This is a genomic window from Gordonia heveisoli (assembly GCF_030315745.1).
In the GTDB taxonomy this organism is placed as follows: domain Bacteria; phylum Actinomycetota; class Actinomycetes; order Mycobacteriales; family Mycobacteriaceae; genus Gordonia.
The window spans coordinates 1-115,343 of the sequence record NZ_JASXSH010000014.1; the positions used below are offsets into that span (position 1 = coordinate 1).

Genomic DNA, 115,343 nt, shown 5'->3' on the forward strand with positions numbered 1-115,343 from the left:
GTCTGATATTTCGGCATGCCCTGCAACACACCCGATTCCGCAGCCATCGCCGCCGCATCCAACACTTGTTCCAATGCCTCGGCCCGACGACGAGTCGCAGACCGGGCATCGGGTGACCCATCCGGCTGCGGGCGTGGCGCCGACAGCGCGTCCACCGCGCTCGCGAGTTTCGCGCCGATCACCGCATCCACATCCCCGACAATCGCCACCCGACCATCCGCGGTCACCGTCACATCCAACCGATCAACACTGCGGTCCTCCCCTGCCGGCACCCCCGCTGCGGAGTCGTCGGCCTCAAGGTTCCCCAGAGTGCGGGCCCGGACAGCCACCTCAGCCGGGGTGGCCCCCGAGAACACTTGCGCGACAAGATCGGTCACATACCGTTGGCGCGACTCATCGTCGAGAGGCTCGCGGCGTCGGGTCCCGATGTGCACGATCCCACGCATCACCGCATCGGCATGCTCGATCGAGACCACCCCATCAGCGAGATGCGCGGCCAACCGTGGCGCCAGATCCAGCGAGGCCGCGACTCGAATCAGCCGCGACGCCACCGCCGGTGCGCACCCCAACACGATCAACAACTCCCGCAACGACCGGCCCTGCCGGTCGGCAACATGCAGTCGGTCGAGCATCGACACCAACGTCACCGCGTGGTGATCGAGCACCGTACGCAGTCGCAGCACAATGCGGAACAAATCGAGGGCAGCGGGGCCATCCAACCGTGTGTAGTCGGGTGGTTCATCGGTGAGGGAGTCGAACAGTTCGGTCAGGTCCATAACCCGACAGTACTCGCACATGCGTTCGAGTCAATATCTATTTCCACAGGTCAAACCAGTTGTCCCAGCGGTGAACCGCAGTGAACCCAAGTCACACCGAACGGGTCCTTCGACCGACCCGTTACGGCACGACGCGCAAGTACCCTTCCGCAATGAGCTGGCGCAGCGGGACCGGCTTGTTGGTGTCGGTGTTGATCACGATCGCCTTGTCGCCGCCGCCGGCACTGCCGAAGGCCGGGCCGACGATATCCATCAGCAGGTGATAGTTGCGCGGCATCCGCTTACCCGTGCCGTCCAGCTTCACGTAAGGGCCGAGCGTTCCCGGCGGCAATGACCGCCGTTCGTAACGGGTGCCCTCGAAGTAGATCCCACTCTCGGGGTCCGCGTCGAGGAAGCCGTCATACGGGTAGCCATGAGCGAAGCTCCGTTGCGGGATCGGTTCGTGTTCGAATCCATAGTTGGCCGGCCACTTCCAGCGGCCGGTGTTGGGGTCGGTGTACTGGGCGATGATGTCGTTGCCGGTCCGGCCTCGGTAGGCGGCGAAGCTTTCTCGGTTGAGAACCCTGTCCGGGATGCCGTATCGGCGGGCGGCTTCGGCGCCCTGGTCCGGGGAAACGTTGCCGTTCTCGTCAGTGATCGTCCCCGTACTCATCGCCACCCAAACATAGAGCGGTGCCGATCCACGCGATGCCACACCACCGTCCGCGCCAGGCGGGGTCGCACCGGTCGGCAAACCCGGAATATTCGGCATACCCGGAATATTCGGCAGACTCGGCATACTGGGAGGCGGTTCGTTGTCCATCGCCTGCCCGCACTGCCGAACCTGGGCGGCGAGCTGGTCGCGTTCGCGTTCGAGCTGGACTGCCCGCGCATTGTATGCCGCGACAGCACCCGCATTCGTCTGGTCGACGGACTGGTTGTTGTGGGCCGCGATCCGTGCGTTCAGTGCGTTGAGTTGGCTGGTCAACGACTGGAGCTGTTCGAGTGAGCAGGATTCCACCGGCGGATCGGCCACCGCCACAACCGGAGTCATCGACAGGGCAATCGAACTGATCACCGCGGCCACCATCACGCGCATACGTGGGATTCTCACTTCACGTGCTCCTGATTCTCCAGCGGTAGGCGGCAGGCCTCGATGCTCGGATGATCGATGCCGTAATTGCGCCAGTAGCGGTAGTTCCCGGGGGTGACATCGAAGGCGGGGCCTGCGTCGGCGCTCACCGATCCGAATGTCGCAGTGTTGCGGATCATCGCCACATCTGCGTCGGACAGCCCTTGTCCCTGATGGGTTTTCACCATCACACCGCCGAGGCAGGCGGCGGCGGCATTGAGCGCCCGGGAGAAACCGGCTGCCTCCTCCGACGACGATCCGGCCAACTCCATCGCATCGGTGACCGACTCCACGACCCCGGAGGTGATCAACGCCTGGTAGGCCACCATTGACGCCGAGAGGTCATAGGCGTAGGCAACCGGCAATTCGCTGTACTGCTCCGTCGTGTCGCGCAGCCAAAATCCCTTCGGACAGTTGACATATCGCAGGCCCGGACGGTACTCAGTGGCGCAACTGCTGACGACTCCCGTCGCGCCTGCCTGCGGCAGCGCGCTGCTGACCGTCATCGTGTAACCACCATCCGGCATCGGCGTCCCCGCCGCGGCCAGCGGCGTCCGCCACATCTGCGCGAAACACGGCACCAGCGCACGGCGATAGAAGGTTTCCAGGTTGACTGTCACGCCGTCGGCGTTGTGCGATCCCGGGCTGTCGGTCGCACAGTTGGTCACCACGCCGATCTGCTGCTCCCAAAAGGCGGCACTCTTGGCCGCGTCGAGGTTCGCAGTCTCATCATCGCCGTTGAGCGCCCACACGCCGACCGCTGCCGCCACGAGAGCGATGACCGCGGCAACGCCGACGCCGACAAGCACATGTTTGCGTCGACGACGATCCGGCGCGGGCGCCGCGTAGGGCTGAGACATGCCCAACCCTTCGGGAGGCATCGGTGGCCCCGCCTGCCCCGGCGTCGCGGCGTCGAACTGCGGCGTCGGCCCGGTGGGTACCTGTGCTGCGGGCGGCGTCGACACCGCGGACGGCGGGAACTGAGGAGTCGGCCCCGGATCTGCCGCAGATGTCGGGGGCGCGGTGTGCACCTGCGGCGCGGGCGGCAGCTGAGTCGCAGGCGACGGAAGCAGTGGAGTCGGAAGCGACTCTGCTGCAACGGGCGTCGTAGGCGCGGCGGCCGAAGTAGGGGGCTCAGGTGTCGCGGCAGCAGTGGTTTGCGACAGTTGGTCGATCACCCGTGCCGCCAACGACCGGCAGTCGGGGTACTGGCCCGGCATGGTTGCCGCAGGCACGAGGATGGACGAGATCCCGGGGTCGGCGGCGGCCGCCCCCACTGCGGCCTGCACGAAGTGGGCGAATGCATGCACATCCGCATCGAGCGTCGACACCGTCGCGGTACCCGGTTCGGGCAATCCGAACTCGATGCCGATCACCTGCTGATTTCCCGCGCGACGTATGCGGACGTCGCCGGCACCGACCCGTTCGCGGGCCATCGACCCCGCCCGGAGGTAGTCGATCGCACCTGCCACCCGGTCGATCACCGCCGGGATCTCTGCGGCGGCGACCCCGCCGTATGCCACCGGGATGCCGGCGGCTTCGGTTGTCTCGAGGGTCGGTAGCCCCGAATCCACGACGATCTTGGTCACTTCTGACATCCCCCATGCGTCCGCCTACAGCGCTTGCGCCGAGTTTAACCGGCGCATTCAACGCCCTGGCCAGTCTTACCCGGCCGATGAGCTACTTCATTCGTCCCCAGCAGTAGAGATTGCCCGCGTTCACAACACACGTGCGTGCCTTGGTTGCCGAGATCGCCGTCACCTGAGTCAGACCTGGCACCTGGACGGGTTCGGGAGACGGTGTGAGGTTGCCGGTGCCGAGCTGCCCGTCCCGGTTCTCGCCCCAGCACCACACGCTGCCGCGCACGACTGCACAGGTGTGGTCGTCGGCTGCGGCAATCGCGGTCGCACCGGTCAGTCCGGGAACCAGCCCCGGCTCGGGGGATTGCCTCCACTCCACTGGGAAGCCCAGCACCGGCGCCCCGAAGTTGGTTCCCCAGCAGTACACCTGACCGGCGGAAATGGCACAGGAATGCTGGCCGGCAACGGCGATCGCCGACACTGCACCCAGCCGCTTGACCGGTTCGGGGGTGTCGGCCCGTGTCCGTCCGTTGAGTCCCATTCCGATGGCCCCGTACTTGTCGCTCCCCCAGCAGTAGGCACGCTGCCCGGCGATTGCACATGCATGGGAATCGTCCACCGCGATGTCGGTGACACCGGCCAACCCGGGCACCACCAACGGCGGAACATCGGGTCGGGTTTCGTAGTCATCGCTGAAAGTCGCGTCGCCCCAGCACCACACCGAACCGTCGCTGACCGCGCAGACAACTCGTTGCGCCGCAGCCACGGCCGTCACGTTACCCAGGCCGGACACAATCCCCGATCGCCCGTCGGCGTCCTTCGCACCGTTGAGTCCTGCGGTGCCGCCCCAGCACGCCGCCTTACCGCCGGTGACGGCGCAGGCGGCCTCACCGACGCTGACCGAGGTCACGTCGTTGATGTCGTCGACCTTCGTCACCTGTTCGGGGTCGACCGACCCTTCCGACTTGCGCGTGGACATCGAACTCCACCGGCTTCGGCAGAAGACACGGTTGTCCGACACCGCGCAGATCGTCGGTAGCGAGTCTTCCATCGCGTCGGCAACACTGACCGCTGTCCACGATCCGACGTCGACGCCGTCGGGGTTGGCCAGCAGGTACTCCTGGCGGGGCAGTCCGGCGGCCGACGGTCCGTCGTCGGAATCCCGCGTCAGCATCAGGCCGGCGATGGTGCCGCCGACGAGCAGTACCACCGCGCCGATGACGGTCGCGATGATCAGCCCACGGCGCCCCCTTCTCGCACTCGGCGCGGGCTGTCCAGGCCAAGGTGTCGGCGGACCGGCCACCGGCTGCTGCCCCATGGCCTGGTGATGCATTTCCGTGTACTGCACATGTGTGGACGGTTGCACGCTGAGGGCGATGATCCGCGCGGCCAATGTCCGAGAGTCCGGATAGGAAGGCTGCCCGAGCGCCTCGACCAGAACAGCATTCGCTTCCGGGCCGACCAGCGCACCGAGTCCGTCATGGACCAACTGCGCCAGCGAGCGCACATCGTCGTCGGCCGTCGGTGCGGCATCGGAACCGGAAATGGCGAACTCGATGCCCGCGACCTGAAGTGTCTCCGGATCTCGACGTACGCGCACGTCACCCGCAGCGATGGGGCCATGCGGGATCGACTGATCACGCAGGAAATCCAACGCACCGGCGACCCGGTCGACGACAGCGGGAACCTCCGGTGCGATCAACCCAGCCTCGGGCAACCGAATCCCCGACGGTTCACCCGGCCCGATCACCGGAAGTCCGGATTCGACGACGATCAGTCGAGCCGTCTGAGCCATTGCCACCCCCTCGTCACCGCACCTGCGGCGCGCCATACGTCCTCGTTGTGGAGCCTAACCAACCCGACCGACAACCCAACTGCGCGACTCCTCCGGCACATCGTCGGTTGATAGGCTCCCTAATCAGATTCAGAGGGCGGCCACGCGCGATCGTGGCTGATGGGGGAGGTCATGCACCATCGACCGATGAGGAAACCGCGATGACGGGCAACTGGGGATCACCCGATAGCGGCAGGCGGGTCGCCCTCCCCACCGAACAATCGTCGACCTCAACTGCTCTGCATCGCGGCGGCGGGCACCGTGGTCGTCGTCGCTCTGATCGCGATGCTCGTCGTCCTGGTCGGCGGCGACAGCGAACCGACCACCGACGACTTCGTCGACCGCGTCACCTCTGCCGCTGAATCTGTGCACGGCGACGGCCGCGTCAGTGACGTCCAGTGCCCGACCGACGCACCCACCCACGAGGGTTCCGTCTTCACGTGCAGCTTCATCGCCGACGGCCAACGTGAAGAGGCGACCATCGAGATACGCGACGACGGGAAGTTCACAGTGGGAGTGCGGGTTCCGCGCCCGACGTTCTGATTGTCGGTCCCGGCTTCCTGTAGTACAAGACCGCGCTATTCGCGGTGTCGTACTACAAATCGGCCGGCCGCAAGAGCTCGATCAATTGCTCAGGTGACGGACTTTCATCGAACCCCGTCGTCCACCGCACCACCTCGGACCGATCAAACGACTGAATAGCGCCGACATCACCCCCACGTCGCACTGTCACCTTCACACCTTCCCAGCCACTGCCGTGCGCCGACCGCAATTCAGCAACCGCTCGCACGAACGGCTTGGTCAACTCCGCCCGCCCCGGCCCGCGCGTCCGAATCCGCTGTCCCTCACCACCGATATAGCCGACGACAGCATGATCGAACAAACCATCATCGACGTCGTCAACGACCCCCGTACCCACCACAGCATCCCACCCCGGCATCGACTCCGACGCCAACTCTCCCAACGCCTGAACCATCCGTCCGACAGTCTCCGAATCACCCATCCCACCAACAGGATTCACGCCATCGGAGACCTCATCCTCAGCGGGCATAACAGGCGGGCCTGTCTCCAACGTGAACTCACCACGCCGAATCATGTCCAACACCCTCAGATGCTCACGCACCTTCACCTTATGAATATTTCCTAACTCAGGAGGCACACCAAACAACAATGACGGCACAAACCCATAACACTCATCCACGCTCACCGGACCCAATCGTTCCAACGCTTGGGAAAACAACCCTTCGTCATCACTGTCGAAAATGTCCATTGCTGCGCGCTTCATCGAAGAAAATCCCACATATGCCACCGTCTCCGGATCGCCGTCCGCGTTTGGCAACCGACGAGCATGAAACTCTCCCGTTGCCGGTGCCACCGATAGACACACTCCACACCCTGGACTCCAAAACCACATTTCACCAAACGCACTACGCGCCACCGGAACCAACAACGCACCTGGCTCCAAAAACTCCACTTCGACTCCACGAGTCATCTCCGCACCTGCATCCGCCCACACCAACGGATCCACCAACCACATGGCACCATCACCAAACCCCGAAAACCCCACCCGACTCCATAACGCCAGGACGAACTCAGGCAACACATCCCCGAACCGGTTGACATGTTCATCGGCCGGAAATGGACCCTGCCAGAGGATGCTCACATCCTGCACCCACGCATCAACAAACTCTTCCAGATCGACCACAATTCCGTCCCTTCAATTGCTGCTGTCCAAAATACCCCAGCATTTGCCGCGCTGAGTTACTCAGGTCTAGATGCGGATACTGACGTATATCGCACTCCCGCCGAATTCATCACTCCGCGCTTTCAGCCACTTCAGGAATTCGTCCTTCTCGTTCTTGCTCAGCGACCCGAGCATGCCGTTCGCATCACTGTCTCCGTACGTTTCGGCCGACCGCCGTCCACCCATCACTTGATCCTGGTTGTGCGTAATGACCTGATCTGATCCGTTTCCACGCAACTGGACGTCTGAATACGCCGAGGCAAGGCGGGTCGCGACCGCCGGTTTGTATCCTTCCGTCAGCAATGCCAATTCAACTAGGGCCGCAAGCTCGGACCGACGTTGCTGTCGCGTAGCTGCCGTCGAGTCACGATGCTTGCTGTCGTACCCCTCGATCGATGCGATCAACTCGTCGATCGACCGTGTTTCCAGTCCATGCCTTTGCGACTCGACCTGCGCCGCCAGCTCCTGGCGGTCGACAGTCGGGCGCATGTGGTCCCCGGCATGCCTCTCGTACTCGTAGGTCAGGTCGTTGTCCGGGTTGTCTCTGTGCTCCGTATTGGTTTGAGACTCGTCCAGTTCCCTGCTGTAGCGCGCTCTCTCGTCGGCGCGAAGCCCGTCGCGATGTTCATCGCGTACCTTGGTGATTACCTTCTCAGGATCGGTCCTGGCCGCGGCCGGATCATTGCGAGCTTCAGCCAGTGCATCGGCCAGCTCCTGGCGTTGAGCTGCCTCGCCAGGGCTTGGCGGCTTTGGTTCCACCAGAGCGGGTAGTCCGTCATCATCGACGCGCAGTTGGGGGTAGCCCGCAGCCTCACCACCAGCGCGACGCCTGTAGTGTGTCTTGCCATCTGAGTCCTCACGCACATTGTACGCGCCCTCGACCTCACGACTCTGACGGTCGTTCGCGACGTCGAAGTCGTTCTTTGCCCTATCCACTCGCTCCTTCGCCGCATCGATCTCCGACTTGGGAGCACCGGCCTTCTCCGCCGCTTCGAGATCGAGCCGTGCCCGGTTCAACGCAGCCTGCCGAGCTCGCGCATCATCGATGACCGACTGGATCCGATCGTGGTTGGCCTGCCGCGCGACCTCCGCCGGATCGACCGGTGTCGCAGCATCATCAGAATCCGTATGGTCCCCGTCTACTGCGTCTTCTCCATGGCGTTGCCCGACGCCGGAACCACCATCTTCATCTCCATCAGCGTTCGTCCCCTCCTCAGGATCGCGCCGCGTCCCCACCCGCTCGTGCTCACCAAACGCCTTGCGCGGACCCAACTCCGACGGATGCGTCACCCGCGAGTCCGACGCACGCACCGGCCGATGCCCATCATGGAACACCGCACCCATCTCACTGAAATGCTTCAACCCCGCACCCAGATCCGACACGCGATGCCCCGCCGGCGCCGACGGATCCACGACCACGAACTCGCCATCGACCCGCATCACCGTCACCGCATGCAACTCGCCATCAGGGTGACGCCCGACGATCGTCGCAGAAGCCCTATCCCCCAACCCCTCCAACGTCGCACGAATCGACTCCACATCGGCGTGAGTAAAGCGGTCACCACCCAAACGACCGGCCAACTCGTTGACACTCTGCCCGGCATAGTCCGCACCGCGGTCAGCCGGCACCGACGACTCACCCGTCGCAATCAGGTCACGCATCCCCACCGCACCATCGGCACAGCCGCGACCCGACGAGTTCGTCGAATCGATCTTGCCCGCAGCCTCATCCACCGAAGCCCGGGTCGGCAGATCACCCAACGACACCCGATCACCGGCCGCTGGACGCTCACCACCCGCGGGTCCATCACCGTCACGATGCGACTGAGGCAGCTCGCGCGCAGGACCATCAGAGCCATCGCGGTCACCAACACGCCCCTCAGAACCGGCATGCCCGTCGCCATCACGCGACGCCGGCGAATGCGGCTGCGCGCCACCCTCATCGCCGCCGAACCTCGCACGCCAACCGGCCACCTTGGCTCGAACAGCCTCGATCGCCCGTGTCACCAGATGATGCACGCCCTTCGCGGCAGCAACACCAGTCACCGCGGTACCGACCACCACCATCGTCAACGCATCCGGGGCGGTGTGTGCCATGTGCGAAACGACTTGGGACACACCCTGTTCCGTCGACGGCACTGCCTTCATCGCCTTGGCGATCGCCTCTTCGGACTTCTGCAGGGCCTTGACCTGCTTGTCGATCCGCTCCTCGGCCATCTTGCGGTTCGCGGCCTCGTCTTGTTGGCGCCGCTGACTCTGCTCCTCCGGCGACTCCCCGCGACGGTGTGGCGGTCCGGTGTCGTCTCGGTTGCCATCAGGACCACGCTCACGCCCCGGGCCGTTCCCGTCGTGATCATTCGCCGCGTGGCGCCCACCCTGTCCTTGTCCGTCACCGCCCGGCAACGACTCCCGCACATGTGCAGGTATCGCCGCCGGATCGCTGTGACCGCCCGTACTCGGCACGAACTCCACCGGCACCCTCGGCGTGGGCGCTGCCTCGGACGAAGTGTCGTCGCGATGCCTACCTGGCTGATGCGACGTCTCCTCCGGCGCCGCATGGCGCCCCCGAGGCTCGGCGCCCTCCGACTGCGCATGCTTACCCGTGGTCTGTTCGCCGCCGCGATCCTGGCCACCCGCGCCCGACTCGTGTTCAGGCCCCCGGTGCTGCGACCCCTCAGCACCGCGACCCGACTCCGACGCACCATCGCGAGGGGGTTCGGGCGCGGCGTGTCGGCCGCCCTGTTCGCCGTTAGCCGGCATCGAACGATCCACCGCACCATCACGATTCGAACTGCCACCCGCACCATGATCGCGACCGGCCCCGGAACCGACCTCGGCACGACTCCCCGCACCCGCACGGGCCGATTCCGCCGCGCCAGCTCGCGACTCACCACCGGGTTCAGCACGAACCATTTGCGGCGTACCCGCACCGGCCGGTTTCGCCGACGCCGCACCAGCATTGGATGCCGCGGGATGATCAGCGATCGCACCGATCGAGGTGAGACGGGGCGCACCCGCACCCGCACCGGACGCGCCCGCACCGTGTGTGCTCGATACCGGTTGTGTACCAAGAGCATTCCCGGTCGTTGCGGGCGAACCGGAGGACGCAGCGGAATTCGCGGCAGCCGGGGCACCACCTCCCGCAGTGGCCGCGGCGGGCGTTGCCGAAGCACCAGCCGGCGCCCCAGTGCTCGCCGCCGCCGGCGTCGCAGCGTTGGCTGCCGCCGCACCCGGATTCGACTGAGCAACACCCGACTGCGACGCCGCGTTAGGTTGCTGCGTATTAGACTGTACTGCACCAGAATTCGGGTCAGCGTGCGGCGTGGTTGCGCCGCCCGCGTCACCGGCGGTCGGATTGTTGCCCAACTGCTGCCCGCCGCCGGTGTCGGGAGTCGACGCCCCATTCGGATGTTGACCACCCGAATTCTCCGTGGCGCCATGCCCGGCATTGGCGCCCGAATCAGACAGTCCGGCCGACTGCGGGGTATTCGTTGCACCCGCGTCGTGTTGCCCACCCGAAGTCCCAACCCCCTCCCGGGAACCCGACCCCGAATCATGCGGCGACACACCGGATTCACCGTCTCCGTGACCCGTTCCGGAACCCGTGCCGTTTCCGGTCGAATCGCCCGGCGCTCCGGAATGCTCAGAACCCGACCCGTTCGCATCGGCCCCGGAGTTGGCCCCGTCACCCTGCGGGTGGCCGGTTGCCCCGTCTCCCGACCCTCGTCCGGCGCCATCCCCCGACCCCGAACCCGAACCAGAACCCGGCGAATTATTATGCGCCCCAACATCTCCGGGTAGATGGGTGTTTCCACCGGTGCCGCCATGCACGCCGCCACCCTCACCACCACGCCCACCACCACCGGGGATGGCACCGGTGATCGCGGAACCGAAGAAGCCCGCAGCGTTGAAGTGGCCGCCGGTCAGGAGCATCGCACTACCGTTGCCTGCCACGCCGCTGATAAAGCCAATCGTTCCACCACGCGCGAAGACGGCCGCGTTACTACCGGCCGGCCCCAGATATCGGTTAGCGCCCGCGTTCAGACCATGCGCCGAAGCACCACCGACCGCCGCCCCAACAACGCTGGCCTTCATGACAGTCTTGAACTGGTCCCGATCGATCTCATCGCGGTGACCAGCATTGATCTGCATCTGCTGGATACCGAGTTCCTGGGCCGCCCCGATCGCCGACCACTTCGCGGTCTCCTTGGCGATGTTGAGGACGACGGCCCGCACTGCCAGCTTCCGGACCGCTGTGCTCGCAGCCTTCTCGGCGATCTTCTGCAGAATCTCCCGCAACAATTTGCGTTGGACGAAGGCGATCGCCATCCGAATTGCGGCTTGGATAATCGGAATCAGACCGAGTGATGCACCACCGGTCCACCACGCGTTCGCAATCGCGGCGAGGATCTGAATCGCAGCAATCGACAGTGACGCGATGATGTTGTACTTCGTGTACTCGATCTGGGTGCCCGTCGCACGGGCCATATCCGCCAGCCCGTTCATCCCCTCAGCAAGCCGGTCGAACGAGTAATCACCACCAAACATCTTGGCAAACTGGTCCTGCAACGCCTGCGCGCCCTGACCCTCATAGATCGCCAACACCTCGTTGGTAACCGACGTCAGGTCACCGTTGAGACCCTGCAGTTGCCCGGCATGTTCCCGCCACGTATCGGCGATCTGCCACAACGCCTCTTCATCACCCTCAGGCCACTTCTCCCCGGCCAGGTATGACACCCACTGCAACCCGCTCGGAATCTCCAGCCTGGTCACAGCGTCCCCTCACCCCACACCACGATCCCCACCGACACCCGCAGGCGTCAGACAGTATCGGTCTGCTCGAGATTGTCAGCAGCCCCATCCATATTCTCCGACAATGCAGTCAAGAACTCGTACTGCCCGGTCATCGCCTCCAACACACCCTTGCTCTGCCCCAGGTATCCGCCTCCCGCGCCACCGGTCGCGAAATTGGTACCCGGCTCATCACCACCCCACGGGGCACCAAGCCCACCCAACGTCGAGTTCAGACCGGTCACAATGGCTTTCAAACGATCACTAGTGCTATCGAGATGCGTTGCCGCAGTACGCAACTGATCGGGAGTAACTTTGACGTGGTCCATGATCGCTCCTACTCGGATTCCGGTGAGGTTCTTGTCCGCAGAGATGGGTTGAGTGTCACGCCCATCCGCCGGCACCGGGGTGCGGCGCAATGGATCGTTCCGGCGCATCCGGCGGTGCCGTCGAGATCTGCTCGCCACTCACGATGAAGTCGCGCAGATCCGGGGCACCGTCGACAACCTCGGATAGCGACGGGATCCCGGCGGCGACCTCTTCGACAGGCTTCATCAGCTCCGCACCCCGACGAGCGACGTCCGCAGCCGCCTGCTGGGCGGCCTCGGTGATGAATCCGGCCAAGTCATCGAGGTCGTGGTCGTCGAGGAAGTCCTCGTCGATCTCGGTCTTGATGACGACACCCTGCGCGTTCACGTGAACAGTGACCATCCGGTCGGCAACCGAGGCCGAGGCAACCAGCGCAGCACGCTGTCGTTGCGCATCCATCAGTCGCCCAACCTGCTCCTGCGCATTGGCGACCAACTCGTGGAAGTCGAACCCGAGTTCGTGTCCCCCAGCCGTCACAACCGATCCCCCCAGATTTCCGTCACGTCCTGGCCATCGTTGCACACCCCCAGCACCGTGGCTAGCCAAGCCCGGCCCGCTCTCTCTACGATCACCATCGGCCCAAGTGCTCAGGCCAAGTGACCCAGGGGAGGGAGTCATGTCCACACCGCACGCACCAGATCCGGCCGACGACGTGTCGCTGAGCTGGGCAGTATCGGACCAGCTAGCGGGTGTACCCGACTCCAAGCCGAACACCGGTGGCACTCCCGCCCAGTCCGGGGCTGCGGCATCACCGCCCGGCGCGGCCGACGCCGACGTCACCGACGCCATGCTGATCAGCGAACTTGTCGATCAAATACATGACGTGTTGCCCGGCAGTTGGTCGTCGTATCTGGTGGAGATCGCCATCGCCGACGCCGAACATCGCATCCGGGCCGCCGCCCAAACCCCCGACGGCCGGCTGATCCCGATCGACCTCGCCGTCACGGCCATCCAGATGGCCGCCACCCACCGGCTGCTGACCGGCGACCCGGTGCCGTGGATGTGGCTGCGGATCACCCAGGACCGCGGTGGCCAACCGCAGATCACCACCTTCGACGGGTTCGTCGGGGCGCCACCGGAGCATCTCCTGTTCCCCGCGGCCAGCTACCTCTCCGACGCTTCGATGGCACCGCAGACACCGAAACCGCTGTGGCTGCTCGCCCACATCGGCAACCGCGGCGGACAGCTTCGTTCGGCGACGGCCGCGGCCGCGGCGCAGGCAACGCCCGCCGCCGGCGCCGCCGACGCCGAGCTACCACCCCTGGACCTGCTGTGGTCCCGATTCGCCGCGCTGGCGGCAGTCTTCGCGGCCGTCGACGCCTACCACGGCCCTCGCATGAACGCGGGCACCGGAATCTTCCGCGGCGATCTGGGTGGCTGCACACTGAGCCGGCTCCCCGGTGGCCGGGCCGTGCTGTCCGGGGGTGCCGATCACTCGCCATTGATGACCGCCGCCTACAACAGCACCACCGCCCACCCCGATCTCTATCGGGGCGCCCCCGCGTGGGTGAGCAACATCGTCCTCGACGATCGTGTGCACGCCGGCATGCTGAGTTTCTGCTACTGGTGGTCCGACGGTCACTGGTCGCGCGCCGACATCGCGGGCCCGGACGGATGGTCGGCGATCGACGAGATCAGTCCCGCCGTCCCCGGCGTGTGGACCACCGAGATCACTGCCGAACTCGTCCGCACCGCACTAGCCGCCGCTCGTGTTGTGGTGAACGTCGACGAATGTATCGACTACGTCCGTCAGGTCGACGCGGGTAACACCCGACCCGACCTGCTGACCCGCACCGACCAGCCCCTGCCCTCGCCAGCCGAAGGCCTGACCATCCTCGATCTGGGGCAGCCGTGGTGAACGGGCGCGGACGACACTCCCGGACAGCAATGGCTAGGGTGACCGCATGAGCAGACCGCCGACATCGGCGTTCCCACAGTCGGGGTGGGAACTGATCTACGACCTCCGGGATGCCGTGCGCGCCGGTGCGACCGGGACGGTGCACCGGCTGGTCGATCGCATCGACGATCCCGACCTGACCCAGTTGGCCACGATGGCGCACACCATGCTCGGCTACTACCTCGGCTTCAGCCCCACCGACGAGAAGCTCCGGATCACCGCCCGCGTACTGCACATCCATCTCGCGGCCTACGACGACGGCATCTCGATTCTCGACATCGACGACGTACTCACCGCCGTGATGAAACAGCAACCCCTGCCCCGATGGCTCAACCCCGGTTTGTTCTTCGGGACTCTCGTCGCGTTTCTCCTGCCCGACGGCGACGCCGAGATGAAGATGCGCGAAGATCTCGAACCGCTTTGGGCACGAGCAATGGAGTCGTGATGCTGTCACCCCAGACCTTCGACCAGCGCTGGCACCAGCTGATCGCGGTGAGCTCGGCCCGCGGATACGTCGAACGCCAGCCGCTGGAGGAACACCTCCTCGCCGACGCAGACGGCAGCGGCGCCTGGCTCGACACCATCCAAGTCGCCCTCGCGGCCATGCAGTCGCGGCTCGCACATCTGTGCAGCAGCGACACCAGCGACGAAAACCTGTGGCTCATAGCCGGACTCATCCACCAACAGATGCTCGTCCCCGACGACTATCGCCGCGAACACCTCTACCGCCTGCTGACCATCGTCAGCAAACGTGACATCACCCAGATCACAGCCCCGGACGCCGTGGCCCTACTCGATCTGGTGTGGGCACTGCGGCTCCCCGTCGACCCAGAGAAGGCTCGCGAGGCCACGATGCGGGACTGGCTGAACGAGGACTTCCCGGAATCGCTCCAACCGCCCAGCGCAGTTCTGGTCGAAACCCTGGTCGGCGCATGCCCTCCCGACTGGCAGCGGATCAACGGCACGGTCACTCTGGCGTCGGGGCAGGTCCTCACCGACCTGACCGTCACCACCCCGGACGCACAGCCCGCCCACCTGAATCAGGTGTTCGCCGTACCCGAGACGATCAGCTGGCGGGCAGCCGACGGCAACACATGGTGGCGCCTACACGTCGACATCTCACACTCGAACTTCAGCGTCGCAGCCGTCGACGAATCCACACCACCCGATCCCCAACAGTTGCTGCGCCAGAGTGACTTTCACGCCGAACAGCAGCACGACACCCTACCCGCCGACGCCCCCGAATGGCTGCGCACCTACTGCGACAACGGCACCATCGATTACGGCGACGGCCCGAGACTGGTGATCGGCACCGCTGAGGCCATCGATATCGTCCGACGCGAAGCGGTCGAACGCGGAATCGGCGCGCCATTCGACACCGACCTGCTCGCGGCAGTTCGCCTGCCCGTCGGCTACCGGGTCTTCATGTATCAGCCACCCGACACACCATTCGGCGATCTGATTCTCGACGCCCCACGCTTCTACGTGGGTGACGACGGCCGGATCTACCCCGCCCGCGCCGCCAACCCGGTGCATGCGAACGACGAGTTCCGATTCGCCTACGCCGAGCGGCACGGCTACCAATCAACAATCGGTGGCACTCCGTGGCCGAGCAGGGCCGAGGCGATCGTCGGCCCACGAAAGTCGTAGTGCCGTGCCCGAACTGAGCATCTTCTCCGAAGCCGGATGGGACGGCGCCTACCAGATCCGGGCCGCGATCAATTCCGACGACGCCGAACGCTTCGGCGAGCTGTCGGAAGCCCTCAGTCACGAGGTTGCCGTGCAGGTCACCATGATCGGGGAATCGTTGTTACGCACGATGATCGACAACGACCCGACTCCGGGCGTGCTCGCCGGCGCAGCCGCGGTGCTGGCTCCACATATGCGCCGCTTTCTCGGATCGTCGAATCTGCTCCCGGTGCATGCCGAGGAACTCATCCGTACCGAACTCCGATTGCAGGAGTGCCCACCCTGGGCGTCGCGGGCACAGGCCATGATGTTCTTCTTCGGCTTCCTCGCCCCCGTCGACGACGCTGCATTCATGGACTTCCGACTACGCGGAGAGCCATTGTGGGCCAAGGCCATCGAGGATCATCTGCGATGAACGCACCGACCACGCCCGACGCGATGGATCCGGCGTCCCTCGACCGGCGGATGCGCGAACTGGCGTTCCTGACCGCCGAGTACAACCTCGTCGAACTGGCCGCACGATGGCAGGACTTCAACACCCGCAAGTCCCCTGAGGATGTCGCCGCCATCCTCTCCGTCGCCAAGCATTGGGTTCGCTGTCGGATGGCCGAACTGCTCGACAACCAGGTGACCGCGGACGGCATCATCGGCATCGCATCGGTCTGCCAGAACCGCGTCGGAATGGCTCAGCCGGCCCGGCTCGGCAAGACACTTGCCGACGCAACCCGGCCCGACAAGCACCAGCAGATGGATAGGGCTGACGCACAACGACTTCCGTGGGTGATCGCGGCGCTCGGCGCCCCCGACGACATGGAAGCGGTCCGTGTCCCGTTCCTGTACGACTGGCTGCGGGCCGCCACACGCCCGCCACTCGACGACGATCGGGCCACTGCAGAACGCGCAGTGTTGGACGTGGTAACACGCTCCGCCCCACCGGACTGGCAGCAGATCACCGGCACCCTATGCGCCGCAGCAGGTGTGGCGCGCGCGAATCTCCGTGTGGTTCGTCCAGGCGGCACCGTCGGGATCTCCGCGCCCGTGGACTTGCCCGACCTGCATCGACTACGTCGTATCGACCGGGCAGCCGGCCAACCGTGGTGGCGCGCCGTCGTCGACATCACCGCCGACTTGCGGGCCGTCACACCGACACCCGCCAACGTCGAGCTACCACCACTCGATCTGATGCGGCCCAGCGAGTACCTGGCTGAGGGCGAGTTCACCGGACGCCCTCTGCCCGACTGGTTACAGACATTCTGCGACTTCCGGATCCTCGACGACACCACAACACTGTCTCCCGCCGCAGCGACCGAAGCCGCGCTGATCGCGTTGGCCGTCAACAAAGTCGACGTCGATCCGCGACGGGTGATGATTCAGCGACACGACGAGGGCTATGCCGTGCGGTCGGCCACCCACGCGGTGGACGTCGCCGACACCGGTGGCACCCACATCACTCGGACCACGCCGTAAAATCACGTTCATCGCCCCGCGCAGCCGACGACGGCCGATACGTGCTCGTGTGACATCGCCACGCAGAAGGCCATTGACCGAACGCGCGCCCAGGATTGGCGGAGAGCCGTTGTGGGCCAAGTTCATCGCGGATTGCCGACCGCGTCCGGACTTCAGAGCAGAGAACAGCGACCGGCGCAACCCGATCTGGCGAGACCCCGATCGCCGAAGGCCTGGTCATCGAGGTGGCGGCTAATTGAGGCTCCCCCACGAGTACAGGTTGCCATCGCTGATCGCCAGCGAGTACATGCCGTCGACCGCAATATCGGTGACACGACCGAGACCGGGCACGCGCGTGGGGATGGCGAGGTAGCCGTTCGACTTACCGTTACCCGCTTTTCCGCCGCTCTGATCCCCCCAGCAGTACGCCGCCCCGCCCGCGATCGCGCAGCGGTGGTTGTATCCGGTCGAAACCATTGTCGCGCCGTCGATTCCCTTGATCCACAACGGCCTGGCCGAATCCTGATCGCCCGCGACGGCCGAACCCCAGCAGTAGACCCGCCCGGTCGCGACGGCACACGAGTTCATGATGTTGGAACTGATCGCGGTAACACCGCTGATGCCGACAACCGGCTGCAGCCCGCTGTCCGGCCCGGTGTCACCAACGCCCCGATCGGCTCGACTCACCGAACCCCAGCAGTACGCCGTCCCCTGCGCGACCGCGCACGTAACTCGTCCGCCGGCGCTGACTGCGATTGGCCTGTCGAGTGTCGTCTTGACGGGCAGTCCGTCAGCGCCATTGCCTTGTTGATAGATGTCCTGACCGAGTAGATCGCTATCTGCGTCGCGGCCCCAGCAATAGACATCATTACCGGCGACCGCACACACATGTTGTTCGTATGCGGCGATGGCCGTGGCATCTACGATGCCGGCCACCAGAACCGGGGTGTAGGTGTCCGTCTGACCCGCTGCCCCGCCGAGGCTTCCACCCTTTCCCCAGCAGTAGGGTTTGCCGCCGCTGATCGCGCACACCGCGGAACGACCGACCGCCACGTTGGTGACGTTGTCAAGTCCCAGTACACGGACCGGTACGGAACTATTGACGGTGGTTCCGTTTCCGAGTAGACCAGCCGAGTTGTCGCCCCAGCAGTACAGGACACCGGACGTAATCGCACAGGCGACATCAAATTTCGAGGATACCTGCTGCCAGCTGCCTGGCGCCACGCCCGCCGGATTCGGAATCTGTGTGGGCCCGGGCTCGGACGTCTCGGCTGCCTGCGTCCCACTCGAGTCGTCCGACGAGGAGCCGGACACCGCGATGATCGTGCCGACCACGGCAAGCAGTACCACCGCGGCCACGGCCAACAGGATCAGGGTTCGCCGACGGGCCGCCGAGTCGGGAGCCGACGACTGTACCGTGACGGCGGCTGCATCGACGCTGGGCTGCACCGGCTGGGGTTGTACTTGCGATTGAGGTTGTGGCGCAGGGGCGCCCCAGGCTACCGGCGGCGCGGGCGCCACGGCGGGCGCCGGGCTTCCGATCAGTTGCCGGGCGAAGGCAATCGCGAAGTCGGCACAACGGGGAAAGCGCGCGTCCGGGTCCTTGTTCAAGGCTTGCCGAATGACTGCGTCCACCGGAGCGGACTGCGTCGGCGAGACACCGATATGGGCAGGCTGCTGGGTCATGATTGCGGCGACGAGGTCGACGGCCGTCGGTGCAGCGAACGGGGGATTCCCGGTCAGCAGGAGGTAGGCGGTTGCCGCAAGTCCGTATTGATCGGAGGACGGCAGAACAGGTTGTCCGCGAAGGACTTCCGGTGGAGTGAAGGTGATCGATGTGGGTGAGTCGAGTGCCGCCGACGCCGCCACCGGTGCGACCACGAAGTTCTGCAAAACCACCCGGTCGAGGAGGCCGTCGGGCGTACGGGTGACGACGATCGACGCCGGGGTGACCGCACCGTGGACGACGCCACTACGGTGGACATACTCCAAGGCATCGCCGATCCGGCCGACGATCACACTCACCTCGTCGGCGCTCAACGACTGCCGCGTGTCGAGTCCGGATCCATCGACGTACTCCGACGTCATCCATGAGAGCTGCTCAGTCGGCGCCGTCGGACTGGGCCCGCTGCCGTAGGCGAACACCTCTGCGACACCGGGATGGCGCAGCCCGGAAAGGACCTGTGCCGCAGTTCCGAAATCCGGTCTCGTGCTGTGGAAGGTCCGCAAGACCTCCCGACGGCCTTCTGATGGGTTCTCAACCAGATATGCCGCATCATGTCCATCAGAGCCAATGTGGCTGACAACCACATATCCAGCAAAGACCGACCCCTGCTCCAACATCACCACTCCTCGTCATGCCGCCAGCTGGCGGCCATACCCCAAGCACGGCTCAGCGGCGCTGCTCGTAGACCTTCTTGACAGCGGCAATGTAGGTGTCGAAAGCACCAGCAGTCCGCTCTGGCGTCGCCGACACCACCTGCTTCGCGGAATCGTTGACGATGAAGTCGCCGTATTTGCGCACTCGCTTGAGTCCGAAAGTCTGCGAGTCCGGTTCGGCACGCCAATCAATCGCTGGACCTGCCAGGAACCCGATAGGCAAGATTGCGCGCTCCCCGGTCGACATCACGGTGGCCAACTCCCGAGCCTTCGCCTGTTCGTCCGCATTGGCTGTGGCAGCAGCGAAACGCCACTCAAGCGGCGGCGTACAAGGCTGAACATCGAGGATCTTCGCCATCGCCTGCCCAATATCGCCGGTCCGCACCGCACGCAAGGTGACCTCACCCCCGATGTCGTCCGCCGCACTCGGCGATTGAATAGCTATGCACGCGATCTCGCCGCGAACTCCGATATGGCCGCGAAATCGGTCAGAGGGCCACCAGCCGAACATCTCTACTCGAACTTCAGGATTCGTCAGTGCCTCAATGGCTGGCGCATACCACTCGTCAAGCGTCTTGACCGCTTCCTCCATCGCTTCCAGCCGCTCACGGTTGTACTCACCAATGGTGGCTGATGTCGGCCGGACCTGGAACGGGTACGGCAGATTCTCGTAGTCGAACTCCGTCCACAGCTCTTTGAATGCGACTGGGCGCATGCGCCACGTTGCCGACACCATCAGGTGCGCGTCCCGTCAGAACCGGCACTCGATGGCTGGTCCTCGACAACCGGCTCTGAAACACCAGGCGAAGTCTCAACACCGAGGATCGCTTCACCGTTCACTCGGGTGCGGAGCGCTTTGAGTCCCTTGTGGACCTTGTCTCCGCCACCAGCCCCGTGGCCACCTCCCGGCGCGCCACCCCCGGCACCACCACCAGCTGCCGGACTGATGCTCGCAGCCGGGCGGACCGTGGATGCGGCCGTCTTCTGCTGCTCCTGCGAGCCAGACGTACCTGCACGCTGAGTAAGCCTCTCGGCTCCACCCGCTGCGCCAACTCCGCCTCCGACTCCACCGCTACCACCACCACGGCCTCCACCCGAACCGCCTCCGCCTCCGCCGCCAGGTCGCACGGTATGCGCCGCTGCCGGATTGATCCCCAGCAATCCGCCCGGCTTCTTCAGACCGTCGACACCCTTCTTCAGCGCCGCCTGTTGCGCGAGCTGCTGCGCGGTTTGCTGCGCTTGTGACAGTGCTTGCGAAGCCTGACCGCCGAGCGAATTCAGTGCCTCCCCCAGCGTGCTGGCGACCTGCTTGAATGGATCCTCGGTCGATGATGGCGTCGTGGTCGTCGGCTTTGTCGGTGTCACCAACTTCTTCAGGTCCTCGAGACTGGGCGTCTTCACCGGCGAGCCACCACCGCCGCCGCCACCGCCACCGCCGCCACCGCCGCCAGGACCAGTGTTCCCACCAGGGCCGCCTGCACCGGGCGAGGGAGTCGGCACAGTAACCGACGGAGTCGCTGCCAGCGAGGGCAGGTTGAGCACCGAATTGGCTATCGCCTTGGAGTAGCCGTCCTCCATGATTTGGCGCGCCTCTTCCGCCGCTTTCCAAGCGGCGCTCAAGCGTTCTTTGAATGTCTCAAATCCACGGGCCTCGTGGCCCCACTTATGACCCGTAATATAGCCATTAAAGTGCCAGTATTCGCTACCCTCATAATAAGTCGGCTCTTTCCCGAACATCTCTTCGAGATCGGCGATTCGCCAGTCGTTCAAGTCTTCGCGATCAAAGTCCGCCCGCGGCTCATCATTAGGAAAAGTCGAAACGACTTCGTCGAGCGCGTCAGCGAGCGCGGTAACCCTATCGTGCATCACCTTGGTGTACTTGTCGATTGACTCATACATCTGCTTGGTCAATGACTCGACTGCCGCCCCCGCGGTCGGCCCCGCTTTCCCCTGCCAGTGGGTGGCGACGACGTCCTTAATCTTCGTCTTATACGAAACGAGATTCCTGGTCCAGTCGTCATGCAAATCGCCCCATCCCTTGGCGACCTGCCGGACACCATCCGGACGGATCGTGTCCTTCATCTTCTTCATATCGTGGTACGACCGCGAATGCCAGTTCTCTTTTTGATCAGCATTAGCTGTCGCAGAAGTACCGGTCTGGCCGATCGCCGTATCGTACATGGCGCGCACCTTCTGAGTCAGAGATTCCCTGACCGCTGGAGCAGACGGCTTGTCGACCTTGTGATCGCCCATCGGCTAACGTCGACCATTCCGATCGGCGGCGTTGGTGCGCTTGATCGCGTTGTCCATCATCAATTGGACATTTCGCACCCGCGCCAACTGCTCACCGAGCGCGGTATCGACAGGTTGCTTCTTAGCATTGAAGGTGTCCTTGGCGAATTTCCCGTCTTTGATGTCACCCAGTGAGTCGGTAAATTCAAGCGTTCGGCCCGCAGTTCCCTTTTCCATGAACTGGGTGATCGCGGTCGCCGAATCCTGAACGCGTTGCGCAACGACGTCGCTCAAGAAGAGCTTGAGACCTTCGTCGCTCCGTAGATCTTCGAAATTAAAGTTGCCGTCGCCCATCGAGGTCCCTCCCGTACATGCCGTCTCGTGACTGCAAGCTCACATCATCAACTGGATCATCCCGGAGGCTTGCGTCCGCGAGATGAACATTCCCCGTCCCGGCGGCATCGGATGCGGCCGGAAGTTCCCCAAGAGCACACCTTCGTCTTTTGTACCACCCATGATCAGGCCGTTGCACGACAAGTCCTTCAGTCGACCCACAAAGGGGTCGTACAGCGCGCGCCCGGCGCCGCCGACGCGGCGGGTCACCACCACCCGAAGTCCGATGTCGCGGGCTTGTGCGAGATAGGGCACCAGTGGCGACAGCGGGTTGGAGTGCGAGGTGGCGACCAGGTCGTAGTCATCGATCAGCAGGTAGATGTCGGGGCCGCTCCACCACGACCGCTCCTGCAACTGCTGCTGGGTGACGTCGTCGGGGGGAAGCCGCAGTTTGAGCAGCCCGGCCAGGTTGTTCATCAGCTTGGTCGCCGAATCCTCCGACGTCGCGTAGCCCCCGAGGTGGTCGCCCTCGATCGCCCCCAGCAAACCGCGGCGGTAGTCGACCATGATCACCTTCGCCTGATCGGGGGTCGCGTTGCGGACCACCCCCTGGGCGATGTTGCGCAGCAACGTCGTCTTGCCCGACTCGGCCTCGGCGAACACCACCAGGTGTCCCTGTGCGTCGAAGTCGACGACCACTGGCGCCAGCGCGGCCTCGTCGATACCGATCGCGATCCGCGACTTCGACACCGAACCCTCGCGATGGGCGACGGCAAGCACCTCGGCCTGATCGAGCTGAGCGGGCAGCATCCTGACCTGCGGCGCCCGCCGCGGACCATAGAACTCACCTACCTGATTGACCATGGCCTGCACGCCCGCGGGCAAAGTCTCGACAGAGGTGTCGGAGTCGATACGAGGCAGACCGAGCAACAGGTGGAGCCGCTCCCGGCCGATACCGCGGCCCGGGCGATTCTCCGGGATCAGTGCCTGCACCTTGCGGTCGATGTCGGAGTCCGAGGGATCGCCCAGCTTCAGTTCCAGACGGGTGCCGAGCATGTCCTTCACATTCGGCCGGATCTCCATCCAGCGCGACGCCGACACCGCCAGGTGCACACCGTAGGACAGACCCTGCAGCGCGATGTCGATGAGTTTGGGTTCCAGCGGCTCGAAATCGCTGCGGATCGACGCCCAGCCGTCGATCACCAACACCACATCGCCGTGCAGATCCTGGCTGAGCGGGTCGGCCGCGCGTTCGGCAGGCGGTAGTGCCGCCAGACGCGCCTTACGCTGCCGGAAATCGCGCATCGACTCGATACCCAGCTCGCGGAAGCGTTCCTCACGCTCACGCAGCACCGTGGACACCTCGGCGACGGTCCGGTTCACCTTGTCGGTGTCCATACGACCGGCCACCCCGCCGACATGCGGCAGGTTCTGCAGACCGACCAGCGTGCCGCCACCGAAGTCGAGGCAGTAGAACTGCAGCTGCTCGGGCGTGTGGGTCATCGCCCCCGACACGACCATGGTGCGCAGCGCATTCGACTTACCCGACTGCGGACCGCCGACGATGGCCACGTTGCCCGCCGCACCGAACAGATCGATGGCCAGCACGTCGCGACGCTGATCGTAGGGTCGGTCCAGGATGCCCATCGGCATCCACAACGCACCGTTGATGTTGGCGGGGTCGCGCCAGTCCGGCGCGGGCAGCAGGTCGTTGACCGCGGGGCTGTCCTCCAGCGGCGGCAACCACACCTCGTGGGCCGGACGACCGTGCCCCTTCAGTCGGCCGACCACGACGTCGAGCAACGACGGCTTGTTGCCCGACTCGGCCGCCTTGAGTTCCGACTCGTAGCGGCGTAGCTCCGCCTGCTCCTCCGGGGTGAGCGTCGAATCGGTCAGATCCTTCTGCGGCTTGTCGACGTGCGCGACGGTGAACAGCTTCGGGGCCAACGCGCCGAGCACCGAATGCCGGGTGCCGCCCAACTGCGCGCGCGGCTTCACATACGGACCCGACACATAGGACGCGTTGAAGCGCTTGGGTTCGTCGGCGTCGGACTTCAGGAAAGCCGAACCGGGCACCGACGGCAGGTGGTAGGCGTCGGGCACTCCGAGTACCTGCCGGGACTCGCCCGCCGAGAACGTCTTCAGACCGATCCGGTAGGACAGGTGCGAATCCAGGCCGCGGAGTTTGCCCTCCTCCAGGCGCTGCGAGGCGAGCAGCAGATGCATGTGCAGCGAGCGGCCCAGGCGGCCGATCATCACGAACAGTTCGGCGAAGTCGGGTTTCTGCGACAACAGTTCGGAGAACTCGTCGACCACGATGAACAGAGCCGGCAGCGGGTCGAGAGCCGCACCGTTGGCGCGCGCCCGCTCATAGTCGCCGACGTTGGCGAAGTTGCCCGCCGAACGCAGCAACTCCTGGCGACGGTTCATCTCACCGGAGAGCGCGTCGCGCATACGGTCGACCATGGTGATCTCCTCTTCGAGGTTGGTGATCACCGCCGCCACATGCGGGGCCTCGTCCAGCCCGAGGAACGTCGCACCACCCTTGAAGTCCACCAGCACCAGGTTCAGCGCCTCCGGAGAATGGGAGGTGATCATCGACAGCACCAGAGTCCGCAGGAACTCCGACTTACCCGAACCGGTCGCACCGATACACAGGCCGTGCGGCCCCATACCGTTCTCGGCCGCCTCCTTGATGTCGAGCTCCATGAGCTGGCCACCGGGCGTGATACCGATCGGCACCCGCAGACGCTCACGCGGGGACCGCGGCCGCCACACCTCCTCCGGCACGATCTCGGCGGCATCCTCGATCTTGAGCATCGACATCAGACCAGGGTCGACGACCGCGCCGCGAGTCTCGGCTTCCAGGCTGACGATGTGCTGGGCGGCATTGGCCGGCCGATAACGTCCGATGCGGCGGGCCGCGGCCTCCGCCTCGGCGACGCTCAGCGCGTCCGGCTTGGCGAACTTCTCGATACCGGCCGCGCTGCGCACCGCGATCGAGTCCTCCTCGACGACCAGCTGCAACCCGCGACGGACCGCGAGTCCATCTTTGGGTGCATTGAGGTCGAGGACGGTCACCGAATCCAGACCGGCCTCGGTCACCAACCGTTCGTCACCGGAGACATACCCGTCGTCGAGGATGACGATGAACTGCTTGACCCCCTGCGCCGGGGAGGCGTTGCGCGAGAACCGACCACGGTCGCTGAACTCGGAAGCGTGAACCGTCTCGAACTTCGACAGCGACGAGAACAGCATGCGCATCGGGCCGATGCCATCCAGGTGATCGGGGTTCTGCGCCTGCGGCAGCCACTTGAGCCACTGCCAGGCCTCCCCGTCGGGATTGGTGGTGATCACCGCGACCTGAATGTGTTCCGGTCCGTGAAACATGCACAGCTCCACCAGCATCGAGCGCACAAGCTGCCGGGTCAGCATCCGGTCACCCTCGACGTTGATCGCCGGGAACCGTCGCAAACTCACCGCAGTCGGCAGGGCGTGCACCACCGCATGAGTGCGCACGAACCGTCGCAACGCCACCGTCGACACCGGTTCCAGATCCTCGGTGGGACCGGTCTCCGGCGCCAACAGCCGGGTCGCCAGACGCTGCGTCCCGACACCCACCCGGACGTGACAGTAGTCGGCGTCGTCGGGCCGGCGTTCCCACATCCGGCGGCTTCCGGCCAGGTCGACGAGAATCCGGGGGTCGGGGTGCGCCCATTCCAGGGCCGCGCGCTGCTCCTCGCCGGTGGCGTCGACCTCCGACCGCAGGTTCGTCAGGTACCGGAAGTAGTCCTTGCGTTCCTCGTTGAGCTCCGAGGCCGCCTTGCCGCTCTTCTGACCGGCGCCACCCATGAACATGCCGACCATCGACATGATCATCATCATCGGGAACATCATCATCATCGGGTTCGACGCGATGCTGCGGCCACCGACGGTGAACATCAACGCGATCATCCCGATCACCGCCACCAACATCACCAGCGGCATCAACTTCATCAGGATGTTGCCGGGAATGACGCGCGGAACCTCCGGGGGTGCCTGCAGATCGACTTCGCCCCCCGGCGTCTTCGGCGCGGTGATCCGCGGCCGCCGCACAAATCCTTCTGTCCCCACGACCCCTCGCTGACCCGGTGTCCCCCTGTTGGATTAACCGGACTTCTCCCTTGGCTAACCTAGGACCCTAGCCGAGCCCGGCGAACCAAGCAGGAAGGACCTGTCGTCCAGATGACTCTTCCGCCGTCATTGCAGCCGCTCGACGATCTCGAAACCGAGACCGAACCCGAACTGACCCGCATCTCGCTGCTCATCGGATCACGAACCCTCGACGTCGGCGTCCCAGCCAACGTCGACATCGCCGCGTTCATGCCCGACGTCCTGCGTCTGATCAACGATCAGATCATCAGCCGGGCCAGCCACAACGACGAGACGTTGGAGTTGTTCGACGTCGGCCCCGGACGCTGGACGCTCGCCCGGCTCGGGCAGCCCGCCGTCGACGACACCCGCTCGCTGGAGGAAGCGGGCTTCTACGAAGGCGACGTCCTGACCGTGCGACGCGTCGGCGAACACCCGCCGACCATGCTCTTCGACGACGTCGACGACGACGACGCCAACGACAAACGACGCCCGTCGGGGTCGACCGCCGAATGGAGTGCCCGCGGACGCCGTGTGGCCGCTTTCGGCGTCGCCGGAATCGCCACCCTCGGGCTACTCGCACTTCTCGTCTTCGGCGAGAAGCCGCCGTTGTACGTGCCCATCGTCGCCGCCATCGCCGCTGCGCTGCTGATCCTGTCGTCGGCCTACACTTCGCGCGCCCTCGACGACGAGACCGCCACCGGCGCTGCGGTCGCCTGCGCGTTGCCGTTGGTGTTCGCCGGATCGCTGCGCCTACTGCCCGACAGCTTCGGGTCGGTGACCCTGCCGATGGCATTCGGCATCACCGCCCTGGTGTCCTTCCTGGCCTTCCAGATCAGCGGCCGCAACCGCACCCTGCACGCACTGGTCCTGACGCTCACGTTCTTCCTCGGCGGTGCGTCGGTGTTCTGGAATCTGCTCGACATCACCGAACGGCAGCTCGGCGCGGTCCTCGCGGTGATCTCGGTGATCACCGTGTCCGTCGCTCCCCGGCTCACGATCCTGCTGGCGAAGCTGCCGGTGCCGCCGGTACCGACCGCCGGTGAACCCATCGATGACATCGACACGCGCGGGGAGCCAACCGTGCAGGGCGTCAACGCCGTCACCGCACGCTCGGTGCCGACCGCCGACGGTCTGAACGAACGCATCGCCCGGGCCAACGCCTACCTGACCGGCATCCTGGCCGGGGCGGCATTCAGCATCGTCGTCGGTGTGTACTTCTCCGTCGACACCAGCACCCGCGAGTTCTATTGGCAGGGCACCGTATTCGCGACCCTCGCGGCGGCCGTGCTGTGTCTGCGCGGCCGCACGCACCACGACCTGTACCAGTCGGCGACGATGGTCGGACTGGGGCTGATCGCGGCGATCGTCATCATCGTGAAATCGAGCCTGGAGCTCGACGACTGGATGTCCACCGGGTTCGTTCTCATCGTCATGGTCGGCGTACTGGCCTTCGCCACCGGCATCGTCGCACCACGATTCGAGTTCTCACCGATCACCCGACGCTATGTGGAGATCCTGGAATATGTCCTGATCGGGCTGATGCTGCCGTTCGCCGCGTGGATCATGAGCATCTACAGCTGGGCCCGCGGCCTCGACATCAACTTCTGACGCCGGTCACCCCCGCGAAAGCCGACCCCGACCGTCGGCTCAGAATCCCTGGTTCTGTGGTTTGGGCACCACCACGCCGTCCGGGTCACCACCGAAACCACCATGCGCGATCAACGCCGCCTCGGTGGACAGCGTAGGACCGGCCGGCAACAGACCGATGACGCTCCACGGCGCGAGCTGCGGGAGCATCTTGCTCCCGTCCGCGCTGCGAACACCCGAGGTGCCCAGCATGTCGGCGGTCGCCGGATTCGGGACAGCGAACCGCATCCCGGTGTCGGAGATGTAGAACAACCGGCCCGCGACCGCGCCCGCACCGGATGCCTGAACCCATTCTCCGGTACCCGGTGGCACATAGGTCGCATCGATCGAGGGACCGTCACCATCGGACGTCACCAGCACGCTCGGCTGCGCGTTGTCGGGGATCGGCAGGCGGTCACCCACCAGCATCTCGGTCTGCGGCTCCGACGACAGGCTGGGGCCGAACCAATGCGTACACAGCGTCGTCCCACTGCCCAACGTGTACTCGGGGATCTGGGCGGGGTAATTGCTCACATCGACCGGCAGACCGGATCCCACCGGCAGTGCGTTGAGGCTCGCCGGCGAGAGCTCCACCGCATCACCGAACAGTGCGGGGTTGCTGAAACGCACGATGTCGGCGGCGACATCGGACACCGGGCTCAACCGGTCAGCCAATACGACGTACTGGTGCGTGCCACTGGATTCGATGGTCTTGACGATCGATCCGATCGGCACGTCCCCCGGTATCGGCAACCGGGTCGGCTTACCGGCATTCGGAATCACCAACGGGGTGATCGGTGCGACCGGACGCAATGAACTGAGCAGACCCGGCGACATCCGGACAAACGACGAACCCGTCAGCTTCAGCGCGTTGGCCAGGATCGGGTTGCTCGGATCGATCAGGGCGCGTTTACCGTCGTAGACCAGGTAGAACCGACCGTCGGCGGCTGCGGCCACCGCGGCCGCATTCGGTGCGGCGACCCGGATGTCGGGGGTCAGACGCGGAACGTTCGACAGCACCACCGTCTGATCCTGGAACGGCGAGACGCTCTGGCCGGTGGCGATACTCGTGTCACACACCGTCCAGTCCGACCGGCTGAGGTCGTCGGCGCTATTGATGCGGGCCGGGGCGCCGATGATGCCGAGCGTCGGGCCGACGGTCTTGGACCGGATGTCCTTGTCCTTGACCCGGTGCGGGTTCTCGGGTTTGCCGGTGATCAGCCGCGCGGAGGTCAGGTTGAGCACCGGATGCATGACGTCGTTCACCCGGACGAACATCGCACCCGAGGAGTCCGACACCACGATGACCGAGTTGCCCAGGGCGGGCTGTGGTTTGAAAATCGCCAGCACGACACATGCGGCCACCACGAGCAGCGCCACCACGAATCCGACCAGCATGGACCGGACCTGGCTGCGCATCGGGTCGTGGATCATGCGGGAGTCGCGCCGCACCAACGCGTGCTCGAGCCTGCGGAGCAGGAATCGATAGCCGTTGACTTGCGCCTTAGTCGTCAACCGTGCCGGCATGACACCCCCATTCGATCATCCACACGGTAGATACACCGTGCTCCCCAATCGAGTCGTCAGGGTACCGTAGCCCGATGTAGAGGTCTGCCGACCGTCATGCGGCCGGTGGACGGGGGGAGGTAACGGTGTCAGGTATGCGTACGGCCAGTCGACCCGTCGACGATGCGCCACGGCTACAGGCCTCGTCGGAGATTCCACCGCGCCGCGTCGTACCCGCGTGGTGTGTCCTCGTACTGCAACTGATCGCAGTCGCAGCCGTGGTCGCGATCGTCACCACCGACATCATCTGGTGGATCCCCGTGATCATTGCCGTGCTCATCGGCGTCTGGTTCATCCCGATCGGTGGCCGCCCGGTGGCCCAGACCGTGCGTGAACAGGTGTCCTTCCGACTCAACAGGGATAAACGGCACGACGAGGCCCTGCAGACCTCCGAGCCGTTCGACATCTCCACTTCCAGCGGATCGCAGTTCGGCTTCCGCTGGGACGGTGATGCCCTGGTGTCGATGCTCGAGATCGCCGACAGCCCGGAGGCACTGACGGTGCTGCAGCCCGGAGCCACCGTCGACGCCGTCTACATCCCGGTGCAAGTACTCGCCGAGAGCCTGCACCAGTTCGACATCACCCTGGCCGCCATCGACCTGCACATCAGCGGCTCCCGGTCGCGGGGCGGCACCGAGATCGCCGCCGTCTACGACCATGTCCTCGGTCCGTTGCCTGCCATCGCACACCGATCGGTGTGGCTGACCATCCGGCTCGACCCGACCCTCTGTCCGGAGGCCATCAGCCGTCGCGGCGGCGGCTCCACCGGCATCCTCAAGACCGCCATCACGGGCAGCCGACGAGTGGCGAACCGGTTGCGCGAGCACGGCTTCGACGTGCGGTCACTGACCGCGGCGGAGATCAGCCGATCGATCGCACACCTGAGCGGCGGACTCGAGCTCACCAACATCGACGAATCGTGGGAGACCTGCAGCGCCGGTCAGATGTACCTGCGCAGTTACGGACTCGACCAGCCGATCCTGACATCGGCAGGCCTGGACCAGCTCTGGACCGTCCCGAGCCACGCCACCACGGTCAGCCTGTCGTTGCGCACGATGGAAGATCGCGACCTCGTCCAGGCGCACGGCATCGTCCGTTTCGACACCTTTGCGCGCGCCGCCGATGTCGACTTCCCCGGCCTGTCCCCCCTGCACGGACGACAGTTCGACGCCCTGATCGGGTCGCTGCCGCTCCCGCGGCCCGCCCGGGAGCGGCTCAACGAAAGCTACGGAACCACAAGCGATTTCGGCGAGCTACGCCTTCCCGCCGCAGGTTGCGGACAAGTGATCGGCGCCGACCGCCACGGACGCGCGGTGGCCCTGCCGGTCTTCGGCCCCACCATCTCACGGGTCGAGATCGCCGGCAGCCTCCACCTCACCCAGCAGCTGGTGCTGCGCGCGATCGCCCTGGGCGCGCGCGTGCTGGTCTACTCACGCAGGCCGGCCGAATGGCGCGAGATGGTGTCGATGGTAAACCGGAACAACCTGCTCTGGGTGGCCGAATTCAACCGCGGCACCATGCACGCCAGCGCTGCCGCCAACTATTCGGTGATGGTGTTCGACCAGACCTCCGAACGCCCGGTGAACAGCGGCGTGACCCGCTTCGTGGTCAATCCGATCGGCTCCGCGCTGTCCGAGGACGCCGATGTCACCCTCGCCCAGCTCGACCCCGAGTCCGACGAGGTGCGCGTCACCACGAGCAGCGGCACGGTCACCGTCGAGATGGTCGCCAGCGACGAGGAAATGCAGTACGTGGGATCGTCCTACGACGCGGACTGACCGGCGTTACGGCACACCCGTCCTGATCGGATGTGGGCACCCGGGCCCGCTCCGGCAGACACGAATTCATCCCAGATACACGAAATCGGGCGTCCAGCACCTGGGTGCTGGACGCCCGAAACGTCACTACGTGCGATCAGACGATGGAGAAGAGCTCCGACGCGTTGGCGTTGTCGAGAGCCTTCATACCGATGTTCTGATCGGTTGCGTGCTTGATCGTGTCATCGGTCTTGTTGAACATGTCCTCGAACTGCACCGAGATCTTCTTCTGCACCTCATTGAGAGCAGCCGCAGCCTGGCCGCCGTAGATCTCGTTGAGCGAGAGGAACATCTGCTCGATCTCGCCGCGGGCCGCGCGGGCCTTGGCGAGGTACGAGCCTGCGTCCGACAGGCCCGCGTCGATGGCGTTGTGATCGTATGTGATCTGTCCTTCAGCCATGATTCATATCCTTTCGAAAAGTGTTGTGATTGGTTACTGGTGGCCGTCGGCCTGGAGTGCCTTCTTGATGCCCGCCTCGGCGGCCTCGACGGTCCGGTCCAGCAACTGGATGATGTTGTTGTACTCTTCGTCGTTCACGTTGGTGGTTTCCAGGTGCGCGCTCGCCGAGCTGCCCTGCCACGAACCACTGGTCAGCGACTGCTGCGAGTCGCGAAGGTCGGTCAGAGCCTTCTTCGCGTCGTCGCGATGCGCCTGGACCTCGACAAGCTTCTTGGCCGCCTCGGCCGGAGAGACCTTGAACGACGATTCCTGAACATCTCCCATGTCATTTCCTCATTTCGTTGTTCGAGTTTCGGCCCCCAGCCGAAACCTCGGTACTTACTTCGGATTTCCAGTAGGTCATCTGCCGAACAATCGGCATCCATAGTCATCCCCCTTGACGCCGGTCACCACCTCTCCGGTAGCAGCGACATCAACTGTCCAATTGCCTGTGCGAGTCGATGGCCGGAACCACCCTTGACGCTGCACCACAACTGGTCGTCTGCGGAGATCGTCGGCACGGTGATCACGCTGCCGCGCGCGGAGTAGAACACCGCGACCACACCGTCGATCATCTGTGTCCGGTCGGATTCGGAATCGAGTGCCGAGACCCGGATCTCGGCGGCCGCCTCGTAATCGGCGAGCACCGAACTCATCGCGATCGCACTGCGATGGTCGGCGCCGAGTCCGTGCAGCTCATCGGCGAGCGGGGTAGCGGCGCGGAGACCGGCCAGCCGCTCGTCGATCTCGGCGATCGGGGCGCTGACCGAATCACACTGTGTTTCGACGGGTTTCGGCAGCAATCGACCGACCTCGGCGATCACCCGGTCTTCCAGATCGGTGTCGAAGGCGCGGAGCCGGACCGTCTCACCGCGTCGGGTGGCGACGACGTGGGCACGACCGACCCGCAGAATCGTCGCGCGCAGGAGGCCTTCGGCGGTGATCAGGCGAATCGACAACTCGCGCTCCGGTCGCCGCATCAAGCCCAGCACGTGTGCAAGATCCTGGTCGATCTCGCCGTCGACGATCAGATCCCGGTCGGCGAGAGCCTGCGCACAGGCATCGCGCGCCAGTTCCAGCTCGACGATCGTCGGCTGAGTAGGCCACAGCGCCAATGCTTCCGGCGTGGTGTCGATACCGAGCCGATCCACCAGGGTCAGCACCTCGTCGACGGTCAGCTCATGTTCCAGGTCGAGCGAGACGGTACTCATACGCGCGTACCCCGCTCCCCGAACACCGACGGCGACACCCAGTCCTCGGAGGAGGCCCGCTCCATCTGACGCGAATCCGGATCGAAGATCTCCTCGGGCGCCGACTGCCCGCCGGTACCGCTGAACGATCCGGTTTCCGGCCCCCAGCTCACACTGTCGACTGAGAAGGCGCCGAAGTTCGACGCTGCGGCAAACCCGCTACCCGCGGGCCGCGCCTCGCCGGCCTCCGTCAGCGATGCGGCGGGACGGTTCGACTCGAATTCCTTGTCGTCGTTGTTGCCACGCCCCATCGCACCCATCGGGCCACCCGGAGCGCCCGCCATGCCACCGCTGGTGGCGGATGCCGCGACCACGCGAGACGAACGCTGGTTGGTGTTGCCCGCGACAGTCATCGGGGTGGGCGCGGTGAGCGGTGTCGGGACCGCCCCCACACCACCCATACCACCGCCGGCACCGGCTCCGACGCCGGAACCGCCATTCGCCTTGTCGCCCTTGGCCATCTCGGCCTGCGACTTCGCGATATTGGGCGGCGGTGCGGCCGTCCACGGCTGCGCCAGTGGCGTCACCGTATGTTCGTAACTGGTCATGATCCCCACCGCGTTGGCGGTGGCGGCCTGGAGCGCGGCGTCACCGGCGCCCAAGGCGCCGATCATGAGTCCGTTCGGGAAGGCCTGCAGCGACTTGCCGACGGCCAACGCCTCTTGAAGTTTCACCGCTTCGGGAACCGACGGCATCGCGATGACCGCGACCGCGTGGCCGACCGCAGCGGCTTCGGCACGCTGAGCGTTGGTGGCAGCTTCGAGCGCCGCCTTGTCGAGCCACTTGCCGAAGGATTCGAGTTTCGCGCGTGCTTCCTGCGAACCCGAGGAGTCCCACGACTCGCCGAGCTTGTGGAGCAGCTTCCGATAGTCGGTCGCGATCTCGGCGAGTTCCTTCGCCACGGTCACCCAGTGATGCCCGGCCTCACCCATCGGACCGGCACCGGCGCCCGCGATCAACTGCTGAGCCAAAATCTTCAGGTCGCGCGAGGCCCAGACCACCCCCGTAAAGCCCACCTCGTCCCCTCCCGATCCTTCAGTCTCACGACAATCAGCTACGAGCTACATTCTGCGCCGGGGTCGCCGCCAACTCACCGCGACGACCATGAATGTCAGTCGTCAGACCGACTCTGCGCCGGCGCGCTTATCGGACTTCATGTGGAATCCCTTGTCGGTGTCGGCATTCTGGATGGCCGACGACACGGTGCTGACCGCACGCGAGATCTCGCGCAGTTCGACGACGCCCGCGTCCGCCGCGGTACGGAACGAGGTGTGCACCTCGTTCATCGTCTTGGCGGCACGCACCGACACCTCGTCGCTGCCGGCCGGCAGCGGGGTCAGAGCAGCCTCGTGGCTGGCCACCACCTTGTGCAGGCGGTCGGCGAGCGCGCCGAGCTGGCCGGCGACCTCGGAGATCTTGGCGGTGTCTGCGTTGATCGAGCTCATCGGAATCCTCCTGTTTGGTCTTCGATTGGTTAGTTGGTCGTGATGCTGTCGGTCAGATCCGCAGGTCGATATCCGGGCTGATGACCTGCTGGTTGTCGGTCTCGCCGATCACGGCCGGAGCGACGTCGGCGAATTCACCGACGATGTCATCGCCGCCTTGTGCGGTGTGCAAGAACGACGCCGCAGTGTGACCACTGCCTTCGCCCTTACCGGCGCCGGCGCCCGCGCCGCCCATCGGTGCGCCACCCATCGGCCCACCGCCCATCGGCCCACCGGCCACGCCTGCGGTAGCCACGCTTGCTCCCGACCGGCCGGCGCCGCTCGCTGGGTTGGCCGGCGCTCCGGAGATCTCGGCCCGCGCGGCCAGCGGCATCGCCGCAGCGGCGGAAATACCACCGCCGCCACCGCCACCACCGCCGCCGATCTTGCCACCACCGCCGCCGCCACCGGTGCGGCTACCGGACGGACTGGCGGCACCGCCGCCGCCCGGCGTGGGTGGCTTGCCGTCACCGGCAGCTTCTTTCTGCGCCTTCTGCATCGACTCGTTGAACTTGGCGCCAGCATCCGTGACAGCTTTCACGGTCTTCTGCCCGGTCTTGAACGCGGTACCGGCGAAACCCACACCGGTCTGAGCCAAACCGGTGCCAACCTGGACTGCGGCGGTGAGGAATTCGGTGGGCACCTGCGATGCGTTGGTGATATCGACCGGGGTGCCGTCGGCCGCGACCTTGGCGGTGTTGACCGCCATCTTGCCCTTGTGTAGGCCCATCACGACCATGGTCCGGCTGATCGCCTCGGTGGCCGCGGCGATCAGCACCGCCGGACCCGCTCCGGTGACCATCAGGCCCGCACCGGCGGCAGCCGCGGCCTGGAAGGTCGTCAGGATCTCCATCAATTCGGCCTCGGTGGTCGTGGTGTCGACCCCGGCCTCGGCGACGGTGCTCTTGATCTTGGTCGACTGCTGGGCGACATTGACGCCGTCCTTGCCCAGGCTGGTCGCCTGCTTGCCGGCGGCCTCGGCACTGTTGCCCGACCAACCCGACTTCATCGCGGAGATGACCGAGGTGAGCGATTGCCCGATCGAGGAGATCGCACTCGTGATGGTGCTGAGCATCTCGGTGGGGTCGAATGCCTCCGACAATCCGGTCCCGAGAGTGCCCAGGGCGTCGAGCAGCGGCTGCACCATGATGTCGGCGTTCAGCGACTCGAACAGGTTGCCGCCGTTGGGCAGACCTGGGATCTCGGGGAGTCCGGGGATCGGACCCGACGCCGGCATCCCGGGAGGCACAGGCAAACCCAACTGTCCGAGGATGTCGGCAGTAGGCGTGTTCAGGTAGTTCGCCAGCTGGTTTTCCACCGCATTGATGGCCGGACTCGGATCGAATCCGGGAAGTTGCGCCGCCAGACTCGAGACGGTCCCCTGTGAACTCGTCACCAGCGTCAGAGCGCGGCGACGGTATCGGAGATGTGCATGGTGGCGGATGTGCCCATCGATGACGCCGCAAGCATCGAGTGTCCGGCCGAGAGCAGGAACGACGAGGCCAGGTTGGCCGCTTGCGCCGGACCGTAGCCGAGCAGGAACTCGACTCCGATCGGGCCGACGGTCAGTGCCACCGCGGACAACATCGCCGCCGCGTCACCGCTAGCAGCGAGCGCGATCAGGTCTCCTGCGGACACATTCGCCGCCGAGAATGCCTCGATCACACCGGGCGTGATCGCCAAAACCCCAGTTGCTGACATGATTTGTGCTCCCCCCACGAATCGAAAGAACTTCCACCCGATTTAATCTGGGTCAAGTGAACCAACTGGTGGCTGCGCACGCAACCAGGAACGCGCAGTGTTCCGTTTCTCGAATGACAGCCATCACCAGTCGTGCAACCTGTCCTCAGGTCTATTTATCACCCGAAGGCGGGTCGGCCACCGGCGGAGCCATCTCCGCCACCGGCCGCTGTGGTGTGACGGTGGTGCCGTCCCACCGCTCCAGCGGCGCGTTCTGCTGCTGCCCCATCTGAGTGGTGAACTGCCTGACCAATTCGTTGCGGCGCGCCAGTGCGGCCCGCGCCGCGTGCTGGGCGGTCTCGACGATCAAGGTGGCTAGCGTCGTCGCGGAATGCTTGGTGATCCCCGGTGTCAGCCACAGGCCGGTCATCGCGCAGGTGCTGTCGACCTCGACGGTGACCGAGCGGTCCGGACTCGATGCCCTCACCTTGATCGAGTTGGTGTCGGACTGGAGCCCTTCGAGCAGGTCCCGTTGCTGCTCTATCCGAGCGAGGACCGAGTTCGCGAGTGTCTTCACACCGACCTCATCCAGCTACCCCGGGTGTTCTCTTCATCCTGGGCCCGCTCATTGAGCTCCTCGCAGTCGCGCAGGTCGGCCTCGGTCGGCAGGTTCGTGTACCGCATGACCTCGGGGGTGGTGCCCTTCTCGACGAGGTCCTTACGAATGTCGACCTGAGCCCGCATCGCCGCCAATTTCGCCAGCCGCAGGATCTCGTCGGCCAGCCGCTGCGGATCACCCTTGAGCTTCTGCGGATCGATACGCAGGGCGACCGGCACACCGAACGGGGTGGTCGCGACCGCGACCGCACCCGACCTCGATTGCGCGGTGTACGTCGTGGGTTGTGGCAGAGCCATGATTCTCCCCATTCATTAGCATGACTGCGACAACAGCCGTCGGTTCGCATCACGATACAGTCGGCAGAGGTCGTACACGGTGTCCGTCGCCGCTGGAAGGCCGAAGTTGCTTTGATTGGGGGATCCATGTCCGAACAGAATCACGGGGGCCCTGGCGCGCCCACGTGGCTGTCGGCGACCCCCGGCGATCCAGACCCGGACGGCGAGTCCACCGTCGACGATTCGGCCGGTTCACCCATCTTCGATGCGATGTGGATGCCGCTCGACAGCTCCGATCCAGTCGACACCTCCGACCCGACGATCGGAGACCCACGGCCGTCGTCGGACACCGAGGACTCTGCTCCCGAGGCCGCGACCCTCGCGGACGAGGCTCCCGCGAACAAGAAGCCCGTCGCCCCCGAAGACGACCCGTCCAGCCCCGACTTCAACCCCTTCGCCGCGATCCTCGGCAACTTCAGCACCGGCACCACCAGCACCACCACCACCGCCGCCGAGACCGACGACGCCGACAACCCCCTCCTCGCCGCCTTCGGCGCCGCACCAGCCACCACAAAGCCACACCCCGACGACGCATCCCAGGACGAGACTCTCCAGGCCGCGACCCCCGCGGACGAGGCTCCCGCGAACAAGAAATCCGTGGCCCCCGAAGACGACCCGTCCAGCCCCGACTTCAACCCCTTCGCCGCGATCCTCGGCAACTTCAGCACCGGCACCACCAGCAGCACCACCACCGCCGCCGAGACCGACGACGCCGACAACCCGCTCCTCGCCACCTTCGGCGCCGCACCCACCGTCACGAGCACCGACGACACCGACATCACCGACGACGACACGGACGTCGAGCAGGCCGTGCCCCCATCGACTGATGTGCCGGCCTTCGACGCCATGTGGACCCCGTTCGATGACGAACCAGCCGGGTCCGGGCAGTGGGAGGATTCGGCGGTCGGCGCGACCCACGCTGCGGCAGAAGATGTTTCGGAGCCAGTCGTACCGCACGATCCGGTCGACGCCGACGCCGACGACGACTTCGACGACATCGAGGCCCGGGCCGCCGCGCTGATGGCACGGTTGCGCGGCGGATCATCGCGCGCCGAGTCCGATCATCCGGAGTTCGTCATCCCGACGCTTTCCGACGAGCCCCTCGACACCGGCGAGGACGAGACCCTCGCGGCTGACGAGTTGGCCGACGTCGAGACGCCGTTCGCCATCGAGGAGCACGTCGTCGCCGACGAGGCGCTGGAGCGCGACGACACCATCGGGCCCGACGAGGCAGTCATCGACGACGTACCGGCCGCTGTCGACGACACCGATATCGACGCCACCGACGATCCGTCGCCTATCGACGACGTCGCTACCGGGACCGGTGAGCTCGACGACTCCGCTCCCGAGGACGACCTCACACCGTCGGCCGCCGAGTCCGACGCCGACGAGCAGTCGAGTGTCGCCGACGAGCAGTCGAGTGTCGCCGACGCGCAGCCGGGGGTCGCCGCCGGCTCGGCAGTCCCACCGGAGCCGACCGCGGCGGTTGCACTGCCCGACGTCGACGAATCGTGGGTGTCCGGGCGCCCCGACGCCGCCCCCTCGAGTACCGCCACCCCCTCGAGCACAGTTGCGCCGGACGACGCCGGGCCGCCCCGACGCAAGCGGCGCAGGCCTGCTCGCCCGCCGTGGCAGAACCAGCCCTTCCGGCCCGTCGCCGCAGACCCCGACGTGCCATCGGCGATCGATTCGCCCGGCTTCGGGTACATGCCGGCCGAGCCGTATTCGCCGGAATCCGCACCGATCGACGCGCAGTTCGACGCACCGGTCATCGACACCCTCAGCTACAGCTCGCCCCGGTTCGACCCGCCCGTCCTGGACACACCCAGATTCGAACCGCCGGTTGTCCAGGCACCGCGTTACGACCCACCGGCACCGACGCCACCCGTCGTCCCCGCACCCCCGGCACCGACGTCGGACCCGGACCCGACTGCACCCGAAACACCTTCGCAGGCACCGGACTTCAGCCTGCCGCGGTCGTATCGGCGAGCGGCCGGCCGCGTCACGCCGCCGACACCGGTCGAGTTCCCTACGGACACCCCCGCTCCCGTCGTGACGCCGGCACCCACACCGACCCCAAGCCCGACCGCCCCGGCCCAGCCACCTGCCGTCGAGCCGACCGCGGTGACACCCCCGGCCACCGGAACGCTGACCGACACCACCCCGGCGACCGAGGTCGTCGTCGTTGCGCCGTCGGCGACCACGGTCATCAGCGTGCCGCAGACCCCGGCCGCACCCACTCCCCCACCCGAGCAGGCCACCGCCTTGGTGAACCTGCCGCCGCGCGCCCCGGCGCCGGTACCGCAGCCGGCACCCGAGCCGGAGGCTCATCCCGTCGGCGGACAGCCGCTTGCGCCGGTGCACCACGCACCGGCGCAACCACCGGCACCGACACCCGGCCCGCCGCAACCGCCCGCACCCTATGGACAGGCGCCGCAGCAGCAGGCCCCGCAGCCGTACCTGCCACCGCAGGCCCCACAGCCGTACCCGCCACAGCACTATCCGCCACCGCCGCATTCGCCGTATCCAGCTGCCCCGCAGCCGTATTCACCGGAGCACGGATTCCAGCCACCGGCGCCCCGCCCGCAAGCCCAGCAACCCCAACCCAACGTCGCACCGCCGGCCGGACCGGGGAATCAGTATCGACCGCCGGTGCATCACCCGGCCGCCCCCGGGCGGGCCCCGCAGCCGTCCGCCGCGCCCCGACCGCCGCAGCCGCAGTTCAACCGCCAGCAACCGGTTGCGCCGCAGCCTGCCTTCCCGGCCCAACCTCCGGTGGCCCAACCACCGATGGCCCAACCACCGATGGCCCAACCACCGATGGCCCAGCCTCCGGCCGCGCGCCCCGATCCGCGGCAGGCCGGTCCCGCCGGCCCCCCGCCGTCCGGCGTCCGCGACCCGCGCCTCGCCGGTCCACCCGCGGGCGGACCGGGGTCCGGCATCGACGCCATGTGGCGACCGCCTGCCGTGCCGTCGCTCGACGACGCCCACCGACCCAACCCCAGAGGTCAAGCACCCCAGGGCGGTTGGCGCCGTGCGGTGCACGTGGCATCGTCGGGTCACCTCAACCCCGGGGAATCCCGTGGTGTGCGACGTCAGCAGGAACTCCTCGCCCGGATCCGGCAGCCACTGGCCGGCGACTTCCGCGTCGCGGTCCTGTCGATGAAGGGCGGCGTCGGCAAGACGACGACCACGATCAGCCTGGGCTCGGCCTTCGCGTCGATTCGCAGCGACCGCGTGATCGCCGTCGATGCCAATCCCGACCGCGGCACGCTGGCCGACCGCGTCCCCCGGCGAACCCACGCCACGGTGCGCAACCTGCTGGACATGGGCGACGTCCGGCATTACGCCGACGTCTCCAGCCTCACCTCGATGTCCCCCGACCGGTTGGAGGTGCTGGCGTCGGAACAGGATCCGGCGGCCGCGACCGCCTTCGACGAGGACGACTACCGCCGCACCATCGGAACGCTGCAACGGTTCTACAACATCATCCTGACCGACTGCGGCACCGGCATCAATCACTCGGCGATGGGTGGCGTGCTCGACCTCGCGCATGCCATCGTCCTGGTCACGACGCCGGCCATGGACGCCGCCCGCAGCGCGTCGGCCACCCTCGATTGGCTGAACCTGCACGGACATTCACGGTTGGCGCGCGAGGCACACGTGGTGATGAGTTCGTCGCGACCCTCCCCGTCGGGTCAGGTGAGTCCGGAGAAGATCATCGCCCACTTCGAGGCCCGCTGCCGGTCCATCCACCTCATCCCCTTCGACCAGCATCTGGCCGAAGGCTCGGCGGTGGACCTCAGCCAACTGAACAACCCCACCCGGCAGGCATACTTTGAACTCGCCGGCGCGGTCTCGGAGAGCTTCGGCCTCCTGCGCCGCGACAATCCCACCACGTATCGACGGACGGAAGCATGAACCAGAACACTCGTGACGCGCAACGGGTCTTCGACGCCGGCGTTCTCTCCCTTGGCATCCCGATCGACGGTCTGCAGACCGAGCGCGACCTCGCCTACGCGCAGAAGGCGTTCACCCGGGCGACCGAACGTGAACCGGACATGTGCGACGCCTGGCTGGGGCGGGCCGCCTGCGGCGAGTTCACCCCCGAGGTCCGCTACAACCTCTACCGGACGTCGACGACGACCCTGTTCCGGGAACAGCGACGCCTCGGCCTCTCCCCCCGCGCGCTGGCCGGCCGATTCCAGACCGGGCTCTACATCGACTACCCGCTGGCCAGTTTCACCGAGATCTGGCTCGCCTATGCCGCAGGCATGATCGAGGAAGGCGAGTTCGGCGAGGCCGAGACCACCCTCGACACCCTGGCGCGCTACCGCCCGAACATGCCCGAACGCGACCGCTTCTCCGACGAGATCTACGGCTACGTGCGCGGCATCCTGCACTTCACCACCCAGCGCTGGCCGGATGTGCTGACGGCACTGGACAAGTCGGCCGGTTTCACCGACGACTACATCCGCTGCGGGGCGAACCTGATGGTCGGTTCGGCGTGTGCACAACTGGGCCTGTTCGGGGAAGGCATCCGCCGCCTCGAAGCCGCCGCCGAAGGCCCGATTCCGGCGGCCAAGACCGACGCCGACTTCTGCCGCGGTCTGACACTGCGCGAGATGGGCCGTGAAGAGGACGCCCGCGCGATCTTCGAGCGCCTGTACTCCGAGCAGCCGGGCTTCGAGGCCAACGCGATGGCCCTCAACGATCCGAAGTACCGCTTGGTCATCACCGACAAGGAGACGATCGAGTCGCGCACCGACAAGTGGGATCCGGAGTCGATACCCGACCCGAAGCTCGCACAGAGCGCCGACGAGGAAGAACGCAACGCCAAACTCCTGGAACATGCGCAGGAGCAGATGGCCCGGCAGGTCGGACTCGGCGAGGTCAAGACCCAGGTGGCCAAGCTGCAGTCGTCGGCCAAACTCGCCAAGGTCCGCGCCGAGAAGGGTCTCACCACCACCTCGCGCAGCAACCATCTCGCCTTCACCGGCCCACCCGGAACCGGTAAGACGACGATTGCCCGGATCATCGCCGAGATCTACTGCGGCCTGGGCCTGTTGAAAACCCCGACCGTCGTCGAGGCCAAACGTGAGGATTTCGTCGGCCAGCACCTGGGCAGCACGGCGATCAAGACCTCGGCGCTGATCGACAGCGCGATGGATGGTGTCCTGTTCATCGACGAGGCGTACACCCTGATGCAGACCGGACTGTCCGGCGGTGACGCATTCGGCCGTGAAGCCGTCGACACACTGCTCGCCCGGATGGAGAACGACCGCGATCGGCTCGTCGTCATCATCGCAGGCTACGACGGTGAGATCGACCGGTTCCTGGAGTCCAACGACGGTCTGGCCTCACGCTTCGCCAAGCGGATCCGCTTCCCCTCCTACACCCCGGCCGAACTGGGCGAGATCGCCGAGGTCATCGCCCGGGCCCGCGACTCGGTACTGACCCCCGACGCATTGACCGCTCTGGTCGGCGCATGCGAGCCGCTGTTCGCAACGGAATCGATCGACCAGTCCGGACTGCCACGCCGCAACATCGATCGCGCGGGCAACGGTCGCTTCGTGCGCAACGTCATCGAGGCCGCCGAGGAGGAGCGCGAGTTCCGGTTGTCGGAGGATCTCGACATCGATTTCGAGAGCCTCGACCACGATGTGCTGATGCGGATCGAACCGGACGACATGGCCAAGGCGATCACCACTGTGCTGGGCAACCTGGGATTCGACAGTCCCGCCGCACTGTCCGGTCAGGCAGAACCTGCCTCCGGGGCCACGCCGGCCAACTGGGCATGATGAACTCCGGCGTCGGCGCCTGCGGCACCGACCGACCGGGTGGGCACGACGAGATGGGGATGCTGTGACGGGGATGGGGGAACTTCGGCAGACGGTGGTGGTAACCGCCGCGCCGCGGGCCTTTCGGGTATCGGTCTTCGGTGGCCGAACCCAGTTGGACATCGAGTTGCCATCCGACGTACCGGTCGCCGATATCGTCCCTGAGCTCGCCGAACTCATCAGCTCCCGCGACATCAAGTCGGAGGAAGCCACCGAGGCACTGCAAGATCGGCGCGACCGGTGGGTGCTGACGCGACTGGACACCGACGAGGAGATCCCCGCCGACCGCACCCTCGCCGAGGCGGGCTCACACGACGGTGACCTGCTCAGCCTGACCACCGAACGCGCGTTGAACCCGCCCGAGCTGTTCGACGACGTCGTCGACGCAGTCGCGCGGCTCAACCGTGAGGGATTCGCGGTCTGGGGTGTCTCGGCGGCCCGCCGGATGGCGTTCTTCGGCCTGGCCCTGGCGGTCGGGGTCATCGACCTGTTCCTCCTGCGCCCCGGCGACCTCGATGAACGCACCATGCTCGGCTATCAGACGGTCGGCGTCATCATCGCGCTCATCGTCGCGGCCGCCACGGCGCAGCGTTTCTACGACGAGACCAGCGTCGCGACCGCCCTGGGCTGGGCGACGCTGCCCCTGGTCTTCGGTGCGACGACGGTCTTCTCCCATCACCTGCCCGATTCGGCGCAGCGATGGTCACCGGTCATCGCATGCGCCGCGGTCATGATCGCGGCATGCGCGGTCTGGGCGCTGTTGCGGGTCGGACGAATCGGATTTCTCAGCTCCGCAATCGCCTTCGCGTTCTTCACCGCCGCCGCCGCCGCGCACGTCGGATTCCACTGGACCGGACAGATCACCGGGCCCATCCTGGCCGCGGCGGGCACGATCCTCGCCGTCAACGTGAGCGCGCTGACCGCCTGGCTGCGGCGTCATACCGTCGGGACCAACCCGGACGCGCCGGTCGATCCCACACCGGAATCGACCGAACTCTTCGTCAACCCCTTCGACCACACGGCACCGCGCGAGCAACAGCGCCGCGCCGCCAGCCAGGCCAGCGCCCGGGTTCCGTCCGCACAGGATGTCGCGGCCGCCGTCGCGCGCATCCGAGACACCCGAACCGCCCTGTTCCTGGCCGCCGCGGCGATCGCGATCGTCGGCGCCACGGTCGCGGTCGGCGACGCGGCGGACACACCGTGGTCGGTGATCACCGCCAATGCGGTGGTGGCGATCGCGATGGCGCTGCACAGCACCCGGCGGCTACCGCTCGCACCGTCGGCGATCTTGTTGCTGGCCGGCATCGCCATCGTGGTGCTCACCTGCGTCTCCCTGCGGACCGGCCCCACCGCGATGTACGACGTCGCCGCCGGCGTTCTGCTCGTTCTGGTCGTCGTCGGCGTGATCGCCGGTGTCCTGGCCCCCCGTCCGGCGCCGACCACCTCGCTGCCCGCGGTCTTCGACTACCTCGAGTACGTTGCGGTGCTCGCCGTACTGCCCACCATGGCGTGGGCGGTCGGCCTCTACTCCCTGGCCGGTCGAGGATGACCCGACGCCGCCGGGTCCCCGGACTCACGACAGCGGTCGCCTTCGTCGCGACCGTCGGCGTCCTGGTGACCGGTACCGGCCCGGCCGCCGCCGTCGGACTCACCCCACCGACGATCGCGGCCGGCGGCGCCCCGAGTGGACCCACGGGTCCCACCGAGAAGACCAAACGCGCCACCCTGTGTGTCGAACCCAGACTCGCGCCGGGCACCGATCTCGCCCGTGTCGACCCCACCGGCCACGCCATCGACTTCCGCGCGGCATGGCCGTTCAGCACCGGTAAGGGCCAGGTCGTCGCGGTCATCGACACCGGAGTCAGCCCGCACCCACGGTTGCGAGGCAGGTTGCGCGGCGGCGGCGACTTCGTGGTGGCCGGCGGCAGCGGCCTCGACGACTGCGACGCGCACGGCACCCTGGTCGCCGGGCTGATCGCCGCCCGACCGTCAGTCACCGACGGTTTCAGCGGTATCGCACCAGACGCCACCATCCTGTCCATCCGGCAGAACACCACGACATATGTCGCCGACACCCGCGGCGGGGGCAACGGTGCCAGCGACTTCGCCCCCAAGGGATACGGCAGCACGACAACCCTCGCCTACGCCATCACCAGTGCGGTACGCCAGGGCGCGACGGTCATCAACATCTCGGCCGCCTCCTGCGGGACCTCGTCGTCGAAGGTCGAGGACGAACTCGTCGGGCGCGCGGTCCGCGCGGCCTATCGCGCCAACGTCGTTGTCGTGGTCGCCGCGGGCAACGTCGACGAGAAGGGCGGCTGCCGCCAGAACCCGGCGCTCGACCCGAATCTGCCGCGCGAGAGCAGCTGGCCCAAGCTGACCACCTATGCCAGCCCGGCATGGTTCTCCGACTATGTTCTCGCCGTCGGGTCGCTGAGCGTCGACGCGGACCCGCTCGACTCGTCGCTGCGCGGTCCGTGGGTGTCGGTCGCCGCTCCGGGCGAGAACATGGTCTCGCTGAACAACGCGACCACCGGGCTGACCAACGAGCAGCCCGGCGACGGGCAGACCCCGTGGACTGCGTTCAACGGGACCAGCTTCGCCGCCGCGATCGTTTCCGGCACGGTCGCGCTGATCCGCGCACGCTATCCGCGGATGACCGCACGCGAGGTGATGGACGTCGTCAAACGCACCGCTCACACCTCCGGCCGCGGTCCCGATCTGGAGACCGGGTACGGCATCATCGACCCCGTGGCCGCCCTGGCCCTCGATCCCGCACGACCTGTTCCGGCGCCGACCGCCCGGGAGATCGCCGGTCCGGCGGTACCCGATCCCGCCGAGCATCGCGCCCGCGACATCGCCCTGATCGTGGGCGGGATCAGCGTCTTCCTGATCGCCGCGGCTTGGGCATTGTTCACCCCGCTCCGCCGACGCCGCGACACCGCGACCGACTACCGCGACATCGACGAGGATTCGTAGCCGTCGCCGACAGCCGACCGGCAGGGGCGAAACGCAGTGGTCGGGGCCACAACTCTAGAATCGAGAACCATGAGCGATGCCACCACCCCGATCACCCTGCCCGCCGAGCTGTTGCCGGCCGACGGTCGCTTCGGTTGCGGCCCATCGAAGGTCCGCCCCGAGCAGCTGCAGTCCCTGGTGGACGCCGGCGCCTCGGTGTTCGGCACCAGCCACCGGCAGGCGCCGGTCAAGAACGTCGTCGGCTCGATCCGTGCCGGCCTTGCCGATCTCTTCTCGCTGCCCGAGGGCTATGAGGTCGTACTGTCCAACGGCGGCACCACCGCATTCTGGGATGCGGCCGCCTTCGGCCTGATCCAGCGGCGTTCGCTGCACCTGACCTACGGCGAGTTCTCCTCGAAGTTCGCCACCGTCGCCAAGAAGGCGCCGTTCCTGGATTCGCCCGCGGTCATCTCCACCGACGCGGGTACCGCTCCCGACCCCGCCGCGCTGACGGCCGAGGACTTCGGCGGTGTCGACCTGATCGGGTGGGCGCACAACGAGACCTCGACCGGCGTCGCCGTGCCGGTGGTGCGGCCCGCGGGCGCCGACGACGCGCTGATCGCCATCGACGCGACCTCGGGTGCCGGTGGTCTGCCGGTCAACGTCGCCGACGCGGACGTCTACTACTTCGCGCCGCAGAAGTGCTTCGCCTCCGATGGCGGACTGTGGGTCGCGTTGATGAGCCCGGCCGCGCTGGAGCGGATCGCCAAGATCGCCGAGAGCGATCGCTGGTGCCCCGAGTTCCTGTCGCTGCCCACCGCGGTGGACAACAGCTCGAAGAACCAGACCTACAACACCCCGGCCGTCGGGTCGCTGCTGCTGTTCGCCAACCAGATCGAGTGGATGAACAACAACGGCGGCCTGGACTGGTGCACCGCGCGTACCGCCGACTCCAGCTCGCGGCTGTACTCGTGGGCGCAGGCCAGCGAGTTCGCCACCCCGTTCGTCGCCGAGCCTGCGAACCGCAGCCAGGTGGTCGGCACCATCGACTTCAACGACGATGTGGACGCCGCGGCGGTCGCCAAGACCTTGCGCGCCAACGGCGTGGTCGACACCGAGCCCTACCGCAAGCTGGGTCGCAACCAGCTGCGGATCGGTATGTTCCCGGCCATCGACCCCGAGGACGTCACCAAGCTGACACAGTGCGTCGACTACATCGTCGAACGCCTCTGACGTCGAACGCCTCTGACGTCGCACGCCTCTGACGTCGCACGATGGACAGATCCTGAACTCCCGGATGCCCCCGCGCATCCGGGAGTTCTGTCTTTCGCAGGGCACTCCGGGCGACCTGTGTCGCTGGCGTACCGTGGACAACAGTGACCACTTCAACCACGGCAGCCGTTCGTACCCACAGCGGCCACAATAGTGCTGAACTGCGGTTTTGCCGCGTGTCCAGCACCGAAACCGCCGATCGCTGGTTTAGTGTGACGCAAGTACACCCGCACTCAACGCCAGGAGGAGCAGATGCGTGAGCTCCGCGTCGTCGGGGTGGAATCCGACGGCACCCATGTCATCTGCCAGGATCCAGAGTCGGGTGAGAAATTCCGGATCGCCTCCGACGAACGTCTGCGCGCCGCAGCCCGCGGCGACATCTCACGACTGGGACAGATCGAGATCGAGATGGAATCTGCACTGAGGCCACGAGAGATCCAGCAACGTATCCGGGCGGGCGCGACCATCGACGAGGTGGCGGCACTCGCAGGGGTTTCGACCGACAAGATCGAACGCTTCGCGCATCCGGTCCTCCTCGAACGCAATCGGGCCGCCGAACTGGCCGCCCACGCCCATCCCATCCGCCACGACGGCCCGGCGGTCGCCACCCTGGAGGAGTCGGTGGCGGAGGCCTTCGTCGCCTACGGAGTCAACCCCAACGAGGCCAACTGGGACGCCTGGAAGGGCGACGACGGCTACTGGGTCGTCCAGATCACCTGGCTGATGGGCCACACCGAGAACTCGGCGCACTGGCGATTCCAGCCCGGTTCCCACGGCGGTACCGTCGATCCCCTCGACGACGTCGCCGACGAACTGACTCACCCTGAATGGATTCAGCCGCGACGACGCCTCACCCCGGTCGCCACCCCCGATCTCACGCCGATCGTCGACGTCACCACCGACGGCCGCGAAGAGGTGACCATCGACGCCAACTCGATCATCGGCGCGCAACGCGCCCGCAACGAGAAGCGCAAGCGTCTGCCCGACGTCGACGACCACGGCACCGTCGCCTTCGACTTCGATTCGCTGATGGGTGACTCGCTGATGGGTGACTCCGAGCCCACGCCCCCGGTATCGCATACCCCTAAACCTGAACCTCAAGCGGAGCCGATTCCCGCACCGGCGCCCGCCGACAACGTGACCCACCTCGGGGCGCGTCAGCGTCCGGCTCCGATCGAACTCCGCCCGCAGCGGCAGCCCGACGGCGCAGCGCCGAGGACGCCACCGGCGGTCGACGCCCCGGCCGCGGAGACCCCAAACACCGACACCCCCGACACCCCGGACACCGACGCCACGGCAGCCGACACTGCCCACGACGAACCGTCACCCGCGCCAGACCATCAGAACGCCGACCATCAGAACGCCGAGAAGGCACGGCGCCGCAAGTCCCGTAAGCCGGCCGTCCCCGCCTGGGAGGACGTGCTGCTCGGGGTGCGCAGCAACGGGAACAGCTGAGAATTTGTCCGCGCGCGCAGTCACGCTCTGGTTCTTCGACGCCCCGAACCCCCGGGACATCCTGCACTCCCCCGACCTGACCACCAACGTCGCACGGGCGCAGACGGTGGGCTCGACCATCTTCGGCGACCGGGTTCTGGTGCCCGCGGTCGACACCACCCTCGACGTGGCCGCCGCGGCACGGGACTCGCATGTGTACGTCGGGCACTACGGATCGCTCGCGGTGGTGAGTTGCTCCCTGTTCGCCACGACCAAACCGTCGACGCTGACCCGGACGGTGTCGCGGATCTGTCCGGCCAAGGCCACGACGCTGCTCTACATCGATCCGACCGAGGCGACCGGCGTGTTCGCGCACTGGGAATCGGGCCAGCTGCGCCGATCCTTCTCCGCCACCCCGGTCACCATCCATGAGGACATCGGACTCCCGTTCGTCCTGGAGCGACCGTTCTGGAGTGGCGAACGCCCGCTGCGGTACGCCGACGGTGTCGCTTTCGAACCGATGACCCTGCCCTTCCATCCCGCCGAACTGGCCGAGCAGGCCAATCGGGAATGGCTGGGGTTCCGGTTCACCCACCCGCTCGCGCCGACCGACCTCGATCCGGCATGTATCCCGGTGACCGGCTTCGCCATTCACCCCGCCGACTACGAGCCGGGTCCCGCCGACACCGCCGCCTATCGGGCCGCAACCGAGGCCGACCGGACCGCACGCGCCGACGCCGCCCGCGCAAGGCAGACGTCGGCAGTCCCGCACCCGACGGACGGTGAAACAGGCGATCACACAACAGGCGGGCACACGCCAAGCGGGGACGAACCGGCCGACCAGGACACCGGCGACGCCGGGGACACGAACCGCGATGACAGCGCCGACGCACCACGGCCACGTAAGCAGCGCGGCCGGGTCGCCCGCTACTTCGGCTTCGGCGTCTGAGAGACCGGGTCCCGGCGTCACACGCCGACGATCAGCAGGCTGACCGAGGCGATGAGCCCGGCCGCCATACCGAGCAACAGGCCCGCCACGATCCATCGCCACACCGCCCGGGTCCGCAGATCCCACAGCGTCCAGCCGAGACCACCGCAGACGGCGACGACCGCGGCCAGTGCCAACCACACCGAGGCACCGGCGACGAGGTCGAACACACCGACGAGCACCAGTGCCGCGAAGATCCCGCAACAGACGGCGACGACGAGCCCCGGCCCCCACGGCGTCGGCTCAGCGGCGGGCGGAGGTGCGGTCACCCGTCCATCGTGCCCGACCGCACCCGCTCGTAGAAGGAGATGGCCGCTGCGGTCGCGACATTGAGCGAGTCGGTACCGCGACTCATCGGGATACGGGCCCGCACATCGGTGGCCGCCATCGCCGCCGACGACAGTCCCGGCCCCTCCGCACCCACCAGGAACCCGACCTTGTCCGCGACGACCGCCTCGGCCAGCGGTATCGCGGCCGGGTCGGGGGTCAGCGAGATCAGCCGGAAGCCGTCGGCGCGCAGGTCGTCGAGTCCGACCGGCCACCCGTCGAAGTGGGCGAAAGGCACCAGCAGCGCATGTCCCATCGACACCCGCACACACCGGCGATACAGCGGATCGGCACAGCCCGCGCCGAAGAGCACCGCGTCGACGCCCAGGCCGGCCGCGTTGCGGAAGATGCTGCCGATGTTCTCGTGGTCGTTGACACCTTCCAGGATGGCGACCGTCCGCGCCCCGGCCACGGCGTCCTCGACGGTCAGTTCCCGCGGACGGCGGGCGGTCGCGAGGACTCCGCGGTTGAGGTGAAAGCCGACGATCGCAGCCATCACCTCCGCGTTCACGCGGTAGAACGGCACCCCGGCAAGCGTCGGCCCGCGCAGATCGTCATCGAGTTCGCGCAGACGTTTGTCGACGCCGAGGAAGCCGTGCGGGGTGAAGCGGGAGGCGATCATCCGCTGCGTGACGAACACGCCTTCGGCGATCACCAACGCTTTTCCCGGACGCCCACCGGGCAACGCGGGCAGGTCGGGCCTGCGGTCGACCGAGCTCAGGTCACGGAAGTCGTCGACGCGCGGATCGTCGGGATCTTCGATGTCGATGACGTCGACGGCGGATGCGGACACGCCGATCAGTCTGACACCCATGTCGAGACGTCCCGCGCCGGGTGTGAAAACGTGGAAGTGTGAGCAGCTCTTCCGCACGTCTACCGCATCTGTCGTGTTCACGGGCCACCGACGCCGACTGGCCCGACATCATCACCACCGACGCGCGAGCGTTCGCGATGCGCAATCCCCTCGAGGACGCCGAACGCGACGACCTCCGCGCGAAGGTCGCCGACGACGACGTGGTGCTCATCCGCGACGATTCCCACCACACCCGGCCCCTGGTCGGGGTGTCGATGTTCTATCGGATGACGATGACCGTGCCGGGTGGGCGGCCGATACCGGCGGCCGGGTTGTCGTGGGTGTCGGTGGCGTCGACGCACCGGCGGCGCGGGATCCTACGCACGATGATCACCGCCCTCTTCGACCAGTGGGAGGCGGAGAACCAGCCGGTGGCGATCCTCACCGCCAGCGAGGGCACCATCTACGAGCGGTTCGGTTTCGGCCCGGCCTGTTTCGCCGATCGGGTGAGCGTGACACCCGGCCGCCCGCAGATGCGGGCGCCACTACCCGACGAGACGACGGTCCGCTTCGCCACTCCGGAGGAAATCGCGGTGACGGTGCCCGAACTCCACGACCGCTGGACGGCGACCGTGCCCGGTGCGCTCGGCCGGTCGGCCGCCTGGTGGCGGCCGATCCTCGCCGACCGTGCCTCCGAGCGCGCCCCGTCGGCGAGCGGTCTGCACTACCTGCTGCACGCCGACGGCTACGCGTCCTACCGGGTACTCAAGAACGACGCGGGCACCGTGGCCGCCGAACTCAACGAGGTCGTCGCGATCACCGACGACGCGCACACCGATCTGTGGCGGGTGCTGATCAGCCTCGACCTCATCCCGTCGCTGCACGGTGCGATCCCGGTCGACGACCCGTTGCCGGTGAAACTGACCGACCTGCGCGCGGTGACCGTCACCGGACACAAGGACGAGATGTGGTTGCGCATCCTCGACATTCCTGCCGCCCTCGGCGCCCGCACCTACGACGCCGACCTCGACGTCGTCTTCGAGGTCGACGATCCCTTCCGCGGGCGGGGTGGAGTCTTCGACGTCACGGTCCGCAAGGGCGCCGCGATCATCACCCATTCCACCGCGAAACCTACTGTTCGCGCTGACATCTCGGTATTGTCATCGATCTATCTTGGCGGCACCGCACCGTCGGCCTTCGCTGCGGCCGGGCGCCTGTGGACCGACTCGCCGACCACCCTGCGGGCACTCGACCGCGCCTTCGCCACCGTACGAGCCCCGTTCGCGGGCACCTTCTTCTGACGCGTCACACCGGCGCGGTCTGTTCAGTCGTCGGCGCCGGCGATGATCTTGTTCAGAATGCCGATGACGTCGCGGAGCGTCGCCTGCTCGTCGGGGGTGAGTTCGGCCAGACGGTCACTGAGCCACGCCTTGCGGGCGGCCGCCTCCGCGGTGATCATGTCGACACCGGCCGGGGCCAGCGTGACGATCGCCTGCCGACCGTCGGTCGGATGCGGATCGCGTTTGATCATGCCCAGGTCCGACAGCGACGCGATCACCCGGGTCATCGACGGCGGCCGAACCCGTTCGGCCGCGGCGAGCGCGCCGGGCGTCATCGGCCCTTCGACGTGCAGGGTGTTCAATGCCGACAATTGGGTCAGCGACACCAATCTGTTGTCTCGACGCCCACGAAGACGCCGCGCGAAGCGGACCACGGCGAGCGAGAGTTCGCCGGCGAGGGTACCGTCTGCGTCGGTTGTTTGCACTCGCTAAGGGTAATTGAACTCAAGGTATTGGCGGCACTCAGTCCGCGGAATTGACCCATTTGGAGGACAACCGATCGCGAGCCGACCTGCGGTGGGGTACTTCTTGTCCTCTTTGTACCGGTTTGATGCCACCCCAGTTGGGCTTGCCCCAATTGGGCTGTCTCAGTCGGGCTGCCTCAGTTGATGAGGTCGGAGATGGGACCGCGGGCGAAATAGGCGACGAAGATCGCCGCGACGAACCACAGCAGCGGGTGTACCGACCGGGCCCGGCCGGCCGCGGTGGCCATCACCACCCAGCTGATGAACCCGACCCCGATGCCGTTGGCGATCGAGTACGTGAACGGCATGACGACGACGGTCAGGAAGGCCGGAAGGGCCAGCTCGAACCGGCTGAAGTCGATCGACCGGATCTGTCCGATCATCAGTGCACCGACGACGACGAGCGCGGGTGCCACCGCCTCCAGTGGAATCACCTCGTAGAGCGGCGTCAGGAACATGGCGGCCAGGAACAGGATGCCGGTGACCACGTTGGCCAGCCCGGTGCGTGCTCCCTCGGCGATACCCGACGCCGATTCCACGAACACCGTGTTCGACGACGACGACGCGGCACCACCGACGATCGCACCGGTGCCCTCGACCACCAGCGCCTTACCGATTCCGGGGAGGTTGCCCTGTTCGTCGGCCAGCCCGGCCTCCTTACCCAGGCCGGTCATCGTGCCCATCGCGTCGAAGAAGTTCGACAGCACCAGCGCGAAGACGAACACCGACGCGGCCAGCACGCCGATACGGGTGAAGGCCCCGAACAGGTCGACGTCGCCGACCAGGCTGAGGTCGGGGACCCCGCCCAGCGAGTCGGGCAGTTTCGGGATCGACAGGCTCCACCCGTCGGGATTCGCCGACGAGCTACCGAAGTCGAAGATCGACTCCAGCACGATCGATACGACCGCGGTGATCACGATGCCGATCAGCAGACCACCGGGCACCTTTCGCACCACCAGCACCCCCATGAGCAGCACGCCGAGCACGAAGATCAGCGTGGGCACGGTCGCGATGGAGTTGTTCATGCCGAGCTGCACGGGGGTTCCGCCGCCCTCGGGTTTGGTGACGAACCCGGCGTCGACGAAACCGACGAAGGCGATGAAGCAGCCGATACCGGCGGCGATGGCCGCTTTCAGCTCGGGGGGTACGGCATTGAAGACCGCGGTCCGGAATCCGGTGACCGCGAGCAGCACGATGATGATGCCGTCGATGACCACCAGACCCATGGCTTCGGGCCACGTGACCTCGGGTGCGATAGTCGCCGCGAGCAGGCTGTTGATGCCCAGGCCGGCGGCGATCGCGAACGGATAGTTGGCGACCAGTCCGAACAGGATGGACATGACACCGGCGACGAGTGCGGTCACCGCGGCGACCTGACCGATCGGCAGTGCGTTGCCGAGGACGTCGGTGTTTATGCCGGGCGAATCGCCGGACGCGGGCACCCCGCCGATGATGATCGGGTTGAGGATGACGATGTAGGCCATCGTGAAGAAGGTGACCAGGCCACCACGGAACTCGCGGCTGAGCGTCGACCCCCGTTCGGAGATCTTGAAGAACCGATCCAGCGTCCGTGCCGGCGCCGACTGTGATGGGGCCGACGGTGATGGGGTCTGCGGTTCCGGTGCAGGTTCCGGGATGCGCGCGGTCTCGGCTGATTCACTCGACTCGTCGGTAGCCACGCCAGGAAAGTTACTCTTAGGACATGTCGGACGCAGTCCCCAACCCCGAACTACAGCGGCCCATCCCGGAACTCCCCCCTGTGCTGCGCGCACCCGAGCCGGTGATCGTGGTCGGGATGCTCGCCTGGGCGGTTGCGACCGTGGTCATCTGGCTGACCGGCTGGGGTGGCGACCGCGCCATCGGGGTGGCACTGGTCGGCCTGGCCGTCGGAGTGCTGGGTACGACGATCGTCGCGGTGCAACGACGCGGTGTCCGCCGTGGCGATCGGGGTGCTCAGGAGGGTCTGGACTGATCTGCCGCGACGGTGCCCGGACGGCGGAACGCTTTGAGTCGCAGGATGTGCCGCAGCACGAACGCCAGTACCGGACGCGCGATCGGCGCACACCATCGCCAGGGCAGGAACGCCACCCATCGCGGTGATCCGGCGATCTCCCAGGTGACGGTGAGGGTGTTGAGCCGCGCCCCGTCGGTGATGGTGAACCGTTCGGCGAAATCCTTGATCGCCCATGGCAGCGAGATACCGGTGCCCACGAGGACGAGCTGCTCGCGCTCGACGACGCCGACGACCTGCTGCGACACGGACAGGATGGTGCCGGACATGGATCGCGTCGCCCCGACCGCGACGCGATCCGATCCGGACACCGTCCAGTCCGGGCCGCTCAGGAATGGCAGCGACGACAGGTAGGGCACCTGTGTCAGCCGCTCCCACACCTCACGACGCGACAAGGGCGTCGTCTCCGAAATCTCGATCGCAAAGGCCGCTCGCCGGTCGATGTAGTCCGACACGGCGTCGGCCGACATCTCACGGACGGCGAACCGGCCCGGCTTCGTCGCGAGTCCGTTCAGCACGAACAGGGCGAGGAGCCCGATCAGCCCGAGCGCCAGCAGGACCCCGACCACCACGAGGAAGACGGTCATCCCGCCCACCGGCGCCACCGATCAAGTTTCATATATGAAGCATAACCAGAAGCCTCCAGCACAGAATCGGGAATCCCCGAATCCCACGACGATGTCCAGCGATGGCGTCCCCGGCGACGACCTGGAGTCAGTGCTCGCCGACAACCTCGATCAACCGGGCACCGAGCACGCCGACCGCCTCACCCAGCCGCGCGAAGGCCGGGTTTGTCGTCTGCCCGAGCACGTAGCGGTAGTAGATCTGCTGCGCGATGACCACCGCCCGGAACAGGCCGAATGCCTCGTACCAGCGCCAACGTTGCGCATCCATCTCGAAGCCCATCGCCGCGCAGTACCGTTCCACGAACTCGGCGCGGGTGAACATCCCCGGTAGGTGCGTCGGCACCCGGCGCAGCGGCATCAGGTCCTCGTCGTCGGCCTGCACCCAGTAACCCAGCGCACCGGCGACATCCATCAGCGGGTCGCCGAGCGTGGCCATCTCCCAGTCGAGGATGCCGACGACCCGGGTCGGGTCGTCACGGTCGAGGACCACGTTGTCGAATTTGTAGTCGTTGTGGATGATGCAGTTCGCGACGTCATCGGGCTGATGGTCGAGGAGCCAGGCGATCTCGTCGGTCAGGGCAGGCACATCGTCGGTGTGCGCGTTGGTGAATCGAGCCGCCCAGCCCTCGACCTGGCGACGCACATAGCCCGTCCCCTTACCCAGGTCGGCGAGTCCCGCCGCCACCGGATCCACCGAGTGCAACCCGACGAGCGTGTCGACGAAGTTCTCGCACAACCGGCGCGCCTGCGCCGGGTCTAGTGGGACATCGGCCGGCCAGTCGGTACGCGGGATGACGCCGTCGATCCGGTCCATCACGTAGAAGTCGGCGCCGAGGATGTCCGGGTCGTCGCAGAAGGCGACCATCGGCGCGAGGTAGGGCAACACGGCGCCGAGTTCGGACTGGATCCGGTACTCACGGTGCATATCGTGCGCCCCACGCGCCTTGGTCCCGCGGGGTGCGCGCCGCAGGATGAGGTCCCGATGCGGATACCGCAGCAGGAAGGTCAGATTCGACGCACCGCCGGAGAACTGCCGGACCTCCGGCAGCCCCTCGGTGTCGGGGGCATGCTCCCGCAGCCACGCCGCGACCCTCGCCACGTCGAAGCCGTCTTCGGTGCGGACCTCGCCGGCACCGGCGACCTGTTCGGTCATGTTCACTCCCACTCGCCTGGTCCGGATCTCTACGTGTACTTACCGAGTTCGAGACGCGCGACAACACTGCGGTGCACCTCGTCGGGGCCGTCCGCCAACCGAAGCGACCGGGCACCGACCCAGGCTGCGGCGAGCGGGAAGTCGTCGGTGAGGCCGCCACCGCCGTGCAACTGGATCGCGAGGTCGATGACGTCGAGCGCCATATTCGGGACCTCGACCTTGATCTCGCTGACCGCCGACAACGCCGCCCGGCTCATCCCCTGATCGAGGAGCCACGCCGCGTGCAGGACCAGAAGCCGCGAACGGTTGATCGCGATCCGCGCGTCGGCGATCCGTTCAGAGTTGCCACCGAGCTTGGCCAGTGGACGACCGAAGGCCTCACGGGAAAGTGCGCGGCGCACACCGAGTTCCAGCGCGCGCTCGGCGAGCCCGATAGCCCGCATACAGTGGTGCACCCGCCCCGGTCCCAATCGGCCCTGCGCGATCTCGAAGGCCCGGCCGGTGCCGAGCAGCACATTCGACGCGGGTACCCGCACATCGGTGAAGGACACCTCGCCGTGGCCGAGCGGCTCGTCGAAGTAGCCCATCGTCGACAGCATCCGTTCCACCTTCACCCCGGGGGTGTCGATGGGGATGAGCACCATGGTGTGCCGCGAATGCCGGTCGGCGTCGGGATCGGTGACCCCCATGAAGACGAGGATCTTGCAGTCGGGATGGCCGACGCCGGTGGAGAACCACTTGGTGCCGTTGACAATCACGTCGTCGCCGTCCGGGATGACCGTGGCGGCCATATTGGTGGCATCCGACGAAGCGACCGCGGGCTCGGTCATACAGAAGGCACTGCGAATCTCGGCGCGCAGTAACGGTTCGAGCCACTGTTCACGCTGCTCCGCACTGCCATAACGCAGCAGCACCTCCATGTTCCCGGTGTCGGGTGCGTTGCAGTTGAAGATCAGCGGGGCCAGCATCGAGGAGCCCATCGCCTCGGCGACCGGCGCATAGTCGGCGTTGGACAGCCCGGCACCGCCGTCGGTGCCGAAGTCCGCCGCGTACCGGCCCGCGTGTTCGGCGGGCAGGAAGAGGTTCCACAGCCCCTGCGACCGGGCCTTCGCCTGCAGTTCGGCGATCTGCGCGGGCGGTGCCCAGGAGTCCTCCCCGGCCGCCCGACGGCGGGTGATGTCGTGGTGGATGTCGGCTTCGCGCGGGGCGATCTCGTCGGCGATGAAACGGGTGACCCGGGCGGTCAGGTCGGCCGAACGCGGTGTCGGGGAGAAGTCCATCCTCCGACCGTACTTGGCCGGTGCCGCCGGACGCAGCCGGTTCGATCACCGGCGCCCGGTCTACCAGTACCTGGTCGACCCCTCCGACCCGGCGGTGGTGCTGATCAGCTTGGCGAAGCAGTGGTCGGAGTCGAATCCCTGTGTGCGACACCAGTTGTTCGCGGCGTCCGGCCCGGGGAAGGTGGCCGCGGCAACGGTGACCCACCAGCCCTTGTAGCTGAACACCGACCACTCGTCGCTGTAGAGCAGCCGGACATCGTTGAAACGCAGGCGCAGGGCCAGGAACTCGTCGAGGATCGCCGGCTCATCCCAGATCCGGCCTTCGGCGTTGAGCCCCGGCCGTTTGGAACTGAGCTGGGCGACCCAACGATTGTTGAGATTCCCGACGATGAACGCGCGGTCGGAGTCGGCCTGCAGACGCAGTGCGCTGACGCTGGTCGCGGACAGGTCGGTCCCGGCGGGCAACGACGGTCCGGTCGCGACCGCCGCGGGCGCGGTGGCACCCCGCTCCGGCAGCTTCAGTTTCGGTGGTGACCCGGAGGTCGGCCCCTTGTCGCAGTCGACGAGGTAGCGATTGATGCCCGGATCGACGGTCAGCGTGTCCGGCAGGCGGAAGAACGACCCCGGCGGATAGGTCAGTTCCATCGTCAGTCCGCCGGTGCTCTCCAGCGATCCCACCGCCACCGGGGCGCGGGCGAAGTCGAAGAATCCGGACGCGACCAGGGCACCGTTCTCGGCGATCGAGATCCTGGTTCGCGGCCCGTAGAGGATGTCACCACCAGGGCAGGTCGCGGATACCTTCATCGTCACCCCCAACCCACCGGAGGTGGTCCGGAAGGACTGCGGCGTGAAGACCGGCGGCGAACCGCACGGCGTGACGTACTCGTCGCCACCGCCGCCCGACTCCTCGGTGGCCGGTGCTCGCATGCTGCCGGGTACGACGGCGCGCGGGCCAGTGGGCGCGAAGCCGGTGATCGCGGATGCGGTGACGGCGACGAGATGGTCGCCTGCCGCGAACACCTTCGGGGTCGCGGAGGTCTCCACGCCGACATCTGCGGTCGGCAGTTCCCAGCGCTCGGCACCGGTGCCCAGGTCGAGGGCGGCGAGGCCGCCATTGCGGCCGGGACCGATCAGCGTCTCACCATCGGTCACCGCATTCCAATCCCACGGCGACGCGTTGGCCGCCGTCGACGACCAGATCTGCCGCCCGGTGGCGGTTTCCACCGACCGGATCGTGTCGTTATCGAGCAGCACCACCTCACGATCGTCGGCGAGCACCAGCCGCGGATTGTTCCCGACGGTTGTCGACCAGAGTTCGGCGCCGTCGCCGGTATCGACGTAACGGGCACCGACGAGCGCCCGATACTGCTGTCCCGGCGTCGCCACGGTTGCCGACGACACGGTGCTGCCGCCGAGCCGCGTGATCGTCCCGTCGGCACGCACCCGTACCACCGGGCCGTCGGTGGGGTTGCCGGAAGCTGCCGATCCGGTGACGACCAGCATCGAGCTGTCGGGCAGCGCCTCGATGGTCGACCGGCCCGGTTCGGACAGCAGGGTCTTCCCGTCACCGGCGGCGAGCACCGTGATGGTGCCGCCGCCGCTGGCGACGAGGTCGTCGGTGGCGGTGAAGTTCGACGCGTCGCCGCTCGGCAGAGCCTCCGGCGGGGTGATCTCGCGTGTCCACACCGTGCCGGCCGGGGTCAGCTTCGTGATCGTCAGCGTCGACCCGGAGTAGGTCCGGGTGAATACCGCGTCCCCGTTGAAGGCGATGCCGTATCCGCTGCCCGGCAGCATGATCGTGTCGGTGGTCGCGCCGCTGCGGACGTCGATCAGGTACACGCGCTGGGTGTCGGCGCAGGCGATGAGGTGATCGACGATGCGGTCGGCGCAGGATGCGACACCCGTGTCGAAGGTCCAGTGTTTGCCCGTCGTCGTGTCGACCCCGACGACCTTCATCGCCCGGGCACCTGCGCTGATGGTGTGGGCGAGAGTCACCACGGTGGTGTCGTCGCGCAGGGCGTCGACGCGCAGATATTGGGAGTCCCATGGAAGTGGCGACACGAACTGGTCTGCGCCGACGTCGCTCGCCGTCACCGCCCACGCCACGCCCGGCGCGGTGGGAAAGGTGCCGGTGAGCTGCCCGGGGAGCAACGGCTGCCGGTCCGCGGTATCGGAATCGGCGGAGTCCCGCTGTGACGACCACCAGGCGATGGCACCGGCTGTCAACGCGACGACGCACAGCACTGCGATGGCCGCGAGCACCCAGGGCACCGCCCGCTGTCCACGCGGTGGCCGAGGCGGTTGCGGTGGGCCGAAGGCCACCCCGGGGCCGGTCGGCGGACCGCCGGTATACGGGCCAGTCGGGTACGGCCCGGTCTGCATCGCCGTCAGCGGCGGGCCGACCTGGGTGGGGTGATAGTGGGGGCCGCTGAACGGCTGGGTCGAGAACTGCTGGGGTGGGGGCTGATTCGCGGGAATCTCATTCGGCGCGATCCTCGTCACCGGGGCTGGGGCAGACGGAGGTAGGTCCGTGCGGTCGGCGATGACTGTCGGATTGTCGGCGTCGGCTTCCGGCGCGGACGGATCCTCGGGTGACTCATCACGACCATCGGCACCAGAATGCGACATCGTTCAATCTAACCGGGTTTCAGCGCCGCGCACGTGTCATCCGTCCAGACCAATTCGCCCTTATCGCCGATTTCGGTCAGTTCGAGCGTCCCACCGGCCCGCGCCCCGCCCGGACTCGGTCGCAACCCCGAGCAGCCATGTACACAGCAGCACCCACGCGGCCCCGAACAGCCAACCGGCGATGACGTCGGTCGTCCAGTGCACGGCGAGATAGATCCGACTCAGCCCGATCAGGCCCGAGGCCAGCGGCGCGAGCAGCAGCACCCACCGGTGCCCCACCACCCAGCCCACACAGCGATAGGCCGTCACCGCGAACAGACCGAAGACGATCATCGTCATCATCGCGTGGCCCGACGGGAAGGCGTAACTGTCGATGACCACCAGCCGATCGCCGACCGGGGGCCGTGGGCGTGCGAACAGCCGCTTGAGCGAGATCATCAGCAGCAGCCCCGACAACGCGCCACCGCCGAGGAAGACCGCCTCGGCGATCCGTCGGCGCATCACCAACACGACGACCACGACCACCGTGGCGATCGTCAGCGACAGGGTGCCGCCGATCGCCGACAGCACATGCGCGACCGATATCCACGGCTCACTGCGATTCGCGACCACCCATCGCAACACCGTCTCGTCGAGCTGTGTCGGCGAAATCCACACGGACGGCGGCTCCTTGGAGGTTGACGGCGGGCCGGTTCAGGCCAACTACAAGCAGGCGGCAAGCCCTCTCGACCAGCCTAGCGAGGTCTCCCCAGGCAGAGAGAGGAATCCCATGTCACACGCCTTGCCGGCAGGACACCCCGCCGTCCGCCGATCTCGGGTGCGGGTTGCGATCGGAGTCATCGGAGTCCTGGCCGTCGCCGCACCGGTGTCGGCCTTCGCCGGCGCGATGTCACCGGCGCACCGCGACGTCCACCCGTCCGACCGGCCGTCGCCCGCCGTCGTCGGGGTAGCGAACCCGACCGGACGCAGCCCCATCGTCGCCGTGGACCCGACCCTGTTCCGTCTCGAGCGCGTCACCGCGACCGTCTTCGTCGGCTGAACGGCCGAACACGTCCAAGTCGGCCGCAAGTCCGCCACAAGGGCGGCCGCGCACTGTCGATGCACCCCCCAACCAGGTACGAGTCATCTCAGACAAGGATCATCGATGAACACCACGAAGACCACCGCCCCGATCACCGCCCCCGCCGAGTACCCCGTGCAGGTCCGCCTTCCCGGACAGGCCGCCGCCGCGGAGGGACCGATCGATCCCTTCATGATGTACGTCGCCCACCACGCGTTTCGTCGTGATCTGGCCGACTTCGCCGCCTGCGCGCCGCACACCCCCGTCGCCGACACCGACACCTGGCGGGCGCTGGCCGATCGGTGGTCGTCGTTCTATGACGTGCTCCACCACCATCACACCGGCGAGGACGAGGCGTTGTGGCCGCTGCTGCTATCGGGCGCCGACGATGACGAACAGGCCGTCCTGCACGCCATGGAGGCCGAACACGAGCTCATCGATCCGCTGCTCACGGCCTGCTCGGCGGGGTTCGCCGCGATGGCCGCCGGCCCGGGCCGCGCCGACGACACCGTCCGCGCCGATCTGGCCGGGTCGCTGCAACGCACGTTCGAGACACTGTCGGCTCATCTGGCCCACGAGGAGAGTGCGGCGATGGTCATCATGCAGCGACGGATGTCGCCGGCGGAGTGGGATGCCTTCGAGGAGACGATGCGCGGCGAGGTCAAGCCGCGCGAGGTGCTCGCCGTCGGACCGTTCCTGGTCAAGGGCTTGCCCGCCGACGACCGACAGGCGATCATGTCTCGGCTCCCGGCGATCCTGCGGATCCTGACGCGTCTGGGTGAGCGCTCCTTCGCCCGCCGCGACCGCCGCGCGTTCTTCTACGATCCGCGCCGCTGACCGGGCGCGGGGCCGCCCACGACCGGTCAGCGCGCCAGGGTGCGGCCGATGACCAGACGCTGAATCTGGTTGGTGCCCTCGAAGATCTGGGTGATCTTGGCCTCGCGCATATACCGTTCCACCGGGAAGTCCCGCGTATAGCCGTAGCCGCCGAACACCTGCACCGCGTCCGTGGTCACCTTCATCGCCGCGTCGGTGGCGACGAGTTTGGCGGTCGCGGCGGCGCGCGAATAGTCCATCCCGGCATCACGCCTGCGTGCGGCGTCGAGGTAGGTGGCGCGCGCGGAATCCACCGCCGCGGACATGTCGGCGAGGACGAACGACAGCCCTTGATGGTCGATGATCTTGCGACCGAAGGTGGTTCGTTCCTGTGCATAGTCGACGGCCGCATCGAGGGCGGCCTGTGCGAGTCCGGTCGCGACGGCGGCGATGCCGAGCCGGCCGGCGTCGAGTGCCGAGAACGCGATCGACAACCCCTGCCCCTGGGCACCGAGGAGACGATCCTCGTCGACGAAGGCGTCGTCGTAGGAGGCGGCGGTCGTCGGTACGGCGTGCAGACCCATCTTGTCCTCGGGTTTGCCGAAGCCGAGGCCCTCGGTGTCCGCGGGTACCAGCAGGCAGGAGATCCCCTTGGAACCCTCGCCGGTGCGCGCGAACAGGTTGTAGACGTCGGCGATGCCGCCGTGGGTGATCCAGGCCTTGGCGCCGTTCACCCGGAAACCGCCGTCGACCGGGGTCGCCCGGCAGTTCAGTGCCGCCGCATCGGAACCGGCCTGCGGCTCGGAGAGGCTGTACGCGCCGATCAGCCGGCCGTTGAGCAGATCCGGCAGCCATCGGCGACGCTGCTCGTCGGTGCCGAAGTTCATCAGCGGGTGGCAGGCGAGACCGTGCACACTGATCGCGACGGCCACCGACGCCCACCGAGCTCCGAATTCTTCGAGTACCTGGAGGTACACCTCATAGGGCTGGCCGCCACCGTCCCATTCCTCCGGGTAGGGCAGGCCGAGCAGGCCGGCCGCACCGAGTTCGGCGAAGAGACCGTCGGGGTAGGTGTGGTTGCGCTCGTGGTCGTCGACGATCGGCGCCATCCGCTTGTCGGCGAAGTCGCGGGCCAACGCGATCAGATCGTGCGCCTCGTCGGTGGGCAGCAGACGTTCGACGGGCATTGGGGCACCTCCAGGGAGAACACGGTAATGAGACCACAAATAGTACTCAGGTCTCATCTACAGTACTATTTGTCCATTCCCCATGGTTGCTGATCCCGGCGTTTGTCGAGCCCTGGCTACACCGACAAGGAGGCACACGATGCCCGCTCCCGAGGGTTTCGCGACGCGTCGCCGGGCCGCACTCTTCGACGATCTCGTCACGCTGATGCTCGCCGAAGGTTTCGCACATCTGTCGGTCGCCGACATCGCGCAACGTCTGCGCTGCTCGAAGTCGACGCTGTACACCCTCGCCGACAGCAAGGAGCAGCTCGCCACCGCCGCGGTGACCCACTTCTTCAAGCGCGCGACCCGCGAAGTGGAGGACCGGGTCGCGGCAAGCACCGACGTACGCGAACGGGTCGTCATCTATCTGCTCGCGGTCGGCGAGGCCCTGTCGGTGGCCTCCGACCAGTTCATGCGCGACCTCGACGACTTCGGTCCGACGCATGCGCTCTATGAGCGCAACACCGTCGCGGCGTCCGCCCGGGTCGCCGAACTCATCTCGGCCGGGGCCGACGCCGGCGTGTTCCGCAGCGTCGACGCCGGTTTCGCCGCCGACCTCACCGCGACGATGATGCGGCGGATCCAACGTCGCGAAGTGCGCGACGCCACCGGACTCGACGACGCGACCGCCTATCGGCAGCTCGCGTCGATCCTCTTCGCCGGCATCGACGCGGGCAACGCCTCCCCCGCCCTTCCGTAACTTCGCGATCCGAAGGTCACCGTCGCAGGTGGGCCACGCCGCGCTCGTCCACCCACCATCGCACCGAGACCTCGACCACCGGATCGTCGTTGTGGCGCACCGAGATCCGCAGATCGTCGTGCAGCCGCACCTCTCCGACGACGATCGGGCGACCGGATTCCACCGCAAAGCGCACCGCCGGGGCACTGTCTTTGGTGGCCGCCTGCCCCACGTCGGTCACCCAGGTGTGCACCACCTCGGAGGCGGTCGGCAGATCCAGGATCTCGGCGAGCAGTTCGGCCGCCTCGGGGTCGGCGTCGGTGCCGGCGAGCACCACTTCTCCAGCGCGCAACACCTGCGCCAGCCAGGGCCGGTCGAGGACCAACCCATCGTCGACGACCTCCCCCGACATCGCTCGCGCCACCCCACCGGACGGCAGGTCGTCGATGCCGAACACCCCTGCCCGGTACGCCGCGACCAGCGCGGCATGCACACCGACCGCCACCCCCGGACTGATGCTCCGGTCGGCGTCGGCCAGATTGCTCAGCAGGGTGGCGGCGTCGTCGGCCTGCTCGGGAACCGGTCCGGCCAAGGCGCCGGCCAGCCGATCGGCGTCGGGATGGTCCAGCACGTCGAGGACACCGGCGTGCGCGGTGTCCGACGGTGCCCGGTAGCGGCCGAGCGGCAGCCCGCCGATGACCGCGTAGCGGCGCAACCACCAGGCCGTGTATCCGTCCCGGTCGGTGAGCAGTTCGGCGATCACCGGATCGGCGACCATCAGTTCCAGCGCTGCCGCCCAACAACTCTCGTCGATCAGGTCCAGGTCACGAACGGCCCGCAATCGTTCCGGTGGCGACGCGGGGCGATCCCACCACAGCTGCTCGTCAGGCAGATCGTGATCGGGCGCGGTGGGCAGTTCGTCGTCGGTGAGCAGGAATCCGTATCCGACGCCCAGCCGCCGCAGCTCCGCAGGCTCGGCATGGTCGTATACCTCGTCGGCCACCAGACCGAACGGATGGTCGTCGACGAGCACCGACCGCAGTGGGCTGTCGGCGAGGAGAAGTTCGTCGGCCGGACGCAGTTCGCCGTCGACGTCGAGTAGCGGAAGTGCTGCGAGCCAGCCCGGTACCGGCGCATCGGGATCGGCCCGCAACAGCGCGACGACGTCGTCCAGCAGTGTCTGCGCGTCCTCGACCGGATCGTCGTCCGGGTCACAACCCTCCACCAGCGACCGCAGCCCCGGATCCGACAACGCTTCGGAAATCGACAGTCGTTGCGCACCAAGACGTTCCAGAAGTGGATGAACCGCATCGGGATGTACGGTCGGCAACCATGACAGCGGCCGGGTGAGTTCGGTGGCCGGCACCACCACACCCCGCACGCCGATCGCCATCCGGCCGTCGGCGCGTGGCACCGGCAGCGCGGCGAGTTCGGCAGCCTCATGTGAGGTCGGCACCAGTGGTGCAAGCGCGCTGTAGAGCGCGTGCCACCACACCGGCTCACGGTCGACGCCCACGAGGCGATCGGCCAGCGCCGCCAGACCGATCTCGTGTACCCCCAGACGGTGTAGGACCGGCAGCTGCGCCGACCCGGACAGGTCGGGATGCACCAGATCCGCGAAGATCGGCTCGAGTACCCGCGCGAGTTCGGCGGTCAGCCCCATCAGAACACTCGCCCGGGTGGGGATCAGATCGGTGCCGTCGGCACCCGGCAGCCACCGCCCGTCGGTCAGCTGCGCGCGCACCGCGGTGACGAGCCGGGCGTCGTCGCGATTGCGGGCCCGGTGTTCCTCGGGCACCAGCGCCAGCCGTCGAGCCGGCTCGATCGCAACCATCAGGTCGACATAACCCGTTGCCGCCGAAGTGATGTCGGCGTCGGGATGGAGATGCCGACGGTCGGGGGTGAGCGGCAGTGCGGTGATCACCCGGGCGGGCAGACTCAGCTCGATTCCGGTCGGGGTGGGCGCCCGCAACACCTCCCGGGCGCCGGCCGTGCCGTCGGTGCGCACCAGCCATCGCGTGGCCCCCGCCCGCACCTGCGTCCACCGCCGGATGTCGGGTTCGGCGCCCGGTGCACCCGCCGTCAGCGTCAGCACCGCCGCGGACGGCCCGGCCTCCCCCGGAATCTGGGATTCGTCGATGTCACATCGCCAGTCGCCGATCGTGATCGAGGACAGGGCATCCAATTCCAGCAGCAGATCGGCTGCCTGTGTCCGCATCTCGGCCAGCATCGTCGCCGACGTCGCGGCGAGGTCGGCGTGCAGGGTGAGCACCACCTCGGTGTCGAACCCGTCGGTCGGAGCCTGTGTACCCGGCCAGGGCAGCCGTAGCAGCGGCACCTCGTCGGGCCGGGGAGCCCGGCCGGCTTCGGCCTGCACCGCCGCGCAGGTCTGGGTCCGGTCGAAGAGCACCGTACCGGTGGTGGAACGGAGTTCGACGCGGTCGGCGACCGCCGCAGTCGCGGAGAAGCCGACACCGAACCGTCCGACCTGGGTGCCGGCGGACTCCGTATCGGGACCGTCCGGCTTCCCGGACACCCGCAACGCCGACAGCGAGCGGACACCGTCGGCGGTCAGCGGTGCGCCGGTATTGGCGACGTGCAGCTCGGTGCCATGTATCCAGACCGCGAGATGTCCGGGTACCCCGGCGGCGGCCGCGGCGTCGGCGGCATTGGCGGCCAGTTCGGTGAGCAGCCGGTCACGGTAGCCGACGGTGACCAGATCGGTCTCGGTGGCGACGTCCTCGGCCAGCCGGGTCGTCGACGTTGTCCACGCGGCGAGGGTGGACGCCCGGATGGCTGCGGTGCCGAACGGGTCAGCTGTGTCCGGCCCGGTCATCGCAGCAGACAGTTCTGGGCAGACGGTCGGTGGGCAGACGGTCGGTCTCCGTCAGGCGCGCGCGACGTCACGATCGGCGTCGTAGGTCACGACCTCCAGGGCACCGTCGTCGTAGGCGTCGTAGGCGGGCCCGTTGTCCGGACGCGGCGCCGCGATGTCGGAATGCGCGCCGCAACCGTATTCGGCGGATACGACGCGGCCGTCGGCGGCGAACTCGTTGGCGCACGCACCGAAGGCCGCGCGCAGCGACCCCGACAGCGGCACGTAGAAGCCACAGCTGCAGCACGGGTACTTGGCGGCCTGCGCCATCTCCGAATTCGGTCCGAAGTCCCCGTCGTACCACCGCTGCGCGGCGTCGGCGCGACCGTCGGAACTCAGCAGCCGACGCCGGCCGAGGCCCAGCTCACCGGCGACCTGCGCGATGTCGTCGGGGTCGACGGTCTCAGATTCGAAGCGGAATTCGTCACCGGTGTCGATCTGGTTGGGCACCAGGCGCGGATCGTCGGCTTCGGCGGCGAGCAGGTCGCCGGGTCCGAGATCGCCGGTGCTGATCCGATCGGCCCACGGCACCCACTCCGGGGCGAGCAGCGAACCGTCACCCGGCAGCAACACGACCTCGCTGACGGTGACGTCGTCGGCGTCGGGCGCACCGGCCAGGACCACGCACCACTGCCAGCCGCGATAGCCGGGCAGATCGGCGTCGAAGTAGTGCGCCGCGGCCCACTCACCCTCGGCGATGCTGCGCCGGTGGGGACCCGGAACCTGACCGTCGGCGACCAACGCCGCACGCGCGATCTCCACCGCATCGAGCAGCGCGTCGTTGCTCTCGGCCTGCGAACGGTCGGCACCAGTTGGTTCAGTCACGTTTCCAGTGTGCAATATCGCCGACCGGCCGCGCACAACGACCCGCATACCGCACACGCCCGCCCGGATAGGGAACAATATTCAGTGTGCACCGACCGAGTTCCCGCCAACACGACGAGGGGCGCGGGGCCCCACGAGGTCCGGCGAACCCGCGTCAGTCCCGATCCGCCGGTGATCGGGATCGTCGCCCGCCCGGTGACCACCCTGGTACCGCCAACTATCCGGTGAACGATCCCGGCCCCGGACACCCCGGGACACGCACGCGCCGACCTGCTCCTGGCTGGGGTGCCGCCTCGACGCCGAGCGGTCCCGGACGCAACGCCTACCTGCCGCCGCCGACCCACAATCCGCACCTGCCGCCCCTCGACGAGCAGGACACCACCCCCCATCCGAATGACCGGCCCCGGACGCGACCGATGGGGGCGGCCGACCCGCAGATGCCGAGGAAGCTGACGGTGGCGCGGGTCGCGGCGATGCGCAGTCGCGAGCTGACCGGCAAGGGCATCAACAAGATCGCCGCGGCGGCTACCGCCGACGGCGCCGACCAGTCCGGGCTGACCGCCCTGACGCTGCCGGTGGTGGCGAATTTCGCGGTGGATGCCGCGATGGCCGTCGCCCTGGCCAACACCCTCTTCTTCGCCTCGGCGTCGGGTGACAAGGGCGGTGTCGCCCTGTACCTGCTGCTGACCATCGCACCCTTCGCGCTCATCGCGCCGCTGATCGGGCCGATGCTCGACCGGCTGCAGAAGGGGCGCCGGATCGCGATGGCCACCACCTTCGCGCTGCGTGTGGTGCTGGCACTGCTGATCATGGCCAACGTCACCTGGGACGACGCGGCCGACCAGCTCAGCTACGACCCGTATGTGCTGTATCCGTGCGCCCTCGGCCTGCTGGTGCTGTCCAAATCCTTCGGCGTCCTCAAATCCGCGGTGACCCCGCGCGTGGTCCCGCCGACGATCGACCTGCCGCGCACCAACTCCCGGCTGACGACCTTCGGGCTCCTCGGTGGCACCATCGTCGGCGGCGCGATCGCCGGCATCGTCGAGGTCCTACTGAGCAAACTGCTGCCGTTCCACCTGCCCGGCGCACTGCTGTGGCTGGCCGTCGTCGCGGCCGCGGGCGCCTATTTCTGCATGCGGATCCCATCCTGGGTGGAGTCGACCGAGGGTGAGATCCCGACCACCATCACCTACCACGGCGAACCCGCCCGGTCGTCGGTCCCCGAACAGGAACCGAGTGCCCGCGGCGCTGCCAAGGGCATCGCCGCGAAGATGCGTCAGCCGTTGGGCCGCAAGGTCGTCGCCGGACTGTGGGGCAACGGCACGATCCGCATCCTCACCGGTTTCCTGACGATGTTCATCGCGTTCTACGCCAAAGATCAGCAGACTCATCACGGCGCCAGCGGCGCCGAGCAGCTCATGCTGCTCGGTGTGCTCGGCGCTGCCGCCGGCATCGGCAATGCGATCGGCAACGGCGCGGGCACCCGGCTGGAGCTGAAGAATCCGCCATCGATCATCGTGTGGGCCACCACCGCCTGCTTCGTGGTCGCGGTCGGTGCAGCGGTGTTCGGCAATGTCCTGGCCGCCGCCATCGCCGCTTTCGTCGCCTCCGGCGGCAGCGCCATCGGCAAGGTCTGCCTGGACTCCTCTATTCAGGATGATCTGCCCGACGAATCGCGGGCGTCGGCCTTCGGTTTGTCCGAGACGGTGCTGCAGCTGTCGTGGGTGGTCGGGGCCGCGCTCGGCGTCCTGCTGCCCCCGAAGATCTGGCTCGGTTTCACCGTCGTCGCGGTCCTGCTCGGCATCGGGCTGGTGCAGACGGTGCTGACGACCCGCGGTTCGACGCTGATCCCCGGTTTCGGCGGCCGACGTCCCGATCATGCGGCACCGACGATGGCGTTCGCGGCTCCCGAGACCACCACCCACGCCCGACGCGGCCCCGACGACCGCCCCGCAGGCCCGGGCGCCGCCACCACCCGCGCCCACCAGCAACGTCCCCGCGGCTCCGCGCCCGGCGACCCGACCCAGTCCAGGAGGCGCTGACCGTGTACCTGCACAACGGCGAGAAGAAGGCGCTCACGATCATCGCGGTGGTCGCCGTGGTCTTCGTCGTGGTGGTCGCCTCCACCACGTTCCTGCTGGTCCGCGACGAGCCCCGCGAGCATCCGCCGTATCTGCATCTGGCCGTCGGCGGTGAGCTCTACAAGGTGGAACCGCGCTGGTACTGCGATGTCCTGCTGCGCGACTGCCATCCCAGTCCGAGCGAGGGTGGGATCCCCAACGCCCGTCAGACACCGCGCACCCCGATCCCGGTCGGTGAGTCGACGATGCTCACGGTGTCCTCGGATATCGCCGAGGGGCCGTGGAAACTCAACCTGCTCTATTCGACGCCGCGCGGGCTGACCGAGGTGCAGCGGCCGCTGTACAAGGCCGACAGCACCTACACGATCGTGCTGAAATCCGAGCCGGGCCGGGTGCTGCTCGGCCTCACCGTGCTCCTCCCGTCGGCGGTCGAACTGCCGGACGGCTCGGTGCCGGTCCGCGCCGAGCTGGCCGCCGACACCCGCCCGGAGGGATTCCGACTCCTCGATCGGTAGCCGGACACTCCGATGGCCGGGCCGGCGGAACCGACCCGGCCACTACGTCGAACCGCAGGCCCAGTAGTTGATGCAGGCCCAGTAGTTGATGCAGGCCCAGTAGTTGATGCAGGCTCAGTAGTTGATGCAGGCTCAGTAGTTGATGGTGCCGAGTAGTCCGCCCCCGACCGCGATGGCATCACCGGAGATCGCCACGCTGCGCGCCGACGCCAGGAACGTCACCACATCGGCGACTTCGGCGGATTCGACGACCCGCCCGATCGCGTTGTTCGCCAACGCTCGCTCGTACTCCGACACCTCCACCCCCGCGGCGTCTGCGTCCTGGGCGTACTTCAGCGTGGTCGTCTCGGTCCTGGTCGCACCGGGGTGGACCACGGTGACGTTGATACCGTGCGGCCCGAGCTCATCGGCGAGGTTCTTGGTCAGCGCCGCGACGCTGACGTTGCGGATACTGCGGACGATCGAATGCGTCTGGCGGTAGCCGAGCCCACTCACGTTGATGATCCGGCCCCAGCCCTGGGCCTTGAGGACCGGGGCAGCCGCCCGCGCGACGCGCAGATATCCGGCAACCTTGATGTTGACGTCCCCCCAGAACGCCTCGTCGGTGGTGCCCTCCAGGTCGGGGAAACCACCGCCGATCTGCTGATTCGACGCGTTGTTGATGACGATGTCCAGACCGCCGAGCGCCGCGACCGCACCGTCGACGAGGGCGCGCACCGACGCATCGTCGCCGGTGTCGGCCACGATCGGGATCGCCCGCCGCCCACTGCGTTCGGCGACTTCCGCCGCGGCCTTCTCCAGGGTCTCGCGATCGCGGGCGGCCAACGCGACGTCGACGCCCTCGGCCGCGAGCGCATGCGCAATCGACAACCCGATCCCCTTGCTCGCACCCGTCACGAGTGCCCGCTTACCGCTCAGTTGTAGATCCATCGTTGGACTCCTATCCGAATATGTGTGGTAGCGAGTCGATCTCAGAAGAACGCGCCGGTCGGCAACGGTTCGCCGGTCAGCTCGTTGGCTCCGATCGCCTTGGCCTTGTAGGTGCGCGGATTGTGTGCCGCCAGTGTTCGGATGTTGCGCCAGTGCCGGTCGAGATGGGAACTCCGGCGGGCGGCGGTGCCACCGCCGACGTCGAAGAGTTCACCCGCAGCACGCAGCGCGAGCTCGTCGACGACGACCTTCGCCTTCGCCGACCGCGACGCGGCACGCAGGGACAGCTCCGCCTCATCCGTACTTCCGTGCGCGGCATACGCTTCCGACAACGCCTGGGCTGCCGAGAGAACGAGTGCCTCGGCCGCATATGCCGTACTCGCCAGGGTGCCCACCGTCTGCTGCAGGATCGGATCGTCGACCGGATGGCCCTCCACGGCGTGGTAGAAGGTGCGCTGCTTTGTCCGCACGAGGTCGGCCGCGTCGGTGGTCACACGACGCAGAATCCCCGCGATCACCGCGGTCAGGTAGAGCTGCGGGAACGTTGCCGAGTACGGCAGGTCACCGTAATAGGTTCCATTGCTGAGGAACTCGTCCTCGGTGACGGCGACATCGACGTACCGCGTGGTGCCGCTTCCGGTGAACCGCTGACCGATGCCGTCCCAGTCCTGTTCGACGACGATGCCGGGCCGGGTTGCCGGCACCACCACACGCGCCGGTTTCCCGTCGGGTCCGCTGACCGCGACGACGAGGTAGTCGGCGTACAGATTTCCGGTGCTGTAGAACTTGATGCCGTTGAGGCGGAGTCCGTCGTCGCTTCGGGTCACTGCGGACTCGAAGTCCTGGTTACGCCGGCCGGCGCGTTTGTTGCTGAGCTCGGTCGAGGAGTTGCCGAACAGCTTGCCCGCACGCACCTCGTCGAGCCATCTGGCGTCCGGGCCGTCAGATTCGCGGAGAAGGCTTTCGGTGAAGTTGAGATGATTACGGATGCTGTGCGCGATATTCGGGTCGGCCTCGCCCAGCGCGATGACCGTCTCGAACAGTTCGGGGAGCGTCGCACCGCCACCACCCTGATCGATCGGCAGTCGGAGGGCACCGAGCCGCGCCGCGCGCAGAACCTCGAACTCGGCGAAGGGATGTCGGTTGTCGGCATCACGCGCGACGACGTCGGCGCCGAGGTAGGCGATCAGCTCGGCGAGTTCGGATGAGCCGATCCGCACCGCAGAGTCGAAACGGGGCACCGCCCTGCCCTGGTCACCATCGGCGGTCGCCGCGTCCGTGATCGGACCTGAGGTGTCGGGAACAGCAGTTGTGGTCATGTCAGGCTCCTAGTAGTCGTAATGTCGAGGTTGTCGTGATGTTGAGGTTGTCGTGATGTTGAGGTGGTCGTACCAATGGGTCGCGCGTTGTGTTGACTTTCGATGCATCCTCCTGCGCTGCAACGGTTTCTCCTGGCGATCAGCGGGCCGCGATCACCGCACCGCGATAGGTTCGGTTGAGATACTCCGCGACAGCGGGACTCTCCAGTGCGTGCGCCAGCCGCGAGATTCGCTCGTCACCGGCGAGTCGCGCCGGTGCCACCAGTACGCGCGCATACGGATTGCCGCGGCCCGGCTCGGTGGCCAGCGCGTCGGTCCCCGGCACGAGTCCGGCCCCCTGGGCGGCTCGCGGGTCCAGCACCACGGCGTCGTAGTCGGCCAGCGCATCGGCGGCATACGCCGACAGGTCGACTTCCCGGATCTCCAGGTGGCGAGGGGAATCGAGGATGTTGGCTTCGGAGACGGACAGATCGGCGATGCCGAGACCGCCGAAGGCGCGGTCGAGCCTCAGCAGGCCGACGGTTTGCAGCAGATAGAGCGCACGTGCCCGCCCGGCGACGGTGGCCGGCACGGCCACCCGGCCACCGTGTGGCAGGCCGCCGGTCGCCGACTTGGCTCGGCCGGTCGCCGGGTCGACCCAATTCCCGGTGTCGGCCAGCGACTTCCATCTCGACGAGTAGATCGCGTACGGCGCGACGTCCACCTTCGACACCACGCTCAGACGCTGCTCGCCCGACCCCGCGGGTTCGCCGAGGAACGCGGGCTGGATCTGGTGGAACGCGAGATCGGCTCGGCCGGTGGCCACTTCGGCATTCGCCTGCGGCGTGGCGTCGACGAGCTGTAGCCGCAGGCCCGGCGTGAGGTTCTGCGCCGCCACGTATTCGAGTACGTCTCGGTAGCCGGCCCCGCCGACCACCACCCGCAGTTCGGCATCGTCGTTGCCGGAGTAGGACACCGCCGGGTCATCAGCACAACCCGCGAGGACAACTGCGGCCACCGCCGCGACGATCACCCGCAGACCGGGAATCCGCCGCCGGATCTCGAATCGCCCTCGCATGATGCCCACCCCCTATCGGATGTCGACGAAGAAGGACCCGACCCGAGGACCCTGCCCCCGGTCGAATCGGACGGTCACCTTCCAGCGGCCGGCCGCCGGGACGATGAGTTCTTCACTGCGCCAGGTGATGACGTCCCCGTGTCGCATTTGCACAAGATCGACGGGCAACCGGGCCACATTGGCGTCCTCCGATCCGAGATCGATACGGACATCAGGTATCCCGGCAGCAGCCATCCCTGCCGGGGACTCGCGGCCATCTCCCGGGCGGTAGCGGACGGTGAGGTTGGCGTCACCGCGCCGGATGGTGTCGAGTTCGACGTCGATTGCCTGTGCCGCACCGAATTCCATCCGCGTATGCACGTCGGTGGTGTAGCTGTCGCGTGCCGGTGTCGCACCGGACAGCAGCGAGGTGAGGCCGACCACCACCGCGACCAGCCCGAGTTCGGCGAGGATCAGCCGCCGACGCACAGCACCACCGGCCGACCCCGCTGGAGCGACGGGTACCGGGGCGAAGGCCACCGCGGTGGCGCCCGATCCGTTCCCCGACACCGTCCCCACCTGAGCCTGCCGATCCGGCGGCCACTCGTCGAACGACTGCCATGGTCGTCGGCCGCCGGAGCGATAGGCGGCAAGACCCAGCCCGGCGACCAGGAGCACCACGGCCACCTTGGCCATTAACAAGCGGCCGTAGCCGGTGGTGACCAGCGCCGCCGGCGGATCGACCTGCAGCGCAGCGAGAATCGCTCCCGAAGCCGCGACGAGCGCGACATGCGCGATCGCGACCCCATGCCAGCGCCCGATCCTCGGTTCGGGCGGCCGCACCAGAGCCAGGATCGCGACCCCGCCGATCCACACCGACATCGCATAGACATGAACCGCGGTGTCCAGGAAGGTCCATGGCCAGCTACGCCCTGATCCCCCGTGCCCGCCGAGTGTGATCGCGATGACGGCGGTGACCGAAGCGAGATAGGCGATCTCGACACCGTGCCGCGACCGGGGCGTCCACACGCCGCTCACCGCTGCCGCCACCGCGGCGGCCGCCATCGCCAGTCCCGACGGCGCGCTGAGGACCGCACCGATCGCGTCGGCGCTCAGCTCCGACCAGTCACCTACTGCCTGAGCGGCCAACACCACCACCCGGCCCAGCAATCCGGCCGCGACCAGGCCACATCCGAGGCGGTACAGCCGGATCCAGCGGTCCGCGCCCCACAGACCGGGCCACACCCACCGAGTTGCGAAGACCAGTCCGGCCGAGGCGATCACCCCCAGATACAGCACAATCTTCACCAGTGCGGCCGGACCCGTGCCGACCTCGCCCGATGACACACTCGGCAGCGCGCCGAGCGTGGTGACCGACCCGACCGAGAAGCGCACCGACAGCGACACCACATGCGTGTCCGCGGACACGACGCGCGCGGTGACCAGATAGGCGTCGTCGGCCAGGGGTTCCGCGGTGCGGATCCGGAGGTGGCGGCCGCCATCGCCGAGCCGGGTCTCGTCGACGGCGCGTCGTGTCCCCGACCGGTCGAGCACCGACACCGAGCCTTCGAGGATCCGCACGGGTTCGGTGAGTTCGACGGTGATCACCTGCGCCGAGTTCTCGACATGACCGCCATCGGACGGGGTCGAGGTGACGATCGACGCGTGAGCATCGGCCACCGCGGCGGCCAGCGTGCTCCCCACCCCGACGAGCGCGGTGGCCAGCACCATCAGTATCAGCCGACGGAACCACAGCCGACGCCGCGGTGGACGCGGCCGAAATCGGTCGGCAGAACTATCCATCTCGACACTCACCGGTCAATCGCGTGCGACTCGGCGGGCGCGTAGCGCGACCACCCAGGCGCCGATCGCCAGGAGCAGCCCGGCCACGGCGACGACACGCCAGATCGCCTCGCCGCCATCGTCGTCGGAATCGTGGCCGGATGATTCTCCGGCGGTCGTGTCCCCGCCATGCGACCCATCCGACGGGGCGGGCTCACCCAACCGGACGACGGGTGCCGGCGACTCGGCCTCGGTGTGGTCGTCGACGCTCACCTCATCCCAGCGAACCACCTCACCGGTGCTGTATTGCTGTTCGGTGGGCAGCGCAACCTCGTCGGCGCCCACCGGCCACGGACCACCGGCGAAGGCGAAGACGCCGTACTCGGTGGCTCCCAGGCCTGCGTCCGGCGTGTCCGCGGTCCAGACGATGCGCGCCACACGCTGACTCGCCCCACCCGGAGCGCGTTCGATACGCGCGCTCCACCCCGGCACCGGAAGCGTGCGAACCGCAGTCAGATTCACCCCATCCGGCAGCGTGACCGTGATCGCCTGGGTCACGCCGGTATCGGATTCGGACGGGACCACCAACCGCACTTGCCCATACCCGCCCTGTGCAGGCGCGGAGCCGGGTTCGACGCTCACATGTGCGGCACCGATACCCGGCACCGACAGCAGGCCGATCGCCGACACCGTCGCCCCGGCGAGCACAGCCCGACGGGAGGCGCTCGGATTCGCTCGACGCCTGCGGGAAACGGTCTGCATCACAGTTCCTTTCGCGTGATCTCGGTTGTCATCGGCTGGTCAGCCCGAGTTGCCACCCGGTCAGCCGACGTTCGGCCGCGGCGAGCACGAGGTTGAGTGTCACGCCGATGACGCCGAGGATGACGATGCCGGCGTACATCGACGGAATCTGGTACGCCTCTTGGGATGAGCGGATGTAGATGCCCACACCCTCAGTAGCACCGAGATACTCGGCCGCGACCAGAGCCGTGAAGGCATACGACGCCCCCAACCGGATGCCGGGGAAGATATTCGGTACCGCCGCGGGCAGGATCACCCTCGTGAAGATGTAGAACCGATCCGCACCGAGCGTGCGCGCGGCGTTGATCAGGATGCGTTCGACACCCTTGACCGCGTTCGTCGTGTTGACGAAGATCGGCCAGAACGCCGCCCAGCTGACGATCGCGATCTTCGACTGTTCCCCAATCCCGAAGAACAGGAGGAAGACCGGGAACAGCGCCAGAATCGACAGACTACGGAAGAACAGTAGGACCGGCTCGATCAACTTGTCCAGCAACCGGATCGATCCGACCAGGATCCCCACCACCAGGCCGAGCCCGAGGCCGACGAGGAAGCCGGTGAGTCCGCGACGCAGACTCGGGCCCACCTGATCGCGGAGTTCACCGCCCGGCGACAGCCCGGTGACCAGCGCGTCGTACACATCCTGCGGGGGTGACAGGAACTTCGGGTTGACGACCGAGGTTTCGGTGCCGAGCCACCACAGGAACAGGAAGACACCGATGCCGACCGCACCGAGGAGTTGCCGGTCGTATCGGGCGAACAACGTGACGAACGACCGGCGCGCGGTCAAGGAGGACTTGTCCGCGGTGACATGATCGTCGCGAACGGATTCGGGCGCAGCGGAATTGCGGGCATCGAGTCGAAGATCAGTGGCCACCGATCTCCACCTCCTCCTTGAGGATCTGCGCTACCTGCGCGCGAACCCGGCCGAATTCCACCGAGGATCGCGATTCGTCGTCACGCGGCCGGGGAAGATCGACATCGATCACCGATTTCACCCGCCCCGGACGCTTGGTCATGACCGCGACCCGGTCCGACAGGAAGATCGCCTCGTCGATGGAGTGGGTGACGAAGACGATCGTCTTCTTCCGTGCACCGGACTCCCAGATCCGGAGCAACTCGTTCTGCAGGAACTCACGGGTCTGGGCGTCCAGTGCGGCGAAAGGCTCATCGAGAACCAGTACATCGGGGTCGTAGGCCAGCGACCGCGCGATCGCCACCCGCTGACGCATGCCACCGGAAAGGCGGTGCGGCAGATGATTCTCGAAGCCGTCCAGACCCACCGTCGCGATGATCCGCTCGGCGGTCTCACGTCGCGAGGCGGATGACACACCGCGCACCTTCAGACCGACCTCGATGTTCTTGCGCACCGAGAGCCAGGGAAACAGCGCATAGCTCTGGAAGACGACGCCGATGTTCTTGCTGACGCCGCGGACCGGCGCGCCGTCGACCAGAATCTCACCGGCACTGTAGCTTTCCAGGCCGGCGAGAATGCCGAGGAACGTCGACTTGCCGCAGCCGCTGGGACCGAGCAGGGACAGGAACTCACCCTGCTCGATCTCCAGGTCGAAGTCCCGGAGCACTTCGGTGACACCGCGGGTGCCCTTGCCAATGTTGACGAACTCCTTGCGTACCCCGCGTGCGACGATCGCCGCGGGACGGGTGGCCGCGTCGCGATCGGATACTCCGACCGCCACGTCGGGTAACCCGACATCCTGTTGGACGCTCATGTGATCTCCTTACGTCATCCCGACCTTCCGCCGGACAGGCGACGGACGGCCAGAATGACTGGGTTCGTTCAGAACTCGGTGTTGGTGAGGACCTTCGTGTTCTCCGCTTGCGACTTGATCAGACCCGGACCGGCCGCGAAAGGATTGAATTCATTGGTCGCGATATCCTCGGGCGGTCGTCGAATGCACCCGGTCCGTGAATGCCCTCGTACCACGCCTCGAAACCCAAGGCAGGCACCCCCAATTCGAGACCCGAGACCGTCTTGGCCGTTCGCAGAGCACGCATTCGGGCCTTGGTCCGCCAGGCTCGCTCGGACTCCTCGGCGGTCGCGTCGATGACGCTGACCCGCCGCACGCCGGCGCGACGCAACGCGTAGGCGATGGTGATCCCGGTCTGACCGCCGCCCACCACGAGAACGTCGTGGTCGATACCCTCGACCGCGTCGATCAGGTCGCTGTCGTCGTAGTATCCGAGGAGCCGCAACGACTTCTGCGCCGCCACCTCCACCTCGATGTCCACCGTTGTCATCAACCTGCCGCCCTCACGTGTCGGTCCCGGCCACCGATGGCCGGGCTGTACTGGTTTTCCGGACGCGCCAGCCCGTAGTGCCCGCGCAGCGTCGAAGTTTCATAGGATTCGCGGAACAGCCCGCGCCGCCGCAGGATCGGCACGACGTGATCGACGAACAGGTCCAATCCGCCGGGCAGGACGGGCGCCATCACGTTGAACCCGTCGGCCGCACCGGTGTGGAACCACTCGGCGATCGTGTCGGCGATCTGTTCCGGGGTTCCGGTGAAGGTGCGGTGCCCGCGCCCACCGCCGAGACGGGCGATGAGACCGCGCACCGTGAGATCCTCGCGCCGGGCGAGGTCGACGATCAGGCTGTAGCGACTCTTGGCGCCTTCGATCTCGTCCTCGGGCAACAGGTCTGCGGGCAGTCTTTCGTCCAGCGGGAGGTCATCGACCGACAGCTTCAGCGTGGTCGCCAGCTGGCGATGTGCGTACTCGGGGAGGATCGCCTCGTCGAGGCGTCGGTGCGCGGCAGTCGCCTCGGCCTCGGTGCTGCCGATCACCGGTACCAGGCCGGGCAGGATCTTGATCGTGTCCGGATCTCGACCATGTCCGCGTGCCCGCGACTTGAGGTCCGCGTAGAAGGCCCGACCGTCGTCGAGTAGCTGTTGTGCGGTGAAGACCGCCTCGGCGAAGCGGCCCGCGAGCGCCTTGCCGTCCTCCGACGAACCGGCCTGGACCAGCAGCGGATAGCCCTGCGGCGACCGTGGGATGTTGAGGGCGCCCGCGACATCGAAGAACTCCCCGCGATGACCGGGTGGGTGGATCCTGCCCTGATCCGCCCAGATTCCGCGTTCCTTGTCGGCGACGACGGCATCGTCATCCCAAGAGTCCCAGAGCTTCTGCGCGACATCGACGAACTCCTGGGCGCGCCGATACCGCTGCGCATGGTCGGGCAACTCGGGCAGCCCGAAGTTGCGGGCCGCGTCGACGGTGGCCGTGGTCACGATATTCCAGCCGGCTCGACCGCCGCTGACATGATCCAGCGAGGCGAATCGGCGGGCCAGATTGTACGGCGAGTTGTAGGTGGTCGACGCGGTTGCGATCAGACCGATCCGATCGGTGATCCCGGCCAACACGGTGAGCAGAGTCAGCGGTTCGATGACCCCGACCGGCCGCCTTCCGGCATCGCCCAGAAGTTGCGGACTATCGGCGAGGAACAGTGAGTCGAACGTTCCGCGTTCGGCCGTCTTCGCCAGTCGGACATAGTGTTCGACGCTGGTTCCGGCAGCTGGATCGCTCTCGGCCAGACGCCAGGACGCCTCATGATGACCGGTCGTCATCAGGAACGCATTGAGATGCAGTCGACGGACATGTCGTGTCATGACTACGCACCCTAACCGCCGATCCACGCCAGATCCGCGTGCTCGAACTACGGGAAATATAAAGCGCAACAATGTTGATCAGTGCGGCCCGGCACGGGCACAATCCATTCGTTTCGGCACCAGCGGACCACCGTGCACCCTCATTTCCACCTCCGGCTAATGCAATCTCGTAGACAAACAAGATGTTTCGTCCGCCCGACGCTCGCGCACGCTGGGACCAGACACATCCACGACGGGCCGGGCGGCTCCCCGGCTCCCCGCGAGACAGGAGTGGCACCATGACCGAAATACAGGACAAGCCCCGCACCACATCATCATCGTCGCTGGACATCGCACCGGTCACCGGATACATCGGGGCGCAGATCGGGGGTGTGGATCTACGCGAAGCCCAGCCGGCCGCGGTCGTGGACGAGATCCAGGACGCCCTGCACAAGTACAAGGTGCTCTTCTTCCGGGACCAGCAGATCGGTCACGCCGAGCAGGTAGCGTTCGCGCGGCAGTTCGGCGCGGTCACTCCGGCCCATCCGCACGAGGAGAATCCGCCCGAGGGGTTCCCCGAGATCCTCCCCATCGACAGCCGACGCTACGAACAGAATCTGGGCCGCAAGCGCACCTCCTACGACCACAGCTGGCACACCGATGTGACCGCACTGGTCAATCCGCCTGCGGCGTCCATTCTCCGGGCCGACATCCTGCCGCCCTACGGTGGTGACACCGCATGGACCAATCTCGTCGCCGCGTATGAGGGACTACCCCGACAACTGCGTGAACTCGCCGATGCCATCGACATCAAACATCAGTTCGCGCCGCGAGCAGCCGAGGGCAGCGAACGGGCACGCAAGGTCGCCGAGACGAATCTCGTCACCTTTCACCCGGCGGTTCGTGTGCATCCGGTGACCGGCGAGCGCGCACTGTTCGTGAGTCCCGGGTTCACGCGGGGTGCGCGCGAGATCCGTGGCTTCTCACCAGAACAGAGCGAGAAGATCTTGTCGCTGTTGTGGGCCGAGGCCACCCGAGTGGAATACACTGTGCGATTCCGTTGGGCACCGGGCAGTGTCGCGTTCTGGGACAACCGCGCCACCGCGCACCTGGCCATCGCCGACGCCGGACACCTGGGCCACGACCGCGTGCTCTACCGCGTCACCCTCGAAGGCGATGTACCCCGCGGTGTCGACGGACGCGAGTCCGAATTGATTTCCGGGACACCGTTCTACGGATCCTGATGAGATCTCGCCGGGTGGGTCCGCACCGCGTGTCACCACATGCGCCGCGGCCCGCCCGGTTCCGTGTTCGATCACCATACCAACGCCACCCGAGGAGAGCCTCCGTGCCCATCGCCGAACGCTACGCCGACCCCGACCTCCGGCTCGAAGTCGACAGCCCCGTCATCGCCGCACAGCTCGCGCACCGTTCGGTGCGCCAGTTTCTCGACACCCCCGTCGACGACGCCACCCTGCACGCCGTCGTCGCAGCCGCACAGTCGGCGTCCACCTCGTCGAACCTGCAGCCGTGGAGCGTGATCGCCGTCCGCGATCCCGAACGCAAGGCGCGGCTGGCCGCACTGGCCAACCATCAGCAGTTCATCAATCAGGCTCCGTTGCTGCTCGTCTGGGTCGCCGATCTCGATCGTGCCCACCGGCTGGCCGCGAGCGCCGCAGCCGAACTGACCGGAGCCGACTATCTGGAGAGCACCATCGTCGGTGTCGTCGACACCGCACTCGCCGCGCAGAACGCCGTAGTGGCCGCCGAGTCGCTGGGTCTGGGGACCGTATTCGTCGGCGCGATCCGCAATCAACCACGTGCGGTGGCCACCGAACTCGCACTGCCACCACATACCTTCGCGACCTTCGGCCTCGCCGTCGGGACACCGGACCCCCAGGAGCGTTCCGGCATCAAACCACGTCTGCCGCAACGCGCGGTGCTGCATCGGGAAACCTACGATGCCACGCACGCCGACGGTGTCATCGCCGACTACGACGACCGCCTGGCCGGCTACAACGAGCGCTACGGGTTGCCCGGCAACTGGAGCGAACGGGTGCTGGCGCGCTTGGCGAATGCGTCGTCACTCAACGGCCGCGACCGGCTGCGCGCGGATCTCGAGTACCTGGGCCTGCCGTCGGTGTGAACTGCCGGCCATCTTCTCGTGCAATGACATCCGGAGGGAACTCATGCCCCAGCTGCTGTTGAACGCCATCATCCGCCCGATCGGTTTCACGCGGGGAGGGTGGCGTCACCCGTCGGCGACCCCGGAGCGGGCGCTCGACCTCGACTACTACCAAGAGATCGCGACGGTAGCCGAACGCGGCCGCCTCGACGCCCTGTTCATCGCCAATTCGCCGGTGGCGCCGAACGATCAGTGGACCACCCTGTTCTCCCCGCTGGAGCCGATCACCCTGCTGTCGACGCTGGCGGCGACGACCACGCACCTGGGTCTGATCGCGACTGTGTCCAGCACGTTCACCGACCCGTATCAGGTTGCCCGGCAGCTTTCGACACTCGATCATCTCAGCAAGGGGCGCGCCGGGGTGAACATCGTGGTGTCGGGCAGCGCGGCTGCCGCCGCCAACTTCGGTTTCGACGATCTGCCCGACCAGTCGGACCGTTATGCGCGCGCCGACGAGTACCTCCATGTACTGCAACGGCTGTGGGACAGCTGGCCGGCCGACGCGCTGATCCTGGACAAGGCCGGCGCCCGGCAGGCCGATCTCGGCAAGCTCACCGCGATCGAGTTCCGCGGCAAGCATCTCGCGGTGCGCGGCCCACTCGACATCCCCCGCTCACCGCAGGGACGGCCCCTGGTCTTCCAGGCCGGATCCTCCCCGGAGGGGCGGCAATTGGCCGCGGCCCATGCCGACGCGGTGTACAGCGCAGCACGCACCATCGACGACGCACTCGCATTCCGTGCCGACATCCACCGCAGACAGGATGCGTTGGGACGAACGGGTTCCCGCGTCAAAGTGCTGCCCGGCCTGATCCCGATAGTCGGCAGCACCGACGCCGAAGCTCGTCGCCTGCATGAGGAGATCAGTGCGCTGTACCCGATCGGACAGGCCGTCGAGGGACTCGGCGCTCGGCTCGGTGTCGATCTCGTGGGTATCGACGCCGACGACCACTTCCCGATCGACCTCCTGCCACCCGTGCAGAGCCTGTCCGGCAATCGCAGCTTCCACGAGATCGTCCGCAAGCATGCGGCCGCAGGCGCCACCCTGCGTGAGGTACTGACAGTCACCGACGCCGGGAATGCGCACCTGCGCTTCATCGGTGCGCCGGAGACGATCGCCGACCAGATCCAGGAGTGGTTCCGGGCCGGCGCCGCCGACGGATTCAATCTGAACCCGGCGATCAGCCCGAGTGGGCTGACCGATTTCGTCGACCACGTGCTACCGGTGTTGCAGGACCGCGGCATTCGGCAGCGCGACTATCCCGCCGACACTCGCGTGCGGCCGGTCTTCGGCTCGCACTGAACACCGGCCGGCACACGGGGGGACTTTCAGAAGAAGCCCTGATTGGGCAGCGGGGTGCCGTTGATCTCGTAGCGGCCCACCGCAACGGCCTTCAGAGTCTTCGGATTGTGTGCCGCGATGGAGCGAATGTTGCGCCAGTGCCGATCCAGGTGTGCACTGCGCCGAACCAGCGAGCCGCCACCCACGTCGAACAGTTCGGAGGACGCGCGGTTGGCCAGTTCGTCGATGACCACCTTCGACTTCGCGTTGAACAGCGCTGCCCCCAGCGACAGTTCCGGTTCACGGTCCGTACCGTGTGCGTCGTAGGCTTCCGCCAGCGCGGACGCGGCGGTGAGCACCAGCGACTCGGCGGCGAACGCCTGGCTCGCGATCTGGCCGACCGTGAGATGGAAGACCGGATCTTGGGCGGGCACATCGGATGTCGCGTGATAGAAGCTGCGCGGCCGATCCCGCACCACCCGAGCCGCATCGGCGGTCACCTGTCGCAGGATGCCCGCAATCATCGCGTTGAGCTGGACGTGGAAGAAGGTCGCCGGATAGGGCAGGTTGTCGCGGGGGAAGCCGCCCGGGCCGAAGTAGTCGTCGGGTTCGACGGCCACGTCCTCGAAACGCACTGTGCCACTCGCGGTGAACCGCTGACCGAAGCCGTCCCAGTCGTCGGGGGCGGTCACCCCGGGCCGGTCGGTGGGGATGATCAGCGACACCGTGCTGCCGTCGACGTCGGTGGCCGCGACGATCAGCCAATCCATGTACTTGCTGCCGGTGGTGTAGTGCTTGGTGCCATTGAGTCGTAGACCCGACGGCGTCTCGGTCACCGCGGTCTCGTACGCGTAACCCTGGGCACCGGCCTTCGCCGTGAGTTCGGTCGACGCCGAGCCGATCAACTCGCCGTCCGCCACACGCGCCAGCCAGGTCCGGGCCAGCGCGCGGCGTTCGGCGGAGTCGTCACCGCGGGCCTCCGCGCTGAGCCGCAGGTTCTCCACGACCCCGTAATGACTGCGCAGAATATGTGCCACGTTGGAATCGGCCGCGCCCAGTTCGATGAATACCCTGAACACGTCGACCAGCCCGTACCCGCCGCCGCCGAGTTCGGTGGGTACGCGCAGTGCGCCGAGGCGCGCGCGTTTGATCTCGGCGATGGCGTCGACGGGCGGTTCGTCTCGCTCGTCGCGATCGATGGCACCGGCCCCGACACGCTCGATCAGGGCGCTGACCGTCGCTCGACGGTAGTCGGCAAGGTCGGGACGTTCGGCAACTTCGGTCATGTCTCACTCCGTTTCAGGTTGTCCGGCAAGCCTTGTCGCGGCCGTCGCGGCAAACAATCGATTTCTGCTAAATGAATCTGGTAGCGGCCATGACTTCATCTGCCCGCGCGGCGTTCGGAGGATGGAGCGATGACCGAACGACGCCTGCTCCATCTCAACGTCAACGGGAACGGGCTGGCCAAGCCGCCGAACAGTTGGCGCCGCAGCGATCCGCCGCTGTGGTTCCTCGACTTCGCCTCCTGGGAGAAGCTGGGTGTCATCGCCGAACGTGCGTTGCTGGACGCGGTGTTCCTCGCCGATTCGTTACCCAGTCAGAATTTCGATGTTCCATGGCACGCCTTCGACCCGTTCCAGCTCCAGATCGCCATCGCGCGCGCCACCCGGCACATCGGCCTGGTCGCGACCCTGTCCGCGACGTTCTACCAACCGTGGGATGTGGCCCGGCGCGCCGCGACGCTCGACGTGGCGTCGGGCGGGCGCGCCGCCATCAATGTCGTCACCTCCGGATCGGATGACGCCGCCGCCCTCTACGGAAAAGATCCGTTGCCCGGGAGAGACTTTCGCTACGGACGCGCCGACGAGGTCCTCACCGCGGTGAAGCAGCTGTGGGGTTCATGGGGAGAGGCGACGGTCGTCGGCGACCCGGTCACCGGCAGGCTGGTCTCCGGCCCGGACATCCCGCATGTCGACTTCGACGGTGAGCACCTCGGCTTCCGCGGCCGCTTCCAGTTTCCCCCGTCACCCCAGGGACGGCCGGTCATCTTCCAGGCCGGTGGTTCCCCGCAGGGCATCGAGCTGGCCGCCAAACATGCCGATGCGGTGTTCTGCCAGGCGAACACGGTCGCCACCGGCCGGGACTTCTATCGAAGTCTGAAGGCCAGGGTGGCCGCGCATGGACGGTCCCCCGACGACGTACTGGTGCTGCCCGGCCTGAACATCACGCTGGGCAGCACCGAGGCCGAGGCCCGTCGCCGCCGGGCCGAACTCGTCACCATCGACGTCGATCAGACCGACCAACTCGCCGATTTCGCGGCGACCCTCGGGGTGCCGGTGGATCTGCTCGATCCCGATCGGACGCCACCGTGGGACTACATCGATGGTACCGAGTGGAAGCCGCGCACCATCGGTGGAGCCAATGCGATTCTCAGTGTGGCCCGCCGCGAGAATCTGACTATCCGCCAGTTGATCTCGCGCGGTGCGGGCGCGCAGCGGGCGACGGTCGGCACACCCGAGCAGGTGGCCGACTCCATCGAACAGTGGTTCACCGAGGGCGCGGCCGACGGCTTCAACATCAACTTCGACGTATTCCCCACCGGCCTGGAACAGATCGCCGACCACCTGATTCCGGAGTTGCAGCGCCGCGGCCTGTTTCGCACCTCCTACGAACACGACACTTTCCGAGGCAATCTCGGTCTCTCCCCGAAGGAACACCTCCGATGACCCGACGACTACATCTCAACGTCAACGCCAATGCGCTGGGTCGGGCGCCCGGCGGATGGCGCCTACGCGAACAACCACTCGGATTCCTCGACATCGCCGAATGGGAGAACCTCGGCCGAACCGCCGAACGCGGACTGCTCGACGCCGTGTTCCTCGCCGAGACACACGGATTCGGACACACCGACTTCACCAGACCATGGAATGCGATCGACCCGTTCGTGGTGCTGACCGCGGTCGCCCGAGCCACCACCCACATCGGCCTGGTCGCCACCGTGTCGGCCACCTACCGACATCCGTATCACATTGCGCGTCTGGGATCCTCGCTCGACCTGGTGTCCGGCGGACGGGCGGCGATCAACGTGGTCACCACTTCGTCGGACCGGGCCGGTGCACAGTTCGGACTGCCCGCCCACCCCGACCGCGACGAGCGCTATGGACGCGCCGACGAGGCGATCGCCGTGATCAGACAACTGTGGGAATCCTGGGATCCCGATGCCCTGGTGGGCAACCGGGACACCGGCGAACTGACCGACCGCACCAAGATTCGCGAGGTCGATTTCACCGGCGAACATCTGTCGGTGCAGACCTACTACCAGGTACCACGCTCGCCGCAGGGGCATCCGGTGGTGCTGCAGGCCGGCGCCTCCGAGCCGGGTATCGACCTCGCGGCCAAGTACGCCGACGCGGTGTTCTGCGCCGAACACAATCTGGCACAGGGAAAGGAGTTCGCCCGTCGCGTCAAGTCACGGGCGCGCGACGTGTACGGACGCGACCCCGACACCGTCCTGATCCTCCCCGGTCTCTGGCCGATCATCGGCGCCACCGAGGCTGCCGCGCGGGATCGCTATCGGGACTTGTCCGAACTCGCCACCGACGGCGGGGAGGCCCTCACCTCCCTGGCCGCCCAACTCGGGGTGCCCGCCGAACGGTTGCACCTCGACCGAGAGTTGCCCTGGGAACTGTTCGACGCCCCCGACTGGAGGCCGTCGAGTTACGGCTTCGCCAACTCGGTGCTCGCCACCGCTCGCAATGAGAACCTGACCGTGCGTGGACTACTCGGACGCCATATCGCCGGTGGCGGGCATCGTACGGTCGTCGGCACACCGGAACAGATCGCCGACGAGATCGAGCTCTACTTCACCGAAGGCGCCGCCGACGGATTCAACCTCAATCACGACTTCTATCCCGACGGTCTGGACCTGATCGTCGACCATCTCGTCCCCGAACTCCAGCGACGCAACCTGTTCCGCACCGAATATGAGGACACCACACTGCGTGGCAATCTCGGTCTGCCACTTCCGGTCCCGACACCGGTCTGAGCGGCGTCCCCAACCGGCACCCGCCCGCGGAGCTGCTATCCGCGGGCGGGTTCGGGTCCTGGCCCGCCGTGTCGCGTCACCGCGGCACGGAAGGTGGCGGCCACCTCCGGCCTGCGGACCGCCCCGATCGCGACGACGACCGCCGCCACCAGGGCAGCGCATCCGCCGATCCGTACCGCCCAGCGCGCGCCGAGGACGTCGGCGGTGGTGCCGACGATCGATGCGCCCACTGCCATCGAACCCATCTGGACCGCACTGAACAGCGCGAGGATCCGCCCGCGCAGGTGAGGTGCGGTGGCGATCTGCATCGCCGAGGTGACGCTGATGAAGTAGGTCATCATGAACACCCCGATCGGGAACAGCATCAGCGCATACCAGCGGAAGTCGCCAACCACCGAACTGATGAGCATCGACGCCGACAGGCCGAGGCCGCCGGCGACCACACTGCCCAACCGCGGTTGCGGCCGGTAGGCACTCGCGAGCGAACCGAGCAGACTACCCAGCGCCATCGTCGTCCCCACCACGACGTAGAGGTCGGCCCCGCGGTGAAACACGGTGGTGGACATCAACGCCGTCATCAACGCACTGTGCGAGGCGAACATCGAGACCAGCCCGACCCCGACCAGTAGCACCGCCAGATCAGCCCGGCCACCGACGTAGCGCAGCCCGTCACGCAGGGTCGCCCGACGCTGCGAACAGTCCCGCACCCGCAGCCCAGGACGCCGTCGCAGACCCGCGAGGACGAGCATGCCGATCGTCGCGCACACCGTGGTCACCAGGAAGGCTCCCGCCGTCCCCCATACGGCGATGACGACACCGGCCAGTACCGGCCCGGACATCCGGCCCAGATTGGTCATCGCCCCGTTGAGCCCGATGGCACTCATCATGTGCGTACGCGGCACCAGATCGGTGACCGCGGCCTGCCGCGCCGGCAGGTCCAGCGCACTCGCACAGCCGAGGACGAACGCCGAGATCAGCACCATCGGCAGGGTGACGATCCCGGCCGCCACCAGCACACTCATCGTCAGGGTGTTCACCCCGATCAGCACCTGGGCGACCATCAGCAACCGCCGCCGCGGCAGTCGGTCGGCGAGGACGCCGGCATAGGGGCCGAAGAGCAGCACCGGAAGATATTGCAGGGACACCGCCGCACCGGTCGCCGCACCGGAGCCGTCGGTCAGAACCGCCAGGACCAACCAGTCCTGCGCGGTTCTGGCCGACCACTCCCCGGTGCGGCTGAAGAAGGTGCCCACCAGCCATATCCGGAAGGGCGCCTGGGCGAGCGCGCCGAAACCACCGTTGGGTCTCGGCCCCCTCACCCCGTCGTGATCGGATCGAGAATCGTCGTGTAGCCCAGTGCCGCATCAGCATTGGACTTCAGTCCGCCCACCCGGTGAGCTGCCGTCACGATGGACTGCTGAATCTTGATGAAGTTGGGGTCCGACAGCCGGTAGAACTTGGTGTACTGCGCGTTGTCGTAGTTGGCCGCCGCGACCTCCTCGGTCTGCGTCAGCACCCGCTGCAACACCTTCACATACGCGTCGCGGTGGGTGGGCACCCATTCCTCGTAGTACTTGCGCAGCCGGCCGAAGAAGTCCTTGATCGCGGCCTGTTTCGCCGGATCGGCCAGCACATCCGAACGCGCGAGCCAGCCGCTTCCACCGATGATGCCCAGTGTCTTGGGGTCGGCGATCCGCACCGCGTCGCCGGCGTCGAGCTTCTTCTTGATCAGTGGATAGCTGGCCACCACCGCGTCCAAATCACCCGCGACGAAGGAACTCGCCGCCGCCTGATTCGCCGGGAACTGCACCCCGTGCACGTCACCGGGACCGAACCCGCCGTTGGCGAGCGCGACAACATACCCCGCGTAGATGTTGCCGCCGTAGTTGTAGCCGATCTTCTTGCCCCGGAGATCTGCCAGCGAGCGAATCCCGGAGCTCTTGGTCACGTAGACCGCGGGCGCCGGATTGGGTGCCTGCGGTGTCCAGGCGACCGCGATGCCCTGGATCGGCGCGGATTCCTTGGTCCACGGCGTGGCGGCGTTGGCGGCCTCGAAGGCGCCGGTGTTGTCGCCGGCCAGCCCCACGTCGATCTGCTTGCCGTACAGGGCGGCGAGCTGATTCGCCGGGCCGTTGATGACGGGGACCTCGAAGCTGTAGGTGGTGTCGTCGAACAGCCCGGATTCCTTGAGCAACTCCGGGAACTCCGCGGTCTGATAGCCGATCTTGAGATGAATACCGGACTTGGACTGCGCCTCGTCCCCGGCGCACGCGGTGGCCAGGGATCCGACGGCAACCGCGACGACACCTACCCCCACCAGGCGACGAATGAACCGCCCCCGCAATGACTTCACTGACATCTGAGCTTCTACTTCCTCACTCATCGGGTACTGCGATGACTGGCCGGCCGGATGGCCGGGCATGAACAACAGGCCCTCGGGCCGAGACTGCGACCGCCCTGGCGATCGCCGCGATGGCGGTGCGCTCACCCGGCGTGGGAGGGACCCACCCCCAGCTGGGCCAGCAGGATGGCGCGCAACTGCGCGAAACGCGGATCGTCGCGGTCGCGGGGACCGTCGATGTCGATACGCTGATCGAGTGCGATCGCACCGTCGGAGAGCACCAGCACCCGATCAGCGAGCAGGATCGCCTCGTCGACATCGTGGGTGACCAGGACCACGGCGGGCTGGTGGCGAGCACACAGCGCGGCGAGCAGATCGTGCATCCGGATTCGCGTCAGCGCGTCCAGCGCGGCGAACGGTTCGTCGAGCAGCAGGAGGTCGGGTTCGGTGACCAGCGCCCGTGCCAGCGCCACCCGTTGCGCCTCGCCACCGGACAGTGTGCGCGGCCAGGCTCGCGCATGCCGCTCGATACCCACTTCCCGCAGGGCGTCGACCGCACGCTCCCGCGCCGCCCGCAGGCGGCCCGCGCCGATCACCACGTTCCGCCACACTCGTTGCGCAGGCACCAGTCTCGGCTCCTGGAAGACCACCGACCGCACCTGTGGCACCACGACCTGCCCACCGTCGGCGGTGTCGAGGCCCCCGAGGATCCGCAGCAGGGTCGTCTTGCCGGTGCCCGACGGACCCAGCAAGGCGACGAAGTCGCCCTTCTCCAGCAGCAGGTCGACGCCGTCGAGTACGGCCCGCGATCCGAACACCCGACGCACTCCGCGGGCGGCCACCACATAGCGTTCGTCCGTACGGCCAGTCCCGGCGTCCCCCGCCAGCTCCTCGAATGTTGTTGTCACCTCAGCCGATACCGACACGAGCCCTCCACGGTAGAGCGACGCGTTCCACACCCCGCATGACGAAGTCGATCAGGATGCCGAGCACCGCATAGATCCAGATACCGGCGAGCACGATGTCTGGCCGCTGATTGTTCTGCGCGTTCATCACCAGATAGCCGATCCCCTCGGTCGTGTTGACCTGCTCGGCCAGCACCAGCGACAGCAGCGCGAAGCCCGCCGAGAAGCGCAACCCGGTCAGGATGCCCGGCAGCGCGGTCGGGAAGATGATGCGTGTGGCGATCTGCAATCCGGAGAGCCCGTACGACTTTCCGGCCTCGATCAGTTTCACGTCGACACCCTTCACGGCGTGATACGTGTTGAGGTACATCGGGAACAACGACGCGGCGGTGATCAGCGCGAGTTTCGAACTCTCCTCGATACCGAACCAGGTCACGAACAACGGCACCAGCGCGATGAACGGCACCGTCCGGATCATCTGCAGGGTGGCGTCGAAGATCTCCTCCCCGATCTTCCACAGGCCCGCGAAGATGCCCAGGATCAGACCGAGCCCGCCACCCAGCAACAAACCCTGGGCCGCCCGGCGCAACGACACCGGCAACGCGTCCTGCAGGGAACCGATCTCCCACAGATACTGGTATGCCTCGCCGATCGTCCTCGGTGACGGCAGCTGATCCTCGGAGACGATTCCCTGAGAGACCACCAGCTGCCACACGATCACGATCGAGATCGGCACACCGATCCGGAGAATCCAGCCACCCCAGAACCGGATCCGGCCGCGGATACGCACCAGACCCCGGTCGCGCGGAGACAAGTCGATCAGATCCACCCGCCGCGACGCCGGATACCGCGGTGCGGCGTCCACCTCCGCACGAGGCGCCTGCGCCACAAGAACACTCATGACCCCGCGCCAGGTTCGAAGGCACGGAAGGGGACCGTATCGTCGGCCGCAAGCTCGGCGACCAGACCGAGTTCCCACGACAGATAGTTGCGGAACCCCTGTTTGCGCAGTTCCGGATCGGTCTCCCGCCAGCCGGACGCGACCACGTCGTCGGCCTCGTGGAACCACACCGCATCGTCGGCGTCGAGGTCACGGCCGGATGCCGTCCACGCGGCGGTCCCGCCATCGAGCACCACCACCGGACGATCGGTGACCGCCGCGACCTCGACGGCCGCGAACCGGGCGATGATTCCGTCCGGCGAGGTGAGCACGATGGTGCCGCTTCCGGGCAGTTCGACCCCGGATTCGGCCAACCGCGCGCGAATCGCGAACCGCGCGGACCGGATATGGCCGGCCCGGTAGTCCGGACTCGACGCCAGGTCGAGGATCGCGACGTCGGTGTCGTCGAGGAGGTCCGCGAGCTCGTCGGCGGTCACCGATGCGGTGGCGTCGGCCGTCGGCAACCCGAGGACCTGCGCCGGCACGTCACCGTCGACGAGTTCGGTGCCGGCCAGCGCATCATCGAGGACATAGACCTCCGCCCAACCGATCTGCTCGATCCAGCTGGCGGCCACCGTCGCCCGGACGCCGTCGTCGTCCACCAGCACGACCCGCGAATTATGGGTACCCACATGGCGGAACACCCACGGTGCGACATCCCAGCTGGGTGCCGACAGCGATCCCGGCAGGTGGCCGGACACGAACTCCTCCGGCGGGCGTACGTCGAGCACGTACAGCGAACGTTCCTCCGATTCGGCGCGGAACCGCTCCAGGGTTGCCGCGTCGATGTGCTTGGTACCAAAACGCGTGGCAATCCGCTGCGCCGCCTCCTTGGCCGCCACCAGCGATTCACCCTCGGGCGCGGGCGCCGACACCGACTTGCCGTGGTCGAGCTCGTGACCCTCCAGAACCCACGACTGCGTACCACCCTCCAGTGACACAACACGATTCGGTAGTCCGGCGTTGATCAGCACCTGCGCGCCCAAGATGCTGCGGGTGCGTCCCGCGCAGTTGACCACGACAAGTGAGTCCGGCGAGGAGACGACTTCGGCGGCCCGGTAGACGAGTTCGGCCCCCGGGATGGAGGTGCCGCCCGGCAGGCTGTGGTTGGTGAACTCGCCGATCGGCCGACTGTCGAGCAGGACGATGTCCTCCCCGGCCGCCTGTCGCTCCCGGAACTCCGCCACGCTGATGTGCGGCGTCTGGTACACCTCCTCGATCCACTCGCCGAATGCCTGGCCGATCACGTGGTCTCCACCGGACTGCACCTTGTAGCCGGCCTCAGCCCAGGCAGCCAGCCCACCGTCGAGAACTCGGACATCGCCGAAACCCAGGTCGCGCAAGCGAACCGCCGCACGGGTGGCACGCACCCCATCGCCCGAGTCGTACACGATGACCGGCGTCGACGGCCGGGGAACCAGCCGTGCCACCTTGAGTTCGAGCACACTGAGCGGGATCGACACGGCGTGCAGAATCGACCCGTCGACGGCCGTCACGCCCGCCTCCCGGACATCGATGAGGGCATATTCGCTTGCACCACTGATCAGTTCGTGTAGCTCCGGTGCATCGATCGTCGCAGTCGCGATGACAGTCATGGGTTCCTACTCCGGTTCGGTGGATCGGCAGCGAGAGTTCGCCTGCCGGCCGACGGAGGGCGATCGCACCGTCGGACGCATTCCATGCTGTCGTGCAGAACTATTCGCCAACAACGAAACTCATCTACGCGGATCGAAAAGGCTGCGCTTAACCCACGGATCGGGCCGAGCGGACACGTGACCACAGCAGCCCCCACAACGACAGCAGGCCCCACAACGACAGCAGGCCCCACAACGACAGCGGCGCCGCATCCGATGATCGGAATGCGGCGCCGCGACGTCGACGATCGGCCGGCCTCAGGACGCGGCCACCACCGAGGTGGCCGGTTCCGGCACGATCTCGTCCGCTATCGACTGCAGAGCATTCAGCGCCACAGCAGTTTTCGGGTCATGTTGACGTCCAGCCCGGACCACTGCGTTGATGTCGCGCCGTTCCAGCTCGATCCCGTCGACGATGTGGCCCTGCAGCGCGGCGGGCACGGTGAGTAGCGGCACCACCGCAGGCCCGATGCCGGTGGCCGCGACATCGCACACGTTGTGCGCACCGTTGAGCCGATGTTTGACGTGAGGACGGAAGCCCGCACGCTCCCCTGCCCGCATGAGCACGGTGTCCAAACCCGATCCGGTCGGTCCCGAAACCCACGGGTGGTCGGCGAGGGCCGCCAACCCTCCGCTCCGGATCAGTGCATGCAGGTCGGGCGGTGCCATCAGCACCAGCGGCTCATCTATCAACCCGATCACGCTCAGCCCGGAATACGGCTCCTGACCGGTGAAGTCGTAGGAGCAGGTGATCGCCAGATCGATCTCCCCCTGGCGCAGCTGACGCAGCGCGCGTTCCGGACTCTGCTGATACACCTCGACGCGCATCTCCGGGGCCTCGACACCGAGCTGGCGCACCATCGGCGTCACCAACTGGGTCACCGCCATGTTGAAGGCCGCGACGACCAACTGACCCGAGGCCCGATTCTCGGTGGCCGCAACAGCACTCATCGCCTCGTCGACCGCCCCCAGCACCCGACGGGCGTGGTCGGCGAGAACCCGGCCGCTGCGGGTGAGGCCGAGGGTCCGGCCATCGCGGCGGAACAGGACGGCACCGCTCTCGTCTTCGAGGACGCGCAATTGCTGAGATACCGCGGAGCTGGTGATGTTGCGTCGGTCGGCGACCGCGGTCACCGTACCCAGGTCGGCCAGATCGCAGAGCAGCATCATGCGTTTCAGATCGAGCATCGTGCATCCCTCCGGATCTGGGTGAGAATCGGCGGCGACCGACGATCACTATCCCGCCGTCAGCACCCACGCCCGCCGATGAGCCGCATCCGCAAGGACCCCGGCTGACCTGTAGATATCCAGATATAACACAGCAAAACTGAACAATTCCCCTCCATCGGACCACGGAGGGGAATTGCAACCAGCGCGCATATTAGGAACTATTCACGGCGGCACAGTTCATGTGCGATCGACGAGAATTCGCCGCGAATCTTCGGTAGCTGAGACCGTCAGTGTTCGAGTTCGCGGGCCACCGCACGCACGACCTCGGAGATCCGCTGCGCGGTCTTGCGGTCGGGGTAGCGCCCCTTACGCAGATCCGGCTGGACCTTCGCTTCGAGCAGCGTGATGAGATCGGCGACCATGCCGTGCAGTTCGTCGGGGCTGTGCCGCTTCACGTCCTTGCGGGCCGCCTCACGGGCGTTCTTGGCCACACTCGGCGCGGGTTCGAGCACGGTCACCCGCAGGGCCTGCGGTCCGCGACGACCGGCAGCCATGTCGAACTCGACACGCTGACCCGGCTTCAGCCCCTCGACCCCACCGGACAACGCCGACGCACGGACGTACACGTCCTCGCCGCTCTCCTGCGAGAGAAAGCCGAAGCCCTTCTCCGCGTCGTACCACTTCACCTTGCCGGTCGGCACTGCGCTCACCCTCGTCCACTCGGATCCACCACGACAAAAGACGCCATCACCCATCCGGACAAGACGAGCCCGGACTGCTGAGCAAGGCGCCTGACTGGTCAGTCTAGCCAACGCCCCGGACATCAGTCACGGCGATTACCCACCAGCCGGTGCGGGCACGTCGATCGGCGATGACCAGCCCGCGCGCGTGATCTACCGTGGAGATATGCACAAAACTGGTTCGTCGGGACTGCTGGTGGCGGCCATCGTCCTGTTCGCGATCGGGCTACTCGCGATCGCGGCACTGTTCCTGACGCCGGTCCTCTCCGACGGCAGCACCGCGCCGACGGCTATCTATCTACTGACGATGTGCGCGCCGCTGGGCTTTCTCCTCGGGATCGCCGCGGCTCTGCGCGCCGGACGACGGGTGAACACCAAATGACCGCAACAGCAGATTTCGCCACCCCCGACCTCGCACCGGCCTCCGATTCGAAGGCATTGCGCCAGGCCTACTCGTGCTTCCCCTCCGGCGTCGTCGCGGTGTGCTGCCGCCGTCCCGCCGACGACGGGTCCGGGGATTCGCGCGAACTGATCGGAATGGCGGCGAGTTCCTTCACCACCGTGTCCCTCGACCCGCCGCTGGTGTCGGTCTGCGTGCAGAACTCGTCGTCGACGTGGCCACTGCTGCGGGGTGCGCCGGCGATCGGGGTCAGCGTGTTCGCCGGCGACCAGATCGACGTGTGCAAACAACTCGCCGGACCGTCGGGGAACCGCTTCGACGCCATCGCCCCGCTGCGCACCGCCGACGACGCGGTGTTCATCCCGGACGCCGCGGCACACCTGTCCTGCACGATCCACAACGAGATCCAGGCCGGCGACCACACCCTCGTCCTGCTGCAGATCGAGACCTTGCGCGCCGACCCCGGTGTGGAGCCACTTGTCTTCCACGCCAGCACCTTCCGCGCGCTAGAAGCCCGCCGGAGTGGCTAGATGACCGCTGTCGCACTGGGATTGCCGACGCCGCGCACCTCGACTGCGACGGCGTCGCACCCGACCCCGACGTCGGGTCCCCTGCGCGACACCTTCGGACGCGTCGCCCGCGACCTTCGGGTCTCGGTGACCGACCGCTGCAACCTCCGCTGCACCTACTGCATGCCCGCCGACGGCCTGGACTGGATGCCGGGTGACAAGCTCCTCTCGACCGAGGAGATGATCCGGGTGCTGACCGTCGCGGTACGCGATCTGGGCGTCGAACGGATCCGCTTCACCGGCGGTGAACCGCTGCTCCGACGCGACCTCGAAGACATCATCAGCGCCATCGCCGCGCTGGAGAATCGACCGGAGATCGCGATGACGACCAACGGTCTGGGCCTCACCCGGCGGGCGCGCGGACTCGCCGACGCCGGACTCGACCGGGTCAACGTCTCCCTCGACACCGTCGATGCCACCCGGTTCGCGCAGGTGACGCGTCGCGATCGACTCGACGACGTAATCGCCGGCCTGGCGGCCGCCGCCGACGCCGGACTGGGGCCGATCAAGGTCAACGCGGTGCTCCCCGAGCGTGCCGACCTGGCCCGGCTGCCCGACCTGCTGTCCTTCTGCCTGGCCCATGGTTACGAACTCCGGATCATCGAGCAGATGCCACTCGACGCCGACCATGCCTGGGCGCGCAACCAGATGGTGACCGCGGACGAGATCATGGCCACCCTGCACGACCACTTCGACCTGCGGCCAGATCCGACCCCACGCGGGAGCGCCCCGGCGGCGACCTGGCTGGTCGACGGCCATACCCACGCGGGCCGACCCACCCGGCTGGGTGTCATCGCATCGGTGACGCGGCCCTTCTGCGGCGACTGCGACCGCACCCGGCTCACCGCAGACGGCGCCCTGCGCAACTGCCTGTTCGCCGCCACCGAGACCGATCTGCGCGGCGCGTTGCGCGGGCGGCGGTCGACCGAAGCCGGTCCCGCCGCCGTGGACGCCGAGATCGCCCGTCTATGGCGCGCCAACGCCTGGGCCAAGGCGGCCGGACACACCGTCAACTCCGACGATTTCGAGCAACCGGCCCGCCCGATGTCGGCGATCGGCGGCTGAGGGTACAAGCTGGACATCATGTCGAGCACCACCCGCCTACCGATCACCATCCGGTATTTCGCCGCGGCACGGGCCGCCGCGGGCGTCGACACCGAACGCGTCGAGATCGACGCGCACACCTCGATCGCCGATCTGGAAGGCATTCTCGCCGCCGCGCATCCCGATCTGGCTCCGATCCTGGCGCGCTGCTCCTATCTCCGGGACGAGATCGCGCTGCGTCATCGCGACCGGCCGCTGCTCCCCTGCGACACGGTCGACGTGCTGCCTCCGTTCGCGGGTGGCTGAGACCACAAACCGCCTGTGAGCTTAGTCACATAACGGTGCGATAACGGGATGGACACAGGACGACTACTAGCCCCGTGAACTGGGATGACACCCTTTTGCGCGCGAAAGTGCCGAATTCGGCGCGGTTTTCGGCTTGGGACGACTACGTGATTCAGCGCGAAGTTCGCCGTAACGTACGAAACGTCCTTCCTCGGAAGGTCACAACACAGCGAACAGAACATAACGTCCCGTCGGCCGCGCCGAGCCTCGCTCCGCCACGGAACGCAACGAGCAACAGAACTTCTAGGAGCGAGGACGGGGGACCCACCTCTCATCGTGAGATGAGAACGGGCATCGCATGCGGTGTCCTTGGGGTCAAGTCCCGAAGCCTCACGGCCACGGACCGAGCAACCTCTCGCTCGAACCCGACAGCTGACTTCGTAGGCGCGTGGAGAGAGGAACTCGACACATGTCCGGACGTCATCGCAAGCAGACGAACACCACGACCACCAAGACCTTCGCCAAGATCGCGCTCACCGGCGCCGTTCTCGGCGGTGGCGCCGCACTCCTGGGCACCGGTTCGGCCAACGCCGCCACCGACTCCGAGTGGAACTCCGTCGCGCAGTGTGAGTCGGGTGGCAACTGGGCCATCAACACCGGCAACGGCTACCAGGGCGGACTGCAGTTCAGCCCGAGCACCTGGGCCGCCCACGGTGGCACCCAGTTCGCCCCGAGCGCCGATCAGGCCAGCCGCGAAGAGCAGATCGTCGTCGCCGAGCGCGTCCTCGCCACGCAGGGCAAGGGCGCCTGGCCGAGCTGCGGCGGACCGCTGTCGGGACCCACCCCGCGCACCGCTCCCAACAGCATCGACCCCATCCGCACCCCGCAGGCCCCCGAGCAGCGTGAGTTCAAGCTCGGCACCGCCCCGGAGGCCAAGACCGACGCCGAGGTCAAGAAGCAGGTCGACGAGGCCGTCGACGCCGCCAACGTCAGCCCCGAGGTGCGCAACCTCTGGAAGGCGGCCAAGGACAGCGGTGTGCAGCTGAGCCCGGAGCAGATCAAGCTGTTCAACCAGAACAAGCACCTGCTGCCGAACTCCTGACACACGGCATCCGCCCATAGTCGAAGGGCCCCGCACGATGAATCATCCGTGCGGGGCCCTTTTCCAACTCTCGATAGCAACTCAGGCCGACCCGACCCATTCGTCGGAGCCGTCGGCGAAAAACTGATGCTTCCACACCGGAAGCCGCGCCTTCACCTCGTCGACCAGTCGCGCACAGGTCTCGAACGCCGCCCGCCGGTGATCGGCGGCGACCGCCACGACGAAGGCCGCATCCCCGACGACGAGATCGCCCACCCGGTGCGACACGGCGACCGCGCGCAACCCGGCGGTCGACCCGACGACCTCGAAGACGACCTCGGACAGCACGCGAGGCGCGCTCGGATGGGCGGAGTAGGACAGCGCGGTCACCGATCGGCCGGCGTCGTGGTTACGGACGGCGCCGGTGAACCCGACGATGGCCCCGGCCGCTCCGCCGGCCGCCGCGCCGACGTAGTTCTCGTGTTCGGGCAGACTGATCGGCTCGGCGGCGACCGCGGTCCGGATGGCCGCCCCCATCGCAGGTGGCGCGTTCATGGGTGATCACCTCCACGGATCTGGTCGAGCGCATGTCGCAGGACACCGTCGAGGACGACCAGACCGTCGCGCACCCCGCCCGTCGAACCGGGCAGGTTCAGCACCAGGGTAGAACCGGACACGCCGGCCAGGCCGCGGGACAGGATCGCGGTCGGCACCTGTGGCAGGCCCGCGGTACGGATGGCGTCGGCCAGCCCCGGGATCTCGAAGTCGAGTAGCGCACGGGTCTGCTCGGCGGTGCGGTCGGTCGGCGACACCCCGGTGCCACCGGTGCTGATCACCAGATCCGCACCGGCATCGACCGCGGTCCGCAGCGCCTGCCCGACCGGCGGACCGTCGGCGACGACGATCGGGCCGGCGACGTCGAAACCGCGCGACCGCAGCCACTCGACGATGATCGGACCCGTGCGATCGGGATAGGTACCCGAACTCGCCCGGGTGGAGGCCACCACCACATGCGCGAGCCCGCTCGTGGTCACGGTTCGTCCGGGTCGTCGCGGCGCCAGTCCCCCGACTTGCCGCCGGTCTTCTCCAGCAGCCTGATGTTGTCCATGTGGGCCCGCCGGTCGACGGCCTTCACCATGTCGTGCAGGGTCAGCCCGGTCACCGCGACGGCGGTCAGCGCCTCCATCTCGACCCCGGTCTGCCCGGAGGTGGCGACGGTGACGAGGACGTCGATGTGATCGGCGCCCACGCTGAAGTCGACGTCGACCGAGGAGAGGGCCAGCTGATGGCACAGCGGGATCAGCTCGTCGGTGCGTTTGGCGGCCATGATGCCCGCGATCCGGGCGGTGGCCAGCACGTCACCCTTGGGCAGCCCATCCACGCCGAGCAGTTCGATGACCCGCGTGGTGGTGTGGAAGGTGCCGGCGGCGACGGCCCGACGCCGGGTCGTGGCCTTGTCGCCGACATCGACCATGCGTGCCGTCCCCGACGCGTCGAGATGCGTCAGGCGTTCGGGCGTGCTGCCGGACGAAGACTCCGGCGACATCGATTCAGCGGTTGATGTCGGTCTTGGCGTGCACGAACGGCAGTTCGTCGACCGGCAGCGGGAACTGGGTCTCACCGAACGGCGACAGCGCGCCGGAAATGCCGGCGGCGAACTCGGAGACGGCGTGCGAGCCGTCGAGATCCTGGGGCCAACCGTTGTCGACGTACTGCTTCTTGCCAGATTTCTCAGCCACGTCCAGCATTCTGCCATGCGCCCTGCGGGGCCACCGCCCGACCGGCTCCTTTTGACGGTGGCCGACCCCGACACGTCCGACTGAATGAGTCAACGGTCCAATGTGCGTCGTATTGGGTATCGTCCGATCCGACACAGATCGATCCGGCACCCATGTATCCAGCACCGATCGATACGACGGCGACCGCTTGCGGCGAAGATCCGTCCGACACGGATACGGCCGAACCTTATGGAGGAGTTCACGTGGCGCTCAATCCCGGAACCGAGATCGCCGGGTACCGAGTGATCTCACGCCTGGGCCAGGGTGGCATGGGCGAGGTCTACCTCGTGGAGAATCCCACCCTCGAACGCGAAGAGGCGATGAAGGTGATCTCGGTGGCCGGGGTCTCCGATCCCGGTTTCCAGCAGCGATTCACCAACGAGGCCCGCACCACCGCGAAGCTCAGCCACCCCGGCATCATCACCATCCACCAGCACGGCATCGCCGACGGTCTGCCGTGGTTCACGATGACCTACCTGCGCGGCAAGGATCTGACCAATGAGCGGCTGACGCCCGCCGAGGTCGCCAAGGTCATCAGCGATGTCGCCGACGCCCTCGACTACGCCCACCGCCATCAGGTGATCCACCGCGACATCAAACCGGCGAACATCCTGGTGCTGCGCGACGAGACGAACGGCGACATCGAACGGACCGTCGTCCTCGACTTCGGGATCGCCAAACTCGTCGACTCCGCGTCGCTGACCGGCACTCATGCCTTCATCGGCACGCTGGCCTACTCCGCCCCGGAGGTCATCGACGGCGGCGACGCCACCGCCCGCTCCGACCAATACGCCCTCGCCTGTACCGCCTACGCGCTCCTCACCGGGCAGGCACCATTCCCCGGCACCACGCCGTCGGCGATCCTGATGGCACATGTGCGCAACCAGATCACGCCGGTCGCCCAGTTCCGGCCGGATCTCACCGCGGTCGACCCGGCACTGCAACGCGCACTGGCCCGCAATCCGGCCGAGCGCTACACCGACTGCCGGGCCTTCGCGGCAGCGCTGTCGCAGGTGCTGACCGGCCCCGCGGCCGGACCGGTGGCCCCGACGACCATCACGCCGCCCCGACCCATGCCCTACCCGAACGCGCCCTATTCGAGCACCCCGGGTCCGCACGCATCCGGGCCACATGCTTCTGGGCCACACGCTTCTGGGCCACATCCTTCGGGACCGAATCCGACGGGAGCGGCGTCGGGGGCGTTCACCGGACAGCCCAACCATGGCGCGCCGACCGGACACCTGCCGCCCACCGGGGCACCGGGGTACGCGCCGGTCGGCCCGACGCCGAGCCAGCCGCAGTTCGCGGTCGGCGCACCCCACTCGACCGGGCCGCAGAATCATCCCGGCAGCACCTACCCCACCGGCCCCGGCGGGATGGGCGGTCCGTCCCAGCCGTCGGGCCGCAAAACCGGCAAGATCGTCGCCGCGATCGCCGCCGTCGTCGTGGTGGTTGCCGCCCTCGTCGGCGGCACGTTCCTCGTCAAGAGCATGTCCTCGGACGGCGGATCGGACAGTGTCGCAGCGACCCCGACCCCACTCAGCAACCAGGCACGCACCAGCTGCGCAGTGCGGGACGGTCAGGCCTACTGCTGGGGCCGCAACAACGACGGTCAGGTCGGCGACGGATCCACCGACAACGAGGTCACCACCCCTCGCCAGGCAAACGGACCGACCAACGTCGTCAGCATCTCGACCGGGCTGTACCTGGGCACGGGCAGTTCGTCGGAATCCCACGGGACCACCTGCGCCGTCGGCGGCGGGTCGGCCTGGTGCTGGGGTGACAACAGCCGCGGTCAGGTCGGTGACGGTGGCGGCACCACCACCATCAAGGCGCCGCACCAGATCACCGAACTCACCGACGTCACCGGCATCTCCACCGGTGGGGGCAGCACCTGCGCGATCGCCGGTGGAGACCTCTACTGCTGGGGCGACAACGCCGAAGGCCAGCTCGGCGTCTCCGGTTCGACGGTCAGCACCCCCACCAAGGTCCCCGGGCTCGAGCAGGTGAGCATGGTCACCACCAACTTCGGCACCACGTGCGCCATCGCCGACGCCTCGTTGTACTGCTGGGGCGGCAACGCACAGGGGCAGATCGGCGACGGCAGCACCAGTGCCCGCACCGAACCCACCAAGATCGAGGGGCTCGGTGACGTCACCTTCGTCGCCATCGGCGGATACCAGAAGTCGAGCGTCTCCTATACGACGACCTGTGCGATCGCATCGGGCAAGGGCTACTGCTGGGGCGACAACCAGTACGGCCAGATCGGCGATGATTCGACGACCACCCGCGACACCCCGACCGAGGTCGGCGGACTGGAGAACCCGACGGTGATCTCGACCGGCTACGGATCCAGCTGCGCGGTCGCCGGTGGTTCGGTCTACTGCTGGGGCGACAACGACAAGGGCCAGCTCGGTACCGGCGAATCCAGCGCCACCCGCCCGACGACGGTCAGCGGGATCAGCGCCGCCACCTTCGTGACCACCGGCCTGGGCACCACCTGCGCGCAGGCCGCGGAGGGAACCTACTGCTGGGGATCCAACAGCTACGGACAGATCGGCGACGGCACCGAGATCGACCGGCCGGCCCCCGAGCGCGTCGGATTCTGACACCCGACCCGTTCGATCGACAACGGTCGGTGCCCGTGGCGACACCGTCGGCCCGAGCGGCAACTAGACTCGATCGAATGAGTCCGGATGATCTGCGCCACAGGCTGGCCGATGATCTGGCCGCGCGTGCCGACGACGAGCTGACCGATCTGCTCGCCCATCGTCCGGACCTGGCATCGCCGCCGCCACAGGGCACCGCGGTACTGGCCCAGCGCGCGCTGTCGGCGGCCTCGCTCGCCCTCGTCGGCGACGATCTCGACCTCCTCGGGGTGGCGGTGCTGGAGCAGGTTCTCACCCCGGTCCCCAAGGGCCGCCGCAAGACCCCGCCCCCGGTCACCGTCGATGCGGTCGTCGGCGCGCTCGCCGATCGTGCCGACGCCGACGAGCTGCGGTCGCGCGTCGACCTGTTGCGCCGGCGCGCGGTGATCTGGGGACCCGACGACGACCTGTCCTTCGGCGCGAATGCCGATGCCGCGCTCCCGTGGCGGTCCAAGGCGCTGACCGGTCCGCTCGCCCACCTCGACGCAGCCGAGATCGCCGCCCTCATCGATGGACTCGACGAACGCCGGCTGGAACTGCTGCGCACTCTGGCCCGCGGCCCGGCGTTGGGTCGCAGCCGCGACGCCGACCCCGACGCCGACCCGAATGCACCTGTCCCCCAATTGATCGCGGCGGGTCTGCTCGCCCGAGTGGACAATCAGACGGTCGAACTCCCGCCGATGGTCGGCGCCCTGCTGCGCGAGGAGCCGCCACTGCGCACCGACGACCTCCGGCCGCCGCCATTGGTGGATGCCGGTGGCAAACCTCGCTTCTCGGCCCGCGACATCGATGCCGCGGCAGGCGGTGAGGCGCTCGAACTCATCCGGCACATGACCGCGCTCCTCACCACGCTCGGCACTGCGCCTGCGGCGGTGCTGCGGTCGGGTGCGCTCGGCGTACGTGAACTGCGCAGGCTGGCCAAGGCCACCGGACTCGATGTGAAGCGGGTCGGCCTGCTCGCCGAACTCGCCGGATATCTGCGTCTGATCGATGCCGGTTTTCCGGATCCCCCGCCACCCAACGACACCGGTGAACAGGCTTTTACCCCGACCACCGCCGCCGACACGTGGTTGCACCAGCCGCGTGAACGCCAATGGGCGGTCCTGCTGGAGGCGTGGCTCGCCATGCCCCGGCGTCCCTGGCAGATCGGCGAGCCCGACCGGGACGGCAATGCGCTGGCCACCCTCAGCGGTGACCTGCACGACGCCTACGCACCGGTACAGCGGCGTCTGATCCTCGACGCCCTCACTGCCGCCCCGACGGCCGCGGCCGTGTCCGCGGAGGCGGTGGTCGCCGCCCTGCACTGGCAGCATCCGCGCCAGATTCGGCGGTTCGGACTCCGGGTGGTGGGCGAAACCCTGGAGGAGGCACGCGAACTCGGCCTCACCGCCCATCATGCGATCACCTCGGTCGGCCGGGCTGCGCTCGCCGATGACGGCTCCGATCCGGAGGCCGAGACCGCACTGCTGCGCGCGATTCACACCGCCCTGCCCGATCCGGTCGACCATTTCCTCACCCAGGCCGATCTGACGTTGACCGTGCCCGGACCGATGACACCCGAACTCGCCGATCAGGTCGAGATGGTCGCCGACCTCGAATCCGGCGGCGCGGCATCGGTGTACCGGATATCGGAGGAGAGTGTGCGGCGCGCGCTCGACGCCGGGCGCAGCAGCAGCGAGCTGATCGCCATGTTCACCGCGCACTCACGTACTCCGGTACCGCAGTCGCTGACCTATCTGATCGAGGATGTGGCCCGCAAACACGGCCAGCTCCGGGTCGGCATCGCGGCGAGTTTCATTCGCTGCGAAGACCCCACCACCCTGGCGGCGGTACTGCGCAGTCCCGCCGCCGAGACACTCGCGCTGCGCGCGCTGGCACCCACCGTCGCGGTGTCGCCGTCGGAGGTTCGCGACGTCATCGACGCGTTGCGCGCAGCAGGATTCGCACCGGCCGGCGAGGACTCGTCGGGCACCCTGGTCGACCTGCGGCAGCGCGGCAGCCGGGTGAACATCTCCCGGCAACGCCGCCAGCCCACTCCTCGCCGCAGCACGCCCGCTCCCGCCCAGCTGGCAAATGCGGTGAGCCGCATGCGTTCCCACGATCGCGCGAATGCCGCACAACCCGCCACCGCCCGGACCGGTACCACCACCACGACGCCGGTGCGGGCGACCGGCGGCGGCGAATCGGCGACCGCCCTGATCCAGCTCGCGCTGCGCGCCGGCCGCAGGCTGCGCGTCGGGTACGTCGACGCGCAGGGCTCGGCCAGCAGGCATGTGGTGTCGCCGCGCATCCTGGGCGCCGGGCAGCTGATCGCGGTCGAGGAGGGCAGCGACGAGGAGCAACGCTTCTCCCTGCACCGGGTGACCAGCATCGACCTGCTCGACTCCTGAGGCGCAGCCGGGCTAATTCGATGGACGGGCGGGCCGCGCCCACCTAGTGTGGTCGAGCCGTCGCCCGACGGCGAGAAGCACACGAACACAGGAAGAATCATGACGAGCCAGTTCCCCGTCCCACTCTCCGGCGCCGCCGCATCGACCCTGTTGTGGGCCGATGAGACGTCGATCGAGACGCGCGCACTCGAACAGCTGCGCCGGGTCTCGACGCTGCCGTGGGTGCACGGGGTGCGTGTCATGCCCGACGTCCATGTCGGTAAGGGCGCCACCGTCGGCTCCGTCATCGCCATGCGCGACGCAGTCTGTCCGGCCGCCGTCGGCGTCGACATCGGCTGCGGAATGGCCGCGGTCCGAACCGATCTCACCGCCGACGACCTGCCAGATGATCTCGGCCCGCTGCGTTCGGCGATCGAGGCCAAGGTTCCCGTCGGCTTTCGCGGGCACCGCGATCCGGTAAATACCGACCGCATGCTCGCCGGCGGTGGGTGGAAGCCGTTCTGGGACCGCTTCGGCGACCTGCACAGCGGTGTCCGCCAGTTGGACATCCGCGCGCACAAGCAGATGGGCACGCTCGGCGGGGGCAACCACTTCATCGAGATCTGTCTGGCCGATCCCGACGACAACGGCGTCGAGGCGGTCTGGATCATGCTGCATTCGGGATCCCGCAACATCGGCAAGGAACTCGCCGAGCGGCATATGGCGATCGCCGCGAAGCTCCCACACAACGCCGGACTGTCCGACCGCGATCTGGCCGTATTCGTGTCCGGCACACCGGAGATGGATTCCTACCGACGGGACCTCGACTGGGCGCAGGAGTATGCGGCCCGCAATCGCCGGGTCATGCTCGCGCTGGTCTGCCAGGCAGTACGGGAGAGTTTCGCGGCACGCCGGGTCGTCTTCGACGAGCCGATCAGCTGCCACCACAATTACGTTGCCACCGAACAGGTCGACGGCCTCGAGCTGCTGGTGACCCGAAAGGGCGCCATCCGCGCGGGCAGCGGCGACCTCGGGCTGATCCCCGGTTCGATGGGCACCGGTTCCTACGTGGTGCGCGGACTCGGGTCGGCGGCATCGTTCTACTCGGCCTCCCATGGCGCCGGGCGACGGATGAGCCGGACGAAGGCGCGGCACATGTTCACCGCCGCGGACCTGGCCGCCCAGACCCGAGGGGTGGAATCACGCAAGGACGCCGGCGTGGTCGACGAGATCCCGGCGGCGTACAAGGACATCGACGAGGTCATCGCCGCCCAGACCGACCTCGTCGAGGTCGTGGCACACCTGCGGCAGGTCGTGTGCGTCAAGGGCTGACGATCCGCTCACCCCCGGCTACTGTCAGGGGTGAGCGGTATCCCGAGGTGGCGAAGGTGGTTCGCGATGAGGCGAGCACAACCGATCAGCGGACCGGCGGCCGAGGTCGCCGACGACTTCCGGCATGAGCTGGTGCGGCGTCTGCCACGCACCAGGCACCGACGACCGATCCACCATCCGGCCGACCTGATCACCGCACTGGGTCCGACGATCGCCGGTTCCAACGTCATCATGCAACTGGCCAATCCGCGGGTCGGGTACGGCGTCCACGAGAGCCGGGTCGATTCGGGCAACGCCATCAAGCGCCCGATCAAACGCAGCCGCACGACCGGCACCTTCCTGGCGGTGGCTCTCCTCGGCACCGACGCCGACCGGGCGTATGTCCACCGCGAGATCGCCCGCATCCACCGGCAGGTGTATTCCACCGCCGACAGCCCGGTCCGCTATCGCGGCAACGACGCGCGGCTCCAGCTCTGGGTTGCGGTCTGCCTGCTCAAATACTTCATCGACCAGTACGAACTGCTCTACGGCCCGCTCACCGACGCCGAACGTGAGCTGGTCGTCGCAGAGGGTCATCCGCTGGGGACTGCGCTGAATGTGCCGCGCTCGGCCTGGCCCGCGGACTATGCGGCTCTGCTGGCGTACTGGTCGTCGGAGCTGGACCGGCTGCGCATCGACGCCCCGGTGCGCGAGGAACTGCGCCGACTGGCGGATCTGTCGTTCCTGGAGTATCGCGCGGGGCTGGTCGGCACGGCCGCACACCTCGTCTTCGGTCCGACACTGAGTTACGCCATCCGGGCCGGCCTGCCGCCGCAGGTCCGCACGCTGATGGGGTGGGACTGGAGTGCCCGCGACGACCGTCGCTACCGGCAGGCGCTGGCCGGGGTGCGCCTCGTCGACCCGCTCCTCGGTCCCGCGGTGAAAGGGATGCTCAAGCTGAATCTGCTCGACATGAGGGTGCGCCGGCGGCTCGGGGTCAGCGTGTTCTGACCTGGCCGCCGGATGACCGTGCCGGGGCGGGGTAGCCGCGACCTGGACGAATCTGGACAATGGAGCGGGTGACCGATGGACCGCTGATCGTGCAATCCGACAAGACGCTGCTTTTGGAGGTCGACCACCCCGACGCCGCCGCGGCCCGCGCGGCGATCGCGCCCTTCGCCGAACTCGAACGCGCACCCGAACATGTGCACACCTACCGGGTGACCCCGCTGGCGTTGTGGAACGCCCGTGCCGCCGGACATGACGCCGAGCAGGTCGTGGACGCGCTGGTCTCCTACTCGCGGTATGCGGTGCCGCAGCCGCTGCTGATGGACGTGGTCGACACCATGGGCCGGTTCGGCCGGCTGCAGCTGGTCAAACACCCCGCGCACGGCCTGACCCTGGTGAGCCTGGACCGTGCCGTCCTCGAGGAGATCCTGCGCAACAAGAAGGTCGCCCCGATGCTCGGTGCGCGCCTCGACGACGACACCGTCGTCGTCCATCCGTCCGAACGCGGTCGGCTCAAGCAGGTCCTACTCAAGGTCGGCTGGCCCGCCGAAGACCTCGCAGGCTACGTCGACGGTGAGGCCCACCCGATCGCCCTCGACCAGGGGGACTGGCATCTGCGCGACTACCAGGAGATGGCGGCCGATTCCTTCTGGGCGGGCGGATCGGGCGTTGTGGTGCTGCCGTGTGGCGCCGGTAAGACCATGGTTGGGGCCGCCGCGATGGCGAAGGCCGGGGCGACGACCCTGATCCTGGTGACCAACACCGTCGCCGGGCGGCAGTGGAAACGCGAGCTGATCGCCCGCACCACGCTGACCGAGGACGAGATCGGCGAGTATTCGGGCGAACGCAAGGAAATTCGGCCGGTCACCATCGCCACCTATCAGGTGATGACCCGAAAGTCGAAGGGCGAGTACAAGAATCTCGACCTCTTCGATTCCCGTGACTGGGGCCTGATCATCTACGACGAGGTCCATCTCCTGCCTGCTCCGGTGTTCCGGATGACCGCAGACCTGCAGTCGCGTCGCAGGCTGGGCCTGACCGCGACACTCGTCCGCGAAGACGGTCGCGAGGGTGACGTGTTCAGCCTCATCGGCCCCAAACGCTACGACGCCCCGTGGAAGGACATCGAGGCGCAGGGCTGGATCGCACCCGCCGACTGCATCGAGGTGCGGGTGACCCTCACCGACGAGGAGCGGCTGCAGTATGCGGTCGCCGAGCCGGAGGAGAAGTACAAACTCTGCTCAACCGCGCACACCAAGGTGAACGTGGTGCGTTCCATCCTGGCCCGCCACCCTGGGTCGCAGACGTTGGTGATCGGGGCGTATATCGACCAGTTGGAGGAACTGGGCCGCGAACTCGACGCACCGGTGATCCAGGGGGCGACCAAGAACAAGGAGCGCGAAGCACTCTTCGACCGCTTCCGTTCGGGCGAGCTGCAGACACTGGTGGTGTCGAAGGTCGCGAACTTCTCCATCGACCTACCGGAGGCATCGGTGGCGGTACAGGTGTCGGGCACCTTCGGTTCGCGGCAGGAGGAGGCGCAGCGTTTGGGCCGACTGTTGCGGCCGAAGGCCGACGGCGGGCAGGCTCACTTCTATTCGGTCGTCTCCCGCGACACCCTCGACGCCGACTATGCCGCACACCGGCAGCGTTTCCTCGCCGAGCAGGGCTACGCCTACCGCATCACCGATGCCGACGACCTGCTCGGCCCGACGATCGGTGACGGCAGCACGACCTGACCCGGCCCATCGTCGGCGCGCATACGGTCAGGCTTCGACGAGGCAGTAGCCCAGCGACATCGGATCGGTGAAAGTCCACCGCGTCTCGCCCGTCGTGCAGGACAGTGACACATCGGTGGACCGTCGGGTCACGCGGGCCCGCAGCGCCCCACCGACCGGCGCGGTCGAGCACGACAGTTCCTGATACTGATACAGCGAGCCACCCGACGTCGGGATCTGATAGCACTGCCCCGCATAGAAGTTGGGGGTCAGACACAACTTCTGTGTCGACGACGGGAAGGTGATGACCGAATTCTGCTGGCTCGAACAGCTCTGCCCGGAACCGATCAGCGACGCCGCGTAGAAGTTGAATCCGCTGGAATCACAGGTGACCCGCGAAACGAGTACGGTACCGCCACCGCCCGCCTGCTCGGTGACCGTGACACAGTCGCCCGGGGCGACCTCGCTCGGTATCGTCACCGGCCGCGGCGCGGTGTCCGGGGTGCGGGTCGCCGGGTCCGGCGACTCGGTGCCGTCGGTTACCTCGGTGCTGCGGGGTCCTGTCGTCGCCGATGTGGTCGCCGACGCGCCGGCATTCTTGTCGCCGCCGCTCTTGTCACCAGCGTTCGAGTCGGAGATGCCCTTACCCACCCACGCCACGCCGACGATCACCGCGACCAGCAGGATCACCGCGACGACGCTCAGCACGATCAGTAGTCGCGAGGTCTTGTCCGGGGGCGGTGCGGCAGCGGTGTACGCCTGCGGGGTGAACGACGGCGGCGGGGTGAACGACGGCGGCGGGGTGAACGACGGTGCCGGGGTGAACGAAGGTGCCGGGCTCACCGGTGGTCGGGCGATCGCCGTGGCCGACAGCCCCCGTCCGGCCGCGGCCTCGGCGAGTGCGGCGGCAAAGGCGCCGCACGACTCGTAGCGGTCGGTGGGCGACTTGGCGAGTGCACGCGCGAACACCTGGTCCACAGCCGGGGCCAGGTCCGGACGGATACTGCTGGGCCGCGGCACCGGACTGTTGAGGTGATGGGCGATCAACGACGCCTGGTTCTCTCCCGTGAACGGCTGCCTGCCGGTCATCAGCTCGAACACCGTGGCCGCCAGCGAGTACTGGTCGGCACGGCCGTCCACCTGCTCCCCCAGCAACTGTTCGGGCGCCGAATAGGCGACCGTGCCGAGGAACATGTTGGTCGAGGTCAGCTGGCTGACATCCTGCTGCGACTTCGCAATCCCGAAGTCCGCGAGCAACACCCGCGGTTCGGCACCGTCGGGGTCGGCGACCAGGATGTTCGCCGGTTTGACGTCGCGGTGCAGCAATCCCGTCGCATGGGCGCGATCGAGGGCGGACCCGACCGCACGGGCCACCGCTAGGACGGTCGGCATGCCGAGCCCAGCCGGATGCCTGCGCAGCAGCTTGAGTCCGTCGATGCCGTCGATGTACTCCATCGCGATCCACAGGTGTCCGGCGTATTCGCCGGAGTTGAAGATCGTCACGATCGACGGATGTACGACGCTGGAGGCGAGTTCGGCTTCGCGGACGAACCGCTGGCGATACATCGGGTCACTGCTGAGGTCGCCCGGCAAGACCTTGAGCGCCTCATTGCGGGGCAGGTGCGGATGACGGGCCAGATAGATTTCGCCCATGCCGCCCCGGCCGATCAGCGCGATGATCGTGTAACCGGCGAAGATGTCACCCGGGTTGCGCACGATCCACTCTCCTCCATGGTGATTAGGCGACAATCGTAGGCCGATGCGGAGCCGGTCGCGCACTCGACACCACCGTCGTCCCCCCAACCGACGACGAATGTGCCCGCAGCGCCCCTGCTCGCCTACCCGCCGATGTGACAGCCTGGACCGATGGGAACATCGCCAGCCCCGAACCTCGACCCGACATCGCGGACCGTGTCGCGACTGCAACCGTTCACGTCGACGATCTTCGCCGAGATGTCGGCCCTTGCGGTCGCCCACGGCGCGATCAACCTCGGACAGGGCTTTCCCGACGCAGACGGCCCGGCGTCGATGCTGACCGCGGCGCAAGCGGCGATCGCCGACGGCCACAACCAGTACCCGCCGGGTATCGGCGTGCCCGAACTCCGACGTGCGGTGGCCACCCACCAGCGCGCCCACTACGGACTCGACTACGACCAGGACACCGAGGTACTGATCACCGTCGGCGCCACCGAGGCGATTGCAGGCGCGGTCGTCGGGCTGGTCGAACCGGGTCGTGAGGTCATCATGATCGAGCCGTACTACGACGCTTATGCCGCCACCGTCGCGATGGCGGGCGGGGTGCGCCGCACCGTTCCACTGGTATCGGATGCCGACGGTTTCGTCCTCGACCGCGACGCCCTGGCGGCGGCCTTCGGCCCCGACACCGCCGCCATCCTGGTCAACACCCCGCACAACCCGACCGGCACCGTCCTCTCCGACGACGACCTCACCGAGATCGCGCGACTGTGCATAGAGCACGACGTCGTGGCCATCACCGACGAGGTCTACGAGCATCTCCTCTTCGACGGCCGCCGCCACACCCCACTCGCCAGCCTCCCCGGGATGCGTGAGCGAACCCTGCGAATCTCCAGTGCGGCAAAGACATTCAACTGCACCGGCTGGAAGGTCGGCTGGATCAGCGGCCCGGCGGAGCTGGTGTCGGCGGCCCGCGCCGCCAAACAGTACATGTCCTATGTCGGGTCGGGACCGTTCCAGCCCGCCGTCGCCCACGCGCTCGGCAACGAGATGGCATGGGTGGCCGAATCGGCCGCCGGATTGCAAGCCAAACGAGACCTGCTGTCGGCCGCGTTGAGCGACGTCGGTTTTGGCGTACATCGCAGCGAGGCAAGCTATTTCGTCTGCGCCGACCCACGTCCGCTGGGCTACGACGACGGCATGGCCCTGTGTCGGGCGATGCCCGAGCGGATCGGGGTGGCCGCCGTCCCGGTCAGCGTCTTCACCGATCACACCGCGCCGTGGCGCCACCTCGTGCGATTCGCATTTGCCAAACACGACACCGCGATCGCGGAGGCGGCGGAGCGCCTAGGGCGGTTGTGACGCCGACCTCGCCGCCCGCGCCCGGGCGCGCACCCGCCCGGCCGAAAGTAGGGGAAGAACTTCGTCCCCCACTTTTGCGTTCCTCCCCGCGTTACAACACGGGGAACCGCCGAAAGTAGGGGAAGAACACTCGTCCCCCACTTTCAGCGCGGGGCGGGGCGACGGTCAGCTCAGCGCGGGTCGCACCCGTGTCTCGAAGAGCTCCAGATCCTCACGGTCGTGGGCGATCTCGGGGAAGTAACAAATCGCGTGCGCAAGGCCGGCCGCGGCCAGGCCGGCCAGATTGTCGGCGACCTGCTCGGGCGTTCCGACGGCCGGCATCCCCCGGAAGGCCGCCATCGCGGCGTCGGCGGCGGCGTCACCGACGTAGCGGGCCTGCTTGTCGCGCAGCCGTTCGAGTTTGCGCTCGACCTCCGCCTCGGTCTCGGCGAGGATCACGTTGTAGTTGGCCGTGCGGGTGATCTCGGCGAAGTCGCGTCCGATGTCGGCGCAATGCTGGGCCAGCACCTCGGATTTGTGTGCGAAGCCGGCGGGGGTGCCGTCGAAGTTGGTGTAGTCGGCGTATTTCGCGGCGATCCGCAACGTCTTACGTTCGCCGCCACCGGCGATCCAGAGTGGAATGCGGCCGTTGAGCGGTCGGGGCGCGACGATCGCGTCGTCGACGGTGTAGTGGCGTCCGGCGAAGGTGACCCGACCCTTGTCCCAGGCTTCGCGCATGATCTGGACGCCCTCGTCGAGGCGTGCGAGCCGCTCACCCGGTGACGGAAATCCGTATCCGTAGGCACGCCATTCGTGTTCGTACCAGCCTGCGCCGATACCCATCTGAACCCGACCGCCCGAGATGAGGTCGGCGGTCGCCGCCACCTTGGCGAGGTAGGCGGGATTCCGATAGCTCATCGCGGTGCACATCTGACCGATCTCGACCCGGTCGGTGGTGGCCGCCAACGCCGCGACCAGGGTCCACGCCTCGTGGGTCGCCTCGTCGGTGGGCGCCGGGACGGTGTGGAAGTGGTCGTAGACCCAGATGGAGTCCCATCCGCCGGCCTCGGCGCGCGCGGCAACCGACGACATCGTCGCCCATTGCCGTGCCGGCTCGATGCCGGTGAGATCCAATCGCCAGCCCTGCGGAATGAACAGCCCGAATTTCATGGCTGCCACGTTACGCAGACATCCGTTCGGCGCGGCAGAGAGGAAACTTACAAACAGTCTGGACTGTTTCTTACTTGGTGACTACCATCACCACGGTGACCGAGAACACTCCTGGCCAGTCGCCGCCCGACGACGCGGATCCGCCCACCGCCCCACGTCGTACGCAGGCACAACGCACCGCCGCGACCCGAACCAGGGTGCTCGACGCCGCGATCGAGACCCTCGTCGAACTGGGGTACGCGCGCACCACGACACAGGAGGTCAATCGGCGTGCCGGGGTGTCGCGCGGCGCCCTACTGCACCACTTCCCCACCCGCGAGGCGTTGCTGGTCGCCGCGGTCGAACACCTCGTCGCGCGACGCATCGCGGAGATCCTCGCCCAGCCGCGCACCGGCGACGAGGATCTGGAGATCCTCGTCGGCGCCCTGCGCGGCCCCCATTTCGACGCCGCCCTCGAACTGTGGGTCGCGGCCCGCACCGACCCGGCCCTGCGGGCAGCACTCATCCCACTCGAGGCAAGTTTCGCCGACGCCATCGCGGCCGGCAGTCGCGAATTGTTCGGCGATCGCTACACCCGGGCGCAGATCGAACTCACCGCCGAACTAGCCCGAGGCCTTGCCGTGTCGGCCATCCTGCGCGACCCCGATGAGGACCGCGCCCTGCTCGATCGACTGCTCCCCGTTTGGAAGGACCTGCTGTCATGACCGCCTCCCCCACATCACCCGGCCCCGGTCTCGCCGACCCCGAGTACGTCGACGTCCTCATCGTCGGCGTCGGCTTCGGCGGACTCGCCGCACTACACAGCCTCCGTCGCGATCATCCGAACCTGACCGTGCTCGCCGTCGAACGTGCTTCCGGGGCCGGTGGCGTCTGGCGCGAGAACGACTACCCTGGCGCGGCCTGCGACGTCCCGACATCGCTGTACTCGCTGTCGTTCGCCCCGAATCCCGACTGGTCGCACACCTACGGCCGCCGCGGCGAGATCCACACCTATCTACGCTCGGTGGCGCAGGATTTCGCCGACCAGATCCGCTACGACTGCGCGCTGACCGCGGCACGCTGGGACGAGAGCACCCAACGCTGGATCGCCGACACCGAGCAGGGCACCATCGTCTGCCGGTTCCTGGTCGCCGCTCCCGGTGCGCTGTCAGCCCCGACGACCCCGACGCTGCCCGGTGCCGACGAGTTCACCGGCACCGTATTCCACAGCGCCACCTGGGATCACACCCACGATCTGCGCGGCCGCCAGGTGGCGATCGTGGGTAGCGGCGCGTCGGCGATCCAGATCGTGCCCGAGATCGTCGACGAGGTCGGCGCGCTGACCGTCTTCCAGCGCACCCCGGCCTGGGTGGTTCCGCGCATGGACCGCACCATCGGTCGCGCGGAACGCAGTGTGTACCGACGCATTCCCGGCGTGCACCGTCTGGTCCGCAAGGCGGTCTGGGCATACCGCGAGGCCTACGTGCTACTGATGGCGCGCCGACCCCGGCTGTTGGTGATCGCGCAGACGCTGGCCATGGCCCAGTTGCGGGTACAGGTGCGCGATCGGGGGCTGCGTCGGCGACTGACCCCGACGTACACCATCGGCTGCAAGCGAATATTGTTGACCAACAAATGGTTTCCTGCGCTCCAGCGGGACAATGTCGTCGTTACCGGTGCGATCTCGGCGCTGACCGCGACCGGTGCCGTCGACGCCGACGGCACCGAACATCCGGTCGACACGGTGATCTTCGCGACCGGGTTCACCCCCACCGAACCGCCCATCGCGGGTGTGATCACCGGCCGGGACGGCCGCACCCTGGCGCAGACCTGGTCCGGTTCGCCGCAGGCCTATCGAGGTGTGTCCGTACACGGCTTCCCGAATCTCTTCTTCCTGTACGGCCCCAACA

The 115,343-nt window shown here is 67.3% G+C and carries 99 protein-coding genes, 1 pseudogene and 1 riboswitch (1 of these 101 running past the window's edge); of the genes and pseudogenes, 41 read left to right on the forward strand and 59 right to left on the reverse strand.

Annotation, left to right across the window (positions count from 1 at the left end; all coding sequences use genetic code 11):
* The 4 genes from QSJ18_RS13335 to QSJ18_RS13350 form a co-directional block, all read right to left on the reverse strand.
* Positions 1–776: DUF222 domain-containing protein (locus QSJ18_RS13335; protein WP_286326995.1), on the reverse strand; the 776-nt coding region annotated here is incomplete at its 3' end.
* 121 nt (positions 777–897) lie between these two features.
* Positions 898–1,869: a hypothetical protein gene (locus tag QSJ18_RS13340; RefSeq protein WP_286326996.1), complete on the reverse strand. Its 972-nt coding sequence runs from the start codon at positions 1,867–1,869 to the stop codon at positions 898–900.
* Positions 1,866–3,476: a hypothetical protein gene (locus QSJ18_RS13345; RefSeq protein ID WP_286326997.1), complete on the reverse strand. Its 1,611-nt coding sequence runs from the start codon at positions 3,474–3,476 to the stop codon at positions 1,866–1,868. The genes QSJ18_RS13340 and QSJ18_RS13345 overlap by 4 nt, the downstream gene beginning before the upstream one ends.
* A gap of 91 nt (positions 3,477–3,567) precedes the next feature.
* The gene (locus tag QSJ18_RS13350; RefSeq protein ID WP_286326998.1) at positions 3,568–5,262 is read right to left on the reverse strand and encodes an RCC1 domain-containing protein; all 1,695 of its coding nucleotides are present in this window, start codon (positions 5,260–5,262) and stop codon (positions 3,568–3,570) included.
* Between the two features lie 300 nt (positions 5,263–5,562).
* On the opposite strand from QSJ18_RS13350, the gene QSJ18_RS13355 reads away from it, so the two are divergent.
* Positions 5,563–5,844, forward strand: coding sequence for a DUF4333 domain-containing protein (locus tag QSJ18_RS13355; protein ID WP_286326999.1), 282 nt, complete (start codon positions 5,563–5,565; stop codon positions 5,842–5,844).
* Between the two features lie 52 nt (positions 5,845–5,896).
* On the opposite strand, the gene QSJ18_RS13360 is transcribed toward QSJ18_RS13355, so the two are convergent.
* Entirely contained in the window at positions 5,897–7,006 is a 1,110-nt protein-coding gene (locus QSJ18_RS13360; protein ID WP_286327001.1) for a GAD-like domain-containing protein, read from the reverse strand.
* A 66-nt stretch (positions 7,007–7,072) separates the two neighbouring features.
* The gene (locus QSJ18_RS13365; RefSeq protein WP_286327003.1) at positions 7,073–9,517 is read right to left on the reverse strand and encodes a polymorphic toxin type 15 domain-containing protein; all 2,445 of its coding nucleotides are present in this window, start codon (positions 9,515–9,517) and stop codon (positions 7,073–7,075) included.
* Between the two features lie 1,329 nt (positions 9,518–10,846).
* On the opposite strand from QSJ18_RS13365, the gene QSJ18_RS13370 reads away from it, so the two are divergent.
* Positions 10,847–11,413: a hypothetical protein gene (locus QSJ18_RS13370; RefSeq protein WP_286327005.1), complete on the forward strand. Its 567-nt coding sequence runs from the start codon at positions 10,847–10,849 to the stop codon at positions 11,411–11,413.
* A gap of 54 nt (positions 11,414–11,467) precedes the next feature.
* Here the strand turns inward: QSJ18_RS13370 and QSJ18_RS20245 are convergent.
* From QSJ18_RS20245 to QSJ18_RS13380, 3 genes and pseudogenes are all read right to left on the reverse strand, one after another.
* Positions 11,468–11,818: pseudogene (locus QSJ18_RS20245) on the reverse strand (WXG100 family type VII secretion target); the annotation flags it as partial.
* Positions 11,819–11,865: 47 nt separating this feature from the next.
* A complete protein-coding gene (locus tag QSJ18_RS13375; protein WP_286327008.1) occupies positions 11,866–12,165 on the reverse strand; it encodes a WXG100 family type VII secretion target in 300 nt (99 codons plus the stop codon).
* A 55-nt stretch (positions 12,166–12,220) separates the two neighbouring features.
* The gene (locus tag QSJ18_RS13380; protein WP_286327009.1) at positions 12,221–12,682 is read right to left on the reverse strand and encodes a YbaB/EbfC family nucleoid-associated protein; all 462 of its coding nucleotides are present in this window, start codon (positions 12,680–12,682) and stop codon (positions 12,221–12,223) included.
* A 139-nt stretch (positions 12,683–12,821) separates the two neighbouring features.
* Here QSJ18_RS13380 and QSJ18_RS13385 point away from each other — a divergent pair, with 139 nt between their 5' ends.
* Genes QSJ18_RS13385 through QSJ18_RS13405 form a run of 5 tightly spaced genes read left to right on the forward strand, consistent with a single transcriptional unit; the run spans position 12,822 to position 17,258 of the window.
* Positions 12,822–14,063, forward strand: a complete 1,242-nt coding sequence (locus tag QSJ18_RS13385; protein ID WP_286327010.1) for a hypothetical protein — start codon at positions 12,822–12,824, stop codon at positions 14,061–14,063.
* A 46-nt stretch (positions 14,064–14,109) separates the two neighbouring features.
* A complete protein-coding gene (locus tag QSJ18_RS13390; protein WP_286327011.1) occupies positions 14,110–14,547 on the forward strand; it encodes a hypothetical protein in 438 nt (145 codons plus the stop codon).
* On the forward strand, positions 14,547–15,752 hold the full coding sequence (locus QSJ18_RS13395) for a hypothetical protein (protein ID WP_286327012.1): 1,206 nt from the start codon (positions 14,547–14,549) through the stop codon (positions 15,750–15,752). Before QSJ18_RS13390 ends, QSJ18_RS13395 begins: the two co-directional genes overlap by 1 nt.
* A 4-nt stretch (positions 15,753–15,756) precedes the next feature.
* Positions 15,757–16,206, forward strand: a complete 450-nt coding sequence (locus tag QSJ18_RS13400) for a hypothetical protein (protein WP_286327013.1) — start codon at positions 15,757–15,759, stop codon at positions 16,204–16,206.
* Positions 16,203–17,258, forward strand: coding sequence for a hypothetical protein (locus QSJ18_RS13405; RefSeq protein ID WP_286327014.1), 1,056 nt, complete (start codon positions 16,203–16,205; stop codon positions 17,256–17,258). Before QSJ18_RS13400 ends, QSJ18_RS13405 begins: the two co-directional genes overlap by 4 nt.
* Positions 17,259–17,489: 231 nt before the next feature.
* Here QSJ18_RS13405 and QSJ18_RS13410 read toward each other — a convergent pair whose 3' ends face one another.
* Genes QSJ18_RS13410 through eccCa form a run of 5 tightly spaced genes read right to left on the reverse strand, consistent with a single transcriptional unit; the run spans position 17,490 to position 26,294 of the window.
* Complete coding sequence (locus tag QSJ18_RS13410) at positions 17,490–19,580, reverse strand: protein kinase domain-containing protein (RefSeq protein ID WP_286327015.1); 2,091 nt, start codon at positions 19,578–19,580, stop codon at positions 17,490–17,492.
* Between the two features lie 49 nt (positions 19,581–19,629).
* Positions 19,630–20,331, reverse strand: a complete 702-nt coding sequence (locus QSJ18_RS13415; protein WP_286327016.1) for an ESX secretion-associated protein EspG — start codon at positions 20,329–20,331, stop codon at positions 19,630–19,632.
* Between the two features lie 20 nt (positions 20,332–20,351).
* Positions 20,352–21,869 (reverse strand): hypothetical protein, encoded by a 1,518-nt coding sequence (locus tag QSJ18_RS13420; RefSeq protein WP_286327017.1) that lies wholly within the window; start codon positions 21,867–21,869, stop codon positions 20,352–20,354.
* A 3-nt stretch (positions 21,870–21,872) separates the two neighbouring features.
* Positions 21,873–22,202: a hypothetical protein gene (locus QSJ18_RS13425; protein WP_286327018.1), complete on the reverse strand. Its 330-nt coding sequence runs from the start codon at positions 22,200–22,202 to the stop codon at positions 21,873–21,875.
* Positions 22,203–22,241: 39 nt separating this feature from the next.
* Positions 22,242–26,294, reverse strand: coding sequence for a type VII secretion protein EccCa (eccCa, locus tag QSJ18_RS13430; protein ID WP_286327019.1), 4,053 nt, complete (start codon positions 26,292–26,294; stop codon positions 22,242–22,244).
* 111 nt (positions 26,295–26,405) lie between these two features.
* Here eccCa and eccD (QSJ18_RS13435) point away from each other — a divergent pair, with 111 nt between their 5' ends.
* Positions 26,406–27,923 (forward strand): type VII secretion integral membrane protein EccD, encoded by a 1,518-nt coding sequence (gene eccD / locus QSJ18_RS13435; RefSeq protein WP_286327020.1) that lies wholly within the window; start codon positions 26,406–26,408, stop codon positions 27,921–27,923.
* A 39-nt stretch (positions 27,924–27,962) separates the two neighbouring features.
* On the opposite strand, the gene eccB is transcribed toward eccD (QSJ18_RS13435), so the two are convergent.
* Positions 27,963–29,468, reverse strand: a complete 1,506-nt coding sequence (gene eccB, locus QSJ18_RS13440; RefSeq protein ID WP_286327021.1) for a type VII secretion protein EccB — start codon at positions 29,466–29,468, stop codon at positions 27,963–27,965.
* A 134-nt stretch (positions 29,469–29,602) separates the two neighbouring features.
* Here eccB and eccE point away from each other — a divergent pair, with 134 nt between their 5' ends.
* On the forward strand, positions 29,603–31,285 hold the full coding sequence (gene eccE / locus QSJ18_RS13445) for a type VII secretion protein EccE (RefSeq protein WP_286327023.1): 1,683 nt from the start codon (positions 29,603–29,605) through the stop codon (positions 31,283–31,285).
* Between the two features lie 136 nt (positions 31,286–31,421).
* Here eccE and QSJ18_RS13450 read toward each other — a convergent pair whose 3' ends face one another.
* The 9 genes from QSJ18_RS13450 to QSJ18_RS13490 all read right to left on the reverse strand — a co-directional run bounded on the left by QSJ18_RS13450 (position 31,422) and on the right by QSJ18_RS13490 (position 37,092).
* Positions 31,422–31,724 carry a hypothetical protein gene (locus tag QSJ18_RS13450; RefSeq protein WP_286327024.1) on the reverse strand — a complete coding sequence of 101 codons (303 nt, stop codon included), beginning with the start codon at positions 31,722–31,724 and terminating at the stop codon, positions 31,422–31,424.
* Positions 31,725–31,757: 33 nt separating this feature from the next.
* Entirely contained in the window at positions 31,758–32,048 is a 291-nt protein-coding gene (locus tag QSJ18_RS13455; RefSeq protein ID WP_286327026.1) for a WXG100 family type VII secretion target, read from the reverse strand.
* Positions 32,049–32,170: 122 nt separating this feature from the next.
* Entirely contained in the window at positions 32,171–32,974 is an 804-nt protein-coding gene (locus tag QSJ18_RS13460; RefSeq protein WP_286327027.1) for an ESX secretion-associated protein EspG, read from the reverse strand.
* Positions 32,971–34,014: a PPE domain-containing protein gene (locus QSJ18_RS13465; RefSeq protein WP_286327028.1), complete on the reverse strand. Its 1,044-nt coding sequence runs from the start codon at positions 34,012–34,014 to the stop codon at positions 32,971–32,973. Before QSJ18_RS13465 ends, QSJ18_RS13460 begins: the two co-directional genes overlap by 4 nt.
* A 117-nt stretch (positions 34,015–34,131) precedes the next feature.
* A complete protein-coding gene (locus QSJ18_RS13470) occupies positions 34,132–34,458 on the reverse strand; it encodes a PE family protein (protein WP_286327029.1) in 327 nt (108 codons plus the stop codon).
* Positions 34,459–34,510: 52 nt separating this feature from the next.
* The gene (locus QSJ18_RS13475) at positions 34,511–35,893 is read right to left on the reverse strand and encodes a hypothetical protein (protein WP_286327030.1); all 1,383 of its coding nucleotides are present in this window, start codon (positions 35,891–35,893) and stop codon (positions 34,511–34,513) included.
* Positions 35,894–35,898: 5 nt separating this feature from the next.
* A complete protein-coding gene (locus QSJ18_RS13480; RefSeq protein WP_286327031.1) occupies positions 35,899–36,198 on the reverse strand; it encodes a hypothetical protein in 300 nt (99 codons plus the stop codon).
* A 151-nt stretch (positions 36,199–36,349) separates the two neighbouring features.
* The gene (locus QSJ18_RS13485; protein ID WP_286327032.1) at positions 36,350–36,754 is read right to left on the reverse strand and encodes a YbaB/EbfC family nucleoid-associated protein; all 405 of its coding nucleotides are present in this window, start codon (positions 36,752–36,754) and stop codon (positions 36,350–36,352) included.
* Positions 36,751–37,092 (reverse strand): DUF2694 domain-containing protein, encoded by a 342-nt coding sequence (locus QSJ18_RS13490; protein ID WP_286327033.1) that lies wholly within the window; start codon positions 37,090–37,092, stop codon positions 36,751–36,753. The genes QSJ18_RS13485 and QSJ18_RS13490 overlap by 4 nt, the downstream gene beginning before the upstream one ends.
* Positions 37,093–37,218: 126 nt before the next feature.
* Between QSJ18_RS13490 and QSJ18_RS13495 the strand changes: the two genes are divergently transcribed.
* The 7 genes from QSJ18_RS13495 to QSJ18_RS13525 all read left to right on the forward strand — a co-directional run bounded on the left by QSJ18_RS13495 (position 37,219) and on the right by QSJ18_RS13525 (position 49,584).
* Entirely contained in the window at positions 37,219–41,052 is a 3,834-nt protein-coding gene (locus QSJ18_RS13495; protein ID WP_286327034.1) for a nucleotide-binding protein, read from the forward strand.
* Complete coding sequence (eccA, locus tag QSJ18_RS13500) at positions 41,049–42,932, forward strand: type VII secretion AAA-ATPase EccA (protein WP_286327035.1); 1,884 nt, start codon at positions 41,049–41,051, stop codon at positions 42,930–42,932. Before QSJ18_RS13495 ends, eccA begins: the two co-directional genes overlap by 4 nt.
* 73 nt (positions 42,933–43,005) lie before the next feature.
* Positions 43,006–44,520 carry a type VII secretion integral membrane protein EccD gene (gene eccD / locus QSJ18_RS13505; RefSeq protein WP_286327036.1) on the forward strand — a complete coding sequence of 505 codons (1,515 nt, stop codon included), beginning with the start codon at positions 43,006–43,008 and terminating at the stop codon, positions 44,518–44,520.
* Entirely contained in the window at positions 44,517–45,950 is a 1,434-nt protein-coding gene (mycP, locus tag QSJ18_RS13510; protein WP_286327037.1) for a type VII secretion-associated serine protease mycosin, read from the forward strand. Before eccD (QSJ18_RS13505) ends, mycP begins: the two co-directional genes overlap by 4 nt.
* A gap of 69 nt (positions 45,951–46,019) precedes the next feature.
* Positions 46,020–47,162: a phosphoserine transaminase gene (gene serC / locus QSJ18_RS13515; protein WP_286327038.1), complete on the forward strand. Its 1,143-nt coding sequence runs from the start codon at positions 46,020–46,022 to the stop codon at positions 47,160–47,162.
* Positions 47,163–47,453: 291 nt separating this feature from the next.
* Positions 47,454–48,656 carry a septation protein SepH gene (gene sepH, locus QSJ18_RS13520; protein ID WP_286327039.1) on the forward strand — a complete coding sequence of 401 codons (1,203 nt, stop codon included), beginning with the start codon at positions 47,454–47,456 and terminating at the stop codon, positions 48,654–48,656.
* 4 nt (positions 48,657–48,660) lie between these two features.
* A complete protein-coding gene (locus QSJ18_RS13525; protein ID WP_286327040.1) occupies positions 48,661–49,584 on the forward strand; it encodes a DUF6928 family protein in 924 nt (307 codons plus the stop codon).
* A 17-nt stretch (positions 49,585–49,601) separates the two neighbouring features.
* On the opposite strand, the gene QSJ18_RS13530 is transcribed toward QSJ18_RS13525, so the two are convergent.
* The gene (locus QSJ18_RS13530) at positions 49,602–49,892 is read right to left on the reverse strand and encodes a DUF2537 domain-containing protein (protein WP_286327041.1); all 291 of its coding nucleotides are present in this window, start codon (positions 49,890–49,892) and stop codon (positions 49,602–49,604) included.
* A complete protein-coding gene (locus tag QSJ18_RS13535) occupies positions 49,889–50,743 on the reverse strand; it encodes a TrmH family RNA methyltransferase (RefSeq protein WP_286327042.1) in 855 nt (284 codons plus the stop codon). The genes QSJ18_RS13530 and QSJ18_RS13535 overlap by 4 nt, the downstream gene beginning before the upstream one ends.
* A 59-nt stretch (positions 50,744–50,802) precedes the next feature.
* Between QSJ18_RS13535 and QSJ18_RS13540 the strand changes: the two genes are divergently transcribed.
* Positions 50,803–52,044, forward strand: a complete 1,242-nt coding sequence (locus tag QSJ18_RS13540) for a GNAT family N-acetyltransferase (protein WP_286327043.1) — start codon at positions 50,803–50,805, stop codon at positions 52,042–52,044.
* A gap of 23 nt (positions 52,045–52,067) precedes the next feature.
* Here the strand turns inward: QSJ18_RS13540 and QSJ18_RS13545 are convergent, their stop codons facing one another.
* Together QSJ18_RS13545 and QSJ18_RS13550 are read right to left on the reverse strand one after the other, a co-directional pair.
* Complete coding sequence (locus QSJ18_RS13545; RefSeq protein ID WP_286327044.1) at positions 52,068–52,508, reverse strand: MarR family winged helix-turn-helix transcriptional regulator; 441 nt, start codon at positions 52,506–52,508, stop codon at positions 52,068–52,070.
* 176 nt (positions 52,509–52,684) lie between these two features.
* Positions 52,685–54,112, reverse strand: a complete 1,428-nt coding sequence (locus tag QSJ18_RS13550; RefSeq protein ID WP_286327110.1) for an NCS2 family permease — start codon at positions 54,110–54,112, stop codon at positions 52,685–52,687.
* 137 nt (positions 54,113–54,249) lie between these two features.
* Here QSJ18_RS13550 and QSJ18_RS13555 point away from each other — a divergent pair, with 137 nt between their 5' ends.
* Positions 54,250–54,519: a DUF2530 domain-containing protein gene (locus QSJ18_RS13555; protein ID WP_286327045.1), complete on the forward strand. Its 270-nt coding sequence runs from the start codon at positions 54,250–54,252 to the stop codon at positions 54,517–54,519.
* On the opposite strand, the gene QSJ18_RS13560 is transcribed toward QSJ18_RS13555, so the two are convergent.
* The 5 genes from QSJ18_RS13560 to QSJ18_RS13580 form a co-directional block, all read right to left on the reverse strand.
* Positions 54,501–55,163 (reverse strand): hypothetical protein, encoded by a 663-nt coding sequence (locus tag QSJ18_RS13560; protein WP_286327046.1) that lies wholly within the window; start codon positions 55,161–55,163, stop codon positions 54,501–54,503. The two genes, QSJ18_RS13555 and QSJ18_RS13560, sit on opposite strands and share 19 nt — an antisense overlap.
* A 109-nt stretch (positions 55,164–55,272) precedes the next feature.
* On the reverse strand, positions 55,273–56,337 hold the full coding sequence (locus tag QSJ18_RS13565) for a phosphotransferase family protein (protein WP_286327047.1): 1,065 nt from the start codon (positions 56,335–56,337) through the stop codon (positions 55,273–55,275).
* Between the two features lie 29 nt (positions 56,338–56,366).
* Complete coding sequence (locus QSJ18_RS13570) at positions 56,367–57,617, reverse strand: acyl-CoA dehydrogenase family protein (protein WP_286327048.1); 1,251 nt, start codon at positions 57,615–57,617, stop codon at positions 56,367–56,369.
* A 60-nt stretch (positions 57,618–57,677) separates the two neighbouring features.
* On the reverse strand, positions 57,678–60,245 hold the full coding sequence (locus QSJ18_RS13575; RefSeq protein WP_286327049.1) for an outer membrane protein assembly factor BamB family protein: 2,568 nt from the start codon (positions 60,243–60,245) through the stop codon (positions 57,678–57,680).
* Between the two features lie 60 nt (positions 60,246–60,305).
* Entirely contained in the window at positions 60,306–60,902 is a 597-nt protein-coding gene (locus tag QSJ18_RS13580) for a phosphatase PAP2 family protein (RefSeq protein ID WP_286327051.1), read from the reverse strand.
* A gap of 112 nt (positions 60,903–61,014) precedes the next feature.
* Here QSJ18_RS13580 and QSJ18_RS13585 point away from each other — a divergent pair, with 112 nt between their 5' ends.
* Both QSJ18_RS13585 and QSJ18_RS13590 read left to right on the forward strand, forming a co-directional pair.
* A complete protein-coding gene (locus tag QSJ18_RS13585; protein WP_286327052.1) occupies positions 61,015–61,284 on the forward strand; it encodes a hypothetical protein in 270 nt (89 codons plus the stop codon).
* A gap of 105 nt (positions 61,285–61,389) precedes the next feature.
* A complete protein-coding gene (locus QSJ18_RS13590) occupies positions 61,390–62,142 on the forward strand; it encodes a hemerythrin domain-containing protein (protein ID WP_286327053.1) in 753 nt (250 codons plus the stop codon).
* Between the two features lie 26 nt (positions 62,143–62,168).
* Here the strand turns inward: QSJ18_RS13590 and QSJ18_RS13595 are convergent, their stop codons facing one another.
* Complete coding sequence (locus QSJ18_RS13595) at positions 62,169–63,308, reverse strand: acyl-CoA dehydrogenase family protein (RefSeq protein WP_286327054.1); 1,140 nt, start codon at positions 63,306–63,308, stop codon at positions 62,169–62,171.
* 139 nt (positions 63,309–63,447) lie between these two features.
* Here QSJ18_RS13595 and QSJ18_RS13600 point away from each other — a divergent pair, with 139 nt between their 5' ends.
* Entirely contained in the window at positions 63,448–64,050 is a 603-nt protein-coding gene (locus QSJ18_RS13600; protein WP_286327055.1) for a TetR/AcrR family transcriptional regulator, read from the forward strand.
* A gap of 16 nt (positions 64,051–64,066) precedes the next feature.
* Here QSJ18_RS13600 and QSJ18_RS13605 read toward each other — a convergent pair whose 3' ends face one another.
* On the reverse strand, positions 64,067–66,865 hold the full coding sequence (locus QSJ18_RS13605) for a sacsin N-terminal ATP-binding-like domain-containing protein (RefSeq protein ID WP_286327056.1): 2,799 nt from the start codon (positions 66,863–66,865) through the stop codon (positions 64,067–64,069).
* 51 nt (positions 66,866–66,916) lie between these two features.
* Positions 66,917–67,777, reverse strand: a complete 861-nt coding sequence (locus QSJ18_RS13610; protein ID WP_462476075.1) for a DUF3027 domain-containing protein — start codon at positions 67,775–67,777, stop codon at positions 66,917–66,919.
* A gap of 38 nt (positions 67,778–67,815) precedes the next feature.
* Between QSJ18_RS13610 and QSJ18_RS13615 the strand changes: the two genes are divergently transcribed.
* On the forward strand, positions 67,816–69,771 hold the full coding sequence (locus tag QSJ18_RS13615; protein ID WP_462476076.1) for an MFS transporter: 1,956 nt from the start codon (positions 67,816–67,818) through the stop codon (positions 69,769–69,771).
* A gap of 2 nt (positions 69,772–69,773) precedes the next feature.
* Positions 69,774–70,325, forward strand: coding sequence for a DUF2771 family protein (locus tag QSJ18_RS13620; RefSeq protein WP_286327059.1), 552 nt, complete (start codon positions 69,774–69,776; stop codon positions 70,323–70,325).
* A gap of 132 nt (positions 70,326–70,457) precedes the next feature.
* On the opposite strand, the gene QSJ18_RS13625 is transcribed toward QSJ18_RS13620, so the two are convergent.
* From QSJ18_RS13625 to QSJ18_RS13665, 9 genes are all read right to left on the reverse strand, one after another.
* Positions 70,458–71,255 (reverse strand): SDR family NAD(P)-dependent oxidoreductase, encoded by a 798-nt coding sequence (locus QSJ18_RS13625; protein WP_286327060.1) that lies wholly within the window; start codon positions 71,253–71,255, stop codon positions 70,458–70,460.
* Between the two features lie 41 nt (positions 71,256–71,296).
* A complete protein-coding gene (locus tag QSJ18_RS13630; RefSeq protein WP_286327061.1) occupies positions 71,297–72,574 on the reverse strand; it encodes an acyl-CoA dehydrogenase family protein in 1,278 nt (425 codons plus the stop codon).
* Between the two features lie 139 nt (positions 72,575–72,713).
* A complete protein-coding gene (locus QSJ18_RS13635) occupies positions 72,714–73,631 on the reverse strand; it encodes a MetQ/NlpA family ABC transporter substrate-binding protein (RefSeq protein WP_286327062.1) in 918 nt (305 codons plus the stop codon).
* A gap of 12 nt (positions 73,632–73,643) precedes the next feature.
* Positions 73,644–75,413, reverse strand: a complete 1,770-nt coding sequence (locus QSJ18_RS13640; RefSeq protein WP_286327063.1) for a copper resistance CopC/CopD family protein — start codon at positions 75,411–75,413, stop codon at positions 73,644–73,646.
* A 15-nt stretch (positions 75,414–75,428) separates the two neighbouring features.
* Positions 75,429–76,154, reverse strand: coding sequence for a YcnI family copper-binding membrane protein (locus tag QSJ18_RS13645; RefSeq protein ID WP_286327064.1), 726 nt, complete (start codon positions 76,152–76,154; stop codon positions 75,429–75,431).
* A gap of 28 nt (positions 76,155–76,182) precedes the next feature.
* Positions 76,183–77,070 carry an ABC transporter permease gene (locus QSJ18_RS13650; RefSeq protein ID WP_286327065.1) on the reverse strand — a complete coding sequence of 296 codons (888 nt, stop codon included), beginning with the start codon at positions 77,068–77,070 and terminating at the stop codon, positions 76,183–76,185.
* Positions 77,060–77,923 (reverse strand): ABC transporter ATP-binding protein, encoded by an 864-nt coding sequence (locus tag QSJ18_RS13655; RefSeq protein ID WP_286327066.1) that lies wholly within the window; start codon positions 77,921–77,923, stop codon positions 77,060–77,062. Before QSJ18_RS13655 ends, QSJ18_RS13650 begins: the two co-directional genes overlap by 11 nt.
* 118 nt (positions 77,924–78,041) lie before the next feature.
* Complete coding sequence (locus QSJ18_RS13660; protein WP_286327067.1) at positions 78,042–78,452, reverse strand: FAD-dependent oxidoreductase; 411 nt, start codon at positions 78,450–78,452, stop codon at positions 78,042–78,044.
* Positions 78,452–79,819 (reverse strand): LLM class flavin-dependent oxidoreductase, encoded by a 1,368-nt coding sequence (locus QSJ18_RS13665; RefSeq protein ID WP_286327068.1) that lies wholly within the window; start codon positions 79,817–79,819, stop codon positions 78,452–78,454. The genes QSJ18_RS13660 and QSJ18_RS13665 overlap by 1 nt, the downstream gene beginning before the upstream one ends.
* 278 nt (positions 79,820–80,097) lie before the next feature.
* On the opposite strand from QSJ18_RS13665, the gene QSJ18_RS13670 reads away from it, so the two are divergent.
* The 3 genes from QSJ18_RS13670 (at position 80,098) to QSJ18_RS13680 (ending at position 83,283) form a co-directional block, all read left to right on the forward strand.
* Positions 80,098–81,042 (forward strand): TauD/TfdA dioxygenase family protein, encoded by a 945-nt coding sequence (locus QSJ18_RS13670; RefSeq protein ID WP_286327069.1) that lies wholly within the window; start codon positions 80,098–80,100, stop codon positions 81,040–81,042.
* Between the two features lie 104 nt (positions 81,043–81,146).
* The gene (locus QSJ18_RS13675) at positions 81,147–81,944 is read left to right on the forward strand and encodes an NADPH-dependent oxidoreductase (protein WP_286327070.1); all 798 of its coding nucleotides are present in this window, start codon (positions 81,147–81,149) and stop codon (positions 81,942–81,944) included.
* A 43-nt stretch (positions 81,945–81,987) separates the two neighbouring features.
* On the forward strand, positions 81,988–83,283 hold the full coding sequence (locus QSJ18_RS13680) for an NtaA/DmoA family FMN-dependent monooxygenase (RefSeq protein ID WP_286327071.1): 1,296 nt from the start codon (positions 81,988–81,990) through the stop codon (positions 83,281–83,283).
* Between the two features lie 26 nt (positions 83,284–83,309).
* On the opposite strand, the gene QSJ18_RS13685 is transcribed toward QSJ18_RS13680, so the two are convergent.
* Positions 83,310–84,548 (reverse strand): acyl-CoA dehydrogenase family protein, encoded by a 1,239-nt coding sequence (locus QSJ18_RS13685; protein ID WP_286327072.1) that lies wholly within the window; start codon positions 84,546–84,548, stop codon positions 83,310–83,312.
* A gap of 129 nt (positions 84,549–84,677) precedes the next feature.
* Here QSJ18_RS13685 and QSJ18_RS13690 point away from each other — a divergent pair, with 129 nt between their 5' ends.
* On the forward strand, positions 84,678–85,988 hold the full coding sequence (locus tag QSJ18_RS13690; RefSeq protein WP_286327073.1) for an NtaA/DmoA family FMN-dependent monooxygenase: 1,311 nt from the start codon (positions 84,678–84,680) through the stop codon (positions 85,986–85,988).
* Entirely contained in the window at positions 85,985–87,307 is a 1,323-nt protein-coding gene (locus QSJ18_RS13695; RefSeq protein ID WP_286327074.1) for an NtaA/DmoA family FMN-dependent monooxygenase, read from the forward strand. The genes QSJ18_RS13690 and QSJ18_RS13695 overlap by 4 nt, the downstream gene beginning before the upstream one ends.
* Positions 87,308–87,342: 35 nt before the next feature.
* Here QSJ18_RS13695 and QSJ18_RS13700 read toward each other — a convergent pair whose 3' ends face one another.
* From QSJ18_RS13700 to QSJ18_RS13730, 7 genes are all read right to left on the reverse strand, one after another.
* The gene (locus QSJ18_RS13700) at positions 87,343–88,626 is read right to left on the reverse strand and encodes an MFS transporter (protein ID WP_286327075.1); all 1,284 of its coding nucleotides are present in this window, start codon (positions 88,624–88,626) and stop codon (positions 87,343–87,345) included.
* A complete protein-coding gene (locus QSJ18_RS13705; protein WP_286327076.1) occupies positions 88,623–89,666 on the reverse strand; it encodes an ABC transporter substrate-binding protein in 1,044 nt (347 codons plus the stop codon). Before QSJ18_RS13705 ends, QSJ18_RS13700 begins: the two co-directional genes overlap by 4 nt.
* Positions 89,667–89,791: 125 nt before the next feature.
* Positions 89,792–90,556, reverse strand: a complete 765-nt coding sequence (locus tag QSJ18_RS13710) for an ABC transporter ATP-binding protein (RefSeq protein ID WP_462476077.1) — start codon at positions 90,554–90,556, stop codon at positions 89,792–89,794.
* Between the two features lies 1 nt (position 90,557).
* Positions 90,558–91,454: an ABC transporter permease gene (locus QSJ18_RS13715; protein WP_286327077.1), complete on the reverse strand. Its 897-nt coding sequence runs from the start codon at positions 91,452–91,454 to the stop codon at positions 90,558–90,560.
* Positions 91,451–93,088, reverse strand: coding sequence for a rhodanese-like domain-containing protein (locus QSJ18_RS13720; RefSeq protein ID WP_286327078.1), 1,638 nt, complete (start codon positions 93,086–93,088; stop codon positions 91,451–91,453). Before QSJ18_RS13720 ends, QSJ18_RS13715 begins: the two co-directional genes overlap by 4 nt.
* 297 nt (positions 93,089–93,385) lie before the next feature.
* A complete protein-coding gene (locus QSJ18_RS13725) occupies positions 93,386–94,315 on the reverse strand; it encodes a LysR family transcriptional regulator (protein WP_286327079.1) in 930 nt (309 codons plus the stop codon).
* Positions 94,316–94,584: 269 nt separating this feature from the next.
* Complete coding sequence (locus QSJ18_RS13730) at positions 94,585–94,998, reverse strand: cold-shock protein (protein ID WP_286327112.1); 414 nt, start codon at positions 94,996–94,998, stop codon at positions 94,585–94,587.
* A gap of 205 nt (positions 94,999–95,203) precedes the next feature.
* Between QSJ18_RS13730 and QSJ18_RS13735 the strand changes: the two genes are divergently transcribed.
* From QSJ18_RS13735 to QSJ18_RS13755, 5 genes are all read left to right on the forward strand, one after another.
* Positions 95,204–95,419, forward strand: a complete 216-nt coding sequence (locus QSJ18_RS13735) for a hypothetical protein (protein ID WP_286327080.1) — start codon at positions 95,204–95,206, stop codon at positions 95,417–95,419.
* The gene (locus QSJ18_RS13740) at positions 95,416–95,967 is read left to right on the forward strand and encodes a flavin reductase family protein (protein WP_286327081.1); all 552 of its coding nucleotides are present in this window, start codon (positions 95,416–95,418) and stop codon (positions 95,965–95,967) included. Before QSJ18_RS13735 ends, QSJ18_RS13740 begins: the two co-directional genes overlap by 4 nt.
* Positions 95,968–97,071, forward strand: a complete 1,104-nt coding sequence (gene moaA / locus QSJ18_RS13745) for a GTP 3',8-cyclase MoaA (RefSeq protein ID WP_286327082.1) — start codon at positions 95,968–95,970, stop codon at positions 97,069–97,071.
* Positions 97,072–97,089: 18 nt separating this feature from the next.
* The gene (locus QSJ18_RS13750) at positions 97,090–97,356 is read left to right on the forward strand and encodes a MoaD/ThiS family protein (protein WP_286327083.1); all 267 of its coding nucleotides are present in this window, start codon (positions 97,090–97,092) and stop codon (positions 97,354–97,356) included.
* A 262-nt stretch (positions 97,357–97,618) separates the two neighbouring features.
* A riboswitch (cyclic di-AMP (ydaO/yuaA leader) is annotated at positions 97,619–97,798 on the forward strand.
* Between the two features lie 6 nt (positions 97,799–97,804).
* Positions 97,805–98,437 (forward strand): transglycosylase family protein, encoded by a 633-nt coding sequence (locus QSJ18_RS13755; protein ID WP_286327084.1) that lies wholly within the window; start codon positions 97,805–97,807, stop codon positions 98,435–98,437.
* Positions 98,438–98,518: 81 nt separating this feature from the next.
* On the opposite strand, the gene QSJ18_RS13760 is transcribed toward QSJ18_RS13755, so the two are convergent.
* From QSJ18_RS13760 to QSJ18_RS13775, 4 genes are read right to left on the reverse strand one after another with little or no spacing between them, the layout of a single operon-like run.
* Positions 98,519–98,971 (reverse strand): molybdenum cofactor biosynthesis protein MoaE, encoded by a 453-nt coding sequence (locus QSJ18_RS13760; RefSeq protein ID WP_462476078.1) that lies wholly within the window; start codon positions 98,969–98,971, stop codon positions 98,519–98,521.
* Complete coding sequence (locus QSJ18_RS13765) at positions 98,968–99,450, reverse strand: MogA/MoaB family molybdenum cofactor biosynthesis protein (RefSeq protein ID WP_286327085.1); 483 nt, start codon at positions 99,448–99,450, stop codon at positions 98,968–98,970. Before QSJ18_RS13765 ends, QSJ18_RS13760 begins: the two co-directional genes overlap by 4 nt.
* Positions 99,447–99,962 (reverse strand): cyclic pyranopterin monophosphate synthase MoaC, encoded by a 516-nt coding sequence (moaC, locus tag QSJ18_RS13770; protein WP_286327086.1) that lies wholly within the window; start codon positions 99,960–99,962, stop codon positions 99,447–99,449. The genes QSJ18_RS13765 and moaC overlap by 4 nt, the downstream gene beginning before the upstream one ends.
* Before the next feature lie 4 nt (positions 99,963–99,966).
* Positions 99,967–100,164 carry a hypothetical protein gene (locus QSJ18_RS13775; RefSeq protein WP_286327087.1) on the reverse strand — a complete coding sequence of 66 codons (198 nt, stop codon included), beginning with the start codon at positions 100,162–100,164 and terminating at the stop codon, positions 99,967–99,969.
* Positions 100,165–100,397: 233 nt separating this feature from the next.
* On the opposite strand from QSJ18_RS13775, the gene QSJ18_RS13780 reads away from it, so the two are divergent.
* From QSJ18_RS13780 to QSJ18_RS13800, 5 genes are all read left to right on the forward strand, one after another.
* Positions 100,398–102,803, forward strand: coding sequence for a protein kinase domain-containing protein (locus QSJ18_RS13780; protein ID WP_286327088.1), 2,406 nt, complete (start codon positions 100,398–100,400; stop codon positions 102,801–102,803).
* 77 nt (positions 102,804–102,880) lie between these two features.
* Positions 102,881–105,232 carry a helicase-associated domain-containing protein gene (locus tag QSJ18_RS13785; protein ID WP_286327089.1) on the forward strand — a complete coding sequence of 784 codons (2,352 nt, stop codon included), beginning with the start codon at positions 102,881–102,883 and terminating at the stop codon, positions 105,230–105,232.
* Positions 105,233–105,331: 99 nt separating this feature from the next.
* Positions 105,332–106,543, forward strand: coding sequence for an RtcB family protein (locus QSJ18_RS13790; protein ID WP_286327091.1), 1,212 nt, complete (start codon positions 105,332–105,334; stop codon positions 106,541–106,543).
* Between the two features lie 66 nt (positions 106,544–106,609).
* Complete coding sequence (locus QSJ18_RS13795) at positions 106,610–107,533, forward strand: oxygenase MpaB family protein (protein WP_286327092.1); 924 nt, start codon at positions 106,610–106,612, stop codon at positions 107,531–107,533.
* A gap of 68 nt (positions 107,534–107,601) precedes the next feature.
* Positions 107,602–109,269, forward strand: coding sequence for a DNA repair helicase XPB (locus tag QSJ18_RS13800; RefSeq protein WP_353507215.1), 1,668 nt, complete (start codon positions 107,602–107,604; stop codon positions 109,267–109,269).
* Between the two features lie 27 nt (positions 109,270–109,296).
* On the opposite strand, the gene QSJ18_RS13805 is transcribed toward QSJ18_RS13800, so the two are convergent.
* Positions 109,297–110,967 (reverse strand): serine/threonine-protein kinase, encoded by a 1,671-nt coding sequence (locus tag QSJ18_RS13805; protein WP_286327114.1) that lies wholly within the window; start codon positions 110,965–110,967, stop codon positions 109,297–109,299.
* Positions 110,968–111,114: 147 nt separating this feature from the next.
* Here QSJ18_RS13805 and QSJ18_RS13810 point away from each other — a divergent pair, with 147 nt between their 5' ends.
* Positions 111,115–112,305 (forward strand): pyridoxal phosphate-dependent aminotransferase, encoded by a 1,191-nt coding sequence (locus tag QSJ18_RS13810; RefSeq protein WP_286327094.1) that lies wholly within the window; start codon positions 111,115–111,117, stop codon positions 112,303–112,305.
* Positions 112,306–112,470: 165 nt separating this feature from the next.
* Here the strand turns inward: QSJ18_RS13810 and QSJ18_RS13815 are convergent, their stop codons facing one another.
* Positions 112,471–113,454 carry an LLM class F420-dependent oxidoreductase gene (locus QSJ18_RS13815; protein ID WP_286327095.1) on the reverse strand — a complete coding sequence of 328 codons (984 nt, stop codon included), beginning with the start codon at positions 113,452–113,454 and terminating at the stop codon, positions 112,471–112,473.
* A 95-nt stretch (positions 113,455–113,549) separates the two neighbouring features.
* Between QSJ18_RS13815 and QSJ18_RS13820 the strand changes: the two genes are divergently transcribed.
* The gene (locus QSJ18_RS13820; protein WP_286327096.1) at positions 113,550–114,158 is read left to right on the forward strand and encodes a TetR/AcrR family transcriptional regulator; all 609 of its coding nucleotides are present in this window, start codon (positions 113,550–113,552) and stop codon (positions 114,156–114,158) included.
* On the forward strand, positions 114,155–115,343 hold the 5' portion of the coding sequence (locus tag QSJ18_RS13825) for a flavin-containing monooxygenase (RefSeq protein WP_286327097.1). 341 nt of this gene lie beyond the right edge of the window; the window shows 1,189 of its 1,530 coding nt (coding positions 1–1,189); its start codon is at positions 114,155–114,157; its stop codon lies off the right edge, out of view. Before QSJ18_RS13820 ends, QSJ18_RS13825 begins: the two co-directional genes overlap by 4 nt.

What these genes read in the sequence shown, in the direction of transcription:
- QSJ18_RS13350 (WP_286326998.1), bottom strand. Translation starts at nt 5,262, where the DNA reads ATGGCTCAGACGGCTCGACTGATCGTCGTCGAATCCGGACTTCCGGTG.
- QSJ18_RS13370 (WP_286327005.1), top strand. Translation starts at nt 10,847, where the DNA reads ATGGGTGTTTCCACCGGTGCCGCCATGCACGCCGCCACCCTCACCACC.
- QSJ18_RS13375 (WP_286327008.1), bottom strand. Translation starts at nt 12,165, where the DNA reads ATGGACCACGTCAAAGTTACTCCCGATCAGTTGCGTACTGCGGCAACG.
- QSJ18_RS13385 (WP_286327010.1), top strand. Translation starts at nt 12,822, where the DNA reads ATGTCCACACCGCACGCACCAGATCCGGCCGACGACGTGTCGCTGAGC.
- QSJ18_RS13390 (WP_286327011.1), top strand. Translation starts at nt 14,110, where the DNA reads ATGAGCAGACCGCCGACATCGGCGTTCCCACAGTCGGGGTGGGAACTG.
- QSJ18_RS13395 (WP_286327012.1), top strand. Translation starts at nt 14,547, where the DNA reads ATGCTGTCACCCCAGACCTTCGACCAGCGCTGGCACCAGCTGATCGCG.
- QSJ18_RS13405 (WP_286327014.1), top strand. Translation starts at nt 16,203, where the DNA reads ATGAACGCACCGACCACGCCCGACGCGATGGATCCGGCGTCCCTCGAC.
- QSJ18_RS13410 (WP_286327015.1), bottom strand. Translation starts at nt 19,580, where the DNA reads ATGTTGGAGCAGGGGTCGGTCTTTGCTGGATATGTGGTTGTCAGCCAC.
- QSJ18_RS13415 (WP_286327016.1), bottom strand. Translation starts at nt 20,331, where the DNA reads ATGCGCCCAGTCGCATTCAAAGAGCTGTGGACGGAGTTCGACTACGAG.
- QSJ18_RS13420 (WP_286327017.1), bottom strand. Translation starts at nt 21,869, where the DNA reads ATGGGCGATCACAAGGTCGACAAGCCGTCTGCTCCAGCGGTCAGGGAA.
- QSJ18_RS13425 (WP_286327018.1), bottom strand. Translation starts at nt 22,202, where the DNA reads ATGGGCGACGGCAACTTTAATTTCGAAGATCTACGGAGCGACGAAGGT.
- eccD (WP_286327020.1), top strand. Translation starts at nt 26,406, where the DNA reads ATGACTCTTCCGCCGTCATTGCAGCCGCTCGACGATCTCGAAACCGAG.
- eccB (WP_286327021.1), bottom strand. Translation starts at nt 29,468, where the DNA reads ATGCCGGCACGGTTGACGACTAAGGCGCAAGTCAACGGCTATCGATTC.
- eccE (WP_286327023.1), top strand. Translation starts at nt 29,603, where the DNA reads ATGCGTACGGCCAGTCGACCCGTCGACGATGCGCCACGGCTACAGGCC.
- QSJ18_RS13450 (WP_286327024.1), bottom strand. Translation starts at nt 31,724, where the DNA reads ATGGCTGAAGGACAGATCACATACGATCACAACGCCATCGACGCGGGC.
- QSJ18_RS13455 (WP_286327026.1), bottom strand. Translation starts at nt 32,048, where the DNA reads ATGGGAGATGTTCAGGAATCGTCGTTCAAGGTCTCTCCGGCCGAGGCG.
- QSJ18_RS13460 (WP_286327027.1), bottom strand. Translation starts at nt 32,974, where the DNA reads ATGAGTACCGTCTCGCTCGACCTGGAACATGAGCTGACCGTCGACGAG.
- QSJ18_RS13470 (WP_286327029.1), bottom strand. Translation starts at nt 34,458, where the DNA reads ATGAGCTCGATCAACGCAGACACCGCCAAGATCTCCGAGGTCGCCGGC.
- QSJ18_RS13480 (WP_286327031.1), bottom strand. Translation starts at nt 36,198, where the DNA reads ATGTCAGCAACTGGGGTTTTGGCGATCACGCCCGGTGTGATCGAGGCA.
- QSJ18_RS13490 (WP_286327033.1), bottom strand. Translation starts at nt 37,092, where the DNA reads ATGGCTCTGCCACAACCCACGACGTACACCGCGCAATCGAGGTCGGGT.
- QSJ18_RS13495 (WP_286327034.1), top strand. Translation starts at nt 37,219, where the DNA reads ATGTCCGAACAGAATCACGGGGGCCCTGGCGCGCCCACGTGGCTGTCG.
- eccA (WP_286327035.1), top strand. Translation starts at nt 41,049, where the DNA reads ATGAACCAGAACACTCGTGACGCGCAACGGGTCTTCGACGCCGGCGTT.
- eccD (WP_286327036.1), top strand. Translation starts at nt 43,006, where the DNA reads ATGGGGGAACTTCGGCAGACGGTGGTGGTAACCGCCGCGCCGCGGGCC.
- mycP (WP_286327037.1), top strand. Translation starts at nt 44,517, where the DNA reads ATGACCCGACGCCGCCGGGTCCCCGGACTCACGACAGCGGTCGCCTTC.
- serC (WP_286327038.1), top strand. Translation starts at nt 46,020, where the DNA reads ATGAGCGATGCCACCACCCCGATCACCCTGCCCGCCGAGCTGTTGCCG.
- sepH (WP_286327039.1), top strand. Translation starts at nt 47,454, where the DNA reads ATGCGTGAGCTCCGCGTCGTCGGGGTGGAATCCGACGGCACCCATGTC.
- QSJ18_RS13555 (WP_286327045.1), top strand. Translation starts at nt 54,250, where the DNA reads ATGTCGGACGCAGTCCCCAACCCCGAACTACAGCGGCCCATCCCGGAA.
- QSJ18_RS13565 (WP_286327047.1), bottom strand. Translation starts at nt 56,337, where the DNA reads ATGACCGAACAGGTCGCCGGTGCCGGCGAGGTCCGCACCGAAGACGGC.
- QSJ18_RS13570 (WP_286327048.1), bottom strand. Translation starts at nt 57,617, where the DNA reads ATGGACTTCTCCCCGACACCGCGTTCGGCCGACCTGACCGCCCGGGTC.
- QSJ18_RS13575 (WP_286327049.1), bottom strand. Translation starts at nt 60,245, where the DNA reads ATGTCGCATTCTGGTGCCGATGGTCGTGATGAGTCACCCGAGGATCCG.
- QSJ18_RS13585 (WP_286327052.1), top strand. Translation starts at nt 61,015, where the DNA reads ATGTCACACGCCTTGCCGGCAGGACACCCCGCCGTCCGCCGATCTCGG.
- QSJ18_RS13590 (WP_286327053.1), top strand. Translation starts at nt 61,390, where the DNA reads ATGAACACCACGAAGACCACCGCCCCGATCACCGCCCCCGCCGAGTAC.
- QSJ18_RS13595 (WP_286327054.1), bottom strand. Translation starts at nt 63,308, where the DNA reads ATGCCCGTCGAACGTCTGCTGCCCACCGACGAGGCGCACGATCTGATC.
- QSJ18_RS13600 (WP_286327055.1), top strand. Translation starts at nt 63,448, where the DNA reads ATGCCCGCTCCCGAGGGTTTCGCGACGCGTCGCCGGGCCGCACTCTTC.
- QSJ18_RS13605 (WP_286327056.1), bottom strand. Translation starts at nt 66,865, where the DNA reads ATGACCGGGCCGGACACAGCTGACCCGTTCGGCACCGCAGCCATCCGG.
- QSJ18_RS13610 (WP_462476075.1), bottom strand. Translation starts at nt 67,777, where the DNA reads ATGCGGGTCGTTGTGCGCGGCCGGTCGGCGATATTGCACACTGGAAAC.
- QSJ18_RS13625 (WP_286327060.1), bottom strand. Translation starts at nt 71,255, where the DNA reads ATGGATCTACAACTGAGCGGTAAGCGGGCACTCGTGACGGGTGCGAGC.
- QSJ18_RS13630 (WP_286327061.1), bottom strand. Translation starts at nt 72,574, where the DNA reads ATGACCACAACTGCTGTTCCCGACACCTCAGGTCCGATCACGGACGCG.
- QSJ18_RS13635 (WP_286327062.1), bottom strand. Translation starts at nt 73,631, where the DNA reads ATGCGAGGGCGATTCGAGATCCGGCGGCGGATTCCCGGTCTGCGGGTG.
- QSJ18_RS13640 (WP_286327063.1), bottom strand. Translation starts at nt 75,413, where the DNA reads ATGGATAGTTCTGCCGACCGATTTCGGCCGCGTCCACCGCGGCGTCGG.
- QSJ18_RS13645 (WP_286327064.1), bottom strand. Translation starts at nt 76,154, where the DNA reads ATGCAGACCGTTTCCCGCAGGCGTCGAGCGAATCCGAGCGCCTCCCGT.
- QSJ18_RS13655 (WP_286327066.1), bottom strand. Translation starts at nt 77,923, where the DNA reads ATGAGCGTCCAACAGGATGTCGGGTTACCCGACGTGGCGGTCGGAGTA.
- QSJ18_RS13660 (WP_286327067.1), bottom strand. Translation starts at nt 78,452, where the DNA reads ATGACAACGGTGGACATCGAGGTGGAGGTGGCGGCGCAGAAGTCGTTG.
- QSJ18_RS13665 (WP_286327068.1), bottom strand. Translation starts at nt 79,819, where the DNA reads ATGACACGACATGTCCGTCGACTGCATCTCAATGCGTTCCTGATGACG.
- QSJ18_RS13670 (WP_286327069.1), top strand. Translation starts at nt 80,098, where the DNA reads ATGACCGAAATACAGGACAAGCCCCGCACCACATCATCATCGTCGCTG.
- QSJ18_RS13680 (WP_286327071.1), top strand. Translation starts at nt 81,988, where the DNA reads ATGCCCCAGCTGCTGTTGAACGCCATCATCCGCCCGATCGGTTTCACG.
- QSJ18_RS13685 (WP_286327072.1), bottom strand. Translation starts at nt 84,548, where the DNA reads ATGACCGAAGTTGCCGAACGTCCCGACCTTGCCGACTACCGTCGAGCG.
- QSJ18_RS13690 (WP_286327073.1), top strand. Translation starts at nt 84,678, where the DNA reads ATGACCGAACGACGCCTGCTCCATCTCAACGTCAACGGGAACGGGCTG.
- QSJ18_RS13695 (WP_286327074.1), top strand. Translation starts at nt 85,985, where the DNA reads ATGACCCGACGACTACATCTCAACGTCAACGCCAATGCGCTGGGTCGG.
- QSJ18_RS13705 (WP_286327076.1), bottom strand. Translation starts at nt 89,666, where the DNA reads ATGTCAGTGAAGTCATTGCGGGGGCGGTTCATTCGTCGCCTGGTGGGG.
- QSJ18_RS13715 (WP_286327077.1), bottom strand. Translation starts at nt 91,454, where the DNA reads ATGAGTGTTCTTGTGGCGCAGGCGCCTCGTGCGGAGGTGGACGCCGCA.
- QSJ18_RS13720 (WP_286327078.1), bottom strand. Translation starts at nt 93,088, where the DNA reads ATGACTGTCATCGCGACTGCGACGATCGATGCACCGGAGCTACACGAA.
- QSJ18_RS13725 (WP_286327079.1), bottom strand. Translation starts at nt 94,315, where the DNA reads ATGCTCGATCTGAAACGCATGATGCTGCTCTGCGATCTGGCCGACCTG.
- QSJ18_RS13735 (WP_286327080.1), top strand. Translation starts at nt 95,204, where the DNA reads ATGCACAAAACTGGTTCGTCGGGACTGCTGGTGGCGGCCATCGTCCTG.
- QSJ18_RS13740 (WP_286327081.1), top strand. Translation starts at nt 95,416, where the DNA reads ATGACCGCAACAGCAGATTTCGCCACCCCCGACCTCGCACCGGCCTCC.
- moaA (WP_286327082.1), top strand. Translation starts at nt 95,968, where the DNA reads ATGACCGCTGTCGCACTGGGATTGCCGACGCCGCGCACCTCGACTGCG.
- QSJ18_RS13750 (WP_286327083.1), top strand. Translation starts at nt 97,090, where the DNA reads ATGTCGAGCACCACCCGCCTACCGATCACCATCCGGTATTTCGCCGCG.
- QSJ18_RS13755 (WP_286327084.1), top strand. Translation starts at nt 97,805, where the DNA reads ATGTCCGGACGTCATCGCAAGCAGACGAACACCACGACCACCAAGACC.
- QSJ18_RS13760 (WP_462476078.1), bottom strand. Translation starts at nt 98,971, where the DNA reads ATGAACGCGCCACCTGCGATGGGGGCGGCCATCCGGACCGCGGTCGCC.
- moaC (WP_286327086.1), bottom strand. Translation starts at nt 99,962, where the DNA reads ATGTCGCCGGAGTCTTCGTCCGGCAGCACGCCCGAACGCCTGACGCAT.
- QSJ18_RS13775 (WP_286327087.1), bottom strand. Translation starts at nt 100,164, where the DNA reads ATGCTGGACGTGGCTGAGAAATCTGGCAAGAAGCAGTACGTCGACAAC.
- QSJ18_RS13785 (WP_286327089.1), top strand. Translation starts at nt 102,881, where the DNA reads ATGAGTCCGGATGATCTGCGCCACAGGCTGGCCGATGATCTGGCCGCG.
- QSJ18_RS13790 (WP_286327091.1), top strand. Translation starts at nt 105,332, where the DNA reads ATGACGAGCCAGTTCCCCGTCCCACTCTCCGGCGCCGCCGCATCGACC.
- QSJ18_RS13795 (WP_286327092.1), top strand. Translation starts at nt 106,610, where the DNA reads ATGAGGCGAGCACAACCGATCAGCGGACCGGCGGCCGAGGTCGCCGAC.
- QSJ18_RS13810 (WP_286327094.1), top strand. Translation starts at nt 111,115, where the DNA reads ATGGGAACATCGCCAGCCCCGAACCTCGACCCGACATCGCGGACCGTG.
- QSJ18_RS13815 (WP_286327095.1), bottom strand. Translation starts at nt 113,454, where the DNA reads ATGAAATTCGGGCTGTTCATTCCGCAGGGCTGGCGATTGGATCTCACC.